Origin of the sequence: Bacillus sp. FJAT-42315, assembly GCF_002797375.1 — a bacterium.
Classification (GTDB): Bacteria; Bacillota; Bacilli; order Bacillales; family Domibacillaceae; genus Bacillus_CE.
This window is the reverse complement of record NZ_KZ454941.1, coordinates 2,541,353-2,656,695: the sequence shown is the minus strand read 5'-3', so window position 1 is coordinate 2,656,695 and position 115,343 is coordinate 2,541,353. Positions and strand designations below refer to the sequence as shown.

General features: G+C 38.8%; 114 protein-coding genes and 2 riboswitches (2 of these 116 running past the window's edge). Of the genes, 86 read left to right on the top strand and 28 right to left on the bottom strand.

Annotated features, from left to right (window positions below; all coding sequences use genetic code 11):
* On the top strand, nt 1–692 hold the 3' portion of the coding sequence (locus CEF22_RS12990; RefSeq protein ID WP_100403198.1) for a LamB/YcsF family protein. The gene continues 64 nt to the left of window position 1, outside the view; 692 of the gene's 756 nt are visible here — the last part of the coding sequence; the start codon falls outside the window, past its left edge; its stop codon occupies nt 690–692.
* Between the two features lie 177 nt (nt 693–869).
* Here CEF22_RS12990 and CEF22_RS12985 read toward each other — a convergent pair whose 3' ends face one another.
* The gene (locus tag CEF22_RS12985) at nt 870–2,126 is read right to left on the bottom strand and encodes an NAD(P)-dependent malic enzyme (RefSeq protein WP_100403197.1); all 1,257 of its coding nucleotides are present in this window, start codon (nt 2,124–2,126) and stop codon (nt 870–872) included.
* 294 nt (nt 2,127–2,420) lie between these two features.
* Nucleotides 2,421–2,526: riboswitch (SAM riboswitch) on the top strand.
* 81 nt (nt 2,527–2,607) lie between these two features.
* Between CEF22_RS12985 and CEF22_RS12980 the strand changes: the two genes are divergently transcribed.
* Together CEF22_RS12980 and metC are read left to right on the top strand one after the other, a co-directional pair.
* Nucleotides 2,608–3,717, top strand: a complete 1,110-nt coding sequence (locus CEF22_RS12980) for a methionine biosynthesis PLP-dependent protein (protein ID WP_100403196.1) — start codon at nt 2,608–2,610, stop codon at nt 3,715–3,717.
* A gap of 5 nt (nt 3,718–3,722) precedes the next feature.
* Nucleotides 3,723–4,895, top strand: coding sequence for a cystathionine beta-lyase (metC, locus tag CEF22_RS12975; protein ID WP_100403195.1), 1,173 nt, complete (start codon nt 3,723–3,725; stop codon nt 4,893–4,895).
* A 75-nt stretch (nt 4,896–4,970) separates the two neighbouring features.
* Here the strand turns inward: metC and CEF22_RS12970 are convergent, their stop codons facing one another.
* The 3 genes from CEF22_RS12970 to CEF22_RS12960 form a co-directional block, all read right to left on the bottom strand.
* Nucleotides 4,971–5,225 carry a GlsB/YeaQ/YmgE family stress response membrane protein gene (locus CEF22_RS12970; protein WP_100403194.1) on the bottom strand — a complete coding sequence of 85 codons (255 nt, stop codon included), beginning with the start codon at nt 5,223–5,225 and terminating at the stop codon, nt 4,971–4,973.
* A gap of 142 nt (nt 5,226–5,367) precedes the next feature.
* Nucleotides 5,368–5,607: a YkuS family protein gene (locus tag CEF22_RS12965; protein WP_094834853.1), complete on the bottom strand. Its 240-nt coding sequence runs from the start codon at nt 5,605–5,607 to the stop codon at nt 5,368–5,370.
* A 167-nt stretch (nt 5,608–5,774) separates the two neighbouring features.
* Nucleotides 5,775–6,992, bottom strand: a complete 1,218-nt coding sequence (locus tag CEF22_RS12960; RefSeq protein WP_100403193.1) for a NupC/NupG family nucleoside CNT transporter — start codon at nt 6,990–6,992, stop codon at nt 5,775–5,777.
* 158 nt (nt 6,993–7,150) lie between these two features.
* On the opposite strand from CEF22_RS12960, the gene CEF22_RS12955 reads away from it, so the two are divergent.
* The 5 genes from CEF22_RS12955 (at nt 7,151) to CEF22_RS12935 (ending at nt 14,864) form a co-directional block, all read left to right on the top strand.
* Complete coding sequence (locus tag CEF22_RS12955; RefSeq protein ID WP_100403192.1) at nt 7,151–7,393, top strand: YueH family protein; 243 nt, start codon at nt 7,151–7,153, stop codon at nt 7,391–7,393.
* Nucleotides 7,394–7,472: 79 nt separating this feature from the next.
* Nucleotides 7,473–9,047 carry a peptide chain release factor 3 gene (locus CEF22_RS12950; protein ID WP_100403191.1) on the top strand — a complete coding sequence of 525 codons (1,575 nt, stop codon included), beginning with the start codon at nt 7,473–7,475 and terminating at the stop codon, nt 9,045–9,047.
* A 165-nt stretch (nt 9,048–9,212) separates the two neighbouring features.
* The gene (gene nhaC / locus CEF22_RS12945; protein WP_100403190.1) at nt 9,213–10,592 is read left to right on the top strand and encodes a Na+/H+ antiporter NhaC; all 1,380 of its coding nucleotides are present in this window, start codon (nt 9,213–9,215) and stop codon (nt 10,590–10,592) included.
* A gap of 166 nt (nt 10,593–10,758) precedes the next feature.
* Nucleotides 10,759–13,821, top strand: coding sequence for an efflux RND transporter permease subunit (locus tag CEF22_RS12940; RefSeq protein WP_100403189.1), 3,063 nt, complete (start codon nt 10,759–10,761; stop codon nt 13,819–13,821).
* Nucleotides 13,822–13,886: 65 nt separating this feature from the next.
* A riboswitch (yybP-ykoY riboswitch) is annotated at nt 13,887–13,995 on the top strand.
* Between the two features lie 86 nt (nt 13,996–14,081).
* Nucleotides 14,082–14,864, top strand: coding sequence for a TerC family protein (locus tag CEF22_RS12935; protein ID WP_100403188.1), 783 nt, complete (start codon nt 14,082–14,084; stop codon nt 14,862–14,864).
* Between the two features lie 60 nt (nt 14,865–14,924).
* On the opposite strand, the gene CEF22_RS12930 is transcribed toward CEF22_RS12935, so the two are convergent.
* Both CEF22_RS12930 and CEF22_RS12925 read right to left on the bottom strand, forming a co-directional pair.
* Nucleotides 14,925–16,661: a B12-binding domain-containing radical SAM protein gene (locus tag CEF22_RS12930; RefSeq protein WP_100403187.1), complete on the bottom strand. Its 1,737-nt coding sequence runs from the start codon at nt 16,659–16,661 to the stop codon at nt 14,925–14,927.
* A gap of 12 nt (nt 16,662–16,673) precedes the next feature.
* Nucleotides 16,674–17,705, bottom strand: a complete 1,032-nt coding sequence (locus CEF22_RS12925) for an acyltransferase family protein (protein ID WP_100403186.1) — start codon at nt 17,703–17,705, stop codon at nt 16,674–16,676.
* Nucleotides 17,706–17,803: 98 nt separating this feature from the next.
* Between CEF22_RS12925 and CEF22_RS12920 the strand changes: the two genes are divergently transcribed.
* Nucleotides 17,804–18,295 (top strand): methylated-DNA--[protein]-cysteine S-methyltransferase, encoded by a 492-nt coding sequence (locus CEF22_RS12920; RefSeq protein WP_100403185.1) that lies wholly within the window; start codon nt 17,804–17,806, stop codon nt 18,293–18,295.
* Nucleotides 18,296–18,370: 75 nt separating this feature from the next.
* Here the strand turns inward: CEF22_RS12920 and CEF22_RS12915 are convergent, their stop codons facing one another.
* Complete coding sequence (locus CEF22_RS12915; protein ID WP_100403184.1) at nt 18,371–19,867, bottom strand: PAS domain-containing sensor histidine kinase; 1,497 nt, start codon at nt 19,865–19,867, stop codon at nt 18,371–18,373.
* A 143-nt stretch (nt 19,868–20,010) separates the two neighbouring features.
* On the opposite strand from CEF22_RS12915, the gene CEF22_RS12910 reads away from it, so the two are divergent.
* From CEF22_RS12910 to CEF22_RS12900, 3 genes are read left to right on the top strand one after another with little or no spacing between them, the layout of a single operon-like run.
* Nucleotides 20,011–21,591, top strand: coding sequence for a bifunctional metallophosphatase/5'-nucleotidase (locus CEF22_RS12910; RefSeq protein WP_100403183.1), 1,581 nt, complete (start codon nt 20,011–20,013; stop codon nt 21,589–21,591).
* A gap of 22 nt (nt 21,592–21,613) precedes the next feature.
* A complete protein-coding gene (locus tag CEF22_RS12905) occupies nt 21,614–22,057 on the top strand; it encodes a MarR family winged helix-turn-helix transcriptional regulator (RefSeq protein WP_100403182.1) in 444 nt (147 codons plus the stop codon).
* 16 nt (nt 22,058–22,073) lie between these two features.
* A complete protein-coding gene (locus CEF22_RS12900; protein WP_100403181.1) occupies nt 22,074–23,768 on the top strand; it encodes a M3 family oligoendopeptidase in 1,695 nt (564 codons plus the stop codon).
* Nucleotides 23,769–23,802: 34 nt separating this feature from the next.
* Here CEF22_RS12900 and CEF22_RS12895 read toward each other — a convergent pair whose 3' ends face one another.
* On the bottom strand, nt 23,803–25,929 hold the full coding sequence (locus CEF22_RS12895) for an ATP-dependent Clp protease ATP-binding subunit (protein ID WP_100403180.1): 2,127 nt from the start codon (nt 25,927–25,929) through the stop codon (nt 23,803–23,805).
* Nucleotides 25,930–26,107: 178 nt separating this feature from the next.
* On the opposite strand from CEF22_RS12895, the gene CEF22_RS12890 reads away from it, so the two are divergent.
* Entirely contained in the window at nt 26,108–27,130 is a 1,023-nt protein-coding gene (locus CEF22_RS12890) for a YkvI family membrane protein (RefSeq protein WP_100403179.1), read from the top strand.
* A gap of 36 nt (nt 27,131–27,166) precedes the next feature.
* Here the strand turns inward: CEF22_RS12890 and CEF22_RS12885 are convergent, their stop codons facing one another.
* Together CEF22_RS12885 and CEF22_RS12880 are read right to left on the bottom strand one after the other, a co-directional pair.
* Complete coding sequence (locus CEF22_RS12885; protein ID WP_095479743.1) at nt 27,167–27,775, bottom strand: CPBP family intramembrane glutamic endopeptidase; 609 nt, start codon at nt 27,773–27,775, stop codon at nt 27,167–27,169.
* A gap of 123 nt (nt 27,776–27,898) precedes the next feature.
* Nucleotides 27,899–28,081: a YkvS family protein gene (locus CEF22_RS12880; RefSeq protein WP_094834870.1), complete on the bottom strand. Its 183-nt coding sequence runs from the start codon at nt 28,079–28,081 to the stop codon at nt 27,899–27,901.
* Between the two features lie 239 nt (nt 28,082–28,320).
* Between CEF22_RS12880 and CEF22_RS12875 the strand changes: the two genes are divergently transcribed.
* The 4 genes from CEF22_RS12875 (at nt 28,321) to CEF22_RS12860 (ending at nt 31,002) form a co-directional block, all read left to right on the top strand.
* A complete protein-coding gene (locus CEF22_RS12875; protein WP_095479799.1) occupies nt 28,321–28,491 on the top strand; it encodes a hypothetical protein in 171 nt (56 codons plus the stop codon).
* 122 nt (nt 28,492–28,613) lie between these two features.
* Nucleotides 28,614–28,880 carry a phosphocarrier protein HPr gene (locus tag CEF22_RS12870; RefSeq protein ID WP_100403177.1) on the top strand — a complete coding sequence of 89 codons (267 nt, stop codon included), beginning with the start codon at nt 28,614–28,616 and terminating at the stop codon, nt 28,878–28,880.
* 290 nt (nt 28,881–29,170) lie between these two features.
* Nucleotides 29,171–29,968: an SDR family oxidoreductase gene (locus tag CEF22_RS12865; protein ID WP_100403176.1), complete on the top strand. Its 798-nt coding sequence runs from the start codon at nt 29,171–29,173 to the stop codon at nt 29,966–29,968.
* A gap of 164 nt (nt 29,969–30,132) precedes the next feature.
* Complete coding sequence (locus CEF22_RS12860) at nt 30,133–31,002, top strand: NAD(P)-dependent oxidoreductase (RefSeq protein WP_100403175.1); 870 nt, start codon at nt 30,133–30,135, stop codon at nt 31,000–31,002.
* Nucleotides 31,003–31,075: 73 nt separating this feature from the next.
* Here CEF22_RS12860 and CEF22_RS12855 read toward each other — a convergent pair whose 3' ends face one another.
* The gene (locus CEF22_RS12855; protein ID WP_100403174.1) at nt 31,076–32,230 is read right to left on the bottom strand and encodes an aminotransferase A; all 1,155 of its coding nucleotides are present in this window, start codon (nt 32,228–32,230) and stop codon (nt 31,076–31,078) included.
* Between the two features lie 92 nt (nt 32,231–32,322).
* On the opposite strand from CEF22_RS12855, the gene corA reads away from it, so the two are divergent.
* Both corA and CEF22_RS12845 read left to right on the top strand, forming a co-directional pair.
* The gene (gene corA / locus CEF22_RS12850) at nt 32,323–33,318 is read left to right on the top strand and encodes a magnesium/cobalt transporter CorA (protein ID WP_100403173.1); all 996 of its coding nucleotides are present in this window, start codon (nt 32,323–32,325) and stop codon (nt 33,316–33,318) included.
* A 121-nt stretch (nt 33,319–33,439) separates the two neighbouring features.
* Entirely contained in the window at nt 33,440–34,342 is a 903-nt protein-coding gene (locus CEF22_RS12845) for a chemotaxis protein (RefSeq protein ID WP_095479749.1), read from the top strand.
* Between the two features lie 70 nt (nt 34,343–34,412).
* Here the strand turns inward: CEF22_RS12845 and CEF22_RS12840 are convergent, their stop codons facing one another.
* The gene (locus CEF22_RS12840) at nt 34,413–34,883 is read right to left on the bottom strand and encodes a YkyB family protein (RefSeq protein WP_100403172.1); all 471 of its coding nucleotides are present in this window, start codon (nt 34,881–34,883) and stop codon (nt 34,413–34,415) included.
* A 129-nt stretch (nt 34,884–35,012) separates the two neighbouring features.
* Between CEF22_RS12840 and CEF22_RS12835 the strand changes: the two genes are divergently transcribed.
* From CEF22_RS12835 to CEF22_RS12805, 7 genes are all read left to right on the top strand, one after another.
* Nucleotides 35,013–36,539: a Ppx/GppA phosphatase family protein gene (locus CEF22_RS12835; RefSeq protein WP_232726117.1), complete on the top strand. Its 1,527-nt coding sequence runs from the start codon at nt 35,013–35,015 to the stop codon at nt 36,537–36,539.
* 30 nt (nt 36,540–36,569) lie between these two features.
* Nucleotides 36,570–38,660, top strand: coding sequence for an RNA degradosome polyphosphate kinase (locus CEF22_RS12830; RefSeq protein ID WP_198508069.1), 2,091 nt, complete (start codon nt 36,570–36,572; stop codon nt 38,658–38,660).
* Nucleotides 38,661–38,749: 89 nt separating this feature from the next.
* Nucleotides 38,750–39,103 carry a fluoride efflux transporter FluC gene (locus CEF22_RS12825; protein WP_100404007.1) on the top strand — a complete coding sequence of 118 codons (354 nt, stop codon included), beginning with the start codon at nt 38,750–38,752 and terminating at the stop codon, nt 39,101–39,103.
* Nucleotides 39,103–39,435 carry a fluoride efflux transporter FluC gene (locus CEF22_RS12820; protein ID WP_198508068.1) on the top strand — a complete coding sequence of 111 codons (333 nt, stop codon included), beginning with the start codon at nt 39,103–39,105 and terminating at the stop codon, nt 39,433–39,435. The genes CEF22_RS12825 and CEF22_RS12820 overlap by 1 nt, the downstream gene beginning before the upstream one ends.
* Nucleotides 39,436–39,564: 129 nt before the next feature.
* The gene (gene fadH, locus CEF22_RS12815; protein WP_198508067.1) at nt 39,565–40,335 is read left to right on the top strand and encodes a 2,4-dienoyl-CoA reductase; all 771 of its coding nucleotides are present in this window, start codon (nt 39,565–39,567) and stop codon (nt 40,333–40,335) included.
* 186 nt (nt 40,336–40,521) lie between these two features.
* Nucleotides 40,522–41,733, top strand: coding sequence for an EAL domain-containing protein (locus tag CEF22_RS12810; protein ID WP_100403167.1), 1,212 nt, complete (start codon nt 40,522–40,524; stop codon nt 41,731–41,733).
* Nucleotides 41,734–41,797: 64 nt separating this feature from the next.
* Entirely contained in the window at nt 41,798–42,031 is a 234-nt protein-coding gene (locus CEF22_RS12805; RefSeq protein ID WP_095479756.1) for a hypothetical protein, read from the top strand.
* A gap of 41 nt (nt 42,032–42,072) precedes the next feature.
* On the opposite strand, the gene CEF22_RS12800 is transcribed toward CEF22_RS12805, so the two are convergent.
* Nucleotides 42,073–42,318: a glutaredoxin family protein gene (locus tag CEF22_RS12800; protein WP_100403166.1), complete on the bottom strand. Its 246-nt coding sequence runs from the start codon at nt 42,316–42,318 to the stop codon at nt 42,073–42,075.
* A 180-nt stretch (nt 42,319–42,498) separates the two neighbouring features.
* Here CEF22_RS12800 and CEF22_RS12795 point away from each other — a divergent pair, with 180 nt between their 5' ends.
* From CEF22_RS12795 to CEF22_RS12770, 6 genes are all read left to right on the top strand, one after another.
* Entirely contained in the window at nt 42,499–42,750 is a 252-nt protein-coding gene (locus tag CEF22_RS12795; RefSeq protein WP_095479758.1) for a YkuJ family protein, read from the top strand.
* Nucleotides 42,751–42,899: 149 nt separating this feature from the next.
* Entirely contained in the window at nt 42,900–43,340 is a 441-nt protein-coding gene (gene cbpB / locus CEF22_RS12790; RefSeq protein WP_100403165.1) for a cyclic-di-AMP-binding protein CbpB, read from the top strand.
* A gap of 130 nt (nt 43,341–43,470) precedes the next feature.
* A complete protein-coding gene (locus tag CEF22_RS12785) occupies nt 43,471–44,340 on the top strand; it encodes a LysR family transcriptional regulator (RefSeq protein WP_095479759.1) in 870 nt (289 codons plus the stop codon).
* A gap of 113 nt (nt 44,341–44,453) precedes the next feature.
* Complete coding sequence (gene dapD / locus CEF22_RS12780) at nt 44,454–45,164, top strand: 2,3,4,5-tetrahydropyridine-2,6-dicarboxylate N-acetyltransferase (RefSeq protein WP_095479760.1); 711 nt, start codon at nt 44,454–44,456, stop codon at nt 45,162–45,164.
* Nucleotides 45,165–45,245: 81 nt separating this feature from the next.
* Nucleotides 45,246–46,379 (top strand): N-acetyldiaminopimelate deacetylase, encoded by a 1,134-nt coding sequence (locus CEF22_RS12775; RefSeq protein ID WP_100403164.1) that lies wholly within the window; start codon nt 45,246–45,248, stop codon nt 46,377–46,379.
* Nucleotides 46,380–46,457: 78 nt separating this feature from the next.
* Nucleotides 46,458–47,120 (top strand): potassium channel family protein, encoded by a 663-nt coding sequence (locus tag CEF22_RS12770; RefSeq protein ID WP_095479763.1) that lies wholly within the window; start codon nt 46,458–46,460, stop codon nt 47,118–47,120.
* A 51-nt stretch (nt 47,121–47,171) separates the two neighbouring features.
* Here CEF22_RS12770 and rnjA read toward each other — a convergent pair whose 3' ends face one another.
* Entirely contained in the window at nt 47,172–48,839 is a 1,668-nt protein-coding gene (rnjA, locus tag CEF22_RS12765) for a ribonuclease J1 (protein ID WP_100403163.1), read from the bottom strand.
* Nucleotides 48,840–48,842: 3 nt separating this feature from the next.
* Complete coding sequence (locus tag CEF22_RS12760) at nt 48,843–49,052, bottom strand: DNA-dependent RNA polymerase subunit epsilon (RefSeq protein ID WP_100403162.1); 210 nt, start codon at nt 49,050–49,052, stop codon at nt 48,843–48,845.
* A gap of 501 nt (nt 49,053–49,553) precedes the next feature.
* Between CEF22_RS12760 and CEF22_RS12755 the strand changes: the two genes are divergently transcribed.
* Complete coding sequence (locus tag CEF22_RS12755; RefSeq protein ID WP_100403161.1) at nt 49,554–50,324, top strand: Cof-type HAD-IIB family hydrolase; 771 nt, start codon at nt 49,554–49,556, stop codon at nt 50,322–50,324.
* A gap of 44 nt (nt 50,325–50,368) precedes the next feature.
* Here the strand turns inward: CEF22_RS12755 and def are convergent, their stop codons facing one another.
* Nucleotides 50,369–50,923, bottom strand: a complete 555-nt coding sequence (gene def, locus CEF22_RS12750; RefSeq protein WP_100403160.1) for a peptide deformylase — start codon at nt 50,921–50,923, stop codon at nt 50,369–50,371.
* Nucleotides 50,924–51,406: 483 nt separating this feature from the next.
* Here def and pdhA point away from each other — a divergent pair, with 483 nt between their 5' ends.
* The 5 genes from pdhA (at nt 51,407) to CEF22_RS12720 (ending at nt 56,871) form a co-directional block, all read left to right on the top strand.
* Complete coding sequence (gene pdhA, locus CEF22_RS12745; protein ID WP_100403159.1) at nt 51,407–52,519, top strand: pyruvate dehydrogenase (acetyl-transferring) E1 component subunit alpha; 1,113 nt, start codon at nt 51,407–51,409, stop codon at nt 52,517–52,519.
* Between the two features lie 3 nt (nt 52,520–52,522).
* Nucleotides 52,523–53,500 (top strand): alpha-ketoacid dehydrogenase subunit beta, encoded by a 978-nt coding sequence (locus tag CEF22_RS12740; protein WP_100403158.1) that lies wholly within the window; start codon nt 52,523–52,525, stop codon nt 53,498–53,500.
* A gap of 42 nt (nt 53,501–53,542) precedes the next feature.
* On the top strand, nt 53,543–54,847 hold the full coding sequence (locus CEF22_RS12735; RefSeq protein WP_100403157.1) for a dihydrolipoamide acetyltransferase family protein: 1,305 nt from the start codon (nt 53,543–53,545) through the stop codon (nt 54,845–54,847).
* Between the two features lie 5 nt (nt 54,848–54,852).
* The gene (gene lpdA, locus CEF22_RS12730) at nt 54,853–56,262 is read left to right on the top strand and encodes a dihydrolipoyl dehydrogenase (protein WP_100403156.1); all 1,410 of its coding nucleotides are present in this window, start codon (nt 54,853–54,855) and stop codon (nt 56,260–56,262) included.
* A gap of 492 nt (nt 56,263–56,754) precedes the next feature.
* Nucleotides 56,755–56,871: a GapA-binding peptide SR1P gene (locus tag CEF22_RS12720; protein WP_100403155.1), complete on the top strand. Its 117-nt coding sequence runs from the start codon at nt 56,755–56,757 to the stop codon at nt 56,869–56,871.
* 77 nt (nt 56,872–56,948) lie between these two features.
* Here the strand turns inward: CEF22_RS12720 and CEF22_RS12715 are convergent, their stop codons facing one another.
* Nucleotides 56,949–58,418 (bottom strand): aminotransferase class I/II-fold pyridoxal phosphate-dependent enzyme, encoded by a 1,470-nt coding sequence (locus tag CEF22_RS12715; protein ID WP_100403154.1) that lies wholly within the window; start codon nt 58,416–58,418, stop codon nt 56,949–56,951.
* A gap of 184 nt (nt 58,419–58,602) precedes the next feature.
* On the opposite strand from CEF22_RS12715, the gene CEF22_RS12710 reads away from it, so the two are divergent.
* Both CEF22_RS12710 and CEF22_RS12705 read left to right on the top strand, forming a co-directional pair.
* On the top strand, nt 58,603–59,565 hold the full coding sequence (locus CEF22_RS12710; protein ID WP_100403153.1) for an NAD(P)H-dependent flavin oxidoreductase: 963 nt from the start codon (nt 58,603–58,605) through the stop codon (nt 59,563–59,565).
* Between the two features lie 25 nt (nt 59,566–59,590).
* The gene (locus CEF22_RS12705; RefSeq protein ID WP_100403152.1) at nt 59,591–59,863 is read left to right on the top strand and encodes a UPF0223 family protein; all 273 of its coding nucleotides are present in this window, start codon (nt 59,591–59,593) and stop codon (nt 59,861–59,863) included.
* 55 nt (nt 59,864–59,918) lie between these two features.
* Here CEF22_RS12705 and CEF22_RS12700 read toward each other — a convergent pair whose 3' ends face one another.
* Nucleotides 59,919–60,539 carry a YktB family protein gene (locus tag CEF22_RS12700; RefSeq protein WP_100403151.1) on the bottom strand — a complete coding sequence of 207 codons (621 nt, stop codon included), beginning with the start codon at nt 60,537–60,539 and terminating at the stop codon, nt 59,919–59,921.
* A 55-nt stretch (nt 60,540–60,594) separates the two neighbouring features.
* Between CEF22_RS12700 and CEF22_RS12695 the strand changes: the two genes are divergently transcribed.
* Both CEF22_RS12695 and CEF22_RS12690 read left to right on the top strand, forming a co-directional pair.
* Complete coding sequence (locus CEF22_RS12695) at nt 60,595–60,792, top strand: hypothetical protein (protein WP_232726116.1); 198 nt, start codon at nt 60,595–60,597, stop codon at nt 60,790–60,792.
* Between the two features lie 157 nt (nt 60,793–60,949).
* Entirely contained in the window at nt 60,950–61,747 is a 798-nt protein-coding gene (locus tag CEF22_RS12690) for an inositol monophosphatase family protein (RefSeq protein ID WP_100403150.1), read from the top strand.
* A gap of 132 nt (nt 61,748–61,879) precedes the next feature.
* On the opposite strand, the gene CEF22_RS12685 is transcribed toward CEF22_RS12690, so the two are convergent.
* Nucleotides 61,880–62,065, bottom strand: a complete 186-nt coding sequence (locus CEF22_RS12685) for a YlaF family protein (protein WP_100403149.1) — start codon at nt 62,063–62,065, stop codon at nt 61,880–61,882.
* Nucleotides 62,066–62,220: 155 nt separating this feature from the next.
* Here CEF22_RS12685 and typA point away from each other — a divergent pair, with 155 nt between their 5' ends.
* Together typA and CEF22_RS12675 are read left to right on the top strand one after the other, a co-directional pair.
* A complete protein-coding gene (typA, locus tag CEF22_RS12680) occupies nt 62,221–64,056 on the top strand; it encodes a translational GTPase TypA (protein ID WP_100403148.1) in 1,836 nt (611 codons plus the stop codon).
* A 21-nt stretch (nt 64,057–64,077) separates the two neighbouring features.
* A complete protein-coding gene (locus CEF22_RS12675; protein WP_100403147.1) occupies nt 64,078–64,386 on the top strand; it encodes a YlaH-like family protein in 309 nt (102 codons plus the stop codon).
* Nucleotides 64,387–64,426: 40 nt separating this feature from the next.
* Here the strand turns inward: CEF22_RS12675 and CEF22_RS12670 are convergent, their stop codons facing one another.
* Complete coding sequence (locus CEF22_RS12670) at nt 64,427–64,627, bottom strand: YlaI family protein (RefSeq protein WP_100403146.1); 201 nt, start codon at nt 64,625–64,627, stop codon at nt 64,427–64,429.
* Between the two features lie 138 nt (nt 64,628–64,765).
* Here CEF22_RS12670 and CEF22_RS12665 point away from each other — a divergent pair, with 138 nt between their 5' ends.
* Entirely contained in the window at nt 64,766–65,230 is a 465-nt protein-coding gene (locus CEF22_RS12665; protein WP_100403145.1) for a pyridoxamine 5'-phosphate oxidase family protein, read from the top strand.
* Nucleotides 65,231–65,254: 24 nt separating this feature from the next.
* Here the strand turns inward: CEF22_RS12665 and CEF22_RS12660 are convergent, their stop codons facing one another.
* A complete protein-coding gene (locus tag CEF22_RS12660; protein ID WP_442857370.1) occupies nt 65,255–65,869 on the bottom strand; it encodes a YhcN/YlaJ family sporulation lipoprotein in 615 nt (204 codons plus the stop codon).
* 160 nt (nt 65,870–66,029) lie between these two features.
* On the opposite strand from CEF22_RS12660, the gene CEF22_RS12655 reads away from it, so the two are divergent.
* Both CEF22_RS12655 and CEF22_RS12650 read left to right on the top strand, forming a co-directional pair.
* Nucleotides 66,030–67,358, top strand: coding sequence for a PhoH family protein (locus CEF22_RS12655; protein WP_100403144.1), 1,329 nt, complete (start codon nt 66,030–66,032; stop codon nt 67,356–67,358).
* 245 nt (nt 67,359–67,603) lie between these two features.
* Nucleotides 67,604–68,725: an HD-GYP domain-containing protein gene (locus tag CEF22_RS12650; RefSeq protein ID WP_100403143.1), complete on the top strand. Its 1,122-nt coding sequence runs from the start codon at nt 67,604–67,606 to the stop codon at nt 68,723–68,725.
* A 104-nt stretch (nt 68,726–68,829) separates the two neighbouring features.
* On the opposite strand, the gene CEF22_RS12645 is transcribed toward CEF22_RS12650, so the two are convergent.
* On the bottom strand, nt 68,830–69,330 hold the full coding sequence (locus CEF22_RS12645) for a hypothetical protein (protein ID WP_100403142.1): 501 nt from the start codon (nt 69,328–69,330) through the stop codon (nt 68,830–68,832).
* A gap of 161 nt (nt 69,331–69,491) precedes the next feature.
* Here CEF22_RS12645 and CEF22_RS12640 point away from each other — a divergent pair, with 161 nt between their 5' ends.
* From CEF22_RS12640 to pyc, 3 genes are all read left to right on the top strand, one after another.
* On the top strand, nt 69,492–69,773 hold the full coding sequence (locus tag CEF22_RS12640; protein WP_100403141.1) for an Fpa/YlaN family protein: 282 nt from the start codon (nt 69,492–69,494) through the stop codon (nt 69,771–69,773).
* 103 nt (nt 69,774–69,876) lie between these two features.
* Nucleotides 69,877–71,028, top strand: coding sequence for an FtsW/RodA/SpoVE family cell cycle protein (locus tag CEF22_RS12635; protein ID WP_100403140.1), 1,152 nt, complete (start codon nt 69,877–69,879; stop codon nt 71,026–71,028).
* Nucleotides 71,029–71,121: 93 nt separating this feature from the next.
* Entirely contained in the window at nt 71,122–74,559 is a 3,438-nt protein-coding gene (pyc, locus tag CEF22_RS12630; RefSeq protein WP_198508066.1) for a pyruvate carboxylase, read from the top strand.
* 40 nt (nt 74,560–74,599) lie between these two features.
* Here the strand turns inward: pyc and CEF22_RS12625 are convergent, their stop codons facing one another.
* Complete coding sequence (locus CEF22_RS12625) at nt 74,600–75,508, bottom strand: COX15/CtaA family protein (protein ID WP_095479788.1); 909 nt, start codon at nt 75,506–75,508, stop codon at nt 74,600–74,602.
* 455 nt (nt 75,509–75,963) lie between these two features.
* Between CEF22_RS12625 and cyoE the strand changes: the two genes are divergently transcribed.
* The 7 genes from cyoE (at nt 75,964) to CEF22_RS12590 (ending at nt 82,447) form a co-directional block, all read left to right on the top strand.
* Nucleotides 75,964–76,818: a heme o synthase gene (gene cyoE / locus CEF22_RS12620; protein WP_232726203.1), complete on the top strand. Its 855-nt coding sequence runs from the start codon at nt 75,964–75,966 to the stop codon at nt 76,816–76,818.
* 88 nt (nt 76,819–76,906) lie between these two features.
* Nucleotides 76,907–77,986, top strand: a complete 1,080-nt coding sequence (gene coxB / locus CEF22_RS12615) for a cytochrome c oxidase subunit II (RefSeq protein WP_100403138.1) — start codon at nt 76,907–76,909, stop codon at nt 77,984–77,986.
* Nucleotides 77,987–78,013: 27 nt separating this feature from the next.
* Complete coding sequence (gene ctaD / locus CEF22_RS12610) at nt 78,014–79,885, top strand: cytochrome c oxidase subunit I (RefSeq protein ID WP_095479791.1); 1,872 nt, start codon at nt 78,014–78,016, stop codon at nt 79,883–79,885.
* A complete protein-coding gene (locus CEF22_RS12605) occupies nt 79,885–80,514 on the top strand; it encodes a cytochrome (ubi)quinol oxidase subunit III (protein WP_100403137.1) in 630 nt (209 codons plus the stop codon). Before ctaD ends, CEF22_RS12605 begins: the two co-directional genes overlap by 1 nt.
* Nucleotides 80,515–80,517: 3 nt before the next feature.
* Complete coding sequence (gene ctaF, locus CEF22_RS12600; protein WP_095479793.1) at nt 80,518–80,850, top strand: cytochrome c oxidase subunit IVB; 333 nt, start codon at nt 80,518–80,520, stop codon at nt 80,848–80,850.
* A 161-nt stretch (nt 80,851–81,011) separates the two neighbouring features.
* Entirely contained in the window at nt 81,012–81,923 is a 912-nt protein-coding gene (gene ctaG, locus CEF22_RS12595) for a cytochrome c oxidase assembly factor CtaG (protein WP_100403136.1), read from the top strand.
* Nucleotides 81,924–81,985: 62 nt separating this feature from the next.
* Nucleotides 81,986–82,447, top strand: a complete 462-nt coding sequence (locus CEF22_RS12590) for a DUF420 domain-containing protein (protein WP_095479795.1) — start codon at nt 81,986–81,988, stop codon at nt 82,445–82,447.
* An 83-nt stretch (nt 82,448–82,530) separates the two neighbouring features.
* Here the strand turns inward: CEF22_RS12590 and CEF22_RS12585 are convergent, their stop codons facing one another.
* Nucleotides 82,531–82,890 (bottom strand): YugN family protein, encoded by a 360-nt coding sequence (locus CEF22_RS12585; protein WP_095479796.1) that lies wholly within the window; start codon nt 82,888–82,890, stop codon nt 82,531–82,533.
* Nucleotides 82,891–83,223: 333 nt separating this feature from the next.
* Here CEF22_RS12585 and CEF22_RS12580 point away from each other — a divergent pair, with 333 nt between their 5' ends.
* The 6 genes from CEF22_RS12580 (at nt 83,224) to CEF22_RS12555 (ending at nt 86,317) form a co-directional block, all read left to right on the top strand.
* Nucleotides 83,224–84,258 carry a CAP domain-containing protein gene (locus CEF22_RS12580; protein WP_232726114.1) on the top strand — a complete coding sequence of 345 codons (1,035 nt, stop codon included), beginning with the start codon at nt 83,224–83,226 and terminating at the stop codon, nt 84,256–84,258.
* Nucleotides 84,259–84,354: 96 nt separating this feature from the next.
* Complete coding sequence (gene ylbD, locus CEF22_RS12575) at nt 84,355–84,717, top strand: spore coat protein YlbD (protein WP_100403135.1); 363 nt, start codon at nt 84,355–84,357, stop codon at nt 84,715–84,717.
* Nucleotides 84,714–84,986, top strand: coding sequence for a YlbE-like family protein (locus CEF22_RS12570; protein WP_100403134.1), 273 nt, complete (start codon nt 84,714–84,716; stop codon nt 84,984–84,986). The genes ylbD and CEF22_RS12570 overlap by 4 nt, the downstream gene beginning before the upstream one ends.
* Nucleotides 84,987–85,051: 65 nt before the next feature.
* Nucleotides 85,052–85,450: a hypothetical protein gene (locus CEF22_RS12565; protein WP_100403133.1), complete on the top strand. Its 399-nt coding sequence runs from the start codon at nt 85,052–85,054 to the stop codon at nt 85,448–85,450.
* A 38-nt stretch (nt 85,451–85,488) separates the two neighbouring features.
* Entirely contained in the window at nt 85,489–85,953 is a 465-nt protein-coding gene (locus CEF22_RS12560) for a YlbF/YmcA family competence regulator (protein ID WP_100403132.1), read from the top strand.
* 88 nt (nt 85,954–86,041) lie between these two features.
* Nucleotides 86,042–86,317, top strand: coding sequence for a YlbG family protein (locus CEF22_RS12555; RefSeq protein WP_094834930.1), 276 nt, complete (start codon nt 86,042–86,044; stop codon nt 86,315–86,317).
* Between the two features lie 26 nt (nt 86,318–86,343).
* Here the strand turns inward: CEF22_RS12555 and CEF22_RS12550 are convergent, their stop codons facing one another.
* Nucleotides 86,344–86,733, bottom strand: a complete 390-nt coding sequence (locus tag CEF22_RS12550) for a DUF7147 family protein (RefSeq protein WP_100403131.1) — start codon at nt 86,731–86,733, stop codon at nt 86,344–86,346.
* A 223-nt stretch (nt 86,734–86,956) separates the two neighbouring features.
* Between CEF22_RS12550 and CEF22_RS12545 the strand changes: the two genes are divergently transcribed.
* The 3 genes from CEF22_RS12545 (at nt 86,957) to coaD (ending at nt 89,723) form a co-directional block, all read left to right on the top strand.
* Nucleotides 86,957–88,372: a stalk domain-containing protein gene (locus CEF22_RS12545; RefSeq protein WP_100403130.1), complete on the top strand. Its 1,416-nt coding sequence runs from the start codon at nt 86,957–86,959 to the stop codon at nt 88,370–88,372.
* Between the two features lie 295 nt (nt 88,373–88,667).
* A complete protein-coding gene (rsmD, locus tag CEF22_RS12540; RefSeq protein ID WP_095480243.1) occupies nt 88,668–89,225 on the top strand; it encodes a 16S rRNA (guanine(966)-N(2))-methyltransferase RsmD in 558 nt (185 codons plus the stop codon).
* Nucleotides 89,226–89,237: 12 nt separating this feature from the next.
* Nucleotides 89,238–89,723, top strand: a complete 486-nt coding sequence (coaD, locus tag CEF22_RS12535) for a pantetheine-phosphate adenylyltransferase (protein WP_095480244.1) — start codon at nt 89,238–89,240, stop codon at nt 89,721–89,723.
* Nucleotides 89,724–89,779: 56 nt separating this feature from the next.
* On the opposite strand, the gene ylbJ is transcribed toward coaD, so the two are convergent.
* A complete protein-coding gene (gene ylbJ, locus CEF22_RS12530; RefSeq protein WP_100403129.1) occupies nt 89,780–90,985 on the bottom strand; it encodes a sporulation integral membrane protein YlbJ in 1,206 nt (401 codons plus the stop codon).
* A gap of 179 nt (nt 90,986–91,164) precedes the next feature.
* On the opposite strand from ylbJ, the gene CEF22_RS12525 reads away from it, so the two are divergent.
* Nucleotides 91,165–91,959, top strand: a complete 795-nt coding sequence (locus CEF22_RS12525; RefSeq protein ID WP_100404002.1) for a patatin-like phospholipase family protein — start codon at nt 91,165–91,167, stop codon at nt 91,957–91,959.
* Entirely contained in the window at nt 91,946–92,983 is a 1,038-nt protein-coding gene (locus tag CEF22_RS12520) for a SepM family pheromone-processing serine protease (RefSeq protein WP_442857408.1), read from the top strand. Before CEF22_RS12525 ends, CEF22_RS12520 begins: the two co-directional genes overlap by 14 nt.
* Before the next feature lie 43 nt (nt 92,984–93,026).
* On the opposite strand, the gene CEF22_RS12515 is transcribed toward CEF22_RS12520, so the two are convergent.
* On the bottom strand, nt 93,027–94,226 hold the full coding sequence (locus CEF22_RS12515) for a nucleotidyltransferase (protein WP_100403127.1): 1,200 nt from the start codon (nt 94,224–94,226) through the stop codon (nt 93,027–93,029).
* A 190-nt stretch (nt 94,227–94,416) separates the two neighbouring features.
* Here CEF22_RS12515 and CEF22_RS12510 point away from each other — a divergent pair, with 190 nt between their 5' ends.
* The 3 genes from CEF22_RS12510 (at nt 94,417) to CEF22_RS12500 (ending at nt 96,058) form a co-directional block, all read left to right on the top strand.
* Entirely contained in the window at nt 94,417–94,944 is a 528-nt protein-coding gene (locus CEF22_RS12510) for a YceD family protein (RefSeq protein ID WP_100403126.1), read from the top strand.
* A gap of 66 nt (nt 94,945–95,010) precedes the next feature.
* A complete protein-coding gene (gene rpmF, locus CEF22_RS12505; RefSeq protein WP_094834941.1) occupies nt 95,011–95,184 on the top strand; it encodes a 50S ribosomal protein L32 in 174 nt (57 codons plus the stop codon).
* A 118-nt stretch (nt 95,185–95,302) separates the two neighbouring features.
* Complete coding sequence (locus CEF22_RS12500) at nt 95,303–96,058, top strand: enoyl-CoA hydratase/isomerase family protein (protein WP_100403125.1); 756 nt, start codon at nt 95,303–95,305, stop codon at nt 96,056–96,058.
* Between the two features lie 47 nt (nt 96,059–96,105).
* Here CEF22_RS12500 and CEF22_RS12495 read toward each other — a convergent pair whose 3' ends face one another.
* Nucleotides 96,106–96,564, bottom strand: coding sequence for a GNAT family N-acetyltransferase (locus CEF22_RS12495; RefSeq protein ID WP_095481123.1), 459 nt, complete (start codon nt 96,562–96,564; stop codon nt 96,106–96,108).
* Between the two features lie 158 nt (nt 96,565–96,722).
* On the opposite strand from CEF22_RS12495, the gene CEF22_RS12490 reads away from it, so the two are divergent.
* The 15 genes from CEF22_RS12490 to ftsZ form a co-directional block, all read left to right on the top strand.
* On the top strand, nt 96,723–97,619 hold the full coding sequence (locus CEF22_RS12490) for a 2-dehydropantoate 2-reductase (RefSeq protein WP_100403124.1): 897 nt from the start codon (nt 96,723–96,725) through the stop codon (nt 97,617–97,619).
* Nucleotides 97,620–97,699: 80 nt separating this feature from the next.
* Entirely contained in the window at nt 97,700–99,328 is a 1,629-nt protein-coding gene (bshC, locus tag CEF22_RS12485; RefSeq protein ID WP_100403123.1) for a bacillithiol biosynthesis cysteine-adding enzyme BshC, read from the top strand.
* Nucleotides 99,329–99,546: 218 nt separating this feature from the next.
* Nucleotides 99,547–99,684, top strand: coding sequence for a hypothetical protein (locus tag CEF22_RS18540; RefSeq protein WP_157843231.1), 138 nt, complete (start codon nt 99,547–99,549; stop codon nt 99,682–99,684).
* Nucleotides 99,681–100,616 (top strand): 16S rRNA (cytosine(1402)-N(4))-methyltransferase RsmH, encoded by a 936-nt coding sequence (gene rsmH, locus CEF22_RS12480; RefSeq protein WP_100403122.1) that lies wholly within the window; start codon nt 99,681–99,683, stop codon nt 100,614–100,616. The genes CEF22_RS18540 and rsmH overlap by 4 nt, the downstream gene beginning before the upstream one ends.
* A 23-nt stretch (nt 100,617–100,639) precedes the next feature.
* Entirely contained in the window at nt 100,640–100,996 is a 357-nt protein-coding gene (gene ftsL / locus CEF22_RS12475) for a cell division protein FtsL (protein WP_100403121.1), read from the top strand.
* Nucleotides 100,993–103,158 (top strand): penicillin-binding protein, encoded by a 2,166-nt coding sequence (locus CEF22_RS12470; RefSeq protein WP_100403120.1) that lies wholly within the window; start codon nt 100,993–100,995, stop codon nt 103,156–103,158. Before ftsL ends, CEF22_RS12470 begins: the two co-directional genes overlap by 4 nt.
* Nucleotides 103,159–103,251: 93 nt before the next feature.
* Nucleotides 103,252–105,168 carry a stage V sporulation protein D gene (locus tag CEF22_RS12465; protein WP_269799384.1) on the top strand — a complete coding sequence of 639 codons (1,917 nt, stop codon included), beginning with the start codon at nt 103,252–103,254 and terminating at the stop codon, nt 105,166–105,168.
* Between the two features lie 155 nt (nt 105,169–105,323).
* The gene (locus tag CEF22_RS12460) at nt 105,324–106,802 is read left to right on the top strand and encodes a UDP-N-acetylmuramoyl-L-alanyl-D-glutamate--2,6-diaminopimelate ligase (protein WP_100403118.1); all 1,479 of its coding nucleotides are present in this window, start codon (nt 105,324–105,326) and stop codon (nt 106,800–106,802) included.
* Between the two features lies 1 nt (nt 106,803).
* Nucleotides 106,804–107,778, top strand: a complete 975-nt coding sequence (gene mraY / locus CEF22_RS12455) for a phospho-N-acetylmuramoyl-pentapeptide-transferase (RefSeq protein WP_100403117.1) — start codon at nt 106,804–106,806, stop codon at nt 107,776–107,778.
* The gene (murD, locus tag CEF22_RS12450; RefSeq protein WP_100403116.1) at nt 107,779–109,131 is read left to right on the top strand and encodes a UDP-N-acetylmuramoyl-L-alanine--D-glutamate ligase; all 1,353 of its coding nucleotides are present in this window, start codon (nt 107,779–107,781) and stop codon (nt 109,129–109,131) included. It begins immediately after the preceding gene.
* Between the two features lie 70 nt (nt 109,132–109,201).
* The gene (gene spoVE, locus CEF22_RS12445; protein WP_100403115.1) at nt 109,202–110,302 is read left to right on the top strand and encodes a stage V sporulation protein E; all 1,101 of its coding nucleotides are present in this window, start codon (nt 109,202–109,204) and stop codon (nt 110,300–110,302) included.
* Between the two features lie 376 nt (nt 110,303–110,678).
* Nucleotides 110,679–111,776: an undecaprenyldiphospho-muramoylpentapeptide beta-N-acetylglucosaminyltransferase gene (gene murG / locus CEF22_RS12440; protein ID WP_100403114.1), complete on the top strand. Its 1,098-nt coding sequence runs from the start codon at nt 110,679–110,681 to the stop codon at nt 111,774–111,776.
* Nucleotides 111,777–111,884: 108 nt separating this feature from the next.
* Nucleotides 111,885–112,670, top strand: a complete 786-nt coding sequence (locus CEF22_RS12435) for a cell division protein FtsQ/DivIB (protein WP_100403113.1) — start codon at nt 111,885–111,887, stop codon at nt 112,668–112,670.
* A 304-nt stretch (nt 112,671–112,974) separates the two neighbouring features.
* The gene (gene ftsA / locus CEF22_RS12430; protein WP_100403112.1) at nt 112,975–114,264 is read left to right on the top strand and encodes a cell division protein FtsA; all 1,290 of its coding nucleotides are present in this window, start codon (nt 112,975–112,977) and stop codon (nt 114,262–114,264) included.
* Nucleotides 114,265–114,303: 39 nt separating this feature from the next.
* On the top strand, nt 114,304–115,343 hold the 5' portion of the coding sequence (gene ftsZ, locus CEF22_RS12425) for a cell division protein FtsZ (protein WP_095480783.1). It continues 115 nt past the right edge of the window; the window shows 1,040 of its 1,155 coding nt (coding positions 1–1,040); the start codon lies at nt 114,304–114,306; its stop codon lies off the right edge, out of view.

Here is a 115,343-nt window from a genome sequence, read left to right as displayed (position 1 = left end):
AGGAGATCATGCCGTTTATTACGTCTGCTAACATTGCATGCGGTTTTCATGCCGGAGATCCTGTTGTGATGAGACGAACAGTAAAACTTGCGTTACAGCAAGGAGTAGCCATTGGAGCTCATCCGGGATTTCCTGATCTCATCGGTTTTGGACGCCGACCAATGGAACTCTCTGCTGAAGAAGCATACACGTCTGTTTTATACCAACTGGGGGCTTTATCAGCCTTCGTTCAAGCGGAAGGTGGAAAACTTCACCATGTCAAACCGCACGGGGCTCTTTATAATATGGCTGCAAAAGACAAGCAATTAGCAGAAGTAATTGTTCAAGCAATTATGGATTTTGATTCTTCACTCATATTATATGGATTGTCAGGAAGTGAACTGATTAAAGCGGGGAAGGCGGCTAAATTAAAGGTAGCTGAAGAAGTATTTGTTGACCGCACATATCAAGTGGATGGGTCATTAACGAGCAGACGAGATCCAAAAGCCTTCATTTCTACTGATCAAGAAGCGGTTCAACAAGCGATTCGTCTCGTTCAGGAAGGTGTAGTGGAGGCGGTTACTGGAGAAACAGTTGCTATTTCAGCAGATACTATTTGTATTCATGGAGATGGTCCTCATGCTCTTACTTTTGCGAGCTATATTCGTAAAGAACTGGAAAGCCGAGGTATCGTCATTCAAACGATCAAATAAAAAAGTTGACCATCATATGTTTTTGTATGACGGTCAACTTTTTTTATCCCGCATTAACGGGCAGTAAGACCCTCACCTCCAAATAGCATTAGGTGAGGGATCAACTGCCCGTAAACGCCCGATTCGTTCAACTAACAATCAGTGGGGATGAAGCCTCCCACTGATTGAAGGTTCACGTTATAAAATGATTTCAGCAGGCTTTACTTGAATAGCTGATAGCTGGTAGGTTTTATGACGTAGGGAATCAACATTAATATGTTGGCGAGCGACACCTGAGTGAATAGCAGCAGCGGCCACAGCAGCGGCTACTTCTGGTGCAACTCGGGCATCAAATGCTGAAGGGATGATATAATCATCTGCTAGTTCATGGTCTGCTATGAGGGAAGCGATGGCGTGAGCGGCGGCAATTTTCATTTCTTCATTAATGTCGGTTGCTCGGGTATCAAGTGCTCCGCGGAATATCCCTGGAAAAGCAAGAACATTATTTACTTGGTTAGGAAAATCTGAGCGTCCTGTGCCAATAATTTTAACTCCAGCTGCTTTTGCCTCTATAGGATCAATTTCGGGATTAGGATTGGCCATGGCAAAGACGATCGGATCTTGTGCCATTGTACGGACCATTTCTGATGTTAATGCTCCAGCAGCAGAAACGCCAATAAATACGTCACTATTGATGATCGCTTTTTCAAGTGTTCCTTCTACTCGGTTAGGATTAGTGAACGTTGCGATTTCTTCCTTTACAGAGTTCATCCCATGGGGTCTTCCTGCATATATCGCTCCTTTGGAATCACACATAATGATTTCCTTCACGCCAAAGCTGTATAATAATTTAGCGATAGCGATCCCGGCAGCACCTGCTCCATTAATAACCACTTTAATATCGTTTAATGTTTTATGAACGAGCTTTAATGAGTTAATTAAGCCAGCAAGAGTTACGATGGCTGTTCCGTGTTGGTCATCGTGAAAGACTGGAATATCCATTTCTTTTTTTAACCTTTCTTCGATTAGGAAGCAATTAGGCGCTTTAATATCTTCTAAATTGATACCACCGAAGGAAGATTGCAATAATTTAACCGTCTTGATGACTTCTTCAGGATCTTTCGTGTCAATACAAATAGGAAAAGCATCAACGCCCGCAAAATTTTTAAATAAAATGGCTTTTCCCTCCATAACAGGTAGCGAGGCATCTGCTCCGATATCACCAAGACCTAAAACCGCTGTCCCATCTGAAACGACCGCAACAGTATTCGCCTTCATAGTATACTCATATATCTTTTCGGGATGAGCATGGATTTCTAAGCATGGCTCTGCTACTCCAGGCGAATACACAAGGCTTAAATCTTTTACATTCTTTACATTTAATTTCGCTGACGTTTCTAATTTTCCTTGGTGGTGTCGATGAATTTCTAAAGCATCTTCTCGCAAATTGTGCATATGTTTTACTCTCTCCTTTTGTTATTTAAGTAAAATGCTCTCAGAAGCCTGCATTATAAGTTAATGTTTTTTATTGTATAACAGCCTAAAAAGATAATCAACAAAATTTTCAGAAAATTAACAAAAGAATATAGAATCAATGATTGTTTGATTAAAACGAATAAATGATTCAGAAAAAAATAAAAATTTTAAAAAGTGTTGCTATTGATGATTTGATCCTGTACAGTAATAAAAACGAAAAATTTTAAATAAAATGGTAGGGGAACAGCTCCCTGTTATAAAAAATTAAATATGTTCTTATCAAGAGAAGTGGAGGGACTGGCCCGATGATACTTCAGCAACCGGCTATTTGTAAGTCAAGGTGCTAAATCCAGCGGATGAAAGATCCGAAAGATGAGAAGAAGTGATAGAAAAAGCCTTCTTCCTAAGAAGGCTTTTTATTTTTTTCTAAATAAATCATCATTAATAAGGAGAGGATAACATGGGAAATAAGCAGATAGAGACGATTTTGGCGCAAATTGGGAATCGGAGTGAAGAACAGACGGGGACAGTGAATCCGCCTGTTTATTTTTCTACCGCTTATCGTCATGAAGGAATCGGCCGTTCTACCGGCTTTGATTATGTTCGCACAGGAAATCCGACTAGACAGATTGTAGAACAAGCAATAGCGGAGTTAGAAGGGGGCGATGCTGGGTTCGCTTTTTCTTCAGGCATGGCGGCTATTCATACGATTCTATCGTTAACTGAGGCTGGAGATGAATGGCTTGTATCTGCAGACCTTTACGGAGGTACTTATCGATTGTTCGAGAAAATGTGGAAAAAGTATCACGTGTCGTTTGTTTATGATAGCTTTCAAGATTTGTCCAAAACGAAAGAGAAGCTATCGCCAAATACAAAGGTCATTTTCCTTGAAACGCCGACCAATCCTCTTTTACAGGAGGCAGATATAAAAGCTGTCGCCGCTTTTGCTAAGGAACATGAGTTGTTATTGATTGTTGACAATACGTTTTATACGCCATTGCTCCAACGTCCACTTTTAGATGGAGCGGATATTGTCATCCATAGCGCGACGAAGTATTTAGGTGGACATAATGATGTATTAGCAGGGTTAGTAGCTGTGAAAGGTGAAGAGTTAGCAGGAAAAATAGCAGAGATGCAAAATGCAGCTGGAGCGGTTTTATCACCGTTCGATTCTTGGCTATTAATTCGTGGGTTAAAAACACTAGGATTGCGAATGAAGCAGCATGAAGAAAACGCCAAGCAAATAGCAGAGTTCTTTCGATGTTGCCCGGAAGTAACGGATGTTTTTTATCCAGGCCGTGGAGGAATGTTATCTTTCCGAATAGCGTCAGAAGGTTGGGTTGATCCTTTTTTACAAAGCCTTCAATTGATCTCATTTGCGGAAAGTCTCGGTGGAGTTGAAAGCTTTATTACGTATCCTGCTACACAGACTCATATGGACATTCCAGAAGAAGTACGACTTGAGCGCGGAGTTTGTAATCGTCTGCTACGATTTTCGGTCGGGATTGAGCATACCGAAGATTTATTAGCGGATTTAACACAGGCATTTAACAAAATGAAAGAGGAGTGATAGGTATGGAAAAAACGTATTCCTTTCAAACACAATTATTGCATAATCGTCATAAATTTGATAAACAAACAGGCGCAGTAAGTGTTGCCGTGCAGCATGCGTCCACCTTTCATCAAGTGGATTTTGATCAATTTGGCAACTATGATTATAGTCGTTCAGGCAATCCAACAAGGGAAGCATTAGAGGAAGCGATTGCTGAATTAGAAGGTGGGACGAGAGGTTTTGCTTTTTCATCAGGAATGGCAGCTATTTCTACCGCGTTTTTATTACTTTCGAAAGGAGATCATGTTTTAATCACGGAAGATGTGTACGGGGGCACATATCGACTGGTGACAACCGTGTTAAACCGATTTGGGATTGACTATACATTTGTTGATATGAGCAATTTACATGAAGTGGCTTCAAACATAAGAGAAAACACGCAGCTTATTTATATTGAAACTCCGTCTAATCCGTTATTAAAAGTGACTGACATTCGTGGGATCGTTAAGTTAGCAAAAGCGCATCATTGCTTAACTTTTGTTGACAACACTTTTTTAACGCCTGCCTTGCAGCAACCTCTTAAGTTAGGTGTCGACCTTGTTTTGCATAGTGCAACAAAGTTCCTATCTGGTCATAGCGATGTATTAGCAGGACTGGCTGTAACGAAAGATGAACAATTAGGCGACCGTTTGTATCAGCTTCAAAATACATTTGGCGCTGTGTTAGGTGCTCATGATTCTTGGCTTGTGTTAAGAGGGTTGAAAACTCTTCATGTACGTTTGGAGCAATCTTCGAAAACAGCTAAAGAGTTAGCTAACTTTTTACAAAAGCATAAACTAGTCGAAAAAGTTTATTACCCCGGCTTAACGGATCACCCAGGATATGAGGTGCATTCCTATCAAGCAAGAGGGGCAGGGGCCGTCCTTTCGTTTGAATTGAAAAATGAAGAAGCAGTTAGGCAGTTTGTTCAGCATATAAATATTCCTGTGTTTGCCGTTAGTCTCGGAGCAGTAGAATCGATTCTTTCCTATCCAGCTAAAATGTCACATGCGGCGATGCCTAAAGAGGAAAGAGCCAAACGAGGAATAACGGACGGATTGCTGAGACTTTCGGTCGGATTAGAGTCTTCAGCTGATTTAATTGAAGATTGTCGTCAAGCACTGCAACAAGTAAAAGCTAAGAGTGTATGTAACTGAAAATCCATATAAAGGGTCTGCTACACCGTTTAATTATCTGTGCAAGCAGCCCCTAAAAGTTCCTATCCAGTTCACTTATGAAGTCTGCTTCATTCGACTTAAAAGGAAGCTCGCAATAAGTACTAAAATAACAGAGCCAATTAAAGCAGGAATAATTGCAATTCCTGCCATCGTTGGTCCCATAGTTCCAAACAGCTTACCACCAACCCAAGCCCCGATAATCCCGGCAACAATATTACCGATAATCCCACCTGGAATATCTTTACCAAGAATAACTCCAGCGAACCAGCCAATGAGTCCACCGACAATTAAATACATAATGAAGCCCACTTTTTATTCCTCCTTATAATTTATTTATTCCTTTACTCGCTTATATACACCGTTAATTATTAACTAAGTTTAACGATTTTTTGTATGGTCAAAGCCGACCGCATACTTATAAATCATGTGCGGACGGCTGATGAAACCGATATTAAATTCTACTCTCTACTTCTTGGCATACCTCTTCCGCACTCCTGCCGCTTGCTTCAATAATGGATCTCTTTGTCAGTGCTTCTTGAATACCCATTAAGTTCGCATCTAAACCTGTAATGACACAACAATCACATTGCTGTATGTCGGATTCATTTTTTAAATCGACGACTTGATGACCTTTTTCCTGTAGCGCTTGTTTCACATTTTGAAGAGTAAGTTCGACACCGATTTTAGCCAATGATAACACCTCCTGATGATATCCTTTTCTAAAAGAACAAATATTATTCTTCACTAATGATCTATATAGTATGTAAACAGCAATATTTTTTTATGGTTCTGCTGAATCATTCGTACAAAATGAAAAAACACCAGAAAATTTGTTTTCCTAGTGTTTTTTCGCTCTTTTTAAATTAACATCCCAGCGATCGCTGCGCTTAATAAAGATGCAAGAGCACCAGCAAGAACGGATTTAATTCCTAAGCGGGCAATATCTGACCGGCGACTTGGTGCTAGATTTCCAAGACCACCGAGTAAGATGGCCATCGATGAAATGTTAGCAAATCCGCAAAGAGCAAAGCTTAAAATTGCGGCTGTTTTCTCAGATAAATTCGGAATTTCAGGGGCGAAATTCGAATAGGCAACAAATTCGTTAATGACAATCTTTTGACCGATGTAATTTCCTGCTTGAATCGCTTCGTCCCACGGTACCCCGATAGCAAAAGCAAGCGGAGAAAAGATATAGCCGAGCAGAAGCTCAAGCGATAAATTCTCTATGCCAATGAGTCCGCCGATGAAGCCGAAAATCCCATTAATCATAGCTACTAATGCGATAAAAGCCAGAAGCATTGCACCGATGTTTAACGCTAGTTGCAACCCAACACCGGCTCCTTTAGCTGCCGCATCAATCACATTTGTAGAATCAGAATCCACTTCCATTTCAAACTCTTTCGGCTCAGGCTCTGTGTTCGTTTCAGGAACAAATAGCTTAGCCATGACAAGTCCAGCTGGAGCAGCCATGAAGCTAGCAGCTAGCAAATATTCTAGAGGCACGCCTAATAATGAATAACCGATAAGAACAGAGCCAGCGACAGAAGCTAATCCACCTGTCATGACCGCAAATAACTCCGATTCCGTCATTTTATTAATATAAGGCTTGATCACAAGTGGTGCTTCTGTTTGTCCGACAAAAATATTAGCTGCAGCTGAGATGGATTCTGCTTTTCGCGTACTTAGTAATTTAGCGAGTGCTCCACCAATAATCTTGATGAAAAACTGCATAATTCCTAAGTAATATAGAACGGAAATTAAAGCAGAAAAGAAAATGACGACGGGTAATACGTTTAAAGCAAATACAAAGGTGATGTTTGATTCCTTTGTATATAACCCACCAAATAAAAAGTCAATTCCTGCTCGCGAATAGTCAATAATGGCATTGACTAGCATGGTGAAGTCGTGCATTCTCGCTTGACCCCAATCCCATTTTAAAACGATAAAAGCGAACAAAAGCTGAATAGCTAGTCCACCAAGCACGGTTCTCCATTTAATCATTTTTCTATTTGTAGAAAAAATATAGCCTATTCCAAGAACGACTAAAATCCCAAATAGACCCCAAATATACGTCAATTAACTCACCTCTATATTTCACTTTTTGACACACAGGTGTATAGTTTATAATGAGATAAAAAGATATACAATAATAAAATAGTCCGTTTTTCACAGAAAAATTTAACAGGAAGAAACAGGACTCTATTATTATTTGTCTTAAATGAAGGAGCATAAACATGAAAATAAGAAAAACATTGTTACATGAAAAAGAAATTAAAGTATATATATACGAAAATAAAAAAGAAGAGACCTTTGTCGTGGCTGTTCCAGCACAGCAGTGGTCTATTTCTTTCACGTATGAAGAGAGCGGGGAAAGTTTTGTAACCGAAATGTCTACTTCATTAATGAAAACGGGATTAGAAGAGGAGCCTGCTGTAGGGTTAGCTCACCGAATTTATCAGTGGACGTGCGAAATGTAATAGACATTTCCCACATTTTTCGCTATATTTTTTTCATGGCAATTGACGGATTTTAACTTTGAAAGGATTTGGCTACTACATGGCTTCATTAAAAGAAGAAGTTCTCTCTAGGAGAACATTTGCGATTATTTCCCATCCAGATGCGGGGAAAACGACATTAACAGAGAAATTATTACTGTTTGGAGGCGCCATTCGTGATGCGGGGACAGTAAAAGGAAAGAAAACAGGGAAATATGCGACATCTGACTGGATGGATATTGAAAAGCAACGGGGGATTTCTGTTACTTCTTCTGTTATGCAGTTTCAATATGATGATTATCGAGTCAATATTTTGGATACACCTGGGCATCAGGATTTCAGTGAAGATACGTATCGAACATTAATGGCAGTAGATAGTGCGGTCATGATTGTGGATGCAGCGAAAGGAATCGAAGCGCAAACGATTAAATTATTTAAAGTATGTCGCATGAGAGGGATTCCTATTTTTACCTTTATTAACAAATTGGATCGACAAGCAAAATTGCCGCTCGAACTTCTAGCTGAGCTTGAAGAAGTGTTAGGTATTGAGTCGTATCCGATGAACTGGCCGATTGGAATGGGGAAAGAGTTCTTCGGTATTTACGATCGCTTTAATCAACGAATTGAACAGTTTCGTGTGGAAAATGAGGAAGATCGTTTCCTTCCCTTGAATGAAGACGGAGAATTAGCCGTTGATCATGACATAAAGAAATCCTCTTTATATGATCAAACGTTAGAAGAAATTATGCTTCTTGCAGAAGCAGGTAATGAATTTTCAGAAGAACGAATTGCTAATGGAACGCTAACACCGGTATTTTTTGGTAGCGCGTTAACAAACTTTGGTGTCCAAACATTTTTAGAAACATATTTGCAGTTTGCTCCACCGCCACAGCCTCGTAATTCTGATAAAGGCGAAATTGATCCGGTTAGTGAACAGTTTTCTGGCTTTATCTTTAAAATTCAAGCGAATATGAACCCGGCTCATCGTGACCGTATTGCTTTCTTTCGAATTTGTTCAGGAAAGTTCGAACGCGGTATGAGCGTGACATTAACAAGAACGGGAAAATCATCTAAAGTGTCACAGTCGACTCAATTTTTAGCGGATGATCGTAGTACCGTTAACGAAGCAGTAAGTGGGGATATTATCGGTTTATATGATACAGGAACTTATCAAATTGGTGATACATTAGTCGGAGAAAAACCATTCTTTCAATATGAAAAGCTCCCACAATTTACACCGGAGCTGTTTATGAAAGTATCAGCTAAAAACGTGATGAAACAAAAAAGTTTTCATAAAGGGATTCAGCAGTTAGTACAAGAAGGAGCTATTCAGCTTTATAAAACGCTGCACACAGAAAACTATATTTTAGGTGCGGTAGGTCAGCTTCAATTTGAAGTGTTTGAGCATCGAATGAAGAACGAATATAACTCAGAAGTGATCATGGAGCCGATGGGGTCAAAAATTGCTCGTTGGATCGAAAATGAACAAGATGTAAAAGAGAGCTTATCTAATTCTCGGAGCTTGCTTGTAAGGGATCGTTATGACCGTCTTGTCTTCCTGTTTGAAAATGAATTTGCTTTACGTTGGTTCAGTGATAAGAATGAAAACTTAAAACTGTATAACATTATGGAGTAAATAGATCAAAACCAGCTAGAAAATGAGTTTTCTAGCTGGTTTTTTTAGTTATATGGAATAATTGATTGACACCAGTGTTCAATTAGATAATAATGAAGGTTATATGCTTCAATGCAGAAAAGCGTTCAAGCAAAAAAGTAATTGCATACATCAGAGGTGTACAAAATGTTTAAAGTGGAGTCATTAATGAAGCCTACGTTAATGCAAGCATTTGTATTAATTGGGATGATCATTACAGTCATCAGTTTGTCGATTATTAAATTGGGATCTGTCCCACATATCCCTATTCTTATTTCGATCTTATTATTGCTAGCTTTTGGAGTGTTCAAAAAAATTCCATTCAAAAAGCTTGAAGCCGGCATGCTAGATGGGGCGAAAAGCGGAATGGGTGCAGTTTTTATCTTTTTCTTTATTGGTGTTTTAGTGAGCAGTTGGATTTTGTCTGGAACCATTCCGACGATGATTCACGCAGCATTTGGACTAGTGACGCCTAAATTCTTTTATAGTGTCGTCTTTCTTGTTACGGCGATCGTTGGTTTGGGTATTGGTAGTTCTTTAACGACAGTGGCAACGCTCGGAGTAGCTTTTATTGGTGTGAGTCAAGCGATGGATGCATCGGTTGCGATTACGGCCGGGGCAGTCGTGTCTGGTGCCTTTTTTGGCGATAAGATGTCTCCTTTGTCAGATACGACAAATTTAGCGGCATCGATTGTCGGTATTGATTTATTTGAACATATTCGTAATATGGCGTGGACAACGATTCCAGCTTTCTTCATTACCGTTCTATTATTCGCGGGGGTTTCACCGGAAATGACTGGAGCGGATTTTCCGAAAATCCAAGCGATAAAGGCTATGTTACTAGAGATGAATCTAGTTCATTGGTATTCGTGGTTGCCGGTGGTTCTATTATTCATCCTCTCTATTAAAAGAGTATCTCCTTTTATTACATTAGCATTAAGTTCTATATTGGGGATTGCGTTATCATTTATTCATTCAGATCATACAATCGCTGATGTCTTTCAAGTGATTTTTTCTGGCTATGTAGCGGAGACAGGAAATGCGGAAGTAGATGCTTTATTATCAAGAGGCGGTATGGAAAGCATGATGTTTACTGTTTCTCTCGTTTTGCTTTCGTTGAGCCTAGGAGGTTTATTATTTTCACTTGGCATTATTCCGCGCTTATTTGAAGCGATTGAGCATCGTTTACAAAAAGCATGGAGCACAATCACGGCTGCAGCTACTTCTGCGATTGGCGTGAACTTTATTATTGGGGAGCAATATTTATCCATCTTACTAACAGGAGAAGCATTTGGACGGCAATTCGAAAAAGTAGGACTTGCGAAGAAAAATTTATCACGAACACTTGAAGATGCAGGGACAGTCATCAATCCGCTCGTTCCATGGAGTGTATGTGGAGTGTTTATTACAAAAATGCTAGGCGTTCCTACTCTTGATTATTTACCGTTTGCTTTCTTTTGTTTATTAAGTCCGATGTTAACTATTCTATTCGGAGTGACAGGATGGACATTAACGAAAAATAAATAAGGATAAAAAAGGAGATTAACAAATTTAAATGTTAGTCTCCTTTTAGTTTATTAAATAATTCATCGGGTGAAAATATGAAAGCGATTAAAGTTGTACGTTGTAAACGTGTGCATTATAGTTAGAAAGATAAGGGTAAGATCGAACATGTTTGGAAAGGAGAATTTTTTTGAAAATTAGTAATTTTTCTATCAAGAGACCGGTTTTTACTACAGTGATCATGTTTTTAGTGATCATTTTAGGTGTTGTGTCTCTATTAAAAATTCCACTAAAGCTTATACCGGACATTAATCCCCCCATTGCGGTGGTTGTCACTTCCTACGAAGGGGCGAGTCCGACAGAAGTGGTGGAGAAGGTAACAAAGCCATTAGAAGAAAGTTTATCGACACTTCCAGGGATTAATAATATTACGTCGACGACGAGAGAAGGGTCGAACTTACTATTACTCGAATTTTCCTGGAGTACAAAAATTGATGATATTCAATCGGATGTATTGCAACGAATTGATCGCACACCGATTCCGGATGAAGCGAGCAAACCACAATTCTTTAAATTCGATCCATCCCAATTTCCCATTATTCAGCTCTCGCTTCAATCTACGGATAATCAGGGGAATTTAGAGAAGTTAGCGTCGGAACTAGAAAAGGATTTAACAACTGTAGAAGGAGTAGCTAACGTAAGTGTGACGGGCTCTTTAGACAAAGAAGTAAAGATCGAGTTAAACGAAGAAAAACTTGAAGAATACAATTTAGCTCAATCGGATGTTGTGCAGCTTATCCAAGCGAACAATATTTCTCTTCCAGGCGATACGGTTGAATCCAATGGAATGTCGTTAACGACAAGAGTTGTGAGTCAATTAACGAGTATAGATGAGATTAAGCAATTAGTGTTAACTGTTAATCCGCTTGATGGCGAAGAAATTACAGTGGGTGATGTAGCTAGCGTTAAATTAAAAGAAAAAGATACAGGAACGATTACAAGAGCGAATCAAAATCCCGCTATCCTACTAAGCGTCTTGCAACAAGCAGATGCCAACACGGCAGAAGTATCTACACAATTTCAAAAAAAATTAAACGAACTTCTAAAGGAAGACCGCTACAAAAATATTGAAGCAGACGTCCTATTCGATCAGGGAGATTATATTCGCCTCTCCATCGGGAATATTGGAAATTCACTTCTTCTTGGTGGCGTGTTTGCGATGCTTGTCTTATTTGTCTTTCTGCGAAATGTCAAAAGTCCACTAATTATCGGTGTGGCGATTCCCTATTCGGTCATTGTGACCTTTGTATTAATGTATTTTGCTGACTTTGACTTAAATATTATGACGCTTGGAGCACTGGCTCTCGGTATTGGAATGCTTGTCGATAATGCGATCGTCGTCATCGAAAACATTTACCGACATTTATCGATGGGGAAAGACTCCAAGCAAGCGGCTCGTGACGGAGCGAAAGAAGTAGGTGGAGCGATTACAGCTTCCACATTAACGACAGTCGCCGTTTTTCTACCGGTTGTTTTTATATCCGGTATTCTTGGACAAATCTTTAAAGAGTTTGCTTTAACAATTTCCTTTAGTTTACTCGCCTCATTAGTGGTCGCATTAACGGTGATTCCAATGATGGCCAGCCGCTGGTTAAAGGCACCTGAAACAAACGAACAAAAAGAACAAACACCAGTGATGTCACGTTTCGAAAAAGCCATTCGTTGGTCCTTGAATCATCGCTTTCTCGTATTGGCAATTTCATTCGTGTTGTTGATTGGCGGAGCCTTTGGGTTAACGACAGTCGGGTCACAATTTCTTCCGCCGACAGATGAAGGATTCTTCAACATGCGAGTGGAGCTTGAAAACGGGACATCTTTACAAGAAACGAATCGTGTCATGGAAGCGATTGAGAAAGAACTAGAGAAACAAAAGGATGTCGATGTGTTTGTTAGTCTCATTGGGTCGACTCAAGAAGATTCTTTCCGAGGAACAGGTTCAACGAATGTAGCTGAACTTTATGTCAAATTAGCTCCACTTGAGAAAAGAGATCGATCTGTTTTTGCCTTTGTAGATGATATTAAGAAAGATGTCATTACAGCAGCAGAAAACGTTAATCAAACAGCGGAGGTTACTTTTAACTTACAGTCTGCTTCTGGAACAAGTCCACAAACACTCACCTTTAATGTTCGAGATATGAGTAAGGAGCGGTTAGATCAGGCGGTTCAAAAGATCGAGGCAGCTGTCAAGGACATTGATGAAATTACCGAGATAACGACGAATCGAGAGGAAACGGTCAAAGAAATTCAAATCACGATCAATCGCGAGAAAGCGCTAGAGGCTGGGCTTGCCCCTGCTCAAATTGCTGCGATTGTTAATGATGCGACTCGAGGAGTGATCGCGACACAAATCATTAACAAAAATGATGAAGTGCAAATGGTAAAGGTTCAATACGATCAAACGGTCACGAAAAATATAGATAACTTGAAAAACTTATTAGTGAAAACACCTTCAGGAAATTTCATGAAGCTGCAAGAGCTTGCTGATATTCAAATTCAACAAGGGCCGGTTAGTATTCAGAGGATTAACCAGCAAGAAGCTGTACAGTTTACAGCAATGTATACATCTGATACAAACCTTGGTGCCATCTCTAAAAAAGTCGACGAAAAAATTGCGGAACTTGATTTATCAGATGAAACCAAAATTACGTTCAGTGGAGATCGCGATTTGTTAGAAAGTTCCATTGATGATATGGTTATGGCCCTGTTATTGGCGATCGTATTAATTTATATCGTCATGGCTGCACAATATGAGTCATTTAAATATCCGTTTGTGATTATGTTTACCGTACCGTTAATGGTGGTTGGCGTGTCGATTGCCTTAACAGTGACGAGAACACCTCTTAGTATTCCGGCTGTTATTGGCGTTCTCATATTAGCTGGAATTGTCGTCAATAATGCGATTGTCATTGTCGATTATATTATTCAGCGAAAAGAGAAAGAAGCGAATAGCTATGAAGCAATTGTCTCTGCTGTTAAAGACCGAGCGCGTCCAATTTTAATGACAGCATTAACAACTATTCTTGGACTAGTTCCACTGGCGATGGGAATCGGTGGAGGAACTGAAATTAATCAGCCAATGGGGATTGCTGTTATTGGTGGATTGATTTCTAGTACGTTTTTAACTTTGTTTGTTATTCCTGTCGTCTACAGTTTCTTTGATCGGGAAACGAGACGAATGAATGTAAATAAGTGAATAAATGGTTTACAATCCTATTTGTTTTTTTTATAATAGATGTACAAACAACTGAACCTTCGTTGACGTTAGTCAAAGGGGAGTAGCCGTTAGGTAGTTAGCTACCTAGAACAAAGTCGTCATTTCATGGATTATTATCCATCGGCTTTGTTGGCATGATGGAAGATCATGCTCAGCGAGACCTTTGCCTTTTTGGGCAAAGGTCTCGCTTTTTGTTGTTTAGTATTTAAACCAACACACTATTGGAGGAGATTACATTTATGGATGCAGCATTGTTACTCGAATATGGCTGGGTGTTGCTTGTTCTAGTCGCTCTAGAAGGGATTTTAGCCGCTGATAATGCGATTGTTATGGCAGTTATGGTAAAACATTTACCGAAAAAAGAGCAGAAAAAGGCGCTGTTTTACGGATTGTTAGGTGCATTTATTTTCCGTCTTGCTTCTTTATTCCTTATTTCGTTCTTAGTGAATATTTGGCAAGTTCAAGCAATTGGAGCTATTTACTTACTGTTCATTGCCATTAATCATCTATATAAAAATTGGAAGCATAAAAATGGTATAGAAAGTCATGAAATTAAGGAAGCAAAAGGCTCTTCTTTCTGGATGACTGTGTTGAAAGTAGAAATCGCAGACATTGCATTTGCGATTGACTCAATGCTTGCGGCGGTTGCTTTAGCTCTAACGTTACAGCCAATTGGCACATTCCAAATCGGTGGAATTGATGGCGGTCAATTTATTGTCATGTTCCTCGGCGGATTTGTCGGAGTTGTCATTATGCGATTTGCCGCTACTTGGTTCGTTCGCATATTGCAAAGTTACCCTTCACTGGAAACAGCTGCTTTCTTAATTGTTGGTTGGGTAGGTGTGAAGCTAGCTGTCTTTACTTTAGCTCATCCTAAAATTCAGATTCTTGACGAGCATTTCCCAGAATCTACTGGATGGAAGCTAACCTTTTGGATTGTGTTAATAGGGATTGCATTGGGAGGTTACTTATTTGCTAAAAAGAAAGGCCCAGTAACTGAACAAACAGAGGAATCTCATTAAGAGAATAGTTAGTTTTACAAAAGGGTGTGATGCCGAATTTTCGGAATCACACCCTTTAAATTATGAATGACGATCTATGAAAAAGGCATGTGGTTGACCGCTAGCAGGTTCAAAATAAACGAGTAAATGATTATTTTGTTTTACCCACTGCCCATTTTGATGAATCATCGTTAAGTCTTCAATGACTGTATGTTTGTATAACTCTTTTTCCGTTAGGCCAAGGGCAACAAAGTCGTGACCGAGACGTTCAGGCGCTTGTAAAATTTCTTGGTACAAAAGTGACCGCTCTTTTTTATCGAGTGTCGGTATCCACCAAGGTTTTCTCGGCTTGTATCGTTGATTCACTAAATAATCATATTTCATTAAGCTTTGAATATCACCGATGTTTGCGACGTTTGAGGCAGTTAAAAACTGTACTAGTCGTTCAAATAAGTTCTCTAATTGATGACCGATACGTTCCCATCCTTGTTGCTCCCAATAAGCACCGAAAGATTGAAAAAAGTCAAAAGGTGTGTCGAACGTATTAGTAACTAAGTATTCAACTGTTTCATCCATTCGGTGGTCATTCCAATATTTCTCAAGCACATCTTCTACTTGTTTAATTTTCACCATGTCAGCAAATGACAGAACATTATTGTGTAAGATTTCATAAGGGGAATGATCCATATAAACGTAATCATGCTCCTGTGCTCGTAGACGTAAACCAGTGCCACGTAGCATCTTCAAAAATCCAAGCTGTAGTTCCTCAGGTCTTAATGCAAACACATCATTAAATGTTTGGCGGAAGGAAGAGTAATCTTCTTCCGGAAGACCAGCGATTAAGTCGAGATGCTGATCAATTTTTCCTCCTTCTTTCACCATCGTGACAGTTCTTGTTAACTTAGACCAATTTTGTTTACGCATGACGAGCTCATTGGTGGCATCATTTGTCGATTGAACACCAATCTCAAAGCGGAATAGTCCCGCTGGTGCATTGTCATTTAAAAATTGAATGACTTCCGGGCGCATAATATCCGCTGTAATTTCAAATTGAAACACGGTTCCGGGAAGGTGCTCATCAATAAGAAATTGGAACATTTCCATCGCATAGCTACGACTAATATTAAAGGTCCGATCGACAAATTTAATTGTTTTTGCTCCGTGAGCCATTAAATAGCGAATATCGTCTTTAATTTTTTCACGGTTGAAATAACGAACTCCTACTTCAATAGAGGATAAGCAAAATTGACAGCGGAACGGGCAGCCGCGGCTCGTTTCAATATAAGTCACGCGCTTCGATAATTGCTCTCGATCCTCCTCAAAACGAAAAGGGGATGGAAGCTCGCGTAAGTCTAGTTTATTACGTTGTGGGTTAATGTTCGGCTTGTGATCTTTCCGGTAGCCGATGCCGTGTACGTTACTCCAATCTTTATCTCCGCTCATTTCATCAAGCAGCTGTTTAAATGTTTCTTCGCCCTCTCCGATCACAATAAAATCTGCTTGAGGGATGCGTTCGAGCCAATATGGCACATCATAGCTCACTTCTGGGCCGCCTAAAATGATGATCGTGTCAGGCAACACTTTCTTCATCATTTCAACGACTTTAATCGTCTCTTCAATATTCCAAATGTAGCAGCTAAAGCCTAAAATATCCGGCTGCTTTTTATAAAGATCTGTTACAATATTAATGACAGGGTCTTTAATCGTGTATTCAGCAAGCTCTACCTTATAATCGGGTTCAGCAAATGCTTTTAAACAACGAATCGCTAAGTTCGTATGAATGTATTTTGCATTTAATGTACTTATGACTACTTTCATTGAATACTCTCCTTATTGCTTTTCTGAAATTTTTTGCGAATCATATTTATCGCGAAAGATCTTTTTAAACTTGGACCATCTTGCTTCAATAATAGGCTCGGTGATAGTTGTAATAATAGATGACGATAACAACATTGTTAACAGTAGAGAAACTGTTAATAATAAAATAATTGATTCTGTCCCATCTTGAAAGTCGCTATCGCGAAAGCTTTTTATAATGAAGCCATGTAGTAAATAGACATAAAGCGTATTTTTCCCCCAAGCGGTGAAAAAGAATTTTTTCTTCGGTACAAAAGCAAAGAAAGCAGCGATCATGATAAAGTTTAATACATAAAGAATGGTTCGAATGATCACTCCTTCTCCGTTTGTCACTTCAAGGTCAGCGTAAGAAATAGATCCGAAAAACCAATTAAAATCAAAATCTGGATGCGTATAAGCACTAAAAAAGATCACTATCGCACTTGTGAGTAAAGCTATTTTCACGATGTTGTTTGATAGTAATTGGAAATGCTCCTTTTTCAAATAATAGCCGACTAAGAAAAATGGAAAAAATACAAAGGTACGTCCAAAGCTGAGGACATCTAAGTGATCATTCAGGCAATTAACAGTGATTCCAGTGACAAAGGTCAAGATAAGTAGGATAGGAGCTGACAGCTTGAGCCATTTCACAAAGATTAGCAGTAAAATGTTCCAAAAGAATAAGCTAAGCAAAAACCATAAAGACCAATGCGGAATCAATAAATCGATCTCAAATGAACGAGTTTCATACAAATAAAAATAAAAGATAGAATAAATAACTTGAAAGGTCAAAAAGGGCAATAAAATCTTTTGAGCTATTTTTTTAACATAGCCTTGTTTATAAAAGCTTTTCGCAAAAAAACCAGAGACTAATACAAATGCAGGCATATGAAACAAATAAATGCTGGCGTATAAAGCAAAAATGAGTGAATTGTCACTAATATACGAGCGAAGAAAATGACCAAAAACGACAAAGAAAATTAAAATAAATTTTGCATTGTCGAAGTAATAATCTCTTTTAGACATTATGCATCACCTTTTGAAAATGGATTATAAACACATCCTTGCATTATACATGATTTTTATTTTGTCTGCTAATACAATCTGAGAAAGAGGTGCGGAGCATGGAAAAATTATTTACACATATGGAGAGCCCGATTGGCCCCTTATCGATTGTGAGGAATGACAAGGGGATTTGTGCCATACGGTTTTCAATACTAGAGGAAGAAGAGGCGATTGTCTTTCAGCCGAGCGACTCATTGTTAGTGGAGGCGGTTCATCAATTGGAAGAGTATTTCCAACAAAATCGCACGAGCTTCGAGCTACCAGTGGATATAAAGGGAACAGACTTTCAACAGTCTGTTTGGGAAGCTTTACGACATATTCCTATTGGCGAAACGAGATCTTATAGTGAGATTGCTGAGCAAATCGGCAATAAAAAAGCGGTTCGTGCTGTCGGACAAGCTAATAGAGCGAATCCTGTTCCCATTATCATTCCGTGTCATCGAGTGATCGGAAAAAATCAGTCATTAACAGGTTATGCCGGAAAGGAAATTGACAAAAAACGAGAGTTGTTGAAAATAGAAGGGGTTTTATCTCGCATTAACGGGCAGTAAGGCCTCACTGATTGAAGTTTCACTTTATAAAAAAAGGGGTGTCTCGGAAGCCGAATGGCTTGAGACACCCTTTGATCATTCGTTAGCAGGCGTTTGCAGTGGAATGGAAATGGTGACGGTTGTACCAAAACCAAATTCACTTTCGATTTCAATCGTTCCATCAAAGGAGTCGATGATTCGTTTACAAACGACCAGTCCAAGGCCCGTTCCATCTTCTTTGGAGGTGAAGAAAGGTTTAAATAATTGATCGTGTTTTTCTTTTTCAATTCCCGGCCCATTGTCCGTGACTGATAACTGGCAACTATTTTCTCTTTTTAATATCGTTAATCGTAGCTCGCCACGGTTATTCATCGCTTCGAAGGCATTTTTTGTTAAATTCAAAATGACTTGTTTCATTTGGTCGATATTGACTTTTACCCAAATTTCTTGTTCGGGCAAAGTGAATTTATAGTCAACAGAGTACAAATTAGCTTCTGAATAAATTAATGGGTTTAAGTCAGAAATAATATCCTTCATATCTACTATGCTAATTTTTTGAGCAGTTGGTTTTCCTAGTATTAAGAGCTCACTAACGATTTGATTAATACGTGCCACTTCTTTGTTAATGACCGAAAAATAAAATTCATCTTCCTGGTCATTATATTTCTCATTTAACAATTGAACAAGCCCTTTAATACCAGTTAATGGATTTCTGATTTCGTGAGCTGTACTAGCTGCTAATGTTCCGATTAATTCTAGCTTTTGCGTTTCCTGTTGCATTCTTTCGAGATTAGTTTGTCGTTTGAGCATCATATATTTAATGAATAAATAAATAATGTGTAATATGACAATAAAGACAACTGCGAATAGGAATGTATATCCGACAAAGTTATTGTTTTTTTGTTCGTCCGTTGTAATCACTAAATTCCAAGGGAGCTGAGAAAGTGGATACTTAAGAGAAAGTTCATTTTTTGAAGCTTCAGGTCTTTCGTTAACAGAGAATACAGGGATTTGCTTAGCATTTTCAAAGAAAATTGAATGCTCTGGTGTCAGTACTTTCATAATATTTTTCATATAATCTAGGCGAATATGAGAGACGATAATAGCTTCTACTTGTTCATTTTTTAAAACAGGTGTAGCAACAGCAATAACCGCCTGATTATTTGAAAGAGTTTCAACTTCCTCGGACACAGCAGTATCTTTTGTTAATAGTACTTCTTTAATATATTGTTTATCTCTTAAATTGTATTGCTTTAAATAATCATTTGTTCCAACAAATAAATTCCCCTCGAAATCAAGTAAATAAATGCCTCCATAACGAGGATCTTGATTAGCCATTTTTTTTAATATGTTTTGTACTTTATCTAAATTGTTCAGATCTTCTTCAATGCTAACAGCTAGTATATCTAAACTTACTGTTGTTTCACTAATGAATTGATCCATTTGGTTTTTATGCAAGCTGGCGATCCATTCTAGCTCTTTGTTGTGCTGTTGACCGGCTCGATTAGAAAGGAAATCATAAAAGCCGATAATCGCTAAAATAGAGGGGAGAATCACGACAAATATATATATAAATCTTCCATGTTTTTTCATTGATTTTCGTCCTTTAAAAGAGTCATTCTTTTATATTATAACAAAAAAACTGTCATTTCCCGAAATAAGTTGTAGATAGGTGAAATTTTACATGAAATGATGGTTTAATTAAGGAAGAAAAACAAATAGAGAGAAGGGGTTAAATGGCTGATGTGAAATTGATTATTTTAGAAACAAGCGACTTGCATGGAGCGATGCTTCCTATTCAGTATAGCTCAAACACACAGGCTGACATTGGATTATCTAAACTGGCTTCTTATCTTAAAAAAGTAAAAAAGGAGCATGAACATGTATTAGTCATTGATAATGGAGATTTCATACAAGGCACTCCTTTAGCTAGCTATTATTTTCATATGTTGAGACAAGAGATGCATCCGATGATTGTAGGAATGAACCATTTACAATATGATGCTACTGTTTTAGGCAACCATGAATTTAATTATGGGTTGGATATTTTAATAAAAGCAGCGGATGATGCTACGTTTCCTTTTTTAAGCTGTAATATTTTAAATCGCGAGACGAGTGATCCATTTTTTGGTGAACCGTATATCATTAAAACCTTTTCATCAGGAATAAAAGCGGCGGTTCTTGGCGTAACGACTCACTATATCCCCAATTGGGAAAAGCCGGCGTATATTGAAGGACTATTGTTTGAAGATGCGGTTACGGCAACGTCTAAATGGGTTAAGCATATTCGAGAAACAGAAAAACCAGATATTATGATCGTTTCCTACCATGGTGGATTTGAAGTGGATTTAGCTACTGGTGAAAGCATTGAACCAGTTGAAAAAGGAGAGAATCAAGCGTATCGTCTGTGCACGGAGGTAGAAGGAATCGATGTGTTGCTCACAGGGCATCAGCATCGTCAAGAACAGCAAATGGTCAATGGGGTAGCGATTGTTCAACCGGGATATAATGGGGCAGCGATTGGTCAAATAACAGCGGAATTTGTGAAAGATAATGATCAATATAAGTTACAACAAGCGACACCTGAAACGATACTAGCGGCAGATTTAGAAACTGATGAGCGACTTGTAGACCTCATAGAATCTTATGAACAAGGAACGCAAAAGTGGCTAGATGAAGTGCTTGGTACAGTAGAAGGAGATATGATCATTCAAGATCCTTTTCAAGCGAGATTGGCAGAACATCCAATGATTGAATTAATTAATAAAGTACAGATGGAAGCGGCAAATGTCGACATTTCTAGTACGGCTCTTTTTCATAATGGTTCACCGGGTTTACCTCATAACATTACGATGAGAGATATTGTGGCTAACTATGTTTATCCTAATTCGTTGGCGGTGATTGAAGTAACAGGGGAGGAAGTGAAGCAGGCGTTAGAGCGCTCAGCTTCTTACTTTACGCTCATTGATCATAAGCCAGCTGTCAGTGCAGAATTCTCATATCCGAAGCCACAGCACTATAACTATGATATGTGGGAAGGGATTGAATACACGATCGATCTCACGTGTCCGCCAGGCAGTCGAATAACCGAGGCGACCTATCGTGGGAAACCGCTTCAGAGTGATCAATTATACACAGTGGTTATGAATAATTACCGTGCAGGTGGGGGCGGGGATTACTTGATGTTTAAAGGGAAAAAGGTTATAAAGGAAATACAAACCGATATGACGGAGCTTCTTTCCGCCTATATTCGTAAACGTGGAACGATAACAGCGGAAGTGAATAACAATTGGACAGTTATTACTCCTTCCGTGTAAGTAAAGAAATGAGTGGGAAAGTATGAATGATGAAAAAAGCAAGCAATCTTTGAAATTATTTATTGTGTTATCAAGGGCGACGAAAGTGATCAACGAACAAGTGAATGAATACATTTATGAGTCAGGGTTAAACCCGACAGAGTTTGCTGTGTTAGAGTTGTTATATCATAAAGGCCCTCAGCCATTGCAGCAAATTGGCAATAAAATTTTAATGGCAAGCGGTAGTATTACATATGTGGTGGATAAGCTAGAGAAGAAAAACTTGCTTGCTCGTAAAACGAATGAGCAAGATCGCCGGGTCATCCATGCGGAAATAACAGATCAAGGTAGACAGTTTATTGACGAAATTTTCCCTCAGCATGAAGAGAATATTCATCAATTAATGAACGTATTATCAGAGGAAGAAAAAGAGATGGCGATTGCTTTAATCCGAAAGCTAGGAGTGTCGATTAAAGATCTATCGTGAGAAAGAGAGGATAACGATGAAGTTTACCGAGTATGTCTATGAACGACCAAGTATTGAAGAAGCAGCGATTCAAACAGATGAATTGCTTCAACGTTTTGCAGAAGCACAGACAGGGACTGAACAGATTGACCTATTAAGTAAAATCAATCAAATCAGAAATCGTATGAGCACGATGGTAGACCTTTGCTACATTCGCTATACGATTGATACGACAGATGAATTTTATCAAAAAGAACAAGCTTATATGGATGAAATGTCACCGAGAATGGAAGAGATCTCGTCTAAATTAAACCGAGCGTTGCTTGCTTCTAGCCATCGTCCTGAACTTGAAAAAGCGTTAGGGAAGCAATTGTTTGCAACAGCGGAAGCGCAAGTGAAAACCTTTTCTAAAGACATTCTTCCTTTGCTTGAGAAAGAAAACAAGCTGTCTTCGCAATATACTCAACTGGTCGCTTCGGCCCAAATTGAGTTTAATGGCGAAACGCTTACGTTAGCCCAGCTAGAACCTTATGCAGAAGTCGCTGATCGCACGCTCCGTAAACAGGCAGTGGAAGCTCGCTTTGCTTTTTTTGCTGAGCATGAAGCACAATTTGACGAGCTGTATGATCAATTAGTGAAAGTTAGAACGGAAATTGCTCATAAGCTTGGATTTAAAAATTTCACTGAACTTGGCTATTATCGTTTAAATCGAGTTGATTATGATGCTTCGATGGTCAAAGGCTATCGAGAGCAAATTAAACAGCATATCGTTCCGTTAGCAACAAAATTAAGAAATGAACAGAAAAAGCGAATTGATGTGGACTCTTTAAAGTTTTATGATGAGGCGTATCGATTTACGACGGGGAACGCTAAGCCAAAAGGGGACGCTGATTGGATTATTAAAAATGGTAAGAAAATGTATGAAGAGCTATCACCTGAAACAGCGGAGTTCTTTCAGTTTATGCTCGATCGTCAATTGATGGACCTTGAAGCGAAAAAAGGGAAAGCTAGTGGTGGGTATTGTACGTATATGCATGATTACCGCTCGCCATTTATTTTCGCCAATTTTAACAGTACATCCGGAGATATTGATGTATTGACTCATGAAGCAGGACATGCTTTTCAAGTGTATTGTAGTAGAGACTTTTCTGTACCTGAATACTTATGGCCAACGTATGAAGCATGCGAAATTCATTCGATGAGCATGGAGTTTTTCACTTGGCCGTGGATGGAACTGTTTTTCAAAGAAGATACGGAAAAGTATAAGTATGCTCATTTAAGTGAAGCGATCTTATTTTTACCTTATGGGGCAGCTGTCGACGAATTCCAGCATCGAGTGTATGAACAACCGTCCCTTACACCTGCAGAACGAAAGCAAGTGTGGAAAGAAATCGAGAAAGAATATTTGCCGCATCGCGATTATGATGGGATTCCTTATTTAGAAGCGGGTGGTTTTTGGCAACGTCAAGGCCATATATACGATGTGCCTTTTTACTATATTGACTACACGCTTGCGCAAGTATGTGCTCTTCAATTTTGGAAGCGAATGGATGAGGATCGAGAAGCGGCATGGAAGGACTATGTGGCGATTTGTCAAATCGGAGGCAGTCTCTCTTTTACTGACATCGTTGCAAGAGCGAATTTAATCTCACCTTTTGAAGAAGGATGTATTGTCTCTGTGTTACAGCCAATTGAGAAATGGTTAGAAGAAGGAAGCGACAAAGTAAAATAACAAAAAGTGCCCTAGCTTGGGCACTTTTTTTAGATTACGCTATGATTTTGATTTGTTCTTCTTCCATCACTGCTTGCAACTGCTTCACTTCTGGATGATCTAAAATAAAGTCAGCGATGCGATCTTCTAATTGTTCTTGAATGACGCGGCGTAATGGGCGAGCACCGAATGCCGGATGGTAGCCGAGTTCACTTAACTTTTGTTTCGCTGCAGCTGAGACTTGCAGTGTCATTTGTTGTTCTTGTAAGGTGTTATTTAATTCTGCAAGCATTAAGTCAACGATTTGTAATAAGTGATCTTTATCAAGCGCTTGAAACTCAATGATGTTGTCAAAGCGGTTTAGAAACTCTGGTTTAAAGAAACTGCTTAAAGAATCTAAGATCGAGTTTTCATTTGGAACAGCATTCTTTTCAAAGCCAACTGTGACTGATTTATTTGCCACACCAGCGTTGCTTGTCATAATGATGACCGTATCTTTAAAACTGACGGTTCTTCCTTGACTATCTGTTAAGCGACCATCTTCAAGAATTTGCAAAAACATATGCTGTACATCAGGATGAGCTTTTTCGATTTCATCTAGCAAAATAATGTTGTATGGGTTACGGCGAACTTTTTCTGTTAATTGTCCAGCTTCTTCGTGACCGACATATCCTGGAGGAGAACCAATTAACTTCGATACACTATGCTTCTCCATGTACTCACTCATATCAAGACGAACCATTGCGTCTTTTGATCCGAATAATTCTTCTGCTAATGTTTTTGTCAATTCTGTTTTGCCGACACCTGTTGGCCCGACAAATAGGAAGGAGCCAATCGGGCGTTTTTTTGATTTTAACCCGGCACGACTGCGACGAATGGCTTTCGCTACTTTTTGAACAGCTTCTGCTTGGCCAATTACTTTCTTTGCAAGATTTTCTTCTAAATGTTGCATTTTCTGCTGTTCATCTTGCTGTAGTTTCCCAACAGGAATACCTGTTTTTTGTTCGATCAAGTGTTGAATTTCTTCCACGGTCACAACAGGTCGTTCTGTTGATCCTTCTGTTTGATTCAATTGCTCTTCTAGTTTCATTTCTTCATCGCGAAGTTTCGCCGCTTTTTCGTATTCTTCTTTTTGTAGAGCCACTTCTTTTTCTTTCGATAGTTCTGTTAGTCGCTGTTGGATCGTTTCTGTATCTTGCGTGTTAATCGTTAAGTTTAATTTTGATCCAGCTTCATCCATTAAATCAATCGCCTTATCCGGAAGGAATCGATCATGGATGTAACGGTGAGAAAGAACAATGCACGCTTCAATCGCTTCTTTCGTAAAAGTGACTTCATGGAAATCTTCGTATCGTTTTTGCAACCCTGTTAAAATATCGATCGCTTCTTCAACAGATGGTTCATTGACTTGTACCGGTTGGAAGCGGCGTTCGAGTGCCGCATCTTTTTCGATCTGTCGGTATTCTTTTAATGTTGTCGCTCCAATTAATTGAAGTTCCCCGCGAGCTAGTGCTGGTTTTAAAATATTTCCTGCATCCATTGAACCTTCTGTAGAGCCAGCTCCGACAAGTAGATGGATTTCATCGATGAAAAGAATGATGTTTTTATGATGTTGCAGTTCTGTAATTAATTGTTTCATTCTTTCTTCAAATTGACCACGAACTCCTGTATTGGCAACGAGTGAGGCAACATCAAGCAAGTAGACTGTTCTGCCTTTTAATTTAGCTGGTACGTCGCCTTCTGCGATTTTAAGGGCAAGCCCTTCAGCGATCGCTGTTTTTCCGACCCCTGGTTCCCCGATTAAAACGGGGTTATTTTTATTGCGGCGATTTAATACTTCAATAACTCGTTTTACTTCCTGCTCACGCCCGATGACTGGATCAATAATACCGGCTCTGGCCATATTCGTTAAGTTTCGGCCGAATTGGTCAAGAAAGCCGTTGTTGCTGTTGTTTGTCTCTTTTGGTGGTACGTTCATTTGCGCTGCTTTTTGAGTGCTAAATTCTTTAAAGAACTCATCCATCGGTAAGTGTCCAAATCCTTGTGAATGAAAGGACTGACCAATGGCTTGTTTATTTGTTTGATAGCATGTTGAGCATAAGAGCATCTGCTTCTCTTGACCGTTCACATTCATTCGTAATTGAACATTCGCTCTTTTTTGTTGACAGTTTTGACATAACATTTGATTTCAACCCCTTTATTGTTTAGTTTTGACTTTGACTATCTTTGACCTTATATCCGTATTATACTTTGACCTTTTTTGACTTTCAAGAGTTTTGTTTGGAATCTCTGCTTTTTTCTTCTTAATATTAATTGACAAGCATAAGGTGAAGTAACGGCGAAGAAGTGAGGGATGCATAGTGAGAACTTGGAGCGGTGCCTGCCAGGTAGCAGCAGTTTATGTAGGGACTGTAATCGGGGCTGGTTTTGCTACCGGTAAAGAAATTGTGCAGTTCTTTTCACAATTTGGCTTTTACGGATTAATTAGTATTGTCATTAGCGGATTGTTATTTACTTTTCTTGGAGCGAAATTGATGATCACAGCTATTGAATGGAAGGCTTCTTCCTTTGAAGAATTTAATCAATTTCTTTTTGGGAAAAAGTTAGGAAAAGTTGTGACAGCTATACAGTTTATTATGTTGGTTGGCGTTCTAGGGGTAATGCTTTCAGGGGCTGGTGCTTTATTTGAAGAAAGGTTCCACTGGCCAGCAAATGTCGGCATTGTTTTAACGATTTTTGTTGGATTTTTAATTATGACGAGAGGGATACAAGGGTTGTTAGCTGTGAATGTATTTGTGGTTCCACTTATGCTGTTATTTCATTTTCGACTAGCAACAGAAGCGGTGGCTAGTCCTTCTTTTTTTGAGAGCCTATTAGTAGGTAAAGATGACGGTTGGACATGGAAAATGTGGACAGCCCCTTTTGTTTATACAGCTCTTAATTTAACGCTAGCACAAGCGGTATTAGTTCCACTTGCTTATGAAATCAAAGACAAGCGGATGATCAAACGAGGCGCTTTTCTTGGAGGAGTAGCTTTAATGCTACTGTTGATGGCCAGCCATATTAGCCTTGTTCAAATAAAGGATTTCACTTCATATGAAATTCCGATGGCAAAGGTAATAGAGGTATATATGCCGACTTTTCATTATATATATGCGATCTTAATCTATGGGGAAATATTTACTTCAGTGGTCGGAAATGCTTATGGACTGAAGCAACAGCTAGAGAGAAGGGTGAAGTGGGAGCCAAGTGTTCTTTTTGCGGGCATCTTTACGAGTGGATGGCTCCTTAGTCAAATTTCCTATAGTACGTTGTTAGCTTTTCTATATCCGCTGTTTGGATGGATCAGTCTAGTTTTTCTGTTATTATTGTGGAAAAAATAATAAAAGCAGACGGTAGACGCCTGCTTTTAGTTATTGTTAATGAAGTGGAAGGAAAATAATTAACAATAAATCAAACACTAAATGAGAAATAATTAATGTTGGGATGCTACGTTTCCAAGCGTATAAAGCTCCCCAGAACAAGCCAGCTACTAAAGCGGCAAGCATCCATACGATTTTTTCAGAATATATAAAGATGGACGCATACAAAGACGCACTCACTAATATCGCTGTTAAATCATTAAAATGGTTGGAAAGACGCTTCTGAATAAATCCTCGCCAAAATAATTCCTCTCCAGGAATAAACACTAATAAAAGCACGATATAGTGCCAAGAAAATTGTGGAGAGTACCATTTATACATAGAGGTCACTTGTTTTTCTAGGGAAAAAGGGAGAATTGGGAGCAACAAATGTCCAATCCAAAATAAGAGATACAGAAGAAGCCCTGATAACAAACCATACTTAATAAAGCTAGTTGTCTTTTGTTTATCATCAATTTTTTCATTTATGATTACAAAACTAATGAAAAAAAGGTTTGCAGCTGTATATATGTACCAAAATATATCACGGTCAGAAAAAGTAATATAAAGCAAAATATGCGCTAGTACAAGGCTGACAGCTAACCGCCAATCTTTAAGAACTGTCATTGTGTCAAACTCCTTTCTTTACTACAGCCATTATTTTAACAAAAAGCGGCTTAAATTGTAATGAATAAGTTTTGACAGAAAAAAGTCTGCCCCGGGGGACAGACTTTTTTAGTAGATTGTATATTATGAAAAATTAACAATGGTGTAATTTTTATGATTGACGACCGTTTTCTCTTCTAGCTCTAAGTCATCGAAATTATCCATAATCGTTAAATCGACGATCACCGAATTTTCATTTACTTTTTCAACGATCCCTTGTAGACCATTTTTGAATTCAATGATATTACCAACTTCTGCTTTCGTCATCTTTCTGTCTCTCCTTCACGTATAAATATAGAAAAGGTTATTCCTTGTGTGTTTCTTGACGTTTGATCATAATCTTTTTAGAATTACCTAGTAGAATGAAACCGATAGTCATTATTCGATCATTCAAGAGTATTACTTCACAGTTTGCCTTATTTTTGTAAAAGAGTAAAGAGATATGTATAAATTTATTTAAAATTCTGAAAGGGGTGACGACGGTGACGATAGAAGAGGCTTCAAATATGTTAGATCAATTAAAAAATGGCGAGATCGAGCACTTTCAAATAAGTAAAGAACAGTTCCTTAGCTTTCAACATGTACTAGTGAGTAGAGAGGACTTTAAGCATTTTCGAGGTGTTGCTCAACGGGGAGGCTCTGTCATCTATTATTATTTAGAGGAAGCGAGAAGTTAACTTGATTATCATATTCTCAATAAAAAGGCAATAATCATTTTTCTAACTAATTGCACATAGGACGCTTTTCTTGTAATGTAATGCTACATCTATTTTTTATACAAAAAGGAGTGAAATGAGAAATGGTGGAGAAACAATTTACCGTCACAGCAGAAACGGGCATTCATGCACGTCCAGCTACTTTATTAGTTCAAACAGCTAGCAGATTTTCTAGTGAAATTGCGCTAGAATTTAAAGGGAAGAAAGTGAATTTAAAATCAATTATGGGTGTTATGTCGCTTGGAATTGGTCAACATTCCAAAATCGTGATTAGTGCAGAAGGAAGCGATGAGCAAGATGCTTTACAAACGATTAATGATGTATTGAAAAACGAAGGATTAGCAGAATAAAATAGGTTCAATCATCTGTTTGTATATGTTTATTTAAGAAAAATGAGGGTAATGTATACATAACAGCTCATGAAATAGCTGAAACCATAGTTTCATTCTCATTTTTCCCTTATTTGATCGAAGCTGCCTTTTAAGAGGGCTTGTCACCGATACGAATATCTTAATAGATATCGTTGTTCGGAGTTAGCCTTCTTTATTAGAGGCAGCCCTTTTTGTTTAGGACAAAAAAGAATAATAACTGAAAGAAAATTCAAATTATATTATAATGGTTAATGTAACATTAGGAAAGGATGGGGTTTTTTTTGAATATTTCTTTTGAAGGAAAGACAGCGTTGATTCTTGCCTCTAGTCAAGGGTTAGGTCGAGCGATCGCTGAAAAATTAGCACAAGGTGGAGCTAATATTATGCTAGCGAGCCGTAATGATGAGAAGCTGAAAGAAGTAAAGGATCACTTGCAGAATGAGTCGTCCGGAAAAATCGAGTATGCTACGTGCGACATTACGAAAGTGGAAGACATTAAACAGCTAGTTGAACGAACAGTATCGACATTTGGCACGATTGATATTTTAGTCAATAATGCCGGTGGGCCACCTGCTGGATTGTTTGAAGATATGACAGATGATGATTGGCAGCAGGCATTTGAATTAAATTTATTTTCCTATATTCGTGCCATTCGCGAAGCATTGCCTCACTTAAAGAAACAAGGCGGAAAAATTATTAATATTGCTTCTTCATCGATTAAAGAACCAATTGCTGGACTGATTTTGTCGAATACATTTCGCACAGGAATTGTCGGGCTGTCTAAAACATTAGCAGAAGAATTCGCTCCACATCAGATTTTAGTCAATACAGTAGCTCCAGGAAGAATTGCGACTGAACGTGTGCGCCATCTAGATGAAGTGAACGCGAAGAAACAAGGGATTTCAGTGGAACAGCAAGAGGAACGGATGAAAAAGAAAATTCCTCTTGGTCGTTACGGTAACCCTGAGGAGTTCGCTAATGTAGTTGCTTTTCTCGCTTCAGATGCCAATACATACGTAACAGGAAGTAGTTTTCTTGTAGATGGTGGAATGGTGCGTTCTATTTAAAAAATAAAAATCGCATAAGGTATGTTTAAAGCTGCAGGGGATTGGGAATATTGTAAATAAGCATGATTGATTGGAGATTCTCACTCACAACCCCCTTTTTTGGGACCTGCTAAATGGCAGGTCTCTTTTTTTATGGTCTTATTTCAGTTAAAGGTGGAGAGAAAATGAAGAAGAAAATAGGTTTTATCGGCACGGGCGTTATGGGGAAAAGCATGGCACGCCGTTTGTTGCAAGCACAATATCCACTGTACATTTATACACGTACAAAAGAGAAAGCGAAGGAACTGCTTGATCAAGGAGCTGTTTGGTGTGAACACCCTGCAGAAGTTACAAAGCAAAGTGATGTTATCTTTACGATCATTGGAGAGCCAAAAGATGTAGAAGAGGTGTATCTTGGCCGTGAAGGGATTCTTGCTGCTAGTCGAGTGGGACAAATCGTCATTGATATGACTACTTCAAAACCAAGCCTGGCGCAACAAATTTATTTGAAGGCGAAGGAAAAAGGAGTATTTGCGTTAGATGCTCCAGTTTCTGGTGGAGATACTGGCGCTAAAAATGGTACTCTCGCGATTATGGTCGGTGGAGATCGAGGAGCCTATGAAAAGGTGTTGCCTATTTTTGAAATCATTGGACAAAATATTGTGTATCAAGGAGAAGCGGGAGCCGGTCAACATGCGAAAATGTGTAATCAAATTGCCATTGCGACCAATATGATCGGTATTTGTGAAGCATTGCTGTACGCGCAAAAAGCGGGGTTAGATCCAGAGACGGTATTAAAAAGCATTTCTAGTGGAGCGGCAGGCAGTTGGTCATTGTCGAATTTAGCTCCGCGTATTATAAAAGAAGATTTTAAACCCGGCTTTTATATTAAACATTTTATTAAAGATATGAAAATCGCTTTAGAAGAAGCGGAGAAAATGGAGTTGAACTTACCGGGGCTTGCGATGGCTAAAGAAATGTATGAACAATTAGCTTCAAAAGGAGAAGAATTGAGTGGAACACAAGCATTAATTAAGTATTGGCGGGAAAGTTGAACATATAAAAAAGCTGACCAAAAGAAATGAAGATAGTACTTCGACTTTTTACGGTCAGCTTTTTCATAATGTTTTATTTTTGTTTATTCATAAATACTTCGATACGATCTAATCCTTTTTGAAGCTGTTCCATTGAGCAAGCGTACGAGAGTCGGAAGTAGCCTTCCCCATATTGAGAAAAGGCACTGCCAGGAACGACAGCGACTTTTTGATCTGTTGCTAATTTATAGCAGAAATCAAACGATGTTTCTTTTACATATGAAGGGATTTTAATAAAAAAGTAAAAAGCCCCATCTGGTTTTACCACTTCAAAGCCGAGAGAGGATAAACGTTCATATACATAATCACGTCTTTGTTTATATTGATCTCGCATCGGAAGAGCATCATCAATCCCTGCTTCGACCGCTTCTAAAGCTGCCATTTGTGCAACGGATGAAGCACATGATACGTTATATTGGTGAACTTTTAATATATGCTTGGTGATCATTTCAGGCGCAAATAAAAAGCCGATTCGCCAGCCTGTCATTGCGTGAGATTTGGATAAGCCGTTTAACACAATCGTCTGCTCTCTTAAAAAAGAAGCGATCGATACGTGAGGGCGGTCATAAGTTAACTCGCTATAAATTTCATCCGCAATGATAAAAATATCCTTCCCACGCACTAAATCAGCAATAGCTTTTAATTCTTCCTTTGAGAGACTAACACCTGTTGGATTAGACGGATAAGGTAAGATAATGGCTTTCGTTTTTTCACTAAGTGCCGGACGGATTTTGTCAGCGGTTAGCTTAAACTCACTATCGCGTGTATCAATCGTTTTTAAATGAGCGCCACACATATGAATAATTGGTTCGTAACCTGGATAAACAGGACCAGGTAGAATCACTTCATCTTCGGGAGAAAGGATCGTCCGTAACGTGATATCGATCGCTTGGCTAGCACCAACAGTTACGATGATCTCCGATTCCGGAGAATACGTTAAAGCGTATTTCTTATGTACATAATTCGCTGCGGCTGTTCGCAGTTCAATGTAGCCTGCATTATGAGTGTAAGTTGTATAATCGTTTTCAATCGCGTTTATTCCTGCTGTTTTCACATGTGCCGGAGTAGGAAAGTCAGGTTGTCCGATCGTTAACGAAATCATATCTTTCGTTCCACTTACGAGATTAAAAAATTTGCGAATGCCTGATATTTGAATATTTTTAACTTTTTCGTTAATGCAATGTTCCAAAGAGAATCGCCACCTTTCTATTATGTATGCTATTGTATCATTGAAAAGAGCTTTGCGGATAATCAAAAAGAGAGAAGGCTTGGAGAGACAAAATGATTAGAACTTGTGTGTTAACAAAAGATGGTGAATTAATATACGACTTGTCTTTACCGCAAATCAACAAAGAAGAGCTAGAATGGTGCTGGGTTGATTTTGCCGAGCCAACTGATGAGGAGCAAGAAATCTTTAGTCACGCTTTTCAATTTCATCCATTGGCGATTGAGGACTGTCTCGATAAGTTAGTCGGTCGTCCTAAGCTTGATTTTTACGATCAGTATTATTTCTTTCTTGTTCATACTTTAGATCCAAACACGTATAAAGCGAGAGAGGTGGATGTGTTTGTCAATGATCGGATGATTGTTACTTTCCATAACATTTCAGCTCCAGAATTGAATTATGTATGGGAGGAATTAAAAGGAGTAGAAAAGCTGAGACAAGGTCCAGTATTTATTTTGCATCGGCTCATTGATCGTTTTGTCGACGAATTCTTTCCCCTTGTCTACCAGATTGAAGATCAATTGAATAGAGTAGATGAGGAAACAGATACTTATTCAGGGAATGAATTAATTGATCGCTTATTTGATATTCGTCATGATATGGCAAAATTAAGACAATCCATCTTTCCGATGAGGGATCTTGTTTATCGAGTATTAAATTCAACGAGGCTAGAGTTTATGAATGATCATCAAATTTATTTCCGGGATGTGTATGATCATTTATTAAAGCTGGCTGAAATGCTTGAATCCTATCGCGACTTTTCCTCCGATTTACGAGATAATTATGTGTCAGTCAATTCGAACAAAATGAATAATATTATGATGACGTTGACCGTCATTACGACTATTTTTATGCCATTGACATTCATAGCAGGAATTTACGGAATGAATTTTAATTATATGCCTGAGCTCCAGTATCGCTACGGTTATTTTATTGTCATTGGTATGATGTTCATCATTGCTCTGTTTATGGCATTTATGTTTAATAAGAAAGGTTGGCTACTCATCACTAAAAAACAGAAGAAACCTAGAAGGAAAAGGACGTTTAAATAAAAAAGAAAAGGGTTTTGTTAATTTTTTTTAAAAATAATGTTAATAAATATAAAAATTTTTACAGGATACGTCGAAACAAATCATGATATAGTAAAATAAAGAATAGGAGGACGAAAGCCTTATGAATCATGAACAAGGAATTTTATTAGAAAGTGGTACAAATGAACTTGAAATTGTTGAATTTGAAGTGCAAAATAATAAATATGGAATAAATGTCATAAAAGTGAAAGAGATTATCCAACCTTTGCCAATAACGTTGATTCCTCACTCACATGAACATATTGAAGGTGTGATTCAACTTCGGGGAGAAGTGCTTCCTGTTATTAATATGGCAAAAGTTCTCGGGGTGCCGATCGTAAAAGATGACTCAAATGATAAGTACATAGTGACTGAGTTTAATAAGCAAAAAGCAGTATTTCATGTTCAAAACGTGACGCGTATTCATCGAATTTCCTGGGAAGATATTGAAAAGCCGTCTGACATGTATCAAGGAGGTAACAACCAAGTTATTGGTGTTGTTAAGGTGAATGGTCAGATGATCCTTCTACTTGATTTTGAAAAGATTATTTTAGATATCAATCCTGAATCAGGTATACATGTGGGGCAACTTAAGCAATTAGGAGCTAGAGAGCGCTCGACTAAAGGTATTGTTGCTGCAGAAGATTCCCCGCTATTAAGGAAATTACTTCATGATACCTTATCTGAAGCTGGATATGAAAATGTTGAGTTTTTCGAAAATGGAAAACTGGCTTTTGATTACTTAGAGTCTATTGCAGCGGAGTCTGATATTACAAAAAAGGTTCAGCTAGTGATTACTGATATTGAAATGCCGCAAATGGATGGCCATCATTTAACAAAAAGAGTGAAAGAGCACCCAGCATTAAAACAACTTCCTGTGATTATCTTCTCTTCATTAATTACGGAAGACCTTCGCCATAAAGGAGACGGAGTTGGAGCAAATGCTCAAGTGAGTAAGCCTGAAATTGCTGAATTAGTGAAAAATATTGACCGGTTAGTGTTGTAAGAGTTGAAATAAAACAAAAACACCGGTTGCGATAGCCGGTGTTTTTTGAAGAAAGTATTCGCTGTTTCGGTTAATAAGATTGACCAAGAGGTTTAAAAACAGGTTTTTTGTATCGTTTCTTACTAGAGGAAGAGTTGGTTTGTTTTTCCTTCATGCCAGTGTAGGCTTGAAGAATTTTCTTAGCTTCCATTAAATTCATGCTTGAGCGAGGGTTTCGTGCTTTTTGATCTAAGTGACCAAAATGAGGCAAGTTATGAAAATCCTCCTTGCAAGGTGGCATATGAAAAGTGTACTCTCCGCAAGTCACGAGTACATCAGATTGCTGTTGACTGTTTTTTGGATTGTTAGAAAAGTGTAAACCAGTTTTTTTGGCTCGACCTTCCTGTATCATTCTAATTAATGCTTTTTTCTTCAATAAGTATAAAAATTTCGGGTTTATTGCTGTTTTAGCGTGCCGATTGACAGTAAAGATTGCTTGAGCGAGGTTCACAGTTGATGGAGAATGAGGGAGAGATTTATTGTGACTGTTTAGATTATTCAATGAAAAGACTCCTTTCGTACTATTTTTTCATTATTATATCTCGTTTTTTTCTTTATGGAAAGGGAATCCCATGTTTTAACTCATATTTTTTCGTGAAAAATAGATTTAAAAAAGAGAGTAGTGTTGCAAATGATTAAAAATAATAAAATCTCCATTATCGATATCGGTTCAAACACTGTCCGTTTGGTTATTTATAATCTTAGTAATTCTGGGTTTGAAGAAGTGGAAAACGTAAAGGCTCCGATTCGTTTAGGAAGGTATTTAGATGAAAACAAATGGCTATCTGAACAAGGAATCCGAGCTTTAAAGGATGTATTACATAGCTTTAAAGAATTGTTAGATAGTTACGGTGTTTATGAAGTCGATTGTACAGCCACTGCTGCTGTTCGCCAAGCAGCGAACAGGGAAGAAGTGCTACAAGAAATTAAAGAAGAGATCGGCTTTGATATTCGAGTTTTGTCTGGTGAAGAAGAAGCTTATTACGGCTTTACTGCTGTGACTCAAACAGTGGATCTTGACTCTGGGTTATCGATTGATATTGGAGGGGCAAGTACGGAAATTACTTATTTTGAGAATCGACAATTAATCGAATCGCATAGCTTTCCTTTTGGTGCTGTGACGTTGAAGGAACAATTTCTTAAAGGGAACGGTATGTCAGAGCAGGAACAAAAAGAACTGATCTCGTATATTAAAGGTCAATTTGCTGAATTTCCTTGGATTGAAAACAATGAAGGGTCGATCGTATCTATTGGAGGAAGCGGCCGAAACCTTGCAAATGTAGATCAAATTAAAAGAAATTATCCATCACTAGGTGTACATGGTTATGAAATGTCAGTGGAAACGATTAAAGAATTGCGAAATGAATTTTCTAATATGTCCTATGAAGAACTAGAAAAAGTAGATGGCCTTTCTAGAGAAAGAGCAGATCTGATTTTGCCGGCGTTAGAAGTATTTTATCAATTACTGTTACATTCTAAATCTAAACAAATGATCATCAGCTCTAGAGGGTTAAGAGATGGGGTGATCATGGAGAAGTTATTGAAGACAAAGGCACGAACAGGACGAGAAGCGAAAGAACAGGGAACCAATCGTCTATTACATAGTTATCAAAAAAATGAACAGGGCTCCGAGCAAGTTGCTATGCTAGCCAATCAATTAATAGCACAAATAAAAGAAATAAATGTGATACATATAAGCAAAGAGGATGAGTGTCTTGCTCATCAAGCAGCCTTATTGTTTTATCTTGGAGAATATATTTCAAGTAGTTCAAAAGGTCCTAATACATTCTATCTATTAACCAATTCCATCTTTGATGGGTATTCACATAAAGAAAAAGTAAAAATCTCGATCATGGCTTCTTTCACTAACAACTCAGCTTTTAAACAAAATATAGAGCTATATAAGAATTGGTTTACGAAAGAAGAATTTCAACAAATGAGAGAATTGGGAGCTTTACTTAAACTGTGCTATAGCTTAAATAGCACGAAAAGAAATGTGGTAGAAGAGATTCAAGTTTGTCAAAAAGATGGTACAATGGAATTAAATGTTTTTTGTAGCAAAAACTACTTAGCCGAGCAATACCAAAGTGAAAAACAAAAAAGACATTTAGAAAAAGCTTTACAGTTACCTATTCAACTCATTTTTATTAGACAATAAAAAAAGAAGGTGCAAATAATGGGGGAAAACATGAAAACTGATTTATCAAGTCCACAATATTATAATAATCGAGAACTAAGCTGGCTAGCTTTCAACGAACGAGTTCTGCAAGAATCGTCGGATCATCAAAATCCATTGCTTGAGAAATTGAAATTCCTTGGAATCTTCAGTTCGAACTTGGATGAGTTTTTTATGGTACGCGTAGCTGGATTAAAGGACCAAGTGAAAGCAGGCTTTAATAAGCCGGAGAATAAAGCTGGCCTAACACCAAAACAGCAGTTAAATTCAATTAGTCAAAAGACACAAACTTTAGTTCAGCGTCAATATGAAGTATTAAATAAAGAAATTTTCCCTGATTTGAATAAAGAGGGTTTTCATTTAGTTCCTGTAGAAAAATTAAATAAAGAGCAACTGGAATTTCTTCAAGAGTATTTTGATAATGAGATTTTCCCGGTATTAACACCGATGGCCATTGATGCGTACCGTCCTTTTCCGATGCTACTAAATAAAAGTATTAACTTGCTTGTGATGCTAGAAAATGACGAGCCAGATGCTGAGGGTGATCGCGTGGCAATTGTTCAAGTACCTTCTGTGCTAGGACGAACATTACAAGTGCCAGCTGCGGATGGTGAGTATTACTACGTATTACTTGAAAGTGTATTAGAGTATTTTGTAAGTAGAATTTTCAAGGGTTTTAAAGTGAAATCAACCAATATTTTCAGAATCACACGTAATGCTGATTTAACGATTCATGAAGAGGGAGCTCGTGACCTTCTACTTGAAATTGAAAAAGAATTAAAAAAACGTAAATGGGGATCAGCTGTTCGCTTAGAGATAAAGGGAGAAGATTTAGATCAAGAGGGGCTTGATTATTTGCTAGATGAGCTAGAAATTCATCATAAAGATGTATACAAAATTGATGGCCCACTTGATTTAACATTCTTATTTTCATTTGTGAAGAAGCTACAGGATATTCGTGAAGATCTTTCTTATGAAACATTCATTCCGCAGCCGCCATTTGATTTACACTCTGGAGAGGATATGTTCGAGAAAGCGCTGCAACAGGATTTGCTTTTCTATCACCCGTATGAATCCTTTGAGCCAATTGTTGAATTTGTTTCACAGGCCGCAGATGATCCGACGGTGTTAGCAATTAAACAAACGCTATATCGTGTGAGTGGAGATTCACCTGTAATCGAAGCATTAAAACGAGCAGCGGAACAAGGGAAGCAAGTTACGGTGCTTGTTGAATTAAAAGCGCGTTTCGATGAAGAAAATAATGTTCATTGGGCAAAAGAGCTTGAAAAGGCAGGCTGCCATGTTATTTACGGCATGCATAACTTGAAAACTCACAGCAAAATTACTCTCGTTGTTCGTAAGCGCAATGGCAAAATTGAGCGATTTGTTCATTTAGGAACAGGGAATTATAATGATCAAACAGCAAAATTATATACGGATCATGGTCTAATTACATCGAAAAAGAAATTCGGTATAGATGCAACGAACTTCTTTAACTATTTAAGTGGTTATACAGAAAAGCCAACCTATAATCACCTTGTGGTGGCTCCTTACAATATTCAAGAGGAATTTATTCGTTTAATTGATGAAGAAATTGCTTGTCATAAGAAGCATGGAAATGGGCATATTATGGCTAAAATGAATTCCTTAACAGATAAAACATTAATCATGAAATTATATGAAGCTTCTTGTGCAGGTGTGAAAGTAGAATGTATTATTCGCGGCATTTGCTGTCTTCGCCCGGGAATTCCAGGTGTTAGTGAAAATATTCGCGTGACAAGTATTGTCGGTCGCTTTTTAGAGCATAGCCGTATTTACTATTTCCATCATAATGGAGAAAGTAAAATGTACTTGTCCTCAGCTGATATGATGACACGCAATATGATTAAACGCGTGGAAATATTATTCCCGATTTTTGATGGCGTATTAAAGCATCGCATCGTTCAATTTTTAAATTTGCAGTTAAGTGACAATGCGAAAGCTCGCTATCAAGATAATGAAGGTAATTATCATTACGTTGAACGTACAGAAGGAGACGTAGTGATCGACAGTCAAGCGGAAAGTTTAAATGCGGTTTATCGCATTCGTGAGGACGAAGAGTAAGCAGTTTTCATTCGACAAGAGCCAGATTTCCCACTAAGTGTCATGCTTAGAGGTGGGGAATCCGGCTCTTTTAAATGGAAGGAGTTTATATGAATATTTTATTTGTCGCTGCTGGTGGAGCGATTGGAGCTGTATTTCGTTATTTATTAAGTGGATGGAATGAAAGTTTTTTTTCCTTTGGCACCTTGTTTGCTAACATTATAGGCAGTTTTGTTTTAGGGATGATTACCGCTCGTTTTATAAGCAAAAAAATGAACAAAAAAGATTCGCTTTTTTATGGTACAGGGCTGTGTGGAGGATTTACGACAATGTCTACTTTTTCTAAGGAAGCTGTGGAGCTATGGCAAACCGATCTGTTGCTAAGTGTATCTTATGTGATAATAACCGTAGTTGCCGGTATACTAGCTAGTCTAGCTGGATTAAAAGTAGGGAGGGGAGCATAATGGATATTTTATTAGTAGCGATTGGTGGAGCGATTGGAGCGGCTGGCCGTTATTTGATTAGCTTGCTAGTTGTTAATACGAATAGTCCTTTTCCGCTTGGTGCTCTTATTGTTAACTTAGTAGGTAGCTTTTTACTTGGATTTACTGTTTCTCTCTCAACAAATGATCAATGGCTCCTTGGAACTGGTGTATTAGGCGGCTTTACGACGTTTTCAACATTTAGTGTAGAAGCGGCAACATTATACAAGAAAAGTATTTCTCTTTTTATCGTGTATGTGTTGCTTACGATCCTTGGTTCGATTTTGTTATTTAGCTTAGCCTTCTCATTGTGAAAGAGAAGGCATACACGTAAAAAAGTGAACAATAAATAAAAATAATTGAACGATATATTGTCTGAATATTCAGAAGTATGTTAGTATATAAATGAGTGATTATTCATTCATTAAACAAAGGATGGGGGAATGACGTTGAAAGATAAAGTGGTGATCGTGACTGGTGGTTCTAGTGGGATGGGAAAATACATGGCAAAGAGGTTTCTAGAAGAGGGAGCAAAGGTAGTGATTTCTGGTCGCAGTGAAGATAAGCTACAGGCTACTAAAGAAGAGATCGATACAGGAGATGGCCGTTTGTTAACTGTATCGATGGATGTACGTAACCCAGAGGATGTGCAGCGGCTAGTAGAGACGACTAGTCAACATTTTGGGACCATTGATCATCTAGTGAACAATGCGGCTGGAAACTTTATTGTTCCTGCTGAAAAACTGTCCGTAAATGGATGGAATTCGGTTATTGATATTGTGTTGAATGGAACATTTTATTGTTCTAGTGCGGTGGGGAATTACTGGATTCAACAAGGAATTCAAGGGAGTATAATTAACGTTGTCGCTACGTACGCATGGAATGCCGGCGCTGGTGTCGTTCATTCAGCGGCTGCAAAGGCAGGCGTTTTATCCATGACGAGAACGCTAGCAGTTGAGTGGGGGCATAAGTATGGTATTCGAACGAACGCGATTGCTCCAGGTCCAATTGAACGCACAGGAGGAGCGGATAAGCTATGGGAGTCAGAAGAAGCGGCGAAGCGAACGCTTCAAAGTGTCCCACTTCGTCGATTAGGAACACCAGAGGAAATTGCTGGTTTAGCCCTTTACTTATTTTCTGATGAAGCGGCTTATATAAATGGTGAATGTGTAACAATGGATGGTGGACAATGGTTAAACCGTTATCCATTTTGATAGTGAGTAAGAACCATCGTTAAAGATGGTTCTTTTTATTGGTATATTATTACAATTATATACTGTTTTTACCTTTAAATTTTATGTAACTTAAAGTATAATATAAATATAATCATAGGTTAACTATTGAATAAATAATCATTTTTTTGTATAATTAAAAGCAATGCTGAGTTGGAGGAAGAGTGGATGGATGCATTAGAAATTATGTCACAGCTTGATCATGTCACGCCTTTTTTTCAACCGATTTTTAGTGCAGATGAGCATAAAATCATTGGATATGAAGTGTTAGGGCGTTTCTTAATAGGTAATGAAGCAAGAAGTTTAGGCCCTTTTTTTCATGATCAAGAAGTACCTGATGAATACTTAATTGAGGTAGAGGATCTCATATTAAAGAAAGCGTTATCATTGTATTTGAATTCCGGTATTCAGGCGAAGTTGTTTATTAATAGAAATGCTCGGTTATTGAAAGATGACTATGGAGAACATTTATTGATCATTTTGCAGGAATATGAAGAGAAGGGCTTGCGTTTAAGCGATATTGTCCTTGAAATTTCTGAATCAGAATATAGCAAAGAGTTAGAACACGTATTAAGGTATTATAAAACATTTGGTATTCAAATTGCGATTGATCATATTGGTGAAAGGAGCGGAGATGTTTATAAATATACGGGCTATGCACCTAATATTTTAAAGGTAAGCTTGCAGGCATTGCGGAAAAATTCTTCTGGTCAAACGTATAAAGACATTCTATATTCGATCTCGATGCTTGCTAGAAAAATTGGTGCTTCGTTGCTGTTTGAGAGCATTGAAATGGAATATCAACTGCAATATGCGTGGAAGCACGGAGGAAGATATTATCAAGGCTATTATTTGCAGGAGCCTTGTGCGCATTTTCTTCAAGAGGACATCCAAAAAGAAACGCTAAAAAGAAAATGTCAGGAATTTATTCTTCATGAAAAGCGCTCGCTTGAGAAAGTATACTTGTTAGCGGAATCGATTCAAACGGCATTACAGGATGTTGTTTCAAAGTATACAAAGCAAGCGATAGCGAAGGAACAATTGTTAGTTGAAATTGGCGAAAAGTTTGAAGATATGTGTTTTCGCATATATATATGTGATGAAAATGGATTTGAATTAACTTCGAATTATTTCAAAAAGGAAGGAAGCTGGATTTTCCAACCTGAGTATCTTGGGAAAAATTGGAGTTGGCGACCGTATTTTTTAGAGAATATTTTACGAATGCGAAAAAATCGAGTCGGTTTAATTTCTGATTTGTACAGCGATATCGAAAAAGGAGAGACGATTCGAACGTTTTCTTATGCTTTAAATGAACGTGAATATTTATTCATGGATATTTCATATGATTTTTTATTTGAACAAGATGGTTTACTTTATTAATTTTGAATAAAATCACGAGACTAACTAATACTACCGTTAAGAAGCTCGATAGGGAGTGTTGAAGTTGAGTGATTTTTTCATTGTCTTAATCTTTGTTGGGTGCGTGACAGTCCTTCTGTCTGTATTTTATACTGTTCGGGTATTTAAACAGCACGAGACAGCAAAGGAAAGCTTAGATTCGTCGATCCCGGAAACTGTACAGCAGCATCCATATATTAAAAACCCTATTTTTTGGTCCTATATTATCGGATTTGGTGCTTTATTAATTTTCGTATTTTATTTAATAGCCAATAGGTAATAAGAGGAAAAAGGAGGCTCAAGGTTGAACCTCCTTTCGGTTTAAAGGTTATGTTTGTTTAAAAGTTCGTTTAACCTATCAATGTCAAATCCTCGTATAACTTCGTTTTCTACAATAATGGTTGGAGTAGATAAAGACTCCCACTTGATTTGTAGCTCTTCCTTAAATAGTGGATTAGACGCAAGGTTCCTTTCTTCATAGCGCACTCCACGATCGTTGAAAAATAATTTGATAATATTGCATGGCGGACATTCTGGTTGGGTATACAGAATAATAGAAGCCAACATTTTCCCCTCCTATAAACTCATAAAAGCCTTATTTTCAATATAAAATAAAATAAAATAGTTGGATATGAAATAGATGTATGGTATATTTCATTTGCCTATTTATTTTATAACAAAAGGATTATGTACGGTCAAAAACAAAATAAATATTGGAAAGACAGATGAAAGGGGCCAACCGATACTATGTCACAATTAATGGGAATCATCCAACGTTTGAAATCATTGCAAGAAGGCGGAGAAGCAGGCGAGGTTCAACAACGACTGTTCGAAGTGAACGGAAAAACTTTATGTCAGGTGAAATATTTTCCAGGAAAAGATACATTTGAACTAGAAGTATACGATAAAGATGGTAAAGGAAGTAAATATCCTTTTGATGATATCGATATGACAGCAATTGAGATCTTTGACTTATTACAAGAAGAAAAACAACAATGATTCATATAATGCCCTGCTTCATTCAATGAGCAGGGGTTATTTATGTTTAATAATGGAACGAAAGTGGATAACTTTGATATAATGAAAAAAGGGTGTAATGTATTATTTGGGGAGTAAAGCGCTTACAAAAAGAACAAAGGGGTAGTTCAATGATTTCTTTTCAAAGTAAGGACGTATTAAATACAAATATAATGGATTACATAATCTCGTCAGAAAAAGTCGCTCATGTTCAGCCGGGGAATAATCTGGAGCATGCGCTCTTAGTGCTCACAAAAAGCGGCTACACAGCTATTCCGGTTTTAGATGCTAAATACCGATTGCAAGGATTAATTAGTATTCCAATGATTACAGAGGCTATTTTAGGTTTGGAAAGAATTGAATTTGAGAAGCTAGAAAATATGAAAGTGGAAGAAGTGATGGCAATTGACAAGCCGTCGTTAACAGTCCATGATCATTTCCGTAAAGCACTTGGATTATTAATCAATCACCCTTTTTTGTGTGTTACCAATGAAGAAGGGGAGTTTCAAGGTATTCTGACGAGAAGGGTCATCTTAAAGCAACTGAACTATCATGTTGATCAGTTGAAATAAAAATTTATAAAATGGTCTGATAGAGTCAGGCCCCTCTTGATCACATACAATGCTAATTAGCGTTGTGAAAGGGGGGTGGCTTTTTTGTCTTTAGCATAAAGGTAAACGGTTAACGTTTGGGGGGATATCGATGTTATTTTCAGAGTCGCAACTACTAACTGTATTAGCGGAAGAGATGAATATGAGAAAAGCTGCGGAGCGTTTATTTGTCTCTCAACCTGCGCTGTCGCAACGATTACAAACGATTGAAAAGGGTTGGGGAACGAGAATATTTAATCGAACGACAAAGGGATTAACGTTGACGCCAGCGGGAGAAATGATTATTCAATTTTCAAAAGAAGTAGTGGAAAAAAGAGAAAAGGTAGTTGAAAGCATCCAATCATTGGAATCGGAAGTTCATGGAACATTAAAAATCGCTTGTGCATCCATTGTTGGACAAAACTGGCTCCCGCAAGTGTTAAAACGTTTTGTTGAACGATATCCTCATGCTAAAATTTCTTTAATGACCGGTTGGAGCAGTGAAATTTCTAAGGCATTATATGAAGGGGAAGTACATATAGGAATCATTCGCGGCACACCTGATTGGAAAGGGAGAAAAATTCATTTATTTGAGGACAGTCTGTTTTTAGTTGATCGGGAAATTAAATATGTAGATGAAATATTAACAACAGATAAGCCGTTTATTCAATTTAAAAGCGACTCAACCTACTTTCAGGAAATACAAGAATGGTGGCATCGTCAATTTCAAAGTGCGCCGAAACAATCGATTATTGTCGATCAAATTGAGACATGTCGACAAATGGCGTTTAACGGAATCGGCTATGCAATATTGCCTGAAATAACGTTAAATGGCACATTGAGTGAAGTGTATAAAATCCCCTTGCTTGATCAAGATCAATGCCCTCTACGTCGGGATACATGGCTTCTAGGGTATGACTCAGCTTTTGAGTTAAGACAAGTCCAAGCATTTATTGAAGTAATTGAAGAGTTTAAACAGTAACGATGTCATCTGGTGAAAATTGCTTGTGAAATTTACTTCACTCTGTTAAATTAATAAGAAATGCAGACGAAATCGTCGGCAATACATAAGTTGTTAGAGGAGGAATACATAACATGAAAATGATGGATGCACACGAGATTATTTCCTTTATTGGAAACAGTAAAAAATCAACACCAGTAAAAGTATACGTAAAAGGTGACGTAGAAGGTATCGACTTCGGCTCATCTGCTCAAACATTCCTTGAAGGAAAATCAGGAGTCGTCTTCGGTGAATGGTCAGAAATTTCTGAAGCCATCCAACAAAACCAAGATAAAATTGAAGACTATGTAGTTGAAAACGACCGTCGCAACTCAGCGATTCCTTTGCTAGACCTTAAAGGCATTAATGCTAGAATTGAACCAGGAGCAATTATTCGTGATCAAGTAGAAATCGGCAATAATGTCGTAATCATGATGGGGGCGTCTATTAATATCGGTTCTGTCATTGGCGACGGAACAATGATTGATATGAATGCGGTTCTTGGTGGGCGTGCGACTGTCGGGAAAAACTGTCATGTAGGAGCAGGAGCTGTCATTGCTGGCGTTATTGAGCCGCCATCTGCTAAGCCAGTTGTGCTAGAAGATGATGTATTAATCGGAGCGAATGCGGTTATTTTAGAAGGCGTTACAGTCGGAAAAGGTTCTGTTGTTGGAGCAGGAGCGATCGTAACGAAAGACATTCCTCCATACTCTGTAGCAACAGGTGCACCAGCAAAAGTCATTAAGCAAATCGATGACAAAACAAAGTCTAAAACAGAAATTATGCAGGAGCTTCGTAAACTATAAGAAGCTACTGTGAGTTAAAGAATCGATCAGGCGTGGGCTTTTAAGCTCACGCCTGTTTTTAAAGAAAAGAGGGCAAGCAATATGACGATTAATCAATTCATTCAAATTAGAAGAGATCTTCATCAAATACCAGAGCTCGGATTTCAAGAAGTAAAAACTCAGCGTTATTTATTAGATTATTTGCAAACTCTTTCCCAAGACCGATTGGAAATTAACACATGGAAAACAGGAATATTAGTGAAAATTAAAGGAAAGAACCCCTCGCGTACGATTGGGTATCGAGCGGACATCGATGGGTTGCCGATTACTGAGCAAACAGAATTGCCGTTTAGCTCCACACATGAAGGAGCGATGCATGCATGCGGTCATGATATGCATATGAGTATCGGTCTTGGCGTGTTAACTCATTTTGTAGAAACAGAAATCAATGATGATCTAGTATTTATATTTCAGCCGGCCGAAGAGGGCCCTGGTGGTGCTGCACCAATGATGCAAAGTGACATGCTACAGCAATGGATGCCGGATGAAATTTATGCTCTTCATATTGCGCCTGAATACCCAGTTGGCTCCATCGCTACGAAACCTGGTCTATTGTTTGCTAATACATCAGAACTATATATTGATTTAAAAGGGAAAGGTGGTCATGCGGCGTATCCTCATGAAACGAAGGATATGGTTGTTGCAGCGGCTCACTTAACGACCCAGTTGCAAACGATTGTAGCAAGAAATATCGATCCACTCGATAGTGCTGTAGTGACGATAGGGAAGATTACTGGTGGAACGGTTCAAAATATTATTGCAGAGACAGCTAGAATGGAAGGTACGATTCGCACCCTTTCTGCTGAAGCGATGCAAAAGGTGAAGAAGCGGATAGAAGCGTTAGTAAAAGGCATCGAATATGGGTTTGATTGTGAAGCTAGAATCGATTATGGAAGTAATTATTATCAAGTAAATAATGATCAAGCCGTTGCGGATCGTTTCATGAATTTTATGGAAGAAAAAGAAGGTGTTCAATTAGTTGTTTGTAAAGAAGCAATGACAGGTGAGGACTTCGGTTACATGTTGAAGGAAATACCAGGACTTATGTTCTGGCTCGGAGTAGGCTCAGAATATGGCTTGCATCATGCGAAATTAAATCCAAACGAAGAGGCGATTACTTTTGCAATAGAAGCGATCACAAGCTATTTTCAATATTTGTCTGATCAAGATAAATAAGAAGCAACAGCTGTTTTATTCCGATTTGTGGTAAAATAAACGTAGCTTGAATTTTGTTTAATTAGTGGAGGAATTTTTGTGAAAAAAGAGTTTGTCGTCATTGGTTTAGGTCGTTTCGGTGGGAGTATTTGTCGAGCGCTAGCAGAACAAGGGATGGAAGTTATGGCTATTGATGTCGATGAGGATCGGGTCAATGAATTTGCTTCGATTGCTTCTCATGCTGTAGTAGCGGATACAACAGATGAATCCGTTTTAAAGAGCTTGGGGATTAGGAATTTTGACCATGTAATTGTTGCCATTGGAGATGATATTCAATCCAGTATTTTAACTACGCTCATATTAAAGGAAATAGGTGTGCAGCGCATTACAGCAAAGGCGCAAAATGACTACCATGAAAAAGTATTAAGAAAAATTGGTGCTGACCAAGTGGTGCATCCGGAACGCGATATGGGCAAACGAATTGCTAATAATATGATTTCAAATAATGTGTTAGATTACTTAGAATTATCAGACGAACATTCCATTGTGGAAATTGTTGCCAATGAATTATTAGCAGGCAACTCGATTATAGATTTGGATATTCGAGCACGATATGGCATTAATATTGTGGCAATTAAAAGAGGTAGAGAAGTGATTGTTTCTCCTCACCCAGCGGAACCTATTCAAAAAGATGATCTATTAATTGTTATTGGTGCTGATTCAGATATTAGTCGTTTTGAGAAGAGAGTAATGAATGGGTAATAACCAAAAAAGGATGCATGTTTCTTTGCATCCTTTTTGTCGATATATTTTTTACACTTCCATAATAATTGGCAAAATCATTGGGCGACGCTTCGTTTTCTCATAAAGAAATGGAGCTAACGTATCAATGATTTCATTTTTGATCTCAGACCATTGAGATGTTTTCTTGTTTAGTACTTTATGAATATGTTTATTGAGCATGCTTTGTGCTTCATAAATTAAGTCACCTGATTCACGCATATAAACAAATCCACGAGAAATAATATCTGGACCTGCTTCTACCTTATAGTCCTTCATATTGATGCTGACGACAACAATGACAAGCCCTTCTTCAGATAAAATCCGGCGGTCACGCAAGACAATATTTCCGATATCGCCGATTCCACTACCATCAATGTAGACAGAACCAGAAGGGATTTTTCCTGCAATCTCAGCAGAATCCCTACTCAAGGCTAACACATCGCCATTGTCCATAATAAAACAATGATCTTCTGGCACGCCACAGTCGACTGCATGTTGAATATGAACCCTTTGCATGCGGTATTCCCCATGGATCGGCATAAAGAATTTAGGTTTAATCAAGCGAAGCATTAGCTTTTGTTCTTCTTGTCCACCATGACCAGAAGTGTGAATATCACTTAATGATCCGTGAATGACTTCAGCTCCTGCACGGTAAAGCATATTGATCGTTCTGTTCACACTAATCGTGTTTCCAGGAATAGGAGAGGAAGAAAAGACGACTGTATCTCCAGGTTGTATTTGTATTTGACGATGTGTACCATTAGCAATTCTAGATAAAGCAGCCATAGGTTCCCCTTGGCTTCCTGTACATAGAATAGTTACTTTGTTAGCTGGTAAACGATTCAGCTGTTGCGTATCGACAAATGTATTTTTTGGGCAGCGGATGTAACCTAGCTCTTGACCGATATTAATAGCAGCTTCCATGCTACGTCCGAAAACGGCTACTTTTCTACCGTTTTCTACAGCGGCTTCTACCACTTGTTGAAGACGATGGATGTTTGAAGCGAAGGTTGCAAAGATAATTCTTCCCTCCACCTTACGGAAAACATCATGGATGCTTTCACCAACACGACGTTCAGACATAGTGAAGTTAGGCACCTCACTATTTGTGCTGTCAGACAAAAGGCAAAGAACGCCTTCTTTTCCGATTTCAGCCATTTTTGTTAGGTTGGCTGGTTCTCCAACTGGAGTGAAGTCGAATTTGAAATCTCCTGTATGAACAATGTTCCCAGGAGGCGTTTTCACAACAATTCCATAGGAGTCAGGGATGCTATGCGTCGTACGGAAGAAAGTAACCGATGTCTTTCTAAATTTAATCACATCATCTTCATGGATTTCATGAAGAGTCGTCTGACGAAGTAGCCCATGCTCTTCTAATTTATTTCTAATTAATCCAAGAGCAAGCTTCCCGCCATATATAGGAATATTCACTTGACGAAGCAAGTAAGGAATCCCACCGATGTGATCTTCGTGCCCATGAGTAACAAATAATCCTTTAATTTTGTCTGCATTTTTTTCTAAGTAAGTATAATCGGGGATGACATAATCGATCCCTAGCAGTTCGTCTTCAGGGAATTTGATTCCCGCATCAATTAAAATAATTTCATCTTGAAATTGAACTGCGTACGTATTTTTGCCGATCTCACCCAAACCGCCTAGGGCGAAAACAGCTGTTTGATCATTTTTAACAAATTTCATAAGTTAGAGTTGCTCCAATTTAAAGTTTGGAGATTGCTTTTCGTAGTCTAAATAAGAATTTTCGATCTTTTGAACGAATTCAACATTATATGGGCGGTTTTTTAATGCGTGACGAACTTCACGTTCAGAGTTTGCTTCTGTATAAAGCACTCTAGTGTGCTCACGTACTGGTACTTCTTCTTTTTTTTCTTGATAATACACTTTAAAAATCATTGTATTCTCTCCTTATCCGAAATGTATATCTAAACTGGTCCCCCAGTTTTTATAAATACCGTCATTTGTTAATTTATATTATATAGAATGCCCAATATTTTTTCATGCGTTAAGCTTTGCGTTCACATAGCTAGATAGCATTTAGTATGGGCAATTATTATTGTTTTACACAAAGACAGCCCTTCATAAAGGAAGGGCTCAACCATTCTTTATTATGCGATTGATTTTCTTCTGAGCATATCTTTCCACTGTTTTGCAAGCTTCTTCTTTAGCTTCTTTAACATAGTGGATCACTCCTTAGCTGTATTTTACCACAACACTGTCCAAATATAAAGTAAAACAGGAAATGGTCGCGGTGGCTGTATGTATAGTATGCTATGTGTAAAGCATTTTTTATTAATGGTAAAATAAGGTGTATTTTGTTGACTTTCCGTAATAATTCGGTTAGTTTTGACTCGAAAGCCCTTATGAATAATAGAGGAAATAAAAGGAGTCGTCAAGATGACTAAAATCGTTTTTTTTGATATTGATGGAACACTTCTAAATCATGAGAAACAGCTTCCTGCTCGAACAAAAGAAGCGGTTAAATTGCTACAAAACAAAGGGGTTTACACCGCTATTGCAACTGGAAGAGCTCCGTTTATGTTTGAAGATTTGCGAAAAGAATTAAATATTGAATCGTTTATTAGTTTTAATGGACAGTATGTTGTATTTGAAGGAGAAGCCGTTTATTTAAATCCTTTACATATCGATCCTTTAAGGAATCTAGTGGCTCAAGCAAAAGAGAAAGAGCATCCACTTGTATTTATGAATGAATCAAAGATGAGATCGAATCATCCTCAACATACGCATATTGAAACAAGTTTCAGAAGTTTGAATTTTCCTCACCCGGAATCTCAACCAGATTTTTATCAACAAAATGATTTATATCAAACTCTACTGTTTTGTAGCGAAGAGGATGAGATGAACTATCGAGAGCAATTTCCTGAATTCACATTCATTAGATGGCATCCTTACTCTCTTGATATTGTGCCAGTAGGAGGTTCAAAAGCAGTGGGGATAGAGAGAATGTTAGAACGCCTTCCGTTTGAGTTGGAAGATGTGTACGCATTTGGAGATGGATTAAACGATATTGAAATGTTACAAGCGGTAGGAACGGGTGTGGCGATGGGGAATGCTCACCCAATTGTGAAAGAACAGGCGGATATGGTGACAGCCGACGTGGCTGATGATGGCATATTTTTAGCTCTGGAGAAGCTTGGACTTATTTAATTGTAAAAAAACAAGCCAGACGTAGATGCTGGCTTGTTTTTTGGTTAACGTTCGATGGGTGTAGCGCCTTCTTGTGCTTGGAAAGGTTTTTTTGGATCAATATGATCATAAAACATCACACCGTTTAAATGATCAATTTCATGTTGAAATACGATTGCCGGAACTCCTTTTAAACGAAGCTTCACTTCTTCGCCTGCAAGAGTGGTTCCCTTCACGGTGACTCTGGCATAGCGGTGAACATAGCCTGGGACGTCGCGATCAACAGATAAGCAACCTTCTCCTGTCGCTAAATAAGTTTTTTCCACTGAGTGGCTGACAATGCGTGGGTTAAAGAGGGCGTAACTCAACAATTGATCGTTGTCATCATGCACTTGTACCGCAATCATCCGTTTTGAAACACCGATTTGCGGAGCGGCTAACCCTACACCTGGACGCAATCCATATTTGCCTGAGATTTCAGGATCTTGGCTGTTTTTTACATATTCAATAAGGTTTGCTAATATTTGATGATCTTCTTCACTGGCAGGAAGAACGACTTCCGCTGCTTTTTCTCGTAAAGTAGGATGCCCTTCACGGATGATATCTTTCATTGTAATCATAATTCAAACCTTCTTTCTTTACATCAATGATTATCGATAGTTTATCAAATAAATGTCATTTTGTTAATGAAAGTGTGAGCGCTTAAGAAAATAGTGAATAATTGAGCAATATGTTGGTTAGTTTTCTTTTAATAAGGAAAGAGTATTTATGGGTATAGAAATTTGTGAGTTCTACTCTATAACAGATCGGAATTTTCAATTTTTTTATAGTACAGAAGGCTTTTTAGAAGTAATACAGTTGTTTTTTTGAAAACATTTCATTTATTTTGAATGAGCGAACCATCCGTTTATTTTATTTGACTTCACGCTGCTCAATATTATAAACTATTGACTGTATACTAGGGGTTGTACTAGTTATATACAGCATGTTAATTAGTACAGAAGCAATTCGACTCCTTAAAGGAATTATTCGTATGTATTATAGGGACGAGTTGCACAATAAACAGACACACTATTTAGAAAACGAAAGGGTAGGTGGCTTTCATGAGTGCTAAGAAAAAGGTACCATTCGATGCGAAAAAAACGCTCGAAATGATTGAAGATCAATTTGAAATGGTTCAAATTTTAAACGAAAAAGGCGAAATTGTTAATGAAGAGGCGATGCCGCAATTAACGGATGATCAGCTTCAAGAATTAATGACTCGCATGGTATATACACGAGTATTAGATCAGCGCTCGATCTCTTTAAACCGTCAAGGTCGCTTAGGGTTCTATGCGCCAACAGCTGGACAGGAAGCTTCACAAATTGCTTCTCATTTTGCTTTAGAAAAAGAAGATTGGATTTTACCAGGATATCGTGATGTTCCTCAAATTATTTGGCACGGACTACCACTATACCAAGCGTTTTTATTCTCGCGTGGACATTTTCACGGCAACCAAGTTCCAGAAGGAGTCAACGTATTAGCGCCGCAAATTATTATTGGTGCTCAATATATCCAAAATGCTGGAGTAGCATTAGGCCTTAAAAAACGTGGAAAGGAAGCGGTTGCAGTTACATATACAGGCGATGGCGGTTCATCACAAGGTGATTTCTATGAGGGAATTAACTTTGCTGGTGCTTTCAATGCTCCTGCCATCTTCATTGTACAAAACAATCAGTTTGCGATTTCTACTCCACGAGAAAAGCAAACAGCAGCTAAAACGATCGCTCAAAAAGGGATCGCGGCTGGTATTCCAAGTGTGTTAGTAGACGGGATGGACCCGCTTGCTGTTTATGCGGTTGTACGTGAAGCGCGTGATCGTGCGCTTAACGGCGAAGGTCCTACACTAATTGAAACAATGTGTTATCGTTACGGTCCACATACAATGGCGGGGGATGACCCAACACGTTATCGTACGTCAGATCTTGACAATGAATGGGAAAAGAAAGATCCATTAGTACGTTTCCGTAAATTCCTTGAAGGCAAAGGTTTATGGAATGAAGAGAAGGAAAATGAAGTCATTGAGCGTGCGAAAGAAGAAATTAAACAGGCAATCAAAAAAGCGGATGATACGCCAAAACAAAAAGTAACCGACTTAATGTCGTTCATGTATGAAGAAATGCCGCAAAATTTAAAAGAGCAATTCGAATTATATAAAGAGAAGGAGTCGAAGTAAGCCATGGCCCAAATGACAATGATCCAAGCAATTACGGATGCTTTGCGCACGGAACTAAAGAATGATGAAAACGTATTAGTCTTTGGGGAAGACGTAGGAGTAAACGGCGGGGTTTTCCGTGCAACAGAAGGTCTTCAAAAAGAATTCGGTGAAGATCGTGTGTTTGATACGCCGCTAGCTGAATCTGGAATTGGTGGCCTTGCTGTTGGTCTTGCTTTAGAAGGCTTCCGACCTGTACCTGAAATTCAATTCTTCGGGTTCGTTTATGAAGTAATGGATTCTGTCAGCGGACAATTAGCACGTCTTCGCTACCGCTCTGGCGGAACGTATCCGGCTCCTGTAACGATTCGTTCTCCGTTCGGTGGAGGCGTTCATACACCTGAGCTGCATGCAGATAGTTTAGAAGGGTTAGTTACGCAACAACCAGGATTGAAAGTGGTAATCCCTTCTACTCCTTATGATGCAAAAGGACTATTGATTTCTGCTATTCGTGATAACGATCCTGTTATTTTCTTAGAGCATATGAAATTATACCGTTCTTTCCGTCAAGAGGTACCTGAAGAGGAGTATACAATCCCACTAGGTAAAGCAGAGGTAAAACGTGAAGGAACTGATTTATCGATTATTACTTATGGAGCAATGGTACATGAATCCATTAAAGCCGCAGAAGAGCTTGAAAAAGAAGGCTTCTCTGTAGAAGTAGTGGATTTACGTACAGTACAACCGCTTGATATTGATACGATCATTTCATCTGTTGAAAAAACAGGTCGCGTCATTGTTGTTCAAGAAGCACAGAAGCAAGCAGGTATTGCGGCTAACGTTGTAGCAGAAATTAATGAACGTGCGATCCTTAGCCTTGAGGCACCTGTTCTGCGTGTAGCGGCTCCAGATACGGTTTTCCCATTCTCGCAAGCAGAGTCTGTGTGGCTTCCTAACTATAAGGATGTCATCGAAACGGCGAAAAAAGTACTTACTTTTTAATTCATAAAAATATAATTTGACATTAATGGGAGGTAGAAGACTTTGGCTTTTGAATTTAGATTGCCTGATATCGGTGAAGGTATCCATGAAGGCGAAATCGTTAAGTGGTTTGTTAAGCAAGGCGATAAAGTGCAAGAGGACGATGTGCTTTGTGAAGTGCAAAATGATAAAGCAGTAGTAGAAATCCCTTCTCCAGTTGCTGGTACTGTAGAAGAGATTTTAGTAGACGAAGGCACGACAGCAATTGTTGGAGATGTACTTGTTAAATTTGATGCTCCTGGATATGAGAACTTAAAGTTTAAAGGAGATCATGAAGAGAAAACAGAAGCAAAAGAAGAAGCGACACCAGAAGCGGACACAGCACCAGTAGCGGCACAGAAAGAAGAGGTAGATCCTAGTCGTCGAGTGATCGCTATGCCTTCTGTTCGCAAATATGCTCGTGAGCGTGAAGTAGATATTCGACAAGTAGCTGGAACAGGCAATAACGGGCGTGTGTTGAAGCAAGATATTGATGCTTACCTATCAGGTGGACAAAACGTTGCGACAGCGACACCGGAAGCTCCAGTTGTAGAAGCGAAAGACGAACAAGCAATGCCAGCTGAAGAGACAAAGGCTGCAGCAAAAGTTGTTCTGCCTGAAGGAGAATTCCCTGAAACTCGTGAGAAAATGAGTGGCATTCGTAAAGCAATTGCTAAAGCGATGGTGAATTCGAAGCATACAGCTCCACATGTTACATTAATGGACGAAGTGGAAGTAACGAAATTATGGGCTCACCGCAAGAAATTTAAAGATATTGCAGCGGAAAAAGGTATCAAGTTGACGTTCCTTCCATATGTAGTGAAAGCTTTAACGAGCGCTTTGCGTGAGTATCCTGCATTGAATACTTCTCTTGATGATGCAGCAGGAGAAATTATTCAAAAGCATTATTACAATATCGGAATTGCGGCTGACACAGATAAAGGCTTGCTAGTACCGGTTGTAAAAAATGCTGATCGTAAATCGATGTTTACGATCTCCGATGAAATCAATGAATTAGCTGGCAAAGCTCGTGATGGTAAGTTAGCTCCAGATGAAATGAAAGGTGCTTCTTGTACAATTACGAACATCGGCTCAGCTGGCGGACAATGGTTTACACCGGTTATTAACCATCCAGAAGTGGCGATTCTTGGAATCGGAAGAATTTCTGAAAAAGCTATTGTAAAAAATGGTGAAATTGTAGCCGCACCTGTGTTAGCATTATCATTGAGCTTTGACCACCGCATGATTGATGGAGCCACTGCTCAAAATGCGCTTAATCATATTAAGCGATTATTAAATGATCCAGAACTTTTATTAATGGAGGCGTAAGACAAATGGTAGTAGGAGATTTCCCAATCGAAACGGACACTATAGTAATTGGTGCAGGACCTGGTGGATATGTAGCAGCGATTCGTGCTGCGCAGCTAGGCCAAAAAGTAACAATCGTGGAGAAAGCCAACCTTGGTGGCGTATGCTTAAACGTTGGTTGTATTCCTTCGAAAGCATTACTAACTGCAGGACATCGTGTAGAGCAAGCAAAACATTCTGATGATATGGGAATTGTTGCAGAAAATGTAACAGTTGACTTTGAAAAGGTTCAAGCATGGAAAGCTGGCGTTGTTAAGAAATTGACTGGTGGAGTAGAAGGGCTTTTAAAAGGAAACAAAGTTGAAATCGTTCGCGGTGAAGCGTACTTTGTCGATGCAAACACTCTTCGCGTAATGGATGAAAATTCTGCTCAAACATACAATTTCAAACATGCAATCATTGCAACTGGTTCTCGTCCGATTGAAATCCCTAACTTTAAATTTTCTGACCGCGTGCTTGATTCTACTGGCGCTCTTGGCTTGAAAGAAATCCCAAGCAAAATGGTCGTTGTAGGCGGTGGATACATCGGTGCTGAGTTATCTACAGCATATGCAAACCTTGGTACAGAAATTACAATTCTTGAAGGTGCAGCAGAGATTTTAAGTGGCTTTGAAAAGCAAATGTCTGCTCTTGTGAAGCGTAATTTAAAAGCAAAAGGTGTAAACATGGTCACAAAAGCAATGGCGAAATCAGCGGAAACAACAGAAAATGGTGTCGTTGTTACTTATGAAGCTGATGGCAAAGAAGAAAAAATCGAAGCGGATTACGTGCTAGTAACAGTTGGTCGTCGTCCTAACACAGACGAGCTTGGACTTGAGCAAGCAGGCGTGAAATTAACAGAGCGTGGCTTAATCGAAATCGACAAGCAATGCCGTACGAGCGTTGCCAACATTTTCGCGATCGGTGATATCGTACAAGGCCCTCCATTAGCTCATAAAGCTTCTTATGAAGGAAAAATTGCAGCTGAAGTGATTGCGGGAGAAAAGGCTGAAATTGATTACTTAGGTATTCCAGCTGTCTGCTTTACTGAGCCAGAATTAGCGACTGTTGGTTATACAGAAGCAGAAGCGAAAGAAGAAGGTATTGAAATCGTTGCTGCGAAGTTCCCATTTGCAGCAAATGGTCGTGCCTTGGCTCTTAACAGCACAGATGGCTTTGTGAAGCTTGTGACTCGTAAAGAAGATGGCTTGATTATCGGTGCGCAAATTGCAGGTGCTGGTGCTTCTGACATGATCTCCGAGCTTGGTCTAGCGATCGAAGCAGGTATGACAGCAGAAGATATCGCAATGACGATTCATGCTCATCCAACATTAGGTGAAATTTCTATGGAAGCTGCTGAAGTAGCTATAGGAACACCTATTCATATCGTAAAATAATGTTTATTTAAAGAATAAGACTGTCTAAAACGACAGTCTTATTTTTTTTTGGACGAGTTAGTATTAACAAGCAGAGGGTCATTCATATAATAAAAACAGTCTGTGATGAAATGAGTGGATGATCGATATGGCTTATTACATTGTTTTTATCATTCAATGGATGATTTGGAGCTTTTATTCTTTGGCTCGTTGGTTATCGAAAGGAGATTCAGCGGAATTTCATTGGTTGTTATTTTTGATGTTTTTCTATTTATGTGTTGTAGTCGCTAGAAAACTGCTTGACCATAAACGGAGCTACATGATGACCGTTATGATTCTGTTATCCTATTTTTCTTTTCGATGGCTTATGTCATTATTTTTTTAATAATGTTAGCAAAATAGGATAGAAAAAAATAAATGTGACATACAATTTAGGCTTGAAAAATTAAATGTGTTATATTATTATAAATACAAATATAAACCGCTTACAAAATAAAGGAGAGGGTGTTGAATATGGGGACCATTGTTTGTAAGTCTTGCTTAGATACAATTGAACATTTTGAAGACGAGAAAGTATCTATTTTATACTCACACTGTGGCTGTGAAGAGGAAATAGAACTGGAAGATTAATTGTTTATCCAAAAAGGGATGATGATACAAAAAGAGGCGATTTCCAAAGGGGAATCGCCTCTTTTTATTCAAGAGTGTTAACTAATCGCTTTTCGTTCTCGAATCACTCGCAATGTTTTTAACTCGAAGTCTTCGGGACCTTGAACGGGTAATCCCGCCTCGAGATTTTTACTAATATACGTTAGATTTTCTTCTGTAATAATTTCTCCTGGAATAAAGATAGGAATGCCAGGTGGATACACCATCACGAATTCAGCGCTAATGCGGCCGGCCGCTTCGGTAAACGGAACAATTTCTGTTTCAGCATAAAAAGCATCTCTTGGAGAGAGAGCAATGACTGGAATATCAGGTAATAACACTTCCGTATGGGACGATCTGTTACCTTTCGCACATTGGTCTGCTAATTGACGAAGTGCGCGGACTAAAGTTTCAGCGTCTTCTTTCGTATCTCCAGGTGTGACAATGCAGAGTAAATTGTAAAGGTCGGATAGTTCCACTTCAATATTGTAATGCTCTCTTAACCAAACTTCTGCTTCATGACCCGTGATACCGAGAGCTTTCACAGAGATAATCAATTTCGTTGGATCATAGTCAAAAGTAGCTTTCGTACCGAGAATTTCTTCTCCTACACAATATAAGCCATCAATCTCGTTAATTTGCGTGCGGATCGACTGAGCTAGTTGAATCGCCTGCTCAATGAGCGCTTTCCCTTGTGTAGCTAACTGTCTTCTAGCTGTGTCAAGAGAAGCAAGAAGGATGTAGGAGGTTGATGTCGTCGTCATCATACTCAAAATCGTTTGAACACGTTGAACGGATACAAGTCCTTCCTTCACATTGAGGATCGAGCTTTGCGTCATCGATCCGCCAAGTTTATGAACGCTTGTCGCAGCCATATCAGCACCGGCTTGCATCGCAGAGAGCGGTAAGTCATCATGGAAATGAATATGTACTCCATGAGCTTCGTCAACAAGTACAGGCACATCATAGGAGTGAGCGATTTCCACAATTTGTCGCAAATCTCCTGAAACACCAAAGTAAGTTGGGTTAATGACGAGAACTCCCTTAGCATCAGGATGCTTCTCTAATGCACGCTGAACAGCATCTACTGTGATTCCGTGAGAAATACCAAGTTCTTTATCGACTTCTGGGTGGATGAAAATCGGGATCGCTCCAGAAAATACGATGGCTGTCATGACGGACTTATGCACATTTCGAGGAACGATGATTTTTTCACCAGGTCCACAAACGGTCATCACCATCGTCATAATGGCGCCGCTCGTTCCTTGAACGGAGAAAAATGTGTGATCAGCTCCAAATGCTTTTGCCGCTAAATTTTGAGCTTGTTCGATGATTCCTTTCGGTTGATGAAGATCATCAAGTGGAGCAATATTAATTAAATCAATGGATAAGGCATTCTCACCGATGAAATCACGAAATTCGGGATCCATACCATTTCCTTTTTTATGTCCAGGTATGTGGAATTGTACCGGATTCTTTTTTGCGTGCTCTAATAAGCCTGTAAATAATGGTGTTTCAAATTGGGACAACTTACCTTTCACCTCTTTTATCACTTTATTTATTGATTATTTAATTAATCGACATTTTTTGCATAAAACAAGAGAATTATAGCATGTTGACATAGCTTTGCCTAGAAAGTTTTTAAATATTCTTAGTAGAAAAAAGGATTTACGCTTTCAAAGAGAGAAATGAAAAAAGAGGAGGGTGATGGTGATGAACTGGGAAACGAGAATTACGAAATTGTTAAATATTCAATATCCAATCATTCAAGGAGGGCTGGCACACTTAGCTTATTCCGATTTAGCCGCAGCTGTGTCTAATGCTGGTGGACTCGGGCAAATTACCGCGATGTCTTTGTCAGATCCTGAACAGTTACGAGATGAAATTAAAAAAGTGCGTTCAATGACTGATCGACCATTCGGTGTCAACTTTTCTATCGGACAGCAAAGGCGACCATTTGCTGCTTATTTAGATGTGGCGATTGAAGAAAAAGTACCGGTGATCTCCATGACAGGTGGAAATCCTGCCCCGTTATTTCAACAGCTTGAGGGGACAGGAATTAAAACGCTTGTACTTGTTGCTGCTGTGAGACAAGCACAAAAAGCGGAGGAGCTTGGAGCTGATGCTGTCATGGTTGTCGGACAAGAGGGTGGAGGACATCTTGGCCGAAGTGATACAGGGACGTTCGTTCTCGTTCCTAGAGTTGTAGAAAGTGTCAATATCCCTGTCATTGCATCCGGAGGCATCGGGGATGGTCGAGGATTGATGGCGGCGCTCTCTTTAGGGGCGGAAGGCATTGAAATGGGGACACGATTTATTGCCACGAGAGAATGTGTGCATGCCTCTGAACTGTATAAAAAGACTTTGATTGAAGGAAGCGAAAATGATACAGTGGTCATTAAGCGCTCTCTCGGGGCACCAGCACGCGCCATTGCCAACAGCTGGACAGATAAAATCTTGGCAATTGAAGAAGAGCATGGCGACTACGAAAGCTTGAAAGAGTACATAAGTGGTGTCGCAAACAAGCGTTACATTCATGAGGGGAAAGAAGAGGAAGGGTTCGCTTGGGCTGGACAGGTGATGGGATTAATTCATGATGCCCCACCTGTGAGTGAGCTAATCAACAAGATGATTGCGGATGGTGAAGAGATTCGCAGAAAATGGGGAACATCGTAAGAAAAGACAAAAGAAGGTGAAGTACATGGAATATTCTTATCCTTTTTCAACGGATTGGACGACAGAAGAAGTGATAGATGTCATTAAGTTTTTTGAAGCGATCGAAAACGCTTATGAGAAAGGCGTCAATAAAGAAGAGCTGATGATAGCTTATCGCCGTTTTAAAGAAATTGTTCCAAGTAAGGCGGAAGAAAAAAAGCTCTGTAATGAATTTGAAGAGGTAAGCGGCTATTCTTCTTACCATGCCGTGCAAAAAATGAAAGCGGCCGAAGACGGCGAGCGAATTAAAATGAAGTAACAATGAAAGAGGCTGACCAATCGTCAAAAAACGATTAGTCAGCCTCTTCATTTGTTTAAGATAATTTGTATAGGGGTATTAATTTGACAAAAGCATCATAAACTGTGTCAAGAAATTCTGTTCTGTTCATGTGAATGACGTCGTCCCTATGCAGATGGATGCCACAAAGTATTTCTGCTTTTTTCACCGATTGGAGACGTTGAAATAGCTGGAGTAGCTGCTCGTCTGATAAATCCACCATTTTAGTAGCTGTCGGTTTTGTGTGATCGTCTGACCAGACAAAGTGACTAGGAATTATTTCGCGTATCGATTCTATATTTTTTTCAAGCAGGGAGCCAATTTCAGCTTTTCGAGGTGCTTCATAAATGACGGCATACCAAATAAACATATGCGTCCCCCATAAGCCAATTTGAAAGTGAGGATGTTTTTTGTAGCCGCGCTTATTATTAGCAAAGGCTACCCATGTGTCATCTGGTGGATTAACTGTACGGCGAGCGTGTTTTGCCACATGATAAAACATTTCATCTCCAGCTAGCTGACCCAATTCTTGTGAAAAAAAAGTCCCTAAAGCTTCTAGTTTCGGTCTGATATGTTGTTGTAGAGCGTCCATTCTTGGTTGTAATCCATCAATTGAGAACACTTGAAAATCATCTGTTGTAAAACCGGTAAATTCCATGAAATATCCTCCTTGAGTTGTTCGTCCATATCATATCATAAAAAGGAGTGCTTGCATGATGAAACAAGTGGTGAATGGTCTGATTAAACAAACACAAACGAAACAAAGACTAGCTGTGATCCGTCTCGAACTTGATTATGAATTAGCCGTCCTATTTGAAGCGATGCAAAAGAACGATCGAATCCAAATGGAGAAATCGAAAGCGGTATTACGAAAATTATGGGAACAATTGCAAAAAGATGATGAACAGTAGCTATAAAGAAGTAGGAAAATGAAAAAAATGAGAAAATGGGCTCGTCTATCCAACTAGCGAGTCTATTTTTATTTAAAAAAGTGGTGTTATATACTATAATGTCAAATAAGTTAAAAAATTTCACTTGGTACATTATGTCCACGTTGGAGGAATGGTCATGGCAAATTGGACGGAAATAGATCGGTATGCAAAGCAATGGATTGCGGATGCTGGGAAGTCAATTCGAGACTCCTTTATGCATTCTTTAAGCATACAAACAAAATCAAACCCTAATGACTTAGTAACAAATATGGATAAAGAAACAGAAAAGTATTTCATTTCCAATATTCGTCGCACCTACCCTGACCATGGCATTTTAGGAGAAGAAGGGCATGGAGATCAACTACACTCACTAGATGGAATTGTATGGATTATTGACCCGATTGACGGAACAATGAACTTTATCCATCAGCAGCGTAATTTTGTTATTTCTATTGGGATTTATGAAAATGGCGTCGGACGATTAGGTTATATTTATGATGTCACTCATGACGAACTTTATTTTGCGGAGAAAGGGAAAGGCGCTTACATGAATGAAGTGAGGTTGCCGCCTTTGAAACAAGTTCCCATTCACCAAGCTCTCATTGCTGTTAACGCCACATGGTTAGTGAAAAATGCGTACTTTGATCAACATAAACTCGCGTCTTTAGCGACTACTGTCAGGGGAACTCGTTCGTATGGTTCTGCTGCGCTAGAATTGGCTTACGTAGCGTCTGGAAGGATAGATAGCTATTTAACGATGAGGCTTTCACCTTGGGACTTTGCTGCCGGGAAAATTATTGTTGAAGAAGTTGGTGGAGTGGTGACTACCTTGCTTGGAGAAGAGTTGGACATGCTTTCTGTTAACAGTGTGTTTGCTGGAGAAACAAGCCTTCATTCGGACATACTGGATCAATTTTTATTACCGACGAAATAAGGCTGTCCGGCAGTAGCCATGCTCCTCTTAATTTATAGAGGGTGTGGCTACTAGCTTCAGGACAGCCTTTTACATATCATCTTTTATCCCGCATTAACAGGCTGAAACACCCTTGTTGATTGAAGTTTCACTTTATAATTTACCTGCTCTGCGCATTTTTGCTTTTGTTGAAAAACCAAACCCCATAACTGCAATAAGGGCAACCGCACATCCAATGATTCCGCTCATGCTTCTTTCACCGATAGCGATTCCCATGCCGATCATACAGGAAGCAGCTGCCAGTGCAAATAGAAAAAACACCCACTTGAATTCTCTCACGATCCGTCCCTCCTTTTTCTCTATTTTACAATAAAAAAATGATTTGACAATCCTAATTAACAAATAGGAATTCATGTTGACTTATGATATAATAATTCAGTTATTGAAGAATGATATCGAAATTGAGATGCTTATATTAGTCAGGAGGAACTAATTTGAATACAAGAAACGATTTGAAAAACATTGCGATTATTGCTCACGTTGACCATGGGAAAACAACGCTTGTTGATCAATTATTGAAACAATCTGGAATTTTTAGAAGCAATGAGCACATTGAAGAGCGCGCAATGGATTCAAATGACATTGAAAGAGAGCGCGGCATTACGATTTTAGCAAAGAATACTGCGATCCAATATAAAGATACGAAAATCAACATTCTAGATACACCAGGACATGCCGATTTCGGTGGAGAAGTTGAACGAATCATGAAAATGGTGGACGGCGTATTGTTAGTTGTCGATGCGTACGAAGGCTGTATGCCACAAACGCGATTTGTATTAAAGAAAGCGTTAGAACAGAATTTACGTCCAATCGTCGTTGTGAATAAAATCGACCGTGACTTTGCTCGTCCGGCAGAAGTAGTTGATGAAGTTCTTGAGTTGTTTATCGAGCTTGATGCGAATGATGAGCAACTTGAGTTCCCGGTGATTTATGCATCTGGTATTAACGGAACAGCAAGCGCAACGCCTGATAAGCAAGATGAGAACATGGAAGCTTTATACGAAGCGATCGTACAACATATTCCTTCTCCGATTGATAACAGAGAAGAGCCGTTACAATTCCAAGTGGCTTTACTTGATTACAATGATTATGTAGGTCGTATCGGAATTGGTCGCGTGTTCCGTGGAACGATTCAAGTAGGTCAACAAGTGGCCTTAATGAAGAATGATGGTACAGTAAAATCTTTCCGTGTAACGAAAATCTTTGGCTTCATGGGTCTGAAGCGTATGGAAATCCAAGAAGCTCACGCCGGCGACTTAATTGCTATATCTGGTATGGAAGACATTAACGTTGGGGAAACGATTTGTCCGATTGAACATCAAGAAGCGTTGCCAATTCTTCGTATTGACGAACCAACGCTACAAATGACTTTCCTTGTAAACAACAGTCCGTTTGCTGGTCGTGAAGGTAAATTTGTGACAGCGAGAAAGATTCAAGAGCGTCTAGAAGCACAGCTTGAAACAGATGTAAGCTTGCGAGTAGAAAATACCGATTCTCCTGATGAATGGATCGTGTCTGGTCGTGGAGAACTGCATTTATCGATTTTAATCGAAAATATGCGTCGTGAAGGATACGAATTACAAGTATCTAAGCCGGAAGTAATTGTTAAAGAAATTGATGGTGTTCGTTGTGAGCCGGTGGAACGCGTTCAAATTGATGTACCTGAAGAATACACAGGCTCCGTTATCGAATCATTAGGGTCGCGAAAAGGCGAAATGATTGATATGATTAATAATGGAAACGGTCAAGTTCGTCTTGTATTTAACGTTCCAGCTCGTGGATTAATTGGTTATACAACTGAATTTTTAACGATGACTCGAGGATATGGGATCATTAACCATACATTTGATAGCTACCAGCCGATGCAGCCAGGACGTGTTGGTGGACGTCGTCAGGGAGTACTTGTTTCTATGGAGTCAGGAAAATCTTCTCAATATGGTATTATGCAAGTTGAGGACCGTGGAACGATCTTTGTAGAACCAGGTACAGAAATTTATGGTGGAATGATTGTCGGCGAGCATACTCGTGAAAATGACTTAACCGTTAATATTACGAAAATGAAACAAGCAACAAACGTTCGTTCAGCAACGAAAGATCAAACAACTACGATGAAAAAACCAAGAATCATGTCTCTAGAAGAAGCGTTAGAGTATTTAAACGAGGACGAGTATTGTGAACTTACACCTGAATCGATCCGTCTTCGTAAAAAGATTCTTGATAAGAACGAGCGAGAAAGAGCCGCGAAAAAGAAGAAATACGAAGAAAACTAAGTGTTAAGGGGGAGTTAGGAAGTGGAAGGGTTAGAGCATGTCAGTCCACTACTGGGCGCCTTAATTAATGGAGTTGGGGTTACATGGGCTGTCAGGCTTTACTGGCTTGCCTTAGTGTTCCTGTCGATTTTAGTATACAATTTCGGTTTCGCTAAGAAGCTATCGCTTGGAAAAAACATTATTGTCTATATTTCCTTGGTCGTTGGTTCCTTGCTTTTATTAATTCTTTCTTACCAACTGCCAGTCGTTGAAAGTTTGTTTGTAGCTGCGTTAGTTCTTGGAATATATAAAGTTAGATTGCGCATGCATAAAAAAGAAAATGAAGTTTGAAAAAGGACCGCGAGATGCGGTCCTTTTTGTATACAGAGAACTATAGCCATTCTTTTTCTTTGCCGGAGCGGTAAATGTGGAATTGGCCAGTAGCAATTCGTGCTCTTGTCTTTTCAGCAATTCGATTGTCGCATTCTGAACACATATACGTGTGAATGGGTCGATTTCTTAATCTTTTTGCGATCAGTAAACTATCATCAATTTTCTCGATTTTCTCACATAAAATACATTTAACTCTCATTTGTAACCACCTCGTGCTTTTTCATTAGTATATCATGACTGTCTGTAAACATCTTCATATGAAAAAAGAAGGGATTCGTAAAATTCGGAAGTGACACAAATTTCATGTATAATGAAATTAAATAAGGAGGGGATTCATTTGGTTAATCGTTTGGAAACGCAATTAATTCCTGTATTGTTTGAAGCGTTACAAAATGACAGGTTTGTGACTGTAGCAACGATAGACCACGAAACTAGCAGACCAATGATTCATGCAATTTCCTGGATTTATGCGGTGGATGAAAGCACTCTTCGCTTTGCTGTTACTAGTCGCTCTCGGATGATTGAAAATTTAGAAAAAAATACAGCTATAAGTATCAACCTTATTGCAAATGAATCTACATATACGATTACAGGTCAAAGTAAGATTTTAACGAAGCAGGCATCATCAGTTCCATTGAAAGTGTCGATTGTCGAAATTCACATTGAAGAGATACGTGATGTGATGTTTTACGGCTCCAAAATGGTCTCTGAACCTGCTTATGAGAAAACATATGATATAGTCGCTGCTGAAAAGCTAGATCGACAAGTGATGGACGCATTAAAAAAAGGAACTGAATCATAATTCAGCTCCCTGATTTTGATACGATTATTTCTGATGGTTAGATTGTTCTTGCTGTTGTTTTTCTAACTGTCGATCTTCGTTTGGTGCAAGCTTTGTTTTCGGTTGCTCTGTCACTTTGTCAGCATCGTTTGTTTCGGTTAAGTTTCCAGGAATTTCAGGGATGGTGCGTCCAGCAATATCGGCTAATTCATTCGCCAATCCTTGAAGCGGTCGACCGTTGTTAATATCGGCTCTTATTTCTTGTAGCCTTGCATATAAATCGGGGTCAGCAACGACAAGAGCATTCGCTCCATACGGTTGGTTTTTCAGTGCTTCAGCAACGGTGTATTTGATTGAGCCAACTTCCGAGCGATCGAGATTAGCATCTACGTCAATTCCGACGATCGCATAATCGCCTACTGCGACTGCTGTGGCATTCTTGACTCCAGGCATGTCTTCGGCTGTTTTTGCTAAACGGTTTGATGCTTGTTGAATAGAAAGACGTTGACCTTCATTGATTTGATCATTTTTCACATTCACTTGATACGGTTGAGAATTGTGTCGATCGTCCTGTGTTTCTAAGCCAACTTCTTTTTTCTGGGCACAACCGAAAAGTGTGAATAAAGTGAGGAGAATAACAATTTTTTTCAATATGATCACCTCTTGATTATTTTAATTTAATAAGCTTTTTCTATTTCTATTGTGCGAATTTCGTCTATTCTTATGCATTAGCACATATATATTTACCAGCCCAACTGTAAGAACGCAACAAAGCTAATCTTCATATAATAAAAAAAGATGAAAAGCAGGAGGCGTCTCGTTGAGTAAAATTTATGTTTTAGATACTAATGTCTTATTGCAAGATCCATACGCTATTTTTTCATTTAAAGACAATGAAATTGTGATACCAGCTGTCGTTTTAGAAGAATTAGACTCGAAAAAAAGGTATATGGATGAAATAGGAAGGAATGCTAGACTTGTATCGAAAATCATTGATAAACTGCGGGAAACCGGAAAGCTTCATGAAGGCGTGCCGTTGGATAATGGAGGTAGCTTGCGAATTGAATTAAATCATCGCTCTTTTCAAAAGCTGCAAGATATTTTTATTGAAGTGACAAATGATAATCGCATATTGGCGGTTGCTAAAAATTTATCATTGGAAGAAAAAGAAAAAGAAAATGGACGTCCTGTGATTTTAGTCAGTAAAGATACGCTAGTTCGAGTGAAGGCGGATGCACTTGGTTTAGAATCTGAGGACTTTTTAAGTGATCGAGTCATCGAAATGAGCGATATATATACAGGCTTTTTAGAAATATATGTGTCGAAAGAAACATTAGATTTGTTTTATCAAAAAGGAGAATTAGCCCTTTCAGAAGTAGCGAATCATCCTTTTTATCCCAATCAGTTTTTGTTATTAAAGGATGCCTTAGGAAGCTCTTCTTCAGCTGTAGCAATGGTGGATGGAAAAGGGAAGTACATGAAAAAGCTATTGCATGATGAGGAAATCATTTGGGGGATCAAGCCCCGAAACGTGCAGCAAATGATGGCGATCGAGTTATTAATGAGACCGGATATTCCACTTGTTACGATGGCTGGTAAAGCAGGGACAGGCAAAACGTTAATCGCTTTAGCGGCGGGATTATTTCAAACAGAAGACTTGCAAATGTTTAAAAAATTGCTCGTCGCTCGACCGATTGTACCTGTTGGAAAAGATATTGGCTATTTGCCGGGAGAAAAACAGGAGAAATTACGACCGTGGATTCAGCCAATTTATGACAATCTAGAGTATTTATTTAATACGAAAAAGTCGGGAGAAATTGACCAAATTCTTGCAGGTTTAAATTCTGTGGAGGTGGAGGCACTTACCTATATTCGTGGTCGGAGTATTCCGGAACAATATATTATTATTGATGAAGCACAAAATTTAACGAAGCATGAAGTGAAAACAATTTTAACAAGAGTAGGAGAAAAAAGTAAAATCGTATTAATGGGCGACACCGCTCAAATCGATCACCCTTACTTAGATGAGTATAACAATGGTTTAACCTATGCGATCGAAAAGTTTAAAGATCAAGCCGTTGCAGGTCATATTAAACTGATGAAGGGAGAAAGATCTGGTTTAGCTCAATTAGCCGCTGATTTATTGTAGTATGAAATAATATCTTATAATGACTTGATTTCTGTTGGAATATGTGGTATGTGAAGGAGTTAATTCTCTCCATATACCACATATTGCTTTTCAGGATCAAGTTTTTTGTTTTATTTTTGGCTGTTTATGTCGAAAAAAATTCAATGATGAATGGAAAATGTGTTAAAATAAACTACTGAAAGCGGTATAAGAAATTGTAATATATCAGATCTGAGGTTATCGTGGTAGATGGGAGTTATCGGCAAATGAGACTAGTCGCTGTTTCAACATTAAAAGAGCATGTTAAGTTAGCTAAACCAGTATATAATGAGACTGGTCAAATTCTTATTGGACATGGAATTCCACTTACGAAGCAAATGATATTGCGACTACACCAACTCGGCATTACATTTGTTTATATGGAAGACGAAAAAACAGAAGATATTGTGTTTCGTCCTGCTGTGACAGAAAAAGCGCGCCAGGAAGCTCTCAGTGTAATGAAACAATCGTTTGAAGATGTAGCGAATGCGAAAAACTTCAACAGTAAGTTTTCATTTGACAAAATGGAGAGGCAGTTTAAGAGCGTGATACGTGAGATGCTTGATCAAATAAAAGGGCATAAGGAAGCCGTTTCCTTGCTCTCTGACGTATGTGCACACGACAATTATATTTTAGCACACTCACTCAATGTCACGATCTATACATTAGCACTTGGTTTAAAGTTACAACTAAAGTCTCAACAGCTAGAAGAGATTGGTCTTGGGGCGATGCTGCATGATGTTGGAAAAATACTTGTTCCTCATTCTATTTTAATGAAACCTTCGCGACTGACGGATGGAGAGTATGAAGAAATCAAAAAGCACGCTGAATATGGATTTAATATTTTAAGGAAGGAACATAGCATTCCACTTACAGCTGCTCATTGTGCTTATCAGCATCACGAAAGACTCAATGGTACAGGTTATCCTCGAGGGATTACAGGTGATCAAATTCATTTATATGGAAAAATTTTAGGGATTACCGATGTGTACGATGCTGTCACCTCCAATCGAATATACAGGCAGGCGATGCTTCCTTCCGAAGGTCTAGAAATACTATATGCGGGAGCGGGAACTCAATTCGATGCGGAAATGGTAGAAGCGTTTCGTAAGTCAATTGTTGTCTACCCGAATGGCTTAACCGTTCATTTGCATGATCATCGAAAAGGGGTTGTGCTAAGGCAAACGCCTCATGTTAGCGACCGCCCTGTGTTATTAATATTAGAAGAAGAAAACGATGAATTGGATCAGCCGTATGAATTAGATTTGTCTAAGGAATTAACGGCAATGATAAGCGAAACAGATACGACTCTATTAGGAAAACAGCAGAAAAAAGGGGACGTCTCATAAATGGATGAGGCGCCCCTTTTTTCTACACCGAAAGCGAAGTGACAGGCGCAGAGAAATAATGGGATTTTTAAATAGGAAGTATTGTTCCAAAAGTTCGCTGATGATTAATCAATTCGAAAGGCTTTTACACGACGAATTGGATGTTCACGATTAGAGCCATCTTTATATAACACATGAACAGGACCGTCTTCTCGAAGTGGTTTTCCCTGTTTCGAAAAAGCTAACAACATATTGTTTGCGTTATGTAATGGGAGTCGTTCTTCACCATTTTCAGTTTCAATGATGATCATAGTCGCTTCTTCGTTTGGCTCCGCATTTTTTAAAAAAGGTTCAAATGGTATAGCGAAAGTCCCATTTAGTATTTGTTCTTTTAGAAATTTCTTCTCTGATTTGATCGTAGGTGGTGAAATCGCTCCTTCACGAATTTCTTTATCCCAAAACTGAGAAATATTTTTTGTGTATTCTTCTTCTTCGGAAAGGCTTTCGGTTTCGTTCGTATCAAAATATGTATCTAAATCAATCCGACGATCGTCAAAAATCCATACACCTGGATCTAATGTCACAGAAAATTTCACTTTTCCGTAAATGGGCATAATGTTTTCCACTGTGTTTCCTCCTTGCGTGTATTGGTTGTTCAAAGTAAAGTATAGCTCTTAATTGTTTTCTTGTCAGGAGACAAATACAAAATTCCTTGCAAAATAATCCGATTAACGATAGAATTTTAAATTATAGCTAATCCATTGCACGGAATAGGGGGAGTGTACAAATGGCGTCTGAAATGAAAGTCGATCACAGGGAAAAAGCCTACTCTCTATTAGAAGCAGACGCAGAAAAGATTTTGCGCCTCATTAAAGTTCAAATGGACAACTTAACGATGCCCCAATGTCCTCTTTATGAGGAAGTGCTTGATACTCAAATGTTTGGCTTATCCCGTGAAATAGATTTTGCCATACGTTTAGGACTAGTTGATGAACAAGATGGAAAAGAGTTGATTGATTCTTTAGAAAGAGAATTATCGGCTCTCCACGAGGCATCTACTGAAAAATAAACGTGAAAGAAACTCAAACGGATATTTTCCATGTTTGAGTTTTTTTACATAAAATAATACATCCCAATGATAGTAAGATGTAAAAGGGATGAGGTGAAGGTTTATGTGGAAAAAAATTCTTAAATCTTATGATTATTCTTTAATTGCTGTATTTGTTTTATTATGTCTTTTTGGATTAACGATGATTTATAGTGCGAGCTCTGTAGTCGCTGTCCAAAAATATGACTATGCAAGCGATCATTTTTACAGTAGACAAAAAATCTTTTTACTTCTTTCTATGGTTCTTTTCATTGTTACAGCAGCATTTCCATATAAAGCTTATAGAAATAGTAAATTTTTATTTATTAGTTTGTTTGGTATTCTCGCTGTTTTGATTTCTCTTTTGTTTTTCGGAAAAACAACAAATAATGCCCAAAGTTGGTTTCGTTTAGGTGGGCTGAGTATTCAGCCAGCTGAGTTTGCTAAGTTGGTAATTATTATCTATATGTCAGCTGTCTATGCGAAAAAACAAAAGTATATTAATTCATTTAACAAAGGAGTTATTCCTCCTATTGTATTTCTAGTAGTTACTTGTATGGTGATCGCTGTTCAACCTGACTTCGGTACAGCGTTTATTATATTTCTTATCGGGTGTACAATTATCGTTTCCTCAGGTATGAAATTTAAAAGTATGTGGAAACTAATTGTTTTAGGTTTAATGATTGCCGTCATTCTTTCTCCTATGGTAATCTGGAAAAAAGATCAAATTTTCACAGACGAAAAAATCAGCCGCTTTACCGGACATTTTGATCCATTTAAGCATGAAGAAAGTGATGGCTATCAACTGGTCAATTCTTATCTCGCGATTGGTTCAGGTGGAGTAACTGGATCCGGCCTTGGACAAAGTGTACAAAAACTTGGCTATTTACCTGAGCCTCATACTGACTTTATTATGGCTGTTATTGCTGAAGAACTAGGTGTGTTTGGTGTGATCTTTGTCCTTGGTGGATTAAGCTTTATTGTTTTGAAAGGAATTTACGTTTCTATAAAATGTAAAGACCCATTTGGCTCGATGATGGCAGTTGGTATTTCCAGTATGATTGCCATCCAAGCTGGTATTAACCTTGGAGGGGTGTGTGGGTTGATTCCGATCACTGGAGTGACTCTTCCGTTTATTAGTTATGGTGGGACGTCCCTTATGTTGCTCGCTATTTCTATGGGTATATTAGTTAACATTTCTATGTTTAATAGATTTGAAAGTTTTTACAGAAAATAATAGTTGTAAACAAGCCGTGATTTCGAAATAAAAAGGTTCAATTTATTGAACCTTTTTATATATATTTATTTGCTTAATAGGGGAGAGATGATTATGAGACAAATCAGTAAAGTACTGGTTGCGAACCGAGGAGAAATTGCGATCCGTGTGTTTCGTGCTTGTACAGAGCTACATATTCGCACTGTAGCCGTTTATTCAAAAGAAGATTCGGGTTCTTATCATCGTTACAAAGCGGATGAGGCTTATTTAGTTGGTGAAGGGAAAAAGCCGATCGATGCGTATTTAGACATTGAGGGCATTATTGAAATTGCTAAGCAAGCAGAAGTAGATGCCATTCACCCAGGCTATGGATTTTTATCTGAAAATATTGAATTTGCGAAACGTTGCGAAGAAGAGGGGATCATTTTCATCGGCCCTAAATCCAAGCATTTAGATATGTTTGGTGATAAAGTAAAGGCAAGAATGCAAGCTCAACTTGCCGACATCCCAGTGATTCCAGGAACAGATGGATCAGTAGATAGCCTTGAGGAAGTAGTGAAATTTGGTAAGAAGTTCGGTTTTCCATTGATGATTAAAGCGGCTTTAGGCGGTGGCGGACGCGGCATGCGTATTGTAAGAAGCGTCGATGAAGTGAAAGAGGCGTTTGACCGAGCTCGATCAGAAGCGAAGGCTGCTTTTGGAAACAGTGAAGTATATGTGGAGAAATTTGTTGAAAACCCTAAGCATATTGAAGTGCAAATTTTAGGCGATAATGATGGGAATATCGTTCACTTGTATGAGAGAGATTGCTCTGTACAAAGACGTCATCAAAAAGTAGTGGAAGTAGCACCTTGTGTATCAATATCTGCTGAGTTGAGAAATCGCATTTGTGATGCGGCTGTTAAGCTGATGAAAAATGTAGATTACTTAAACGCAGGGACAGTCGAATTTCTTGTAGCAGGAGAGGAGTTTTACTTTATCGAAGTGAACCCTCGTGTGCAAGTAGAGCATACAATTACCGAAATGATTACCGGCATTGACATTGTGCAATCGCAAATTTTGATTGCGGAAGGACATGCTCTTCATAGTAAAAAAGTGGGAATTCCTGTTCAAGAAGAGATTGTTACTCATGGGTATGCCATTCAATCTCGTGTGACGACAGAAGATCCGTTAAATGGATTCATGCCTGATACGGGTAAAATTATGGCCTATCGTTCTGGCGGAGGTTTCGGTGTACGTCTAGACGCTGGGAATGGATTTCAAGGAGCAGTCATTACTCCTTATTACGATTCACTTTTAGTCAAAGTTTCTACTTGGGCACTTTCTTTTGAGCAAGCGGCTTCGAAAATGGTTCGTAACCTGCAGGAATTCCGAATTCGAGGGATTAAAACGAACATTCCATTTTTAGAAAATGTGATGCGTCATGAGAACTTTGTGACAGGGAATTATGATACGTCTTTTATCGATACAACACCTGAATTGTTCAGCTTCTCGAAAAGATTAGATCGCGGGACAAAAATGCTTAGCTATATCGGGAATGTAACAATTAATGGCTTTCCAGGAATCGAGAAGAAGAAAAAGCCTGTATTTGAAAAACCTTTTATGCCGAAAGTGAAATATTCTGAGCCTACCACTCCAGGTACGAAGCAAATTTTGGATGAAAAAGGTGCAGATGGATTAGTAGACTGGGTCAAATCTCGCCCTGAAGTGCTGTTAACGGACACAACGTTCCGCGATGCTCATCAGTCTCTATTAGCGACGCGTGTGAGAACAAATGATTTAACGCATATTGCGGAACCGACAGCTAAATTACTTCCTGATTTATTTTCTATGGAAATGTGGGGAGGCGCCACATTTGATGTGTCCTACCGCTTCTTGAAAGAGGACCCTTGGAAACGTCTGATCACATTAAGACAGCAAATTCCAAATGTATTATTCCAAATGCTTCTTCGTGCGTCAAATGCCGTCGGCTATACGAACTATCCGGATAATGTGATTCGTGAATTCGTGACCCAATCAGCTGATTCTGGAATTGATGTATTCAGAATATTCGATAGTTTAAACTGGGTTAGAGGGATGGAAGTAGCTATTGACGCTGTTCGTCAAACAGGAAAAATTGCAGAGGCGTCTATTTGCTATACTGGTGATATTGATGATCCAACTCGTACAAAATACGATATTGATTATTACAAAGCGATGGCGAAAGAATTAGAGAATCAAGGAGCTCACATTCTTGGCATTAAAGATATGGCAGGCCTATTAAAGCCGCAATCAGCTTATCGATTAATTTCTGAATTGAAAGAAACGGTTGATATTCCGATCCATCTTCATACACATGATACGAGCGGAAATGGAATTTATATGTATGCAAAAGCGATCGAAGCCGGTGTAGATATCGTCGATGTGGCGTTAAGTACGATGGCAGGATTAACATCCCAACCAAGTGCAAGCACGCTTAAGTACGCGCTTAAAGGAACAGATAGAGAACCGACTGTTAATATTGACGCACTTGAGCAGCTATCTCAATATTGGGAAGGTGTTCGTAAATATTATCACGATTTCGAAAGCGGTATGTTAGCTCCTCATACAGAGATCTACAAGCACGAAATGCCTGGTGGACAATACAGTAACCTACAGCAGCAAGCAAAAGCAGTGGGTCTTGGCGAACGTTGGGAAGAAGTAAAAGATATGTACAGCCGAGTCAACTTAATGTGTGGAGATATTGTCAAAGTCACTCCATCTTCTAAAGTTGTCGGGGATATGGCTCTGTTCATGGTCCAAAATGATTTGTCCGAAGAAGATGTACTGACAAAGGGAGAGAAAATGGATTTCCCAGACTCTGTTATTGAGTTGTTTGAAGGTTACTTAGGACAGCCTTATGGAGGATTTCCTAAGCAACTTCAACAAGTGATATTAAAAGGAAAAGCACCAATCACTGTTCGTCCGGGGGAATTGTTGAAAGCTGTCGATTTTGACGCCCTTCATCAGCAACTTACGCAGGAATTGGGACGTCAGGTGACCAGTCAAGATGTCATTGCTTACGCATTATATCCGAAAGTCTTTGTGGATTACACAAAAACGATTGATCAATTTGGGGATGTATCCAAACTTGATACACCAACGTTTCTGTATGGCATGCGACTTGGGGAAGAAATTGAAGTGGAGATTGAAACAGGAAAAACACTAATTGTGAAGCTTGTTTCGATTGGACAACCACAGGCGGATGGAACGCGTGTCGTCTACTTTGAGTTGAATGGTCAGCCTCGTGAAGTTGTGGTTAAGGATGAAAGTGTGAAATCGGCCGTTGCATCGAAAATAAAAGCTGATCCTAAAAACGAAAGCCATATTGCAGCGACTATGCCTGGAACGGTGATTAAAGTGATTGCAGAAAAAGGTGAAAAGGTCAATCACGGAGATCATTTGATGATCACTGAAGCGATGAAAATGGAAACAACTGTTCAAGCGCCGTTTACAGGTGTTGTGAAAAATATTTACGTACAAAACGGTGAAGCGATTTCAACAGGTGATTTACTAATTGAATTAGAAAAATAACATACAAAATGCAGTAGGCAACAGCCTACTGCATTTTGCGTTATTTTTCATTTAATTTGCTTCTCGATATTAAAAGAATAAAGTAACATAACAACCCAAATAAACAGGAAATAAATAATGCGTGAGCTAAGGCGATATACAGATTTAATCGAGTATAAATGATGAAAGCTCCTGCAATGACTTGTAGAAGAACTAATAGAAAAGCGATAATCCAGCCCCAGTAGATCACACGTTGATGTTTATAATTTTTTACAGCGACAAAAGTAATGTAAGTAATCCAAACAAAGATTAGCCCTGCTGCTAATCGATGCCCCATTTGAATCCATTGATACATATTGAGTGAAAGCCCCGGTGCACTGTTTACGCAGAACGGCCAGTCGGGACAAGTGAGGCTAGCGTCTGTATGACGGACAAGAGCTCCCGTATAAACGACTAGATAACTATATAGAGTGACTCCAATCGTGTGCCATTTCATTCGTTTGTCAATAACAACAGAGGAAGCATCAAATTTTTGATCAACTTCAAAGATTAAAAGTGTTAACAGAAGAACAGCTGCAAAAGAAATGAGTGAAATACCAAAATGCAAAGCAAGAACAAAGTCAGATTGTCCCCAAAGAACAGCAGCAGCTCCGATTAACCCTTGAGCGACTAAAAAGAAGAAAGATAAGAACGCAAGGAATTTTGTTTCTCTTTTATGCCCGATCATTCGCCAAGAAGCGACAGAAAGTGCCAGTACCAGTAATCCAACTACACCTGAAACGAGTCGGTGTGCTAACTCAATAATCGTTTCAATGGTTATGTTATCAGGAATAATTTGCCCGTGGCAAAGCGGCCATTCTCGTCCGCAACCAAGCCCGGAGTCTGTTTTCGTGACTAGAGCGCCCCCAAGTAGTACAAGAAGCATACCGAACGTTGTTAATATCGCTAACCATTTTAGCGAGCGTTGCATGTGATCACCTACTTATGTAAAATTAACTTTTTGAATAAAAAGAATATATCTTCTCGATAATACAGAAGATAGTGGTAAAAGACAACTTGTAAATTTTTATGAAAATGTTATGCTTAACGGGACAAATTAACCATTTTTCCTTGGCATCTATAGCCCAGTCTTGTTATTTATTATCTAATAAAACAAAAATGATAGAAATAGTACTTGATTACCGGACACAAATTCGACATAATTAGTTCAATATGTATTCACAAAAAAATGGATAGATATGTTTTAATATTGAATTGATAGGCGTTTTTGAAAAATGAGAAAACTGTCACACGGTGTAGAAAACGAGAGCTCAATCATTTATATTAGAGGTGGGAAGGCTTTTGTTTCTCTAGTGAGAGGGGGGGAATTGGGTGTCACGTGCCTCAACAACAGTGGGGAAAACTCCACTGCCAGAGACGACAGCGATGAGAGATTTTCTTGCATTAATCAAAATAGGAATTGTCAATTCAAATGTAATCACGATCTTTACAGGAATGTGGCTCGCTTTTGAGTTTAATGGCTTACATTTTTTAACACAGCTAGACACGGTTTTTTATACATTGCTCGGTTCAGCATTGATCATTGCTGGATCTGCAAGCTTAAACAATTTTATTGATCGCGATATCGATCCGTTGATGGAACGAACGAAAGACCGACCAACTGTAACAGGCAAGATTAGTTTTCCAAAAGTCATGTCAATAGGGTTAGCGTTTATTATTGTTGGAACGACTTTGTTATTTTTAACGACGTTCACAGCGGGTATGATTGGACTGGTCGGAGTATTTAGTTATGTAGTCCTTTACTCTATGTGGTCCAAGAGGAGACATGTTAGCAATACCGTTGTCGGAAGCATTTCTGGCGCTGTACCGCCATTAATTGGCTGGGCTGCTGTAGACCCGAATTTAGATATTATTGCATGGATGCTATTTTTAATCATGTTCATCTGGCAACCTCCGCATTTTTATGCGTTGGCTATGAAACGTTGTGAGGAATATCGAGCAGCCAATATACCGATGCTACCAGTAGTGAAAGGGTTCTCAACAACAAAACGCCACATGGTGATTTGGGTATTAGCCCTATTACCACTTCCGTTTTTTATGGCGCCACTTGGAAATGTCTTTATTGCTTTAGCAACGGTTTTAAATATTGGCTGGCTTGCTCTTGGATTGGCTGGATATAAAATGAAAGATGATCTAAAATGGGCCAAGCTAATGTTTGTTTATTCTTTGCAATATTTAACTATTATGTTTGTGGCGATGGTTATTTTAACTGTCATATAAAAGAGGGGAATTCTTTCTTGTTAAAGAAATCCATATATAAGCTCATGTTCATTTTAGAATTCAGAAGAAAGAGGGGTTTAATTAAGCTATGAGAGATAGGCTAACTAAATGGCGTCTTTTCTCGGTGTTTACCGCATTGGCGCTTGTTCTGTCCGGCTGTGGTGAACCGTTTCTTTCCGCACTAGTACCGGGCGGAGAAGTTGCTCAAAAACAATATGATTTAATGCTTTTGAGTACGATCATCATGGTTGCTGTAATTTTAGTAGTTTTTGTTATCTTTATTATCGCTATTTTCCGCTTCCGTCGTAAAAAAGGCGACGAAAACAAAATGCCTAAACAGGTAGAAGGCAGTCATTTGTTGGAAATTATTTGGACTGTTATTCCGATTATCCTTCTTTTAGTTCTTGCAGTGCCAACAGTTAAAGCAACTTTTGACCTTGCAGATGTAAAGGAAATGGATAAGAAAAATGCAAAGGGCGAGCGCGATGCACTTGTTGTAAACGTACGTGCAAGCTTGTACTGGTGGGAGTTTGAATACCCAGATCAAAAGGTAGTTACTGGTCAAGATTTAGTCGTGCCAACTGACCAAAAAGTTTACTTTAATTTAAAAGCATCTGACGTTAAGCATTCATTCTGGATTCCTGCAGCAGGTGGAAAGATGGATACGAACGTAGATAACGTTAACCAATTTTGGCTTGAGTTTGACAGCGAGAAGTCTAAGGATGCACAAAACCTTTTCTATGGTAAATGTGCGGAGCTTTGCGGTCCTTCACATGCTTTAATGGACTTCAAAGTAAAAGCGATTCCACAGGACGAATTTAAGCAGTGGATGGATGACATGAAAACAGCGAAAGAAGAGACACCGACTGATGCTACAGCAGCAAAAGGTCAAGAGCTTTTCAAACAAAACTGTTTGAGCTGTCATGCCGTTACTCCACAAGATGCACGTCCGGAACAAGCGAGACTTGCTCCGAACTTAGCGACATTTGGAGAGCGTTCTCGCGTTGCTGGTATTTTAGAGCATAACGAGGAAGAGTTGAAAAACTGGATTCGCGATCCTGAGAAATATAAGCCTGGTAACAAAATGACAGGCACATATGAAGAGTTATCTGAAGATGAGCTAGATCAACTAGCAGCATACTTAATGAGCTTGAAAGTACAAGATTAATAAACGATCAAAAAGGAGGTAAAATCGTTGAGTACCATTGCGCAAAAACGAGGTTTCGCAGCTACGATTTGGGATTATTTAACTACGGTTGACCATAAGAAAATTGCGATTCTTTACTTAATTGCAGGCGGTATCTTCTTCCTCATGGGTGGCGTTGAAGCCATGATGATTCGGATTCAGCTTGCTAAACCAAACAATGATTTTGTGAGTGCGGGTTTATTTAATGAACTTCTGACTATGCATGGAACAACCATGATCTTCTTAGCGGCTATGCCATTACTATTCGCATTTATGAACGCGGTTGTGCCACTTCAAATTGGGGCTCGTGACGTAGCGTTCCCATTCTTAAATTCATTGGGCTTTTGGCTATTCTTCTTCGGAGGAGTATTCTTAAACCTATCATGGTTCCTTGGTGGAGCTCCTGATGCAGGTTGGACATCTTATGCCTCTTTATCACTTGCATCGGAAGGACACGGAATAGACTTCTATGTTCTAGGTTTACAGGTATCAGGTTTTGGTACGTTAATCGGGGGGATTAACTTCCTTGTTACGATTATTAATATGCGTGCTCCTGGTATGACTTACATGAGAATGCCTTTATTCACATGGACAACATTTGTGGCGTCTGCATTGATTTTATTCGCATTCCCACCGTTAACAGTCGGTATGTTCATGTTAATGTTTGACCGTCTATTCGGTTCTAACTTCTTTAATGTAGCAGCTGGTGGTAACACAATCATCTGGGAGCATTTCTTCTGGATTTTTGGTCACCCTGAAGTGTATATTCTAATTTTACCGGCTTTCGGTATTTTCTCTGAGATTTTCTCAACGTTTTCAAGAAAGCGTTTGTTCGGATATTCTTCTATGGTATTCGCAACTGTATTAATCGGTTTCTTAGGATTCATGGTATGGGCTCACCATATGTTTACAACTGGTATGGGTCCTGTAGCCAATGCGATCTTCGCGGTAGCTACGATGGCGATTGCTGTTCCTACCGGAATTAAGATCTTTAACTGGTTATTAACAATTTGGGGCGGTAGTATTCGCTTCACTACGCCAATGCTATACGCTGTAGCATTTATTCCGTCTTTCGTTGCCGGTGGGGTAACAGGAGTTATGCAGGCAGCAGCACCAGCGGATTATCAATATCATGATTCATACTTTATCGTAGCTCACTTCCACTACGTAATTGTCGGTGGAGTTGTGTTAGCGTTATTAGCAGCAACTCATTTCTATTGGCCGAAAATGTTTGGAACAATGTTAAATGAAAAGTTAGGAAAAGTGACGTTTGTTCTATTCTTCACTGGTTTCCATTTAACGTTCTTTATTCAACATTTCTTAGGTTTAATGGGGATGCCACGTCGTGTTTGGACGTTCTTACCTGGTCAAGGACTTGACACAGGAAACTTTGTTAGTTCAATAGGAGCAGCATTCATGGCAGCGGGTGTTATCGTGTTATTATTCAACGTTGTGGTGACATCTGTGAAAAACGAAAAAGTTGGAAACGACCCTTGGGAAGATGGACGTACACTTGAGTGGGCAATCGCTTCACCACCGCCGTTCTACAACTTTAAACAAACACCACTTGTTCGTGGGTTAGATACTTATTGGATTGAAAAGATGGAAGGTAATAAAGGGATTACACCAGCTGAACCACTTGGTGATATCCATATGCCTAACGGATCATTCGTACCATTTATGATTTCTCTTGGTTTATTCATCGCTTCTTTCGGAGCAATGTACCATGTAGATGACAAACCATGGGCGCTTCCAGTGTTAATTGCTGGATTAGCCGTTACATTCCTATCTATGTTCTATCGTTCAGTGAAAGACGATCATGGATTCCATATCCATAAAGAAGATTTAATGGATGAGAAAGATAAGGGGGTTAAGGCATAATGCAAGTTGAAGAAAAATTCACACCCCAAACTTGGCCAGAATCACCTGAGCAAGCGACCCTTGAAGGGAAAAATAAATTTCTTGGTTTTTGGTTCTTTCTAGGAGGGGAGACGGTTTTATTCGCTTCTCTCTTCGCAACCTATCTTGCGTTAAAAGATAAAGTTCCAAGCCCAGATCACGTGTTAGCAAAAGATCTTTTTGAATTACCTTTAGTATTCGTTATGACCATGTTGTTATTAACGAGCTCGTTAACGAGCGTGTTTGCGATGTATCATATGAAAAACTATAACTTCAAGCGCATGCAAGCTTGGTTATTGTTCACAGTTCTTCTTGGTTTAGCCTTTTTAGGTTGTGAGATTTACGAATTTAATCATTACTACCATGAGTATAATCACACATTCACAAGCAGCGCATTCGGTTCAGCCTTTTACACATTAGTCGGTTTCCATGGAGCCCACGTAATCTTCGGTTTATCATGGATTATTATTTTAATGGTTCGTAACGCAAAGCGTGGATTAAGTCTATACAACGCACCTAAGTTTTATTTAGCTAGTCTTTACTGGCACTTCATTGACGTTGTTTGGGTCTTTATCTTCACTGTAGTATACTTAATGGGAATGGTGGGATAATTGATGGTAAATAATCAATCAAATTCAAGCAACCCAAGAGTTGATTACGAATACCGACGTAAAAAAAATGCTGAAGAAATGAGAATGCAAGTCGTAACTTTTACTTTAATGATTTTCTTTACAGTCGTTGCATTTGTAGCTGTTGCAGCAGGTTTTTCTAAATGGTTTATCGTTCCATTTATCCTTTTACTTGCATGTGTTCAAGTAGCGTTTCAATTATATTATTTCATGCATATGAGTCATAAAGGTCATGAAGCACCGTCCCTTTTCTTGTGGTCGGCTATAACTATAGCGTTTGTGACAGTTTTAGCATTTGTAACGGTTGTATGGATTTAATGAGAAAGCTAGCCTCTAGGGGCTGGCTTTTTGATTTGTGCGGTCATTGTTTTACTTATATAATGTCATCAACTTGTCAATTGCTAACATTGATAGGTAGCAAGGAGAAAGGTATAATCATTAATAGGGCATCTCTCAAAAATGATCGAGGTGAATAAATAATGCCAATTGGGATTTTTGGATTTCAATCTTTATGGAGTCCTTTGTTTATGCTTGTGCTAGCCTTCATTTCTGTTTTGTTTTTCTTAATAACGGTGAAATGGAGAAAGGATTTTAAAGAAAGTGAACCGTTAACAAAACGTCAAGCAGGTCTATTTGTAACGGCGATCCTTGTATTATATGCTGTCAAAGGCTCTCCTGTTGACTTACTAGGCCATATTATGTTTTCTTATCATATGGTTCAAATGGCTGTTCTTTATTTAGTTGTTCCACCACTTCTCATTAAAGCAATACCATGGTGGGTTTGGAAAGTGGTTATTGAGTTACCTGTGATTAAAAACGTATTTCGTTTGTTTACAAAGCCACTTGTTGCGTTAATTTTTTTTAATGGGATGTTTTCGTTTTACCATATCCCTTTGATTTTTGATTATATTAAAATGAGTGAAACACTTCATGGCTTATACACATTTATTTTGTTTATTTTCGCTATCTTTATGTGGTGGCCATTAGTTAATGAAATGCCAAACAGAAAACAACTAGCTGGTATTAGAAAAGTAGGCTATATTTTTGCTAATGGAATTTTACTCACTCCAGCTTGTGCTTTAATTATCTTTGCTTCTACGCCGCTATATGCGACATATAGTGATGCCGGTTCTTGGCTGAAAGCAATGGAGCTATGTGTACCGGTAACGACATTGCAAGGGCTAAACTTAAGTGGACCTGAATTGTTTTCAAACATGCCTGTCGTTGAAGATCAACAACTCGGCGGTATTATTATGAAAATCATTCAAGAGATTGTTTATGGCTATATTCTGGCTATTGTCTTTTTTGAATGGTATCGAAAAGAGCAACGCGATGAAGAGACGATTACGCAAGAAGCATTGGCTCGTCATCAATCTAATTTGATTAAGTAATTTTGTAAAATGGGTAATCTAAAGGTTGATTGCCCCTATACATACGGAAGAGAGGATACAATATGTCTTTACCTATCCTGCCTACAATTAGTACGTCATTTATCGTGTTAAGTGCGATTTTTGTTGCGATTGGTTGGGCGCAAATTAAACAGAGAAAAATTGAGCAGCATAAAAAAACGATGTTAATGGCAGCTGTTTTTGCGCTGATCTTTTTCATTATTTATGTCAGTCGGACTGTTTTTGTGGGAAATACAGCATTTGGAGGACCAGATGAGATTAAAATTTATTACACAGCCTTTCTAGTCTTTCACATTATTTTAGCGACAACAGGTGCTGTTTTCGGCATTGTGACCCTTCTTACTGGTTTAAAAAATAACTTGATTAAGCATAAAAAACTGGGACCGATCACTAGTGTCATTTGGTTTTTTACAGCGATTACGGGTGTTGCTGTTTATTGCCTTTTATATGTTCTATATAAAGGTGGAGAGACAACATCTGTTATTAAGGCGATATTAGGATTTTAAGCAGGGGGGGTACTCCTGCTTTTTTATTTTGTTTAAAAAGAAAAAGTGCTAGGAGCTTTTCCTAGCACTTTTTAAAGATGAAATTAAATAACGAATGGAGTAATTTCGTTTTTAATATCTGCAAGTAGCTTTTCACAAGTTTCTACTAGAGATGTTGGGAAGTGTTCACCGTCTCCATATTCTACTCCATGAGGATAGTAATGTTTTCCTAATAATGGAGTCATTAATTGAATAACTGCTTCTCCACCGCCGATATCACCTTCAGTAGCAAAGCCTAATACGCGTAAATAGTATGTACCTTCTTTTAATTCAAATTTGCGATCGAATGTGACTCTCTCGTAATCCCATTGTCCAGCATGAACCAATCCGTGTGAACTTAAAATGTACTCTAAGCGGTTAAAATCTAGTTGTAAATTTTCTAAACCAGTATTTTCAAATTTCATAAAAGATTCCCTCCTGAGCTTCTTCGCATATGCCCTTATGCATAGCTTACTTACGCACTTACTTCATTTTAATAATAGTCTAAAAATAAGTTTCTTGCAATGTATTGAAGGGAATGAAAAGATTAATTTTACACGATTATTCAACGAGTGTTCAAGTATTTGCCGAAGAGGAGAAACTTATAGGAGCATATTCCCTAATGTAGTTGTTATCTTCTCGTATGCGTCTATTTAGATAAAGTGTTATAATATCAGTATAAAATGGGGACGCTATTTGTATAGATGAAAGGAAAGGAGGGTTGCATTCTGAGATCGGCAATTAGAATATTAATCGTGATGTCTATCATCTTAATTGTTGGTTTATATACGAATCAAGCAATGGAAGAAAAAGGAGTGCTTGAAGATTCAACGAGTCTTTCTCCTCCAAAGCCAGATTATGATATAGAAGAAGAATTAAAGAGTCAGTCAGAGCCTTCTCCAATTGCTAAGAAGCCTGGGACGGGTGTTGGAGCACTTTTAGGAAAAGAAGCTAACGTATTAATTAAGACGTATGGTGAGCCTATCCGCAAAGACTTGTCTGCTTACGGGTATGAATGGTGGATTTATAAAAAAGATCACCAATATGTTCAATTTGGTGTAGAAGGAAATAAGGTCGTATCGGCTTTTGCTACAGGTGAAACAGATGTGTCTCCTTTTAAGATCGGACAACAATCGGCTGAAATTTTTCGTACTAATTTATTGAATACAGAAATTGTTATTAATATGAAGGAAGGCACGTACCGATTTGAACTGTCAGAGGAAGATTTTAATATTCGTCCACTGATTCCATTAGGTGATATTTATGCGCAATTATATATTGATAAATTTACTGGAACGCTTTCTAGTGTTCGTTTTTTAACAAAAGATAGCTTGCTTAAGCAACGCCCGTATGAAATGGTTTATCGTGGGGATTTGCCAGCAGTCCCTGAACCGCCACCCTCTGTTTGGGAGAAGGTTCAAGCAGGAAATGAACAGCAAATACTAGATTTGACGAATATGATTCGTGATCGATTTGATCTCAATCAATTAATGTGGGCGCCAGATGTAGCAGATGTGGCTAGATTGCATAGTAAGGATATGTTTGAGAAGCAATATTTCGCACATGAATCTCCTTCTGCAGGTGATTTAGGTGACCGGTTAACGAAAGCGAATATCGCATTTCAAACAGCGGGTGAAAATATTGCAGCTAATTATATAGATGGACCAGCTGCTGTGGAAGGCTGGCTTAATTCGGAAGATCATCGAGAAGCGCTATTAGAAGAAGAGTACTCTCTCTTAGGAGTGGGCGTTTATCGCAAATATTATACGCAAAATTTTGTCACTAAAAGGTAGCCGTTTAGGCTACCTTTTTATGATGAATTCTTTTTCACTTTTTATCCTCTAGTCCATAAAGTAATAGTAGCAAATTTATCGGGTGAGGGATGCTACGTGGAGAAGAATGCATTACATCCAGAAGTACAACAATTTAAAAAGTATATGGGTGAGCGACCGGGATTAAAAAGAATGGTGAGGGAAAGAAAGCGAACTTTACAACAATTGTTTGAAGAGTGGTATGAAACGGGTGAAGTAGTTGATGAAGAAAAGCAGGAGAGAGAAACAGATGAAGCTTCTAGTTGGAGTGAAAAAATAGTAGAGACGATTGGGTCTCTGGATGCAAAGAAGTGGAATAGTTACGTGGCTGAATGCCAATCAATATTGGAAACCATTCAATTAATTCTTGCAGACTTGGTTGATCAGGGAAAAGAGAGAAGAGATCCATTTTTGCCTTCAAAAAGGAGGGACTTAGATTGAGACAGGAAGTTATGGGGAAAATCAATAACAATAAAGAATGGTTAGCCTATTTAAGGAAAGAACCGATCTGGTATCGACTGTTAAGTAGAAATCCGTATGATTTAGAGAAGTTTGAACGAGCGAGCCTTCATTATTATAAAAAGACGTTCCCGCATCAAGTAGAACGAGTCAATGATGGGCTGTTATTAGCTTCAGCTTTATTTTCGATGATGAATTCACAAATACCCACACCAACTTCATCAGAAGCTACAAATTCGACAGAGTCATAAAAAAATGATCAATAAAAACGCCTCTTTTTGTTCACACTAAAACAAAAAGATGAGGAGTGTAGAGCATGAGGCTATGGATTGTAGCGATTGTTTTCGTGATGTTAACTGGTTGTAAGCTCAATTTTCCTAAACCAGAAGCGTTATCAACTGTTCCAGAAGTGAAAGAAGTAGAAGCAGAAGGAACAGAAAATCATCATTGGACGGTCAGTCATATGTTAAAAGGACAACAGTTATTTGTTGAGTGTATTGTGGAGAATGTTTCGTTTTCAACGGAAGGAAGACAGGGCAAGGTAATGGGGCGTGCAGCGGTTTATATAGATGGAGCGTTTTATAAAAGCTATGATACAGCTGCTTTTATTGTCAAAGGTTTAGCTTCAGGTAAACATACAATTGATGTGAAACTTGTGGGTGAGAGGAATCAGCCTCTCGGATATGAGAAAACCTTTCATGTAACCATTCCATAAATATTTTTCTTTTGAGGGGAATATGTTAATATAATGGAATGGAGGTGGGCATATTGCTTACAGCTACATTAGAAAAGATTCATACGATGGAGCAAGCGGAACAGCTCGGCCAAATGGTCTTGCTTTCAGATATTGCTGAAAAGTACCGAGTATGTTATTCGCTTTTATATACAACATCTGAAACAAGAGAAAAGATACAACGGTTTAGCCGCCTAAAAGATCTTTATGAGGAAGTCCAACGGTTTGGTCGTTATCATCCGGACTATAGCCGTGTAATGAAAGAGATCAGAGAGGCAAAACGTGACATGGATTTAGATGAGAATGTCGCAGCCTTCCGTGTGGCAGAGAAAGAATTGCAAACACTGTTGGACGAAATCAGTACGCTTTTAGGGCGGTCTGTTTCTGAATCCATTAAAGTTCCTACTGGTAATCCGTTCTTTTCGGCGGGTTCTAGCTGCGGCGGAGGTTGTGGGAGTGGTGGAAGCTGTGGTTGCTCAGCGTAGATGCCATCGGATTCAGTGAGTGATGGTTGCTAATACTTTTCCTTCTGTGCTAGACTTAATGAAAAAGTATTTAGTTGAGGGAGATTATATGTTTATCGAACGGCAGGCTGTGATTGTTTGGCTTCATCATACGAAGCCCGTTAAATCGTTGCGCAAATATGGAAATGTACATTACGTATCAAAGCGAATGAAGTATGCGGTAGTTTATTGTAACCAAGAAGAGATAGAAAAGATCATGGAGAAATTGAACTCTCTTTCATTCGTAAAAAAGGTAGAGCCGTCTTTTAAACCATTTTTGAAAACTGAATATGAAAATTCTAAGCCAGATAAAGCGAAAGAATATGATTATAAAATCGGCGTTTAAAAAAGCAGGAATTTTTCCTGCTTTTTTTAATTTAACGGCGGAATATAGTGATTTAGTCTCAAAATACCAATCAAATATTGATAATACAATGTTTTTTCTGCAAAAATCGTAGAAGGTTTGACATCAAATTGAATGATCACTTTATTTAACGATTCAGCAGCTTCCTGAAATAAATCAAAGCGCTGACTAGGGGTAGAAACCGGGTGAGGAATCCCCTCTCGACATATATACAATGGTTGAAAGTTACCTGGATTTGTCGGCTCTAGCACAACGATAAGTGAAGTGACGGACCTATCCTCTATAACCGAATGCAAGGCGAGCATATGGCGTAAACGGTGTTTATTATTTTGAGCGATTTCGATGAGTTCATATAAATCTGAATACCCCTCACCAAGCTCGATAAATCGTTGGATCAAAAGATACCCTCCATTCTTTTAAGAAAATTCCTTATTCATTGTACCGCTCCCTATCATAAAGCTCAACCACTCTAATAAAAAAGATCATTAAATCCTTTTTTTAGTGGGTACTTTTATGACCTTTCACCAAAAATACAATAAATATGAATAAAGAATAGCTTTTTTAATCAAGAGTTTGCTATCTTATAAGTGTGAATATATGACTAGTTAGGGTGAAGTTTATATGGTAAAAAAAGCCTTGTTATTTAGTTTGTTTTTAATGATTATTTCCGGGGGAATAATATTTGTACAATGGAACGGATATGAAGGAAGTTCTAAAGCGCTTGGTGGCAATGAGCTTGAACAGGAAATTCAAATCATTTATTCAGAGCAAGGGTTTGCTATTCAACAAACATTTCATCATTTACAAATCGATAAGCCGCTAACGCTTGTGTTTCCTATCGATGCAAAAAAAATGCGTTGTGAGACGAAGGAAGGGAAATGCTCCTTGAACGGACTAAGTGCGATGATCATCCCTAAAGATCACACATTTACCGTTTCATATACGTTAAATGCACCTCCTGTTAAGTCTTCGATGTTGTTGACGAATTGGTTTGTTAAAGTGAAGGAAACAGAAATTAAAAAAACATCGATTTATTTAACAGATAAGAAGTTAAGAACGGGTAACTGGTATTCAGGATTGAAAACTACAGGCGGACAAAAAAAAGATCTGATCAGCTATTATGAGTTTCAAGGAAATGGAGAAGCTGATGTACTTTATTGGCAATCAGGTCCGTTAGTCGATGTGAATGCAGGGGTAAATTTAGCTTTATACATGCCACCTGAAACAAAAGCTCCTGAACAGCTAGTTGGTTCATTAAAAAGCTTAGATATTCCTAAGCGAAAAACAATTATTGTAACGAATCAGCATGCTGCTTATTCATCTGATCATTTTCATATTTTAAATAATAGTCAACAGTTGGCAGAACTCGTTAACACAATCCAATTAAACGATATGAAAAATAAGTATCGCTTTAAGGAGTCGGAGGAGTGGTTGGCGGAAATAATGGTTGCCCTTGAGCTTAACCGTGCGTTTGGTTCTCAAAAGTCACAAAAAATGTATCAGTACTTACAACAGCAATTAACGCCCGAAGAACAAGAGACATATAAAGTTGAGGTTTTACAAATGAAGGGTGAACCGATGACAGCAGAGCAATTAGATCGAATGCTTTCTGAGGTGAAAGGACTAGAAACGCACTTCTTTCAGGAAAATCATGACGCAAAGAGCGTAATCAAGCCGTTGCTTTTTGCGGATACTCGTTCAGTCATAGTGAATGGAAAGGTAATGACGTTTAAAGCGATTAATCAAAAAGGAGTATTGTTATTTCCATTCCAGTCGATATTACGTCAGCTTGGATTTGATGTGAAATCACTTTCTAATAGTCAATCATTACTTGTGAACAAAGGTGCAGATACGTATCGTTTTGACCTTGATCAGCATCGTTTTATTTTGAATGAGGAGGACTATGGACTATATGAAAATGCATTAGCCACTTATAATGGTGAACTATACATTGAAGACACTTGGCTTCAAAAAATATTTTTAGTTTCTGTTAATGAGCAAGATGATCAAATTGTCATTGATCCGCTTGATTTGTAATAAAAACAACAAAAAACCTGCTGAAAACAATCAGCAGGTTCCTTCTATTGTCAACAGTTAGACAGAAGGAAAAGGGAGAGGAGAAACCGGAGAAAAGGCATATGGGGAATTATGCTTTCTCCGTGATCGACAACATCCCGAGTGATGTTGTTATCAATAGTATGACCCGCTTTCTGTTTTTTTAAACTAGTAATGAAAGAAATTAGTCAAATACGAAGAAATGGAAATGATCTAGATTCAGTCATAGAATTGTGTTAACATGAATGAGAAAATCTTTATGAATGGTGAATGAATGATGAGAGTAATTTCAGGTGAGCAAAAAGGAATCCCATTAAAAGCCGTGCCAGGTCGAGATACGAGGCCAACAACGGATAAAGTGAAGGAATCCATATTTAATATGATTGGTCCTTATTTTTCTGGTGGACTCGGGCTTGATTTGTTTGCCGGTAGCGGTGGATTGGGCATCGAAGCATTAAGTAGAGGTTTTCAGAATATGATCTTTGTTGATCGTGACATGAAAGCGGTTCAAACGGTGAAGGGGAATGTAGAGAAGTGTGGCTATACTGATTGTTGTGAAGTGTATCGCAATGATGCCGAGAGAGCGCTTAAAGCGATTACGAAACGAGAACTTGTTTTTGACGGAATCTTTTTAGATCCGCCGTACAAAAAACAACAGCTAGAGAAGCTTTTAAAATGGATTGAGGAAAAAAGGTTGTTAGCTTCTGATGGGTTTATCGTTTGTGAGCACGGCTCTGATATTTTTTTGCCCGAGATGATTGGGCAATTGCAGCAAGTGAAAGTGGAGACGTATGGCATCATTCGTGTATCAATTTTTGAATGGTCAGATAAATAAGGGGGAGCGTTAATGGCAAGTATTGCAGTATGTCCGGGAAGTTTTGACCCAATTACAAATGGACACCTAGATATTATTCAAAGAGGAGCGAAAATTTTTGATAAGATTTATGTGGTCATTTTAAGTAATTCTTCTAAAGCGCCACTTTTTTCAGTGGACGAAAGGTTAGAACTTATTAAGGCAGTTACAAAGCATTTGCCGAATGTAGAAGTGGACCACTTCAACGATTTGTTGGTAGAGTACGCAAAAAGCGTAAATGCCAATGCCATTTTGCGCGGTTTGCGAGCTGTATCAGACTTTGAATATGAAATGCAAATCACTTCCATGAACAGAGTGCTAGATAATCATGTAGAAACTTTTTTCATGATGACCAATAGTCAATATTCCTTCTTAAGTTCAAGTATTGTTAAGGAAGTAGCTAAATATAACGCCAACATCTCAGACCTTGTTCCAAAAGAAGTTGAAATCGCGTTAAAAAAGAAGTATCAACACACTTAACATAGTTTACATAAACACCTAGTTTCTCTAGTAAATACAGAGAAACTAGGTGTTTTTTATTGCTTTTTTGTACGTATGTACAAAATCGTATACATCGTTAGCATCATAATCGTAAGTAGCGGTCCGTATTGTTTGAGTAAAATGATCATGTCGTTCATAGGTGAGTGCTGAAGGTTAATGACCGGCAGAGAATGAAGGGTACCACTGTTTTTAACTGAACGTTCATAAACGGGTCCCCAAAGAATGAAAGCAATAGAAGCAGAGTACAAGCCATGAAGAATTCTAGCAAAAAAGAATGGGCGAAAACGAATATCTGATTCCGCTAAAATACTGGCCACTTGTGCTTGCACACTCAACCCACTAAAAGCCAGTATAAAGCTCGTGACAATGGCTTGCTGTAAAAGGGTGCTATCTTGAATTTGGCTAATCATTTGACTCCCAAGCGTAATTTCAAATATACCAGCGATAAAAGGAATAGTGAGCTCAGAAGGTAGTTGAAGCCATCGAAAGACTTCAGCCGCTCCAGCAGCTAATAAAGAAGTAATATGCAAATGAAATAATAGCTTGTTGATGACAGAAAATAGAATAATAAATCCGCCAATCATCAGCAACGTGTGAACAGAAGAAAGGACAGAATCCCCCATTAATTGTCCGATCGGTCGCCGGTCCTTCAGGCGTGCTTGATGCATAGCAGAAAAGGCATTATAGAAAGAGAAGGGGGGAGTATCACCTGCTTTTTTCTTTTCGTCACTTCCGTAAAATCGCATCGTCAATCCGACGAAGAAATTTCCTAAGTAATGAGCACTGGCGAGCAAAATCCCTAAATGAGGGTTGTAAAAAAAGCCGATAGATACCGCTCCGAAAATAAATAAAGGATTAGAAGAGTTAGTAAAGCAAACGAGCCGTTCAGCTTCCGTTTGAGTTAGCTCTCCATTTAGTCTTAAGCGCGTGGCTAGCTTAGCCCCTGAAGGAAAACCAGAAGCCATGGCCATTGCCCAGACAAACCCACCTGCTCCTGGGACTTTAAACAGTGGGCGCATCAGCGGTTCAAGCAACACACCAATAAAGCTGACGACTCCAAGACCAATCATCATTTCTGATAAAATAAAAAAAGGAAGCAATGAGGGGAAAACGATTTCCCACCACATATTTAATCCTCTAATAGATGCCTCGAAGGAAATTTTCGGGAATATTATTAATGAGAAAGCAAACAGACTAATGAAAAACGCTAAAAGAAGGGTCTTTATTTGGGAAGCGGTCAACCTTCATTACCTCCTATCCTGTACATAGACAGCTCCGCTCTGGGATTCACCATATAGTTCAGGTACAATATGATTAATTCAAAATCATTTATACACTTGTCCTGTTTTTTTCAATATACTCATATCATTTAGAAATAGACCATAGCTTATTAGGAAATCCTGAGATGGAGGGGAAAAATTTGCAACAACCAAAAATAGGAGTAGCTCTTGGCTCAGGGGGAGCTAGAGGGTTTGCCCATATCGGTGTTTTGAAAGCATTAACAGAGGCTAATATCTCAGTCGATATGATCGCAGGCAGCAGTATGGGATCGCTTGTCGCGAGTTTATATGCAGCAGGGCAGGATATGGAGCAGCTATACAAATTGTCGAAAGCGTTTAAAAGAAAATACTTTCTTGACTTTATCTTCCCGAAAATGGGGTTAATTGCTGGAAAGAAAATAAAAAGTTTCATTCAAGTGTTAACTCATGGGAAAAATATTGAGGATTTAAATATTCCTGTGGCAATTGTCGCGACAGATATTCAAATGGCGGAGAAAGTTGTGTTTACGGAAGGCTCTGTAGCAGATGCTGTTCGGGCCAGTATTGCGATTCCAGGGATCTTTGTTCCCGAAAAAGTCAATGGACGCTTGCTTGTTGATGGCGGAGTGATTGATCGCGTGCCTGTTTCAGTTGTAAAAGAGATGGGTGCAGACATCGTGATTGGAGTAGATGTCTCTTCTGTCAAAAAAAATGCCGAGATTCAAACTATTTTTGATGTGATTATGCAAAGTATTGATATTTTGCAATTGGAGATTATTGAAAATAGGCAAATTGCTTCAAATGTGATGATTCGCCCACCTGTGGAAATGTATAGTTCTAAAGCATTTACGAATATTCAAGATATTATTGCTGCAGGAGAGCAAGAGGCGAAAAAAAGAATGCCTGATATTATTGAACAGGTTGAGAAGTGGAAGGAGTTACATCATGAAAAATAAATTAACTTCAGTTGCCTTCATTTTGTTATTAACTATTATTGCGACTTCCTTCATTAAGCTTCCCTATTATGTCATGAAACCTGGGGATGCTCATGAGCTAGCGCCGATTGTGAAAGTAACGGGAGGCAACGAAGCGAAGGGAACGCTCATGTTGACGACCATTAAAATGGGAGAGGCAACACCGATCTCTTATGCGATGGCTCAATGGCTTGATTATGAAGAAGTGGTTCCTATTGAGAATGTCCGTAGTCCTCACGAAACAGATCAAGAATATAATATTAGACAAAAGTATTTAATGGATAGCTCTCAACAACAGGCGATTCAAGTCGCTTTTGATGCGGCAAAAAAACCTTATAAATACATTTATGAAGGAGTATATGTGTTGAGTGTTTTTCCAGGAATGCCAGCAGAAGGAATCGTTCAGGCGGGTGATAGGATTGTAGGCATTGATGGAAAGAAGCTCGAATCGTCTAAACAATTTACCGATTACGTGCAAGCTAAGCAGTCAGGTGATACAGTGACGATCCAATTTGTGAGCGACGGGGAAGAAAAACAGAAAAAAATTGCACTAAAAAGCTTCGCCAATAACAGCAATAAAGCAGGTCTTGGGATTAGTTTAACGGATCAAAAGAAATTAATCAGCACACCGGAAGTACAATTGAAAACAGAATCAATAGGCGGTCCTTCAGCAGGTTTAATGTTTAGTTTAGAAATTTACAATCAATTAACGAAGCAAGATATTACGAAAGGCAGAAGAATTGCAGGCACTGGCACGATCGACGCAGATGGGAACGTCGGCCGTATTGGCGGAATTGAACAAAAAGTAGTGGCTGCTGATCGTGCGGGAGCGGAAATATTTTTTGCACCCAATGATGAAATCACGCCTGAATTAAAAAGAAATATTCCTGATATTAAGCCTAATTACGATGAGGCTGTTGAAATGGCTAAGGAAATAGGAACACATATGAAAATTATTCCTGTGAAAACCTTTCATGATGCTTTGGACTATTTAATAGCTAGTTAAAATCAATGAGCTGACCTTTATGAAAAAAGTGTCAGCTCATTCTTTATGGCAGTAAAATAGGAGGCTGCGTGAATTCGCTATTTAAGAGCTGAGGCGTTTGCACACCTTGCATATATACATCAGATGCTTTCATATCTAAAGCGAGTAACTCTTTATGAGCAGCCGCCCTAGCAATGAGAGGGAGTGAGAGCTCTTTTTTGATGGTTTTCATATACGCACGTCCGTGCCCATTCATTCCTAATAGGCGAATATAACGGATAGATGCCATCGCTGCTTTCATTTCTTCTTTCGTTGTGTTCGTGAGGATGTGGACGAGCATTCGTTGAATTCGTGTCCAAGTGTAGCGTTTTGTTTTGACTTGTTCCATAAAATCGATAAAGCTAGGGGCGTGGCGAGCTGTCTCTTTTAAACGGAATTCGATCCCTTCTGTTATTTCATAAATCGATTGTAGCTCCTCTATGGAAGCGGACAGTAGTCGATACTTTAATAACGGCCAGTACATGCTCCAGCTATGGAAAATGTGATGTTCATTATGATACTGTGTCAGTTCCGTCAATGTACTTTCAGGGACAAATCTTTTAATCGATGATACATGTTTAGAATCTGCTATTTCTTTACGTATGCCTGTGGCACTAGCGATGCTGTCAAATGCTAAGCTTTCATCGTGATAGCCAGCTTGCTGGCGTTTAATCGTAAGCGGCTGCATGGGCTCCGTTAATCGATCATTCGCTTGTACATAATGATAACCTAAAATATTGTTAGGCATCGATAAATCAAGTGAGAGAGAATCCTGAAATAGTTGTTCTCTTGCTAACGTCTGTGCTTTCGGAAAGCTATATCCTTCCTTCATATAGGAATGGATTAATGGGTTTAAGGTTGGAGCCGCCGAATTGATCATTTCTAAAGTATCTAGAAAAGGCTCAACTTGCCCATTTTCACTACCGAAGCAAAAGGAATCACAAGCTAATTCCTTTAAAATCGAAATGGCTCCAAAAGAAAAAATTTCAGCTTTTTGCGTGGAGAAGGCATAAGGCAATTCAACAACGAGATCAACCCCATTTTGAAGCGCCATTCGGGTGCGTGCCCATTTATGAATGAGAGCGGGCTCTCCCCGCTGCAAAAAATGTCCGCTCATCACAGCGATCACGACATCAGCATTGGCTGTTTCTCGTGCCTTTTGAGCATGATATAAGTGGCCGTTATGAAAAGGATTATACTCAACAACAATACCAACTGTTTTCATTTAATCGTTCCTCTGTTATAGTTATTTAATATTGATGATGTTATTATTGTCATTTACTGTGTTTTAGTTGTCAATAGCTCCGCTTTTCGAGTCTAAACGTCCGCTTGCGCTTTTCAGTGTGTAAAGAAAATATATTGACAAACGTTTTTGTGAAAGCTATAATTACTTTTGTTGCCTTGAGGTGATAGTGATGAAATGGTCGATTATTCAATTACAAAAGTTTCGTGATAAAGGTTTGATTCTTGATGAGCTTGTAGATATGAGTGTCTTGAAAAATCGAGATCCTCAAATTCGAAATGTAGCTCCTGTTCATGTAACGGGGCGTACGGACATCAGTTCGGAGAAAGTTACCTTTCATTTGCAAGTGAAAGGTCAAATGATTTTACCTTGTTCGCGAACACTTGTTGATGTGGAATACCCGTTTGATTTTCAAATGACTGAAACATTTTTGTTGAAGCCATCTTTGTTCAGTGAATATGGGGATGAAGATGAGATTCATAAGGTGCAAGGAGATGTGATTGACCTAGCACCAATTTTGGAAGAAGCGATTCTTTTGGAAGTACCGATGCAGGTGTTGAGCGAGGATGCTGATCAGCATGTTATTCCATCAGGGAAAGGCTGGGAGTATCATAGTGAAGAGCAACTTCCGAAAGAAGAAAAAAAGGTCGATCCGCGATTAGCAGGTCTGGCTGATTTTTTCAAATCAAATGAGGAATGAAAATTGAGAAGTACCAGCTAATTCTGGCTTCATATACTTACAATCTCTTTTAAGGAGGTGGAAATAATGGCAGTACCTTTTAGAAGAACTTCTACAACTAAAAAGAACAAACGCCGTACGCATTTCAAATTACAAGTACCTGGTATGGTAGCATGCCCGAACTGTGGTGAAATGAAATTGGCTCACCGTGTTTGTAAAGAGTGCGGAACATATAAAGGAAAAGAAGTTGTAAGCAAATAATTTTGTTTACTTATTCGATCCTAATAAAAAAACGTGAAGAGACCATGGCTCTTCACGTTTTTTTATTGAAGATTTCAATAGATTAAGGCTACAATGAGTGAAAGGGGGAGGATGGTTGATGGATTTTCAAATGAAACGATTACATAATGGCATTTTAGAATTTACAATTACGCGACCAGAAAAAAGAAACGCTGTGAATTTTGAAGTGATGGAAGGGTTAAGCCAAGCGATTGAACGTGCGAAAGAACCGGATGTTCGAGCGTTAGTGATTACAGGAGAAGGAAAGCAAGCCTTTTGTTCAGGTGGGGATTTATCAGTTTTTCATGCGCTACGAACAGAAGAGGAAGCATATAGCATGCTTTCGAAAATGGGCAAAATTTTGTACGAACTGACGATTTTACCAAAGCCGACGATTGCGTTAATTAATGGAACGGCGGTTGGTGGCGGTTGTGAAATTGCCACTGCTTGTGATTTCCGAATCGCCAAAGCGGGAGCAAAAATGGGCTTTATTCAAGGAAGTTTAGCGATTACAACCGGTTGGGGTGGAGGAACGCTGCTGTTTGAACGAATCGCTCCTTATCATGCATTAAAATTATTATCGGAAGCGGTTACTTATCGCGCCGAGCAATTAGTCCATATCGGTTTCATTCATCGAGTAGTTGATAAAATCAATGAGGAAGTCGTCGAGCGGTTTTTACAGAACGAAGCTACTATTCATAGCTCGGTATTATCTGCCTATAAGCAAATACAAATTCGAAAATGGGCGTCTAGTGATCTTCGGGGGAGAGTTGAACAGGAGATTAGGCAATGTGCGATTCTTTGGGAGGCGGAAGCTCATCATGAGGCTGTCGTTAGCTTTTTAAATAAGAAATAAAAAATTGGACCATAATGGATGGGTATCCGATATGGTCCAATGACGATTTAACTAATTTTTTGTGTGATGATAGAATTTGGATCCCAAAGTAAACGAGAACTATGCTCTGACAGGGGAACAAAGTTCATTTTTTCCCAGAAACTATTGGACTTCACGCGCGCCTTGGTTAAAATTGGTAAATTAAAGGATTTGGCAAAGTTGACAAGTTGTAAGCCGAAGCCTTTATGCTGAAATTGAGGTAGTACCTCTAGCTTCCAAATTTCAAGGTATCTGTCAGAACCATTTTTTAATAAGTTTGCTCGATTTTGTTTTACATATAAGCACATACGAGCAGCTAGCTTATCTCCGTAGTAAATACCGTAAAATGGGGAGTTGGCATTATCCTCGACCATTGTGATTTGAATTTCTTCTAGCATGGATAGTTCTTCTAACCCATACTCTTTAAAGCTTTTGAATTCTTCTATTGTTTTGAAATTTACTTTTAAATTTTTAACTGGTAATTGCATATGATCTCCTCCTGTAAACATTGAGAATCGTACAATGAATTTTATATTTTCATTATATAATAGAAATTCAGATAAATGAATAGGTTGTCTGATAACGCTTTCATTTTTGTGGAATTACTAAAAGAAATGATCATTTTATTGTGAAAGAGGTAAAAGTTGTGAGAATTGGAATCGTTGGCGGCGGTGCTATGGGCCTTTTGTTCGCCACGCAAATGGCAGAAATAGATTCAACGATCGTATTTACTAAAACGGTTGAACAAGCAAGGACTCTCTCTAAACAAGGGATTACACGTATCGAAAACGAACAAAAAGTTATCCATTGTATCCAAGCAGATATAACGGAACAAATAGATCATTATCAGCTTGATCTTTTATTTATTGCGGTGAAACAATATCAGTTGCCAAGTATTTTTCCTTATCTCCAGCAAGTAAGCGAAGATGTCCCCCTTGTGTTTTTACAAAATGGAATGGGGCATTTACAAGAATTAGATCGCTTGATGCATAGGCATGTTTTTGTGGCAACCGTCGAGCATGGGGTGCTTCGTACAGACCTGGCAACTATTGAAGTGAGAGGACGAAATCGAACGAATATTTCTGCTTATTGTGGGGAGGAAAAAAAGTTATCGCCGTTTTTGAACTTGTTTGAGGCAACGTTCCCGTTCGTTTGGAGAGAAAACCCGAGAGCTATGCTGCTTGAGAAGTTGTCTGCTAATGTCGTGATCAACCCGTTAACAGCAGTATTAAAAGTCAACAATGGAGAGTTGATAACTAACTCGTCTTTTTTGAAACTTGCTGAGACCGTATTTGCTGAATTTTCAGCTGTATTTCAAAATGATGTTCAAGCAGCAATGTGGACGAACGTTAAGCAAATTTGTTTCAAAACCGCCAACAATCGCTCCTCAATGTTAAGCGATTTAGAAAAAAGTCAACAGACGGAAGTAGAAGCGATTGTTGGCTACGTGCTCAATGAAGCAAAGAAGAAAGAAGTAGACGTTCCGTTGCTACAAACACTTTACTGGATGATCAAAGGGTTAGAGAAAAAATCCCTTCATTAGAGTCACAATATTTTTTCTTATTTTCAATAGATGGTATACTCAAACAAGTAAAAATGTATGTAGAAAGGAAGTTCATATATATGGAACTGGATCGGATTTCCATTCCGGCGATTAATCAGTTTGCTTCGCTTTATTTAAAGCAAGAAGCCCCTGTAACGGACTTTTTTCATTATCAATTAACGAAAGAAGATGTGTACCGACAGCGAGTAGCTGATTTAAACAACAGAAGTTTTATGAGAGAGTCTCTCGCAGATTGTATTGAAAGTTATATGGAAGCATTACCAAAGTCTGAAATGGTAACTGTCTCCCTTCGTAAATTAAAGGATGAACGGTCGACCGTGGTGATCGCTGGACAGCAGGCTGGTTTATTGACAGGACCTCTTTATACCATTCACAAAATTATTTCGATCATCAAATTAGCAGAACAGAAAGAAAGGGAGCTTGGTATTCCTGTCGTCCCTGTTTTTTGGATTGCCGGGGAAGACCATGATTTTTTAGAAGTGAACCATGTTTATGTTGAACATGATCAAATGATCGAGAAGAAAACGTATCCAGAAAAAATGTTAGAAAAGCGAATGATATCTGATATCGAATTTGATCATCAACAAATGAAGCATTGGGTGGAAAAGTTATTCGTTAGTATGGAAGAGACGGAATATACGAATCAGTTGTTACGTTTCGTTCATGAAGCGATCGATCGCTCTGAGACGATTACCGACTTTTTTACGAGTTTGATTCACTCCTTATTCAGTCAATATGGACTACTTTTGATCGATGCTGCTTATCCGCCATTGAGACAATTAGAATCATCATTTTTTAAACAGATGATCGAGCGGACGGAAGAGATCACAGCCAGTGTGCAAGAAGCGCAGCAATCGGTGATGTCCCACTCGTTTAAGCAAATGATTGAGCTGTCTCCTCAAGCAGCCAATCTGTTTATTTATGAACATCATGAACGAACGTTGCTTGAATATGACCGGGAGCGGGAATTATTCATTGGGAAAAGCGACGGTAGTCAATATAGCAAAGAAGACTTGCTTCATTTACTTGAATGTCATCCAGAAAAGTTTAGCAATAATGTAGTGACGCGACCATTGATGCAGGAATGGTTATTCCCTACGCTTGCTTTTATTGCTGGTCCGGGTGAAATTGCTTATTGGGCGGAGTTAAAGAACGCTTTTGAATTGTTTGAAATGAAAATGCCACCGATTGAAGCTCGTTTAAACATGACCTTGATTGAACGAAACATTATGAGCGACTTACAGGAGTTAAACATTTCGCTAGCCTCTGCTCTAATTCATGGAGTAGAAAAGGAACGAGAGCTGTTTTGGCAGTCGGTTAGAGATGAGCATTTTCATGAGCTGATTGCGTCCGTTCAAGCGTCTTTAATGGAACACTATGATATGTTTGAGGAAAGAGCAAAACAATTGCATAAAGGTACGCTACCGATCATCCAAAAGAATCGGCAATTTCATTTGCAACAGCTACAATTTTTAGAAAAGAAGACAGATGATATGCTGAAGCGTCAGCATGAGGATGTACTAAGTAAATATATCCGTGTGCAACAGGCATTAAAGCCTGAGGGCGCTCCTCAAGAGCGGGTATGGAATGTTTTCTACTTTTTAAATAAATACGGGCTTGATTTTGTTGATGAGTTAATGAAGTTAGACTTTGTATTTAACGGCGATCATCAAATGGTGAAAATTTAACACATGAACCAGATCTTTCATGAAAAGTGAGAGGTCTGGTTTTTTATTATGTTTGGTAGTTGAAGAAATTGTCAAATTGTTCCGTAAAAAGAACTGTTTTTGCGAATGAAGGCGCTGTGATTACTTGCTAATTTAGAGAATATGGTGAGGAAAAGTGGTTTATGAGCGAATTTAGCGAAAGAAAAAGATGAAAAGTTTTGTTTAAAAGCAGGGATTTAATGGTTTGGACAGAAATCAAAAATAGTGGAGAAAAGCGGGTGGGTGTGGTAAAGTTAGGGAAGAAATCAATCGCTAAAATTGTCGAGATTAAGGTTGATTTTGATATTTATGAAATCGATTGGAATGGTGATTCTTGAACTTTGAACATACAACTGTGTTATTAAAAGAAACAGTAGACGGATTAAACATCCACCCAAATGGAATTTATGTAGATTGTACACTTGGTGGCGCTGGGCATAGTGAATATTTATTATCTCAACTAGGTGAAGAGGGAAAGTTATACGCTTTTGATCAAGACGAAACAGCGATCAAACACGCGAAGGAAAAGCTAGCTCGCTTCGGGGATAAAGTTGTATTCGTGAAAAGCAATTTTAAATATATACGTGAAGAGCTTCAACGCCTTGGTGTCGATAAAGTAGATGGTATTTTATATGATTTAGGTGTTTCCTCCCCGCAACTGGATACCCCGGAAAGAGGATTTAGCTACCATCATGATGCCCCGTTAGACATGAGAATGGACTTAACAGGCGGTGTCACTGCCTATGAAGTGGTCAACCATTGGCCATATGAACAGCTCGTCAGAATCTTTTTTCAGTATGGAGAAGAAAAATTTTCAAAGCAAATTGCTCGTAAAATTGAAGCAGCTCGTGAGAAAAGACCGATTGAAACAACTGGTGAGCTTGTCGAGTTAATTAAAGAAGGCATACCAGCGGCGGCTAGAAGAAAAGGGGGCCATCCGGCGAAAAGAGTTTTCCAAGCGATTCGGATTGCAGTGAATGATGAGCTGGGTGTGTTCGAACAGTCGTTAAAGAACTCCATTGAATTATTGAATTCAAAAGGACGGATTAGCGTGATTACGTTCCACTCATTAGAGGATCGGATTTGCAAAACGATTTTTAGAGCAGCAAGTAAAGGACCGGATCTTCCACCAGGTTTGCCTGTGATCCCTGAAGAGTATCAACCGGAACTAACGTTAATTACTAGAAAACCAATACTACCTTCAGAAGAAGAATTACAGGATAATAACCGTGCTCGTTCGGCAAAGCTTCGTATTGCTGAAAAAAGATAATCGAATGAACAGGGGAGGAGAAGATGAATAATTTAGCAAAAAAGCAGGCTGTCTATTCGAATGAGAAAGCCACTGTTAATAGAAATGAACAATCACAAAAACGTTTTTGGTTCACACCAGGAGAAAAAATCCTATTTTTGTTATTCGCATTGATCATTTGTTTCATGGGGGCGCAAGTTATTTCTACTCAAACAGCTGTCTACGAAGTGAATACAGAGATTCATCAGATTGAAAAGAATATTAAAGAGCAACAGAGGGTAAACAATGACCTGAAAGTTCAAGTGAGTGAAGAAAGCACTTATGAGAAAATATGGAAGAGAGCGAAAGAATTAGGGCTTAATTTGAGTGAACAAAATGTTAAGGTCGTGCAACCACAATGAATGCAAATAAAAAAAATATGAACAGAGGAGCAGCGATATTATTTTCGATATTCGCCTTGCTCTTTTTTGTCTTATTCGTTCGCTTCTTAACGATTCAAGTGTCTGGAAAAGTGGATGGGCACTCATTGAAAAATGAAGCGCTTCAAAAATATTTAAGGACAGATGTTTTAGAAGCGAAAAGAGGGACGATTTACGATCAAAAAGGGGACGTTATCGCTGAAGATACGAGTTCATTTACCCTTGTAGCTATTTTAGATAAGTCGATGACGACCGATCTTAAAAAACCTAAGCATGTGACAGACCGAAAAAGAACGGCTAAAGTGTTAGCTAAGTATATTGACCTTGAGACGGATGACATCGAAAGGATATTAAACAAAACAAAGTTAGACGGAACCCCTCCTTTTCAAGTTGAATTCGGAAAAGCAGGTCGGAACTTATCGAATAAAATAAAGAAAGATATAGAAAATGAAAAGTTACCTGGAATTATATTTATGAGGGATTCAAAGCGTTTTTACCCGAATGGAAAATTTGCCTCTCACTTGATCGGCTTTGCTCAAAAAGCAGATGATGCCAACCATTCGATGACTGGACAAATGGGGATTGAAAAAACGTACGAAAAATATTTAAAAGGTACTAATGGAAAAATACAGTATAAAAGTGATTTATGGGGATACTTATTACCTGGAAAGAAAGAAATGGTCGTCGATCCAGAAAACGGAGACGATATTTACTTAACGATTGATACGAAAATACAAACCTTCTTAGAAGATGCCTTAAATGAAGTGGAAAAGCAGTATAAGCCAGGCAAGGCATTTGGGATTGTGGCCGATGCAAAAACTGGTGCGATCTTAGCGATGAGCCAAAGACCATCATTTCATCCTGGAACAAGAGAAGGGTTGGATCAAAACTGGCAAAATGATTTAGTGGAATATTCATTTGAACCAGGATCGACGTTTAAAATTTTTACATTAGCTGCTGCGATGGAAGAAGGTGTGTTCAACCCGAATGCTTTCTATAAATCTGGTAGTTATAAAGTTGGCCCGAATACTATTCGAGATCATAATGGTGGAAATGGTTGGGGAAGTATCAGTTATTTAGAAGGGGTTCAACGATCCTCCAATGTTGTGATGGCTAACTTATTAGAAAAAATGGGTCCTGATGTATTCAGACAATATTTGGATGATTTCCGTTTTGGTCAAAAGACGGGCATTGACTTACCTAATGAAGCGACGGGGAGTATTCTTTATCGCTATCCGATTGAAAAAGTGACAACATCTTTTGGACAGGGAACAACTACTACTCCTTTGCAAATGATTCAAGCAGCAACGGCGATCACCAATGAGGGAAAAATGATGAAGCCTTATGTCATTGATCAAATTGTTGATGATCAATCAAAAGAAGTAGTCGTTGATCATAAGCCAAAAGTGGTAGGCGAACCGATTTCAAAAGAAACGGCTAAGCAAGTGTTAGATGTATTAGAAACCGTTACTAGTTCTGAACATGGAACGGGAAAAGCGTATCAAATTCAAGGATATGAAGTAGCTGGAAAAACGGGGACAGCCCAAATGCCTAACCCAAAAGGAGGGTATTTAACGGGGCGAAATAATTATATTTTTTCCTTTTTAGGAATGGCTCCTAAAGATGATCCGAAATTAATTGTTTACGTGGCGGTGGCTCAGCCTCAATTGGAAGATGAAGGCGGATCTGCTCCTGTTTCTAAAATATTCAATCCTGTTATGAGAAATAGCTTACAATATTTGAATATCGAGCCGAAGCAAGGAGTTACTGTGAAGACAGTGAAACTAAAAGACTGGACGAAGAAAAAGAAGGACGAAGCGGTCAAATCCTTAGAAAAAGACGGCGCAAAGCCGATTGTCATAGGGAAAGGGCGAAATATTGTTGCACAGCTTCCTGAACCGGAAACTAAGTTGTTGCGGGGAGAGAAAGTGATCTTAAAAACGGATGGCGAATTGACTATGCCTGATTTGAAAGAATGGTCATTACGTGATGTGACGAAGCTTGCTAAGCTTGCGAATATCCGTGTAAGCTTCACAGGAGAAGGTTATGTACAGAGCCAAAATATTCAACCGGGTACAGTGTTAAAGCCGAATCAAAAATTAATCGTGACATTGAAGAAACCGAAAGAAAAACCGAAGAAATAACAGAAAGAAAGCTGCTCAGCTAGGCAGCTTTCTTTTTTTCATAAAAATAATCGTTTTGCATATATTGGATTGAGAATGGAAGGGGGGGCTTGGTTGAAAAGGGCATCGGCTGTTACGGTAAGAAAACGGCTTATCTTTGTTTTATTATCCGGGTTAATGATTTTCTCCATCATCGGTTTTCGTCTGGCATATGTACAGTTTGTCTTAGGCGATGACTTGACGAATAAAGCAAAAGACTTATGGAGCAGAAACATCCCTTTTGAGCCAGAGAGGGGAAAGATTGTGGATAGAAACGGGGTCGCTTTAGCTGATAATAAAAGTGCACCAACCGTTTACGTCGTCCCTCGGCAAATAGAGGATCCAGTCAGCGCTTCTAAACAATTAGCTTCGGTATTAAATATGTCGTCAGCGAAAGCTTATCAAGATGTCACAAAGCAAACCTCCATGGTGAGAATTCATCCAGAGGGGAGGAAGATCTCGTTTGAAAAAGCAGAACAGGTGAGAAACTTAGGGATCAAAGGAGTATATATCGCGGAAGATTCGAAAAGACATTACCCATTTGGGAACAACCTAGCTCATGTTTTAGGATTTGCCGGCATTGATAATCAAGGATTAATGGGATTAGAAGCGTTTTATAATAAGGAGCTAAGCGGTCAAAAAGGTTCCATGAGTTTTTTTTCTGATGCAAAAGGAAAAAGAATGCCACAAATGCCAGATGGTTATACACCTCCCGCTGACGGATTGGATTTAAAGTTAACGATTGATTCAAGGATTCAAACGATACTGGAAAGAGAGTTAGATTTAGCGGAAGTTAAGTATCAGCCAGATGGAGCGGTCGCTATTGCTATGAATCCTAACAATGGAGAGGTTTTGGCAATGGCGAGTCGACCTTCTTTTTATCCGGAGAAATTTCAGGAGGCATCGCCAGAAGTTTTCAATCGAAATTTACCGATTTGGAGCACGTATGAGCCGGGCTCTACGTTTAAAATTATTACTCTGGCCGCAGCGTTAGAAGAAAAGAAAGTGGATTTGTATAAAGACCATTTTCATGACCCTGGATTTGTTACTGTAGGAGGGGCAAGGTTAAGGTGCTGGAAAAGAGGAGGACATGGTCATCAGTCCTTTTTAGAAGTTGTTGAGAACTCCTGTAACCCTGGGTTTGTGGAGTTAGGGGAGCGATTAGGGAAGGAAAAGCTGTTTTCTTATATTCGATCCTTTGGGTTTGGAGAGAAAACGGGCATTGATTTGCAAGGTGAAGCGAAGGGACTATTATTTAAGCTTGATCGAGTAGGACCCGTAGAGCAAGCAACGACTGCTTTTGGACAAGGTGTATCCGTGACGCCAATACAGCAAGTGGCAGCTGTTTCTGCGGCAGTGAATGGCGGCACGTTATATGAACCATATGTAGCGAAAGAATTGGTCGATTCGGTGACAGGAGAAGTGGTCAAAAAGAAAACGCCTGTTGCCAAAAGAAGGGTCATCTCTGAAGAAACATCGAAACAAATTCGTTTCGCTTTAGAAAGTGTGGTTGCGCAGGGAACAGGAAGAAATGCTTTTGTGGAAGGCTACCGAGTTGGCGGAAAAACAGGAACAGCGCAAAAAGCTCGTGATGGGAAGTATCTGAAAAATAATCATATCGTTTCGTTCATCGGAGTAGCACCAGCGGATGATCCGCAAATCGTCATCTACACAGCGATTGATAATCCAAAGGGAACGGTTCAATTTGGCGGAACGGTAGCCGCTCCAATTGTCGGAAAAATGATAGAAGATAGCTTGCAAATATTAAATGTGAAACCGAGAGAAAAGCAAATAGAGAAAGAAGTGAAATGGGATGACCCGGAAGTTGTGAAGGTTCCAAACTTAGTCGGTTTATCAAAGAAGGAACTATCTACACAATTATATAATTTGAAATTAGAAATTTCGGGAAGTGGTCAAAAAGTAGTGCAGCAATCACCGATGCCTGGTACAAAAGTCGAAACAGGCTCGGTCATTAGAATATATTTGAATTAACAGGTTGAAAGAAACCTATTTCCCGTCATATAATTGGCGGGGATTTTCATTTATAATGAAAGCAGTCGCATCTATTGCTTTTTTTAGTTAAAATAGTAAAGGTAATTAAAAAGCAATCAATACATAGGTTGGCAATAAAGAAAGGATTGAAAAAAGTGAAATTATCAGACTTATTAAAGTCACTTCCTTATTATAAAATGATAGGTTCAGCGGATCCTGTAGTTTTATCGATTGAAAATGATCATCGTCAAGTAGTCGATGGTGCTTTATTTCTTTGTATAAAAGGATATACGTTTGATGGACATTCCGTCGCACAAGAGGCGGTCAACAAAGGAGCGGTAGCGATTGTCGCGGAGCAGCCAGTTGAGGTAGAAGGAGCGCCAGTTATTCTTGTATCGAGCACGAAACGAGCGATGGCCGCCCTTGCGGATTTTTATTACGGTTCTCCAACTAAGCATATGAATGTCATCGGGATTACGGGGACGAATGGAAAAACGACAACGAGTCATTTGCTGAATGAAATATTTGCAGAAGCAAAAGAGACGACAGGCTTAATTGGTACGATGTATATGAAGATCGGCGATGAAACGATAGAAACGAAAAACACGACGCCTGAAAATTTGACGCTACAAAGAACATTTAAAGATATGCGTGAGAAAAACGTTACGACGGCGATTATGGAAGTTTCCTCACATGCTTTATTAGAGGGGCGAGTGTGGGGCTGTGATTATGACGTTGCTGTATTTACTAATTTAACGCAAGATCATTTAGACTATCACCATACGATGGAAGACTATCGTGCAGCGAAAGGTTTACTTTTTACAAGGCTTGGTAATACATTCTCGGCAGATAAACCGAAGTTTGCTATTTTAAATGAAGATGACGAAGCATCGTCGGTGTATAAGCAAGAAACAGCGGCTCATCTTGTGACATATGGGATTGATCGTGAGGCGATGTTCCGAGCGGAAAATATGAAATTGACAGCTAGCGGAACTGAATTTGACTTAGTGTTTCCAGAAGGTAGAAAAACAGTTCGTACTAATTTAGCTGGAAAATTTAATGTGTACAATATTTTGGCGGCGATTGCAGCGGCTTACTCACAAGGAATATCAATCGATACGATTTTATCAGCGATTGATAGAATTAAAGGTGTAGCTGGTCGATTTGAGCTGGTGCCGAACGAAGAAAATATTTCCGTCATTGTTGATTATGCGCACACGCCGGATAGCTTAATCAATGTATTAAAAACGGTGAAAGAGTTAGCGACCGGTCGTGTATTTGTCGTTGTTGGTTGCGGGGGAGATCGAGATAAAACAAAACGACCGTTGATGGCTAAAGCAGCATGTGAATTTGCTACGAATGCGGTATTTACTTCTGATAATCCTCGCAGTGAAGATCCTTTAGATATTTTGAAAGATATGGAAGAGGGTGTGCAAGGGGAAAGCTACACGCTCATTGCCGATCGAAAAAAAGCCATCTTTTATGCAATCGAAGCAGCACAGGCAGGAGATATTGTGGTGATTGCTGGAAAAGGGCATGAAACGTATCAAATTGTAGGTGATCGCGTCTTAGATTTTGATGATCGTGCGGTGGCGACAGCGGCGCTTGTAAACAGGAAAGAAGAGGAGAAATAATATGCTAGAGAGAGATGTCTTTTTAACGATGGCGATGGCTTTTATCATTACCGTGGCGATTGCACCGTTGTTTATCCCGTTTTTAAGAAGGTTGAAGTTTGGGCAAAGTATTAGGGAGGAAGGGCCTGAATCCCATCAAAAGAAATCGGGAACGCCGACGATGGGCGGGATTGTGATTTTGCTATCGATCATTATTACGGCGATGTTTATGTCACAAATTTATTCAGGGATCGGCACAGAAACGATTTTGCTATTGTTAGTGACGGTTGGATTTGGCTTGCTTGGATTTTTAGATGACTTTATTAAAGTGGTTATGAAGCGAAACTTAGGCTTAACATCGAAGCAGAAGCTTTTAGGTCAAATCGTGATTTCGATTATTTTCTATGTCATTTATACGAATGCGAATTTATCAACGGAATTAACTTTTCCTTTAACAAATATCACGATTGATTTAGGCATTTTCTATGCACTCTTTTTAATTTTTTGGTTAGTAGGCTTCTCGAATGCAGTGAACTTAACGGATGGCTTAGATGGACTGGTATCAGGGGTTTCAGCGATTGCCTTCGGTGCCTTTGCTGTTATTGCGTGGAGTCAAGGAATGAATGAAACAGCGATATTTGCTTTTGCTGTTGTTGGGGCAGTATTAGGGTTTTTAGTCTTTAATGCTCATCCTGCAAAAGTGTTTATGGGAGATACGGGTTCTCTTGCTTTAGGTGGAGCGATTGCGACCATTTCTATTTTAACGAAAACGGAATTTTTACTGTTAGTGATTGGCGCTGTGTTTGTTGCAGAAACTCTATCTGTCATAATTCAAGTCGTTTCCTTTAAAACGACAGGTAAACGTGTATTTCGCATGAGTCCACTTCACCACCATTTTGAGCTTGGCGGTTGGTCTGAGTGGAGAGTAGTTGTCACTTTTTGGACGGTCGGTGTGTTATGTGCAGTGATCGGAATTTATATCGGAGCGTGGATGTAATTGAAAACAATAACAGATTATCAGCATAAAAAAGTTCTTGTACTTGGATTGGCGAAAAGTGGAGTGAGTGCCGCTCTACTTTTGCATAAGCTCGGTGCTTTTGTGACAGTGAATGATCAAAAGCCGTTAGATGAAAACCCGCAAGCTCAACATTTGCTTGAGCAAGGGATTACAGTGATTTGTGGTAGCCATCCAATTGGGTTGCTTGAAGAAGGGTTTGAAATGATTGTAAAAAACCCTGGTATTCCGTACTCTAATCCACTTGTGAACGGAGCGGTTGCTAGAGGTATTCCTGTATTAACGGAAGTAGAGCTTGCTTATTTAATTTCAGAAGCTCCACTAATCGGTATTACTGGGACCAATGGGAAGACAACAACAACAACCCTTATTTATAAAATATTTGAAGCGGATCGTAAAAAAGCGATTATTGCTGGGAATATTGGCGAAGTAGCTTCTCAAGTGGTTCAACAAGCCACGGAAGAAGACCATGTCGTCATCGAGCTTTCCTCGTTTCAGTTGATGGGCATTGATCAATTCTGCCCGCACATTGCAATTATTACGAATATATACGATGCCCATCTTGACTATCATGGAACGAAAGATGAGTATGTAGGGGCAAAATTAAATATTACAAAAAATCAAACGGAAGAGGATTTCTTTATTGTTAACGCAGATCAAGAAGAATTATTCCAATTAGCCAAACAATCTAAAGCGATGATTGTGCCGTTCTCGACGAAAACGACAGTTGCTAATGGAGCTTATGCAGAGAACGGTGAGGTGTACTTCCGTGGGGAAAATATCATGAAGTTACAGGAGATCGCTTTACCTGGTGCGCATAACTTAGAAAATATTTTATGTGCGATTTCAGCAGTGAAGTTGGCGGGTGTGTCGAATGAGGCGATTCGAGAAGTGTTATCTACTTTTTCTGGCGTCAAACATCGGACGCAATTTGTTCGTGAGCTGAATGGAAGAAAATTTTATAATGATTCGAAAGCAACGAATACGTTAGCGACGAAAAGTGCCCTTGCTGCTTTTGCAGGACCTACTATCTTGCTTGCGGGTGGGTTAGACCGCGGAAATGATTTTGATGATTTGATTCCGTATTTACACAATGTGAAAGCGTTGGTGACATTTGGACAAACGGCAAATAAACTAGCTGAAACTGCTCGTAAGGCAGGGATTGTCGAGGTAGTGAAAGTGGAGGCTATGGCAGAAGCGGTTACTAAGGCGTATCAATTGTCACAGTCTGGTGATACGATTTTATTATCTCCTGCTTGTGCTAGCTGGGATCAGTATAAAACTTTCGAACAGCGCGGAGATATATTTATTGAGGCGGTGCATACACTTAACTAAGAGCCTGTCTTAGTTTAAGTAAGAGCGTGATGGACAAGGCTCTGATTCTATGAATTAGAGGTGTTTGTCATTGTCGGTAAAAAAGTCTGCACCTGACTACTTGTTGCTGATTATTATTTTGTTATTGCTTACTATTGGAATCACGATGGTGTATAGCGCTAGTGAAGTATGGGCTAAATACAAGTTTGATGATCCTTTCTTTTTTGCTAAAAGGCAGTTGTTATTTGCTGGTGTTGGCCTTGGTGCGATGTATTTTATTATGAATGTGGAATATTGGACTTGGAGAAGGCTTTCAAGGATTGGGATCGTCATCTGCTTCATCCTGTTAATTCTAGTTCTTATTCCTGGCGTTGGAATGGTTCGGAACGGTTCTCAAAGCTGGATCGGAGCTGGGGCCTTCTCGATTCAGCCTTCGGAATTTATGAAGCTCGCTATGATCATTTTTTTATCTGGATATTTAGCAGACAATCAAAAATATATGATGGAGTTTCGTAAAGGATTAGTGCCTGCCCTCGCGCTCGTGTTTACTGCTTTTGGATTAATTATGTTACAGCCGGATCTCGGGACGGGTACGGTCATGGTTGGTACTTGTGTCGTGATGATCTTTGTGGCAGGGGCAAGAATTTTTCATTTTGCGATGTTAGGTATGGTCGGTTTAGTGGGATTCGTCGGGTTAGTGTTATCGGCTCCTTATCGGATGAAACGGATTACTTCGTTTTTAGATCCTTGGTCTGATCCGCTAGGAAGTGGTTTTCAAATTATTCAATCCCTCTATGCGATCGGACCAGGTGGCTTGTTTGGATTAGGAATAGGCGAAAGCAGGCAAAAGTATTACTATTTGCCTGAACCACAAACAGATTTTATTTTTGCTATTTTAGCAGAAGAGCTCGGCTTTATTGGTGGCATTTTTTTACTGCTGCTATTTTCTCTTTTGCTTTGGCGCGGGATTCGCGTGGCGTTAGGAGCTCCGGATTTATTCGGTAGCTTTTTGGCGGTAGGGGTGGTGGCTATGGTGGCTATTCAAGTGATGATCAATGTTGGAGTTGTGACAGGACTGATGCCGGTGACTGGTATTACGTTACCGTTTTTAAGCTATGGTGGGTCATCGTTAACATTGATGCTTGCCGCTATGGGCATTTTATTGAACGTTAGTAGATATTCACGGTATTAAAAAAAGAAGCCTTTTAAGGTTTCTTTTTTTTGAGAAACAGTTGATGGGGAGTTAGATGATTAAACCTCTAATATTTTTATTAGTTCAGTTAAAAGATAAAATGATTTCTTTCGCTTTTAAAGGATATTGATTGATTATCGCGAAATATTGATTTAATATGAGAATGCACGAATTATGATATGGCTTGTTTTTTAAGCGATGTAAATGTAACAATTAGATGAAAATTGCTACATTTTTTTTGATTTATTTTCAATTAGACTAAAGCTATATTTATATAATAAGAAAATGTAGTATGATAGTAAAAGCTTTCAAGAAGTTATTTTTTTGAAATATACCAATACTTGAGAGGGCATATATTAATTTGAGGTGAAAATAGATGAAGGTTGTTGTTAGTGGCGGGGGAACTGGAGGTCATATTTATCCAGCTCTTGCTCTTATTCGAATGATAAAGGAAAAACATCCTGAAACATCCTTTTTGTACATTGGAACAGAAGCGGGATTGGAGTCTAAATTAGTAACGAGAGAAGCTATCCCTTTTCGAACAATTGAAATCACTGGTTTTAAACGTTCGATATCGATGGAAAATGTAAAGACTGTGATGCGCTTTTTAAAAGGAGTTAGCGAGTGTAAGAAAATGTTGAGGGAATTTAAACCAGATGTTGTTATCGGCACAGGCGGTTATGTTTGCGGGCCTGTTGTGTATGCAGCTTCAAAGCTTGGAATCCCAACAATTATTCATGAGCAAAATAGTGTACCAGGCTTAACGAATAAGTTTTTGAGTAAGTATGTCGACAAAATCGCTATTTGCTTTCAGGAAGCGGAAACGTTTTTTCCAAAAGAAAAGGTTGTGCTTACAGGAAATCCTCGTGCATCAGAAGTGGCGAACGCCAAACCATCTGGCGGTTTGAGCGAGTTTGGTTTAACGAACGATAAGAAAACGGTATTAATTTTTGGAGGAAGCCGTGGAGCACGTCCAATTAACGAGGCGGTCATTCAAGCGCTACCAACCATTGCTAGTCGAACGTATCAAGTCCTTTATATTACCGGTGAGGTTCATTATAATCAAGTGCAATCGGAAATTGAGAAGGTAGGAAAGCCGAAAAATGTAGCGATTGCTCCGTTTATTTACAATATGCCTGACGTGCTTGTTGAAAGTGATTTAGTATTATCACGAGCGGGAGCAACGACTTTGGCTGAATTAACTGCTTTAGGTGTACCGAGTATTCTTGTGCCAAGTCCTTATGTGACTAATAATCATCAAGAAAAAAATGCTCGTTCACTCACTGACCATCAAGCAGCTAGTTTATTACACGAAAAAGATTTAACAGCAGAAACGTTAATTAAACATTTAGATGCTATATTATTAGATGAAAAAGAATTGAAAACGATGAAACGAGCGGCTGAAAAATTAGGAATTAAAGATGCATCCGATCGTCTATATAAAGTGATGCTCCAATTGACAGGGAAAAGCTAAGAAAGAGCCTAGCATTTGGGTGAAATGCTCTCTCTGGCGACATTTAATATGAGATGGGGTATGTTGTTTCTATTTTTATAAACAGTCCGTTTGTCGGGAGGAACAGGCATGGAAAAAGGAAAGATCATTTCAATTGAAGAGCGAATTCCGAAGCTGAAAAAGTTGAGAAAACGAAAAACAAATCGGCGTCTTGCTAGCATCATTTCGCTCTTTTTTCTAATTGTGATTACCATTGTCTACTTTCAGTCTCCCCTTAGTCGAGTACAGCAAATTGATGTAATTGGCAACCATTTTTTATCTAAAGATGAAGTGATCGAAACAAGCGGGCTTCGTGAGGAAAGTAGCGTGTGGAGTGTGAACAAACAGGGAGTAGCTGAACAACTACAACGTCATCCGAAAATTAAAGAAGCAGTCGTCTCTTTTTCCTTTCCGAATAAATTAGTGATTAAAGTAGAAGAGAGAGCTAAGCTTGCTTATTTATCAAAAGGAAGGGGCTTTTACCCTGTTTTAGATAATGGAACCGTGTTAAAAACAGCCACAACGCAAACTTTAGATGAGCTTCCGGTACTTCATGGATTTAAAGAAGGAAAAGTGTTAGATGACATGATGAATTCTTTAGGGGATTTGCCAAATGAAATTACTAATTCAATCTCTGAAATTTATTATAAACCTAAAAAAACAGACTCCTATCATATTCAATTATTTATGAATGACGGATTTGAAGTCTCGGCTTCATTGAAGACATTTTCTGACAAGATGGTGTATTATCCATCGATTGTAAGTCAACTAGACCCCAATGTTAAAGGGGTCATCGATATTGAAATAGGCTCATATTTCAGGGCATACGATGCGAAAACTGGTGACCAAGAAGAACAATCACCAGTAGATCCATAAAGATTTAAGGTTTTAATCTTTAACAAACAAAATTTTGTTTGTTCTTCCTCTTTATTGGGTGAGGTTTGGCTTTTCTAGGTTTACATCTTAGTGTAGACTTAGAAATAACAGTTGTTCCTTTAAAGGGGTTAAGATAAGTCATTTTGTTTTCTGAAATTTAAAATGGAAAAGACTGAAAAAACGATGAATATTAAAAGGGAAATTTGTTCAAAATGACGAATACTCTCTGTATAAAAATGAATAATGAGTAGTTATATTGTTGTTCGATCAAAGAGTTGTTTGGAGGTAAAGGAGGTGCCAAAGAATGAACAGCAATGAGATTTTGGTTAGCCTTGACATCGGTACATCCGCCATAAAGGTCATTATTGGAGAAATGGTTAATGATTCTTTAAATATTATCGGTGTTGGGAGCGTTAAATCTAAAGGAATTCGAAAAGGTTCCGTGGTGGATATAGATGAAACCGTTCATTCTATTAAAAAGGCAATTGAACAGGCCGAGAGAATGGTTGGTATGGAAATTAAGCAAGTGATTGTAGGGATTGCTGGTAATCACGCGCTTTTGCATCCATGCAACGGTGTTGTCGCTGTATCTAGCGAAAATAGAGAAATAACAGATGAAGATATTATTAGAGTAATGGATGCTTCTCAAGTGATGTCTATTCCTCCTGATCGTGAAATCATTAATGTCATTCCTAAGCAGTTTATTGTGGATGGTTTGGATGAAATTATGGATCCACGAGGAATGATCGGAGTCCGTTTGGAGATGGAGGGTATTATTGTAACGGGTTCTAAAACATTTTTACATAATACGTTGCGTTGTGTAGAACGGGCTGGTCTAGAAATTATGGATATTGTGTTTCAACCACTAGCTGCTGGGGAAATTGCTTTATCAAAGGATGAACAAAACCTAGGAACAGTTTTAGTCGATATCGGCGGAGGTTCTACCACGGTTTCTGTCTTTAATCAAGGTTATTTAAAAGGAGCGGTTGTTTTTCCAATTGGTGGCGATCACATTACAAAGGATTTATCCATTGGTTTACGTACTTCGACGGAGGATGCCGAGCAAGTAAAGCGAACTTACGGTCATGCTTTTTATGACCTCGCTTCTGAAGAGGAAGTATTCAGTGTTCCAATCATAGGAAGCGATCAGCAGCAACAATTTAACCAACTTGAAATTTCTGATATCATTGAGGCTAGATTAGAAGAAGTGTTTGAAATGGTGATTGAGGAATTGAGACATCAAGGGGTTCATGATGTACCTGGAGGTTTTGTTTTAACTGGAGGTACATCTGCCATACAAGGTATTCTTGATTTAGCGCAAGATGTGTTCCAAAACCGTGTTCGCGTAGCTATTCCTGATTATATCGGAGTAAGGGAACCGCAATATACGGCGGCAGTTGGTTTAATTAAATATGCGTACAAAAATGCTAGATTGCAAGGAAGAAATGTAAGTACAACTCTAGAGCCAATGACTGTAACTGAAACGCGGCCGAAAGAAGCCCCTCAGCCTAAAAAGGTGAAACCCGAGAAGACAGAAGATCAAAAATTGACTTCGAAAGTAAAAAAATTCTTCGGCTACTTTTTTGAAGAATAGTCATCATAGAGAAATAACGACGAATTAGGAGGATTTGTCATGTTGGAGTTTGATACTAATTTAGATTCATTAGCAACAATTAAAGTTATAGGTGTAGGTGGCGGCGGAAATAATGCTGTGAACCGTATGATCGAACATGGGGTTCAAGGAGTAGAATTTATTGCCGTTAATACGGACGCCCAAGCATTAAACTTGTCAAAAGCAGAAATAAAAATGCAAATTGGTTCGAAGCTGACTCGTGGACTTGGTGCAGGTGCGAATCCTGAAGTTGGAAAGAAAGCAGCGGAAGAAAGCAAAGAGCAAATTGAAGAAGCGTTACGTGGAGCGGATATGGTATTCGTTACAGCAGGAATGGGTGGAGGAACAGGAACTGGAGCAGCACCTGTAATCGCTCAAATCTCTAAAGACCTTGGAGCATTAACTGTTGGGGTTGTTACACGTCCTTTTACGTTTGAAGGTCGTAAGCGTGCCACACAAGCAGCAGGTGGAATAGAGGCGATGAAGGCCGCTGTCGATACGCTGATCGTGATTCCGAATGATCGTCTATTGGAAATTGTCGATAAGAGCACGCCGATGCTTGAAGCGTTTAGAGAAGCCGATAATGTTCTTCGACAAGGGGTCCAAGGTATTTCGGATTTAATTGCTACTCCTGGATTAATTAACCTTGACTTTGCTGATGTGAAAACGATTATGTCGAATAAAGGATCAGCTTTAATGGGGATTGGGGTAGCTTCGGGCGAAAATCGTGCAGCTGAAGCAGCTAAAAAAGCGATTTCTAGTCCGTTACTTGAAACGTCTATTGACGGTGCACAAGGTGTGATTATGAACATTACTGGTGGCACGAATTTAAGCTTGTATGAAGTTCAAGAGGCAGCAGACATTGTAGCTTCTGCTTCTGATCAAGAAGTGAATATGATCTTTGGTTCTGTCATTAATGAAAATTTAAAAGATGAAATCGTGGTAACAGTGATTGCGACTGGATTTAAAGAATCTGCTCTGCAACCACCAAAGCAGCCCCGTACTGGGTTTGGTCAAACAAAGCCACAACCATCGACAGTCACTCCAGCACCTAAACGAGA

What these genes read in the sequence shown, in the direction of transcription:
- CEF22_RS12985 (WP_100403197.1), bottom strand. Translation starts at nt 2,126, where the DNA reads ATGCACAATTTGCGAGAAGATGCTTTAGAAATTCATCGACACCACCAA.
- CEF22_RS12980 (WP_100403196.1), top strand. Translation starts at nt 2,608, where the DNA reads ATGGGAAATAAGCAGATAGAGACGATTTTGGCGCAAATTGGGAATCGG.
- metC (WP_100403195.1), top strand. Translation starts at nt 3,723, where the DNA reads ATGGAAAAAACGTATTCCTTTCAAACACAATTATTGCATAATCGTCAT.
- CEF22_RS12955 (WP_100403192.1), top strand. Translation starts at nt 7,151, where the DNA reads ATGAAAATAAGAAAAACATTGTTACATGAAAAAGAAATTAAAGTATAT.
- CEF22_RS12950 (WP_100403191.1), top strand. Translation starts at nt 7,473, where the DNA reads ATGGCTTCATTAAAAGAAGAAGTTCTCTCTAGGAGAACATTTGCGATT.
- nhaC (WP_100403190.1), top strand. Translation starts at nt 9,213, where the DNA reads ATGTTTAAAGTGGAGTCATTAATGAAGCCTACGTTAATGCAAGCATTT.
- CEF22_RS12935 (WP_100403188.1), top strand. Translation starts at nt 14,082, where the DNA reads ATGGATGCAGCATTGTTACTCGAATATGGCTGGGTGTTGCTTGTTCTA.
- CEF22_RS12930 (WP_100403187.1), bottom strand. Translation starts at nt 16,661, where the DNA reads ATGAAAGTAGTCATAAGTACATTAAATGCAAAATACATTCATACGAAC.
- CEF22_RS12925 (WP_100403186.1), bottom strand. Translation starts at nt 17,705, where the DNA reads ATGTCTAAAAGAGATTATTACTTCGACAATGCAAAATTTATTTTAATT.
- CEF22_RS12920 (WP_100403185.1), top strand. Translation starts at nt 17,804, where the DNA reads ATGGAAAAATTATTTACACATATGGAGAGCCCGATTGGCCCCTTATCG.
- CEF22_RS12915 (WP_100403184.1), bottom strand. Translation starts at nt 19,867, where the DNA reads ATGAAAAAACATGGAAGATTTATATATATATTTGTCGTGATTCTCCCC.
- CEF22_RS12910 (WP_100403183.1), top strand. Translation starts at nt 20,011, where the DNA reads ATGGCTGATGTGAAATTGATTATTTTAGAAACAAGCGACTTGCATGGA.
- CEF22_RS12905 (WP_100403182.1), top strand. Translation starts at nt 21,614, where the DNA reads ATGAATGATGAAAAAAGCAAGCAATCTTTGAAATTATTTATTGTGTTA.
- CEF22_RS12900 (WP_100403181.1), top strand. Translation starts at nt 22,074, where the DNA reads ATGAAGTTTACCGAGTATGTCTATGAACGACCAAGTATTGAAGAAGCA.
- CEF22_RS12895 (WP_100403180.1), bottom strand. Translation starts at nt 25,929, where the DNA reads ATGTTATGTCAAAACTGTCAACAAAAAAGAGCGAATGTTCAATTACGA.
- CEF22_RS12885 (WP_095479743.1), bottom strand. Translation starts at nt 27,775, where the DNA reads ATGACAGTTCTTAAAGATTGGCGGTTAGCTGTCAGCCTTGTACTAGCG.
- CEF22_RS12880 (WP_094834870.1), bottom strand. Translation starts at nt 28,081, where the DNA reads ATGACGAAAGCAGAAGTTGGTAATATCATTGAATTCAAAAATGGTCTA.
- CEF22_RS12875 (WP_095479799.1), top strand. Translation starts at nt 28,321, where the DNA reads ATGTTAGATCAATTAAAAAATGGCGAGATCGAGCACTTTCAAATAAGT.
- CEF22_RS12870 (WP_100403177.1), top strand. Translation starts at nt 28,614, where the DNA reads ATGGTGGAGAAACAATTTACCGTCACAGCAGAAACGGGCATTCATGCA.
- CEF22_RS12865 (WP_100403176.1), top strand. Translation starts at nt 29,171, where the DNA reads ATGGGGTTTTTTTTGAATATTTCTTTTGAAGGAAAGACAGCGTTGATT.
- CEF22_RS12860 (WP_100403175.1), top strand. Translation starts at nt 30,133, where the DNA reads ATGAAGAAGAAAATAGGTTTTATCGGCACGGGCGTTATGGGGAAAAGC.
- corA (WP_100403173.1), top strand. Translation starts at nt 32,323, where the DNA reads ATGATTAGAACTTGTGTGTTAACAAAAGATGGTGAATTAATATACGAC.
- CEF22_RS12845 (WP_095479749.1), top strand. Translation starts at nt 33,440, where the DNA reads ATGAATCATGAACAAGGAATTTTATTAGAAAGTGGTACAAATGAACTT.
- CEF22_RS12835 (WP_232726117.1), top strand. Translation starts at nt 35,013, where the DNA reads ATGATTAAAAATAATAAAATCTCCATTATCGATATCGGTTCAAACACT.
- CEF22_RS12830 (WP_198508069.1), top strand. Translation starts at nt 36,570, where the DNA reads ATGAAAACTGATTTATCAAGTCCACAATATTATAATAATCGAGAACTA.
- CEF22_RS12825 (WP_100404007.1), top strand. Translation starts at nt 38,750, where the DNA reads ATGAATATTTTATTTGTCGCTGCTGGTGGAGCGATTGGAGCTGTATTT.
- CEF22_RS12820 (WP_198508068.1), top strand. Translation starts at nt 39,103, where the DNA reads ATGGATATTTTATTAGTAGCGATTGGTGGAGCGATTGGAGCGGCTGGC.
- fadH (WP_198508067.1), top strand. Translation starts at nt 39,565, where the DNA reads ATGACGTTGAAAGATAAAGTGGTGATCGTGACTGGTGGTTCTAGTGGG.
- CEF22_RS12810 (WP_100403167.1), top strand. Translation starts at nt 40,522, where the DNA reads ATGGATGCATTAGAAATTATGTCACAGCTTGATCATGTCACGCCTTTT.
- CEF22_RS12800 (WP_100403166.1), bottom strand. Translation starts at nt 42,318, where the DNA reads ATGTTGGCTTCTATTATTCTGTATACCCAACCAGAATGTCCGCCATGC.
- CEF22_RS12795 (WP_095479758.1), top strand. Translation starts at nt 42,499, where the DNA reads ATGTCACAATTAATGGGAATCATCCAACGTTTGAAATCATTGCAAGAA.
- cbpB (WP_100403165.1), top strand. Translation starts at nt 42,900, where the DNA reads ATGATTTCTTTTCAAAGTAAGGACGTATTAAATACAAATATAATGGAT.
- CEF22_RS12785 (WP_095479759.1), top strand. Translation starts at nt 43,471, where the DNA reads ATGTTATTTTCAGAGTCGCAACTACTAACTGTATTAGCGGAAGAGATG.
- dapD (WP_095479760.1), top strand. Translation starts at nt 44,454, where the DNA reads ATGAAAATGATGGATGCACACGAGATTATTTCCTTTATTGGAAACAGT.
- CEF22_RS12775 (WP_100403164.1), top strand. Translation starts at nt 45,246, where the DNA reads ATGACGATTAATCAATTCATTCAAATTAGAAGAGATCTTCATCAAATA.
- rnjA (WP_100403163.1), bottom strand. Translation starts at nt 48,839, where the DNA reads ATGAAATTTGTTAAAAATGATCAAACAGCTGTTTTCGCCCTAGGCGGT.
- CEF22_RS12760 (WP_100403162.1), bottom strand. Translation starts at nt 49,052, where the DNA reads ATGATTTTTAAAGTGTATTATCAAGAAAAAAAAGAAGAAGTACCAGTA.
- CEF22_RS12755 (WP_100403161.1), top strand. Translation starts at nt 49,554, where the DNA reads ATGACTAAAATCGTTTTTTTTGATATTGATGGAACACTTCTAAATCAT.
- def (WP_100403160.1), bottom strand. Translation starts at nt 50,923, where the DNA reads ATGATTACAATGAAAGATATCATCCGTGAAGGGCATCCTACTTTACGA.
- pdhA (WP_100403159.1), top strand. Translation starts at nt 51,407, where the DNA reads ATGAGTGCTAAGAAAAAGGTACCATTCGATGCGAAAAAAACGCTCGAA.
- CEF22_RS12740 (WP_100403158.1), top strand. Translation starts at nt 52,523, where the DNA reads ATGGCCCAAATGACAATGATCCAAGCAATTACGGATGCTTTGCGCACG.
- lpdA (WP_100403156.1), top strand. Translation starts at nt 54,853, where the DNA reads ATGGTAGTAGGAGATTTCCCAATCGAAACGGACACTATAGTAATTGGT.
- CEF22_RS12720 (WP_100403155.1), top strand. Translation starts at nt 56,755, where the DNA reads ATGGGGACCATTGTTTGTAAGTCTTGCTTAGATACAATTGAACATTTT.
- CEF22_RS12710 (WP_100403153.1), top strand. Translation starts at nt 58,603, where the DNA reads ATGAACTGGGAAACGAGAATTACGAAATTGTTAAATATTCAATATCCA.
- CEF22_RS12705 (WP_100403152.1), top strand. Translation starts at nt 59,591, where the DNA reads ATGGAATATTCTTATCCTTTTTCAACGGATTGGACGACAGAAGAAGTG.
- CEF22_RS12700 (WP_100403151.1), bottom strand. Translation starts at nt 60,539, where the DNA reads ATGGAATTTACCGGTTTTACAACAGATGATTTTCAAGTGTTCTCAATT.
- CEF22_RS12695 (WP_232726116.1), top strand. Translation starts at nt 60,595, where the DNA reads ATGATGAAACAAGTGGTGAATGGTCTGATTAAACAAACACAAACGAAA.
- CEF22_RS12690 (WP_100403150.1), top strand. Translation starts at nt 60,950, where the DNA reads ATGGCAAATTGGACGGAAATAGATCGGTATGCAAAGCAATGGATTGCG.
- CEF22_RS12670 (WP_100403146.1), bottom strand. Translation starts at nt 64,627, where the DNA reads ATGAGAGTTAAATGTATTTTATGTGAGAAAATCGAGAAAATTGATGAT.
- CEF22_RS12650 (WP_100403143.1), top strand. Translation starts at nt 67,604, where the DNA reads ATGAGACTAGTCGCTGTTTCAACATTAAAAGAGCATGTTAAGTTAGCT.
- CEF22_RS12640 (WP_100403141.1), top strand. Translation starts at nt 69,492, where the DNA reads ATGGCGTCTGAAATGAAAGTCGATCACAGGGAAAAAGCCTACTCTCTA.
- CEF22_RS12635 (WP_100403140.1), top strand. Translation starts at nt 69,877, where the DNA reads ATGTGGAAAAAAATTCTTAAATCTTATGATTATTCTTTAATTGCTGTA.
- pyc (WP_198508066.1), top strand. Translation starts at nt 71,122, where the DNA reads ATGAGACAAATCAGTAAAGTACTGGTTGCGAACCGAGGAGAAATTGCG.
- CEF22_RS12625 (WP_095479788.1), bottom strand. Translation starts at nt 75,508, where the DNA reads ATGCAACGCTCGCTAAAATGGTTAGCGATATTAACAACGTTCGGTATG.
- cyoE (WP_232726203.1), top strand. Translation starts at nt 75,964, where the DNA reads ATGAGAGATTTTCTTGCATTAATCAAAATAGGAATTGTCAATTCAAAT.
- coxB (WP_100403138.1), top strand. Translation starts at nt 76,907, where the DNA reads ATGAGAGATAGGCTAACTAAATGGCGTCTTTTCTCGGTGTTTACCGCA.
- CEF22_RS12605 (WP_100403137.1), top strand. Translation starts at nt 79,885, where the DNA reads ATGCAAGTTGAAGAAAAATTCACACCCCAAACTTGGCCAGAATCACCT.
- ctaF (WP_095479793.1), top strand. Translation starts at nt 80,518, where the DNA reads ATGGTAAATAATCAATCAAATTCAAGCAACCCAAGAGTTGATTACGAA.
- ctaG (WP_100403136.1), top strand. Translation starts at nt 81,012, where the DNA reads ATGCCAATTGGGATTTTTGGATTTCAATCTTTATGGAGTCCTTTGTTT.
- CEF22_RS12590 (WP_095479795.1), top strand. Translation starts at nt 81,986, where the DNA reads ATGTCTTTACCTATCCTGCCTACAATTAGTACGTCATTTATCGTGTTA.
- CEF22_RS12585 (WP_095479796.1), bottom strand. Translation starts at nt 82,890, where the DNA reads ATGAAATTTGAAAATACTGGTTTAGAAAATTTACAACTAGATTTTAAC.
- CEF22_RS12580 (WP_232726114.1), top strand. Translation starts at nt 83,224, where the DNA reads ATGTCTATCATCTTAATTGTTGGTTTATATACGAATCAAGCAATGGAA.
- CEF22_RS12565 (WP_100403133.1), top strand. Translation starts at nt 85,052, where the DNA reads ATGAGGCTATGGATTGTAGCGATTGTTTTCGTGATGTTAACTGGTTGT.
- CEF22_RS12560 (WP_100403132.1), top strand. Translation starts at nt 85,489, where the DNA reads ATGGAGGTGGGCATATTGCTTACAGCTACATTAGAAAAGATTCATACG.
- CEF22_RS12555 (WP_094834930.1), top strand. Translation starts at nt 86,042, where the DNA reads ATGTTTATCGAACGGCAGGCTGTGATTGTTTGGCTTCATCATACGAAG.
- CEF22_RS12545 (WP_100403130.1), top strand. Translation starts at nt 86,957, where the DNA reads ATGGTAAAAAAAGCCTTGTTATTTAGTTTGTTTTTAATGATTATTTCC.
- rsmD (WP_095480243.1), top strand. Translation starts at nt 88,668, where the DNA reads ATGAGAGTAATTTCAGGTGAGCAAAAAGGAATCCCATTAAAAGCCGTG.
- coaD (WP_095480244.1), top strand. Translation starts at nt 89,238, where the DNA reads ATGGCAAGTATTGCAGTATGTCCGGGAAGTTTTGACCCAATTACAAAT.
- CEF22_RS12515 (WP_100403127.1), bottom strand. Translation starts at nt 94,226, where the DNA reads ATGAAAACAGTTGGTATTGTTGTTGAGTATAATCCTTTTCATAACGGC.
- CEF22_RS12510 (WP_100403126.1), top strand. Translation starts at nt 94,417, where the DNA reads ATGAAATGGTCGATTATTCAATTACAAAAGTTTCGTGATAAAGGTTTG.
- rpmF (WP_094834941.1), top strand. Translation starts at nt 95,011, where the DNA reads ATGGCAGTACCTTTTAGAAGAACTTCTACAACTAAAAAGAACAAACGC.
- CEF22_RS12500 (WP_100403125.1), top strand. Translation starts at nt 95,303, where the DNA reads ATGGATTTTCAAATGAAACGATTACATAATGGCATTTTAGAATTTACA.
- CEF22_RS12495 (WP_095481123.1), bottom strand. Translation starts at nt 96,564, where the DNA reads ATGCAATTACCAGTTAAAAATTTAAAAGTAAATTTCAAAACAATAGAA.
- bshC (WP_100403123.1), top strand. Translation starts at nt 97,700, where the DNA reads ATGGAACTGGATCGGATTTCCATTCCGGCGATTAATCAGTTTGCTTCG.
- CEF22_RS18540 (WP_157843231.1), top strand. Translation starts at nt 99,547, where the DNA reads ATGGTTTGGACAGAAATCAAAAATAGTGGAGAAAAGCGGGTGGGTGTG.
- ftsL (WP_100403121.1), top strand. Translation starts at nt 100,640, where the DNA reads ATGAATAATTTAGCAAAAAAGCAGGCTGTCTATTCGAATGAGAAAGCC.
- CEF22_RS12470 (WP_100403120.1), top strand. Translation starts at nt 100,993, where the DNA reads ATGAATGCAAATAAAAAAAATATGAACAGAGGAGCAGCGATATTATTT.
- mraY (WP_100403117.1), top strand. Translation starts at nt 106,804, where the DNA reads ATGCTAGAGAGAGATGTCTTTTTAACGATGGCGATGGCTTTTATCATT.
- murG (WP_100403114.1), top strand. Translation starts at nt 110,679, where the DNA reads ATGAAGGTTGTTGTTAGTGGCGGGGGAACTGGAGGTCATATTTATCCA.
- CEF22_RS12435 (WP_100403113.1), top strand. Translation starts at nt 111,885, where the DNA reads ATGGAAAAAGGAAAGATCATTTCAATTGAAGAGCGAATTCCGAAGCTG.
- ftsA (WP_100403112.1), top strand. Translation starts at nt 112,975, where the DNA reads ATGAACAGCAATGAGATTTTGGTTAGCCTTGACATCGGTACATCCGCC.